Here is a 115,343-nt window from a genome sequence, read left to right on the forward strand (position 1 = left end):
GTGGAAGAACATGCCGCTGTTTTTGAAAGAGCAGGAGATATAGAAAAAGCAAATTCATTGACGGGAGCTTTAGCTAGAATGTTGGAAGCAGAAGATCTTGATGGAGTAAGAGATTTGATTATCAATGAAGGGATCAAGTGTCCAATCAGTGGAACTTCTAATTGGACGGATGTTCGTCAATTCAACTTGATGTTTTCGACTCAGGTAGGATCTGTATCTGAAGATTCTTCCACCATTTATTTAAGACCAGAGACAGCTCAAGGCATTTTCGTCAACTTCCTGAATGTGCAGAAAACAGCTAGAATGAAAGTTCCGTTTGGAATTGCCCAAATAGGGAAAGCTTTCAGGAATGAGATTGTTGCTCGTCAGTTCATTTTCCGTATGCGTGAGTTTGAACAGATGGAGATGCAATTCTTTGTACGTCCAGGCACCGAATTGGAATGGTATAAAGTATGGGCTGATACCCGTATGAAATGGCACTTGGCTTTAGGGACACCTGCCGAAAAACTGAGAAGACATGACCATGAAAAACTCGCTCACTATGCCAATGCAGCTATGGATATTGAGTATGATTTTCCATTTGGTTTCAAAGAAGTCGAAGGAATTCACTCCAGAACGGATTTTGACCTCAAATCCCACCAAGATTTCTCTAAAAAGAAACAGCAATACTTTGATCCTGAAGTGAATCAGAACTATATCCCATATGTGATCGAGACGTCTATTGGAGCTGACAGATTATTTTTATTGACACTTTGCAACGCATACACGGAGGAGAAAACAGAAGAGAAAAGCAGAACCTATTTGAAATTCCACCCTTCCATAGCTCCAGTGAAAGCAGCTGTGCTTCCTATTACCAAAAAAGATGGTTTACCAGAAAAAGGGAAAGAGATCGTAGAGTTACTTAAATACGATTTCAATATCATTTACGAAGATGCGGCTTCTATCGGTAAGCGATATGCGCGTCAGGATTTGATCGGAACGCCATTCTGTATCGCAGTAGATCATCAGACTTTAGAGGATAATACAGTAACTATCCGTCATCGTGATACTACCGAGCAGGAGCGAGTTCCCATTTCGGAACTTCACGGAAGGATTACAGAAGCTACCAGTTTTACAAGGGTTTTTGAGAAATTGTAAGCTTTGCAAATTCAATTCGTTTAGCGGATTAGAACCTCGTTTTAGTTTAAAGAGCAAGCTTGGTAATATGCCAAGCTTTTTTTTGTGGGTTTCATTTTGTAACAAAATTTTCTGCTTCTGTCATCTTGTCACTTTTTCTCAAATGGAACAACAGTTGCAATCCTGCAAGCGACAAACATTGTGTTTAACTAAATAAATATATAGCTATGCAGGAAAAAGGCACGATCTCGATTCATACCGAGAACATTTTCCCGATTATCAAGAAGTTCCTCTATTCTGACAATGAGATTTTTCTTAGAGAACTTGTTTCAAATGCTGTCGATGCGACACAAAAAATCAAACGACTTGCGACATTAGGTCAGTATTCCGGTGAACTAGGAGACACGACCGTGGAAGTAAGTTTTGATGAGAAAAAGAAAACCATTACGGTTTCGGACCAAGGCCTGGGAATGACCGCCGAGGAAATAAAAAAATATATCAATCAGGTAGCTTTCTCTGGAGCAGAAGAATTTGTAGAAAAATTTAAAGATGCGAAAGATGCCAATGAAATTATCGGCAAATTCGGTCTAGGTTTCTACTCTGCATTTATGGTTGCAGATAAAGTCGAAATTCAGACACTATCTTACCAAGAAGGAGCTGAAGCAGCGAAATGGACTTGTGACGGTTCTACTTCTTTTGCAATCTCCAAAGGAAAGCGTAAAAAGCGTGGAACAGACATTATCCTTCACATAAACAAAGATTCCGAAGAATTCTTAGACAAGTGGAAGCTTCAGGGAATTTTGGATAAATACGCTAAATTCCTTCCAATACCTATCAAATTCGGTACAAAAACCGAATCAGTAGAAGATGGGGTTGACGATAAAGGGGAAAAGAAATGGAAATCAGTAGAGGTTGATAATATCATCAATACCACGACTCCGATTTGGACCAAGTCACCAAACGATCTGACTGATGAAGATTACTTAAAGTTCTATAAAGAACTTTACCCGATGTCCGAGGATCCATTGTTTTGGATCCATTTAAACGTGGATTACCCATTCAACTTGACAGGAGTTTTATACTTCCCAAAGGTGAAAAACGAATTCGAGCTTCAGAAAAACAAGATCAAGTTATACTCCCGTCAGGTGTTTATCACAGATGAGGTAAAAGATATCGTTCCTGAGTTCTTAATGTTACTTCATGGAGTAATCGATTCTCCTGATATTCCTTTGAACGTTTCCAGAAGCTTCTTGCAGGCGGACAGCAATGTGAAGAAAATCAATTCTTATATCACAAAAAAAGTAGCGGATAAGCTTGCAGAACTTTTCAAGAAAGACAGAAAAGCGTATGAGGAAAAATGGGATGACATTGGACTTTTCGTGAAGTATGGAATGATTTCAGAAGATAAGTTCTACGAGAAAGGAAAAGATTTTGCTTTACTAAAAAACACAAAAGGTGAATTCTTTACGATTGAAGAGTATCAATCCAAAGTGAAGCCGGTGCAAACTGATAAAAATGAACAAACCATTTTCTTATACGCTACAGATGTAGAAAAGCAAGATAGCTTTATCCAATCTGCCAACAAAAAGGATTACGATGTTTTGGTAATGGATTCACCGATTGATAGCCATTTTATCCAAAACTTAGAATCAAAGCTGGAGAAGACTTCTCTGAAGAGAGTTGATTCGGACGTAGTTGAGAAATTGATCCAGAAAGAGGACACTTATGCAAATCTTCTCACAGAAGACCAGAGCAAAGAAGTAAAGGAAATCTTTGAAAAGGCAATTAATAATAAAAGCTATTCAGTAGAAGTTGAAGGTTTGAGTCCTGAGGAACTTCCGGTTACAATTACCATGGAGGAGTTCATGCGAAGAATGAAAGACATGGCTGCTACCGGTGGTGGAGGAATGGGCTTCTATGGTCAGCTTCCAGATGCTTATAAAGTTGCGATCAACGGAAATCACCCCGTAGTGGATAAAGTATTGAAAGCAGAAACCGAAGAAGAGAAGACCAAGCTAGCCAAGCAGGCATTTGATTTGGCTAAGCTTTCTCAAGGTTTATTGACTGGCAAAGACTTGACTGCCTTTGTGAAAAGAAGCGTGGAATTGCTTTAAATAAGAATAGTCCATTTTGAAATTTGAAACGGGTATGGAAACATACTCGTTTTTTTTGCCATATTTATAAAAGCCTAGTTCCATACTAGGGTATTGCCCAAAATAATTTATTTTTGTTCATGCTTTCTAAAAAGACAAAATATGCACTGCATGCCCTTTCTTACTTAGGTAGGCATAAGGATGAGAAAACAGTATTGATCCATGATATAGCCGAAGAACATGGGATCTCACATAAATTTTTAGAGAATATACTTTTAGAACTTAAAAAAGCAGGGATGCTCGGAAGCAAAAAGGGAAAAGGTGGAGGCTATTACCTGATCAAAGACCCCAAAGAAATTCCTCTTTCCAAAGTTATTCGTCTATTGGATGGGCCAATTGCACTACTTCCCTGCGTGAGTTTAAATTATTACGAACCTTGCGCTGAGTGTAAAAATGAAGCACAATGTGGAATAAATAAGGTAATGATTCAGGTAAGAGATGAGACACTTAAAATATTGGAAAACAAGACCTTAGAGGATATTTTAAAAATAGGATAAAATTTTTTTACCATAAACCCTATATAATTTATAGGGTTTATATACTTTTGTGCTTTACGTTCGTAAAAATGTCTTATGATTATAGACCAACCGCTCAAGAAGCTATTCAGTAATAAATATGGGAAAGACAGTAATGTCAAGAGTCTTCTCAAGTCAATTTCTTGGAGGATTGTTGGTACAATTGATACGGTCATTATCTCTTTCTTCATAACAGGAGAGTTTATGATGGCACTATCAATAGGCTCCGTAGAAGTTTTCTCTAAAATTATTCTTTACTATTTCCACGAACGTGTTTGGGAATCTGCACCTAAAATAAAATCCGATGACACTCAAAAAGAATATGCATGAATTGGAAGCTCAGTTGTGTGAACTGAATGCTCAAGAAGGATTGGCATTGATTGCTGATCTTTTTCCAGGGAAAGTAACTTTTTCCACTTCGTTAGGTCAGGAGGATCAAGTGATTACGCAGTTAATTGCAGATAGCCACTTACCAATTTCTATCTTTTCATTAGATCCAGGAAGATTGTTTCCTGAGACTTTGGATTTGCTTTCAAGGACTGAAGCGAAGTATAGACAAAATATCAAGGTTTATTACCCAAACACTGAATCAGTAGAAAAACTAGTTTCTGAAATTGGTATAAATGGGTTTTATGAATCCGTGGAAAACAGGAAATCCTGTTGCTTTGTACGAAAAGTTGAGCCACTAAGAAGAGCCTTGGCTGGAAATGAAATTTGGGTCACAGGTCTTCGAGCAGAACAATCCGCAAATAGATCAGGCATGAAAAGTATCGAATGGGATGAGGGGAATCAGATTCTGAAATACAATCCATTGTTGGATTGGACCTATGATGACATGATCGCATACATTTCCGAAAAAAATATTCCCTACAATCCCCTTCACGACAAAGGTTTTATCAGTATTGGTTGTGCTCCTTGTACCCGGGCGATTATGGAAGGAGAAGATGCTAGAGCCGGAAGATGGTGGTGGGAAGACTCTAAGAAAGAGTGTGGGCTGCATGCCAAGTGAGATATAAGATTTAAGACGTAAGATTTCAGAAATAATTACTTCGAAAAAGGTCCATTTGGAAATGATGAAGTCAATTCGAAGACATAAAAAGTAAGGAAATGAATAACCTATTAATACCTAATCCAAAAGAAGCAGAATCGATCCACATCATCCGTGAAGTGGCGGCGCAATTTGAGCGCCCGGTTTTGCTTTTTTCTGGAGGAAAGGATTCGATTACGCTAGTGAGATTGGCACAAAAGGCTTTTTATCCGTCAAAGATTCCTTTTCCTTTATTGCATGTTGATACTGGGCATAATTTCCCCGAAACCATCGAGTTTCGGGATAAACTTGTCAAGGAACTTGGTTTGGAATTGATTGTGCGAAATGTTCAGGACTCTATCGACCAGGGAAAAGTTCGTGAAGAAAGAGGAAGATATTCCAGCCGAAATTCACTTCAGACTACTACGCTTCTAGATGCCATCGAAGAATTCAAATTTGATGCATGTATAGGCGGCGCAAGAAGAGATGAGGAAAAAGCCAGAGCAAAAGAGAGAGTGTTCTCTGTGAGAGATGATTTCGGTCAGTGGGATGAGAAAAATCAACGCCCAGAGCTTTTTGATATGCTGAATGGTAAAATTCATGTAGGTCAGAATGTGCGTTGTTTCCCTATCTCCAACTGGACTGAATTGGATGTTTGGGAATATATCAAAACTGAAAATATTGAGATCCCATCTATCTATTTTGCACATGAGCGGGAAGTTTTCTTCCGTGATGGCATGATTTGGACAGCAAATGAGCATGTTTTCAGAGAGGCACATGAAGAGGTCCAATTGAAAATGGTCAGATTTAGAACTGTTGGTGACATGACATGTACTGCAGCAGTACTTTCCGAAGCAGTTTCTTTAGATGATGTGGTTGGAGAAATCCGAGAATCTACAATTTCTGAACGTGGAGCCAGAATCGATGATAAACGATCCGAAGCTGCCATGGAAACGAGAAAGAAGGTCGGGTACTTTTAAAAAAAGTAAAAAGTCTCAAGTACAAAGTACCAAGCAGATTCAGATGGCTATTTTGGTCTGTTGACCATGACCTGATTTACTAATTACTAATAACTGAATAACATGTCTGAAAATAGAAAACTAATCAAAATCGCTACTGCCGGCTCTGTCGACGATGGCAAAAGTACTTTGATCGGACGATTACTATACGATACCAAATCTTTGACGACAGATAAGATCGAAGCAATTGAGCGTAGCTCTAAGCAAAGAGGATACGATTACCTTGATTTCTCTTTGGCAACCGATGGATTGGTGGCGGAAAGAGAGCAAGGCATAACTATTGACGTTGCTCATATCTATTTCAATACTGCCAAGACTAATTTTATCGTAGCGGATACTCCAGGGCATGTGGAGTATACACGAAATATGGTTACTGGAGCTTCTACTTCACAGGTTGCCATCATTTTGATTGATGCAAGGAAAGGTGTAATTGAGCAAACTTATAGGCATTTCTTTATTGCCAATTTACTTCGTATCAGCCATGTGGTTGTTGCGATAAACAAAATGGATTTGGTGAATTACGATGAGGAAGTGTTCTTGAAAATAAAATCAGATTTTGATGCTTTGGTAGCAAAATCTGATTTCGTTGAAGACCAAATTACCTTTATACCTGTTTCAGCTTTGAATGGAGAAAATATTGCTTTCAAATCGGATAAAATGCCTTGGTATGTAGGTAATACGCTTTTAGATCATTTGGAAGTATTAGAGCCAGAAGATTTGCTTGAAAGTTCTGTAGCCAGATTTCCTGTTCAGTATGTAATCCGTCCCAAAACTGAAGCTTTCCATGATTTCAGAGGATTTTCAGGAAAGCTGTATGGCGGAAGTTTGAAAGTTGGAGATGGCGTGATCTTACTACCCTCATTGACTACTTCCAAAATCAAAAGCATTCATTTCTTTGAGCAAGATATCGAAGAAGCTGCGCTTGGAAGTTCGATTGTCTTGACTTTAGAAGATGAGGTTGATTTGAGTAGAGGGGATATGCTGGTCAAGAGTTCTCATGTTCCTCATAGCGAAAAACAGATCTCGGCCACCATTTGTCAGGTAAACAGCAAAGCATTACGTGTCGGAGCTAAATATATCTTGCAGCATGGGGTGAACCGTGTTTTGGCAAAAGTGGATCAAATCGAGTCAAAAATCCATACAGATTTTTCCGGGACAGAAGAAGCTGATCAATTAAAGCTCAATGATATTGGTAAAGTTCGATTTAAATTAAGTAAACCGATCCATTTTGATTCTTATAAGAAGAATAAATCAAATGGAAGCTTCATTCTGATAGAAGAAGGAGAATTTGACACTGTTTCAGTCGGGTTTATTGACTGAAAGAATTGAAAGGTAATCGGTTGAAATACATCGATTCATTATAACAAAAACGTCCAGTTAACCAGTTGGGCGTTTTAAATAAATCATTAATACCACAATCCCTATAGGGAAAAAAAGTAAAGCCATGCAAAGCTTTAGAACTGAATTAGAAAATCCTATTGTAGAAAAAGATATCATTGATCTGGAGCGAAAGATTGCTCTTTTCAAAGAAGGAAAGATTGATGAGGAGAAATTTAGAAGTCTCCGCTTGGCAAGAGGTGTCTATGGACAGCGACAGCAAGGAGTACAGATGATTCGAATCAAATTGCCTTATGGTAGAGTTAGTTCAGATCAGCTCAGGAGAATTTCTAAGGTTTCCGAAGAATATTCCACTGGAAGATTACACATCACAACCCGTCAGGATATTCAGATTCATTATGTAAGTCTGGATCGTACTCCTGAACTTTGGGCAGAACTTGAGCGGGATGATGTCACCCTTCGGGAAGCTTGTGGAAATACTGTCAGAAATGTGACCGCTTCAGAAACTGCTGGAATTGATCCAAATGAGCCATTTGATGTCACGCCATATGCTGACGCCACATTCAAATACTTTTTAAGAAATCCGATATGTCAGGAGATGGGGAGAAAATTTAAAATAGCCTTTTCATCTTCTGATGAGGACACTGGATTAAGTTACTTACATGATCTTGGTTTTATTCCAAAAATAAAAGTTGACAATGGAGAAGAAACTCGAGGTTTTAAAGTATTACTTGGTGGAGGTCTTGGGTCTCAACCAAGACATGCGGATGTGGTTTATGAATTTTTAGAAACCGATCAAATCATTCCATTTATAGAGTCAGTATTAAGAATTTTTGACCGACATGGTGAGCGGGCAAGGCGGAATAAAGCCAGAATGAAATTCCTGGTAAAAGACCTTGGCTTAGAGACGTTTTTGGAGCTAGTGGAGAACGAAAAGAAAGCTTTACCATTTTCAAGTTTCCCAATTGATGCGAGTTTTTATGAGTCTTCACAAAGTCTTCCAAATGCTTCAAATGGTGAATTGGAGGAGCAGCCGGGTCTAGATTACGAATTATGGAAATTAACAAATGTCCTTCCACAGAAACAAGATGGATTTGTTTCCATTGGTGTGAGAGTTCCATTAGGTGATTTTTACATTGATCAGGCCAGAAAACTTGCTGATTTAGTTGAGAAATTTGCGAATGCTGAGATTCGCTTTACACTCCGTCAAAACTTTTTGATCCGTGATGTAAGAGCTGATTTAGCACCTTTTTTCTTTCAGGAACTGAAGAAAATAGGGCTTGCAGAAAGAGGTTATAATACCATGTCAGATATCACTGCTTGTCCTGGTACAGATACCTGTAACCTAGGAATTGCAAGTTCCACGGGGATCGCAGCAGAATTAGAAAAAGTGATTTTGGCTGAATATCCTCAGTATTTGAAGAACAAGGATTTAGTCATTAAAATCTCAGGTTGCATGAATGCCTGTGGCCAGCACAACATGGCTCATATTGGTTTTCAAGGGATGTCTATGAAAGCCGGGAAAGTGGTAATACCCGCCTTACAGGTACTTCTTGGAGGAGGAAATTTAGGTGATGGGAATGGGAGATTCGCTGATAAGGTGACAAAAATACCAAGCAAAAGAGGACCTGAAGCCTTGAGAATTCTACTGAATGATTTTGAGTCTAATGCGCGGGGGAAAGATTTCTTGAGCTATTACGATGAGAAAGGACAGATCTATTTCTACGAATTACTCAAGGAATTGGGGGATGCTTCTACGGTGACACCAGCAGATTACATCGATTGGGGTAATTCTGAAGAGTATAAAATCGCTGTAGGAGTAGGAGAATGTGCTGGGGTAGTCTTGGATTTGGTTTCTACACTTCTTCTGGAAGCCTATGAAAAAATGGACTTGGGTAAGGAGTCTTTGGAAGACGGAAGATGGTCTGATAGTATTTATCACCATTATGCAGGCTTGATCAACGCAGCCAAGGCTTTATTACTTGGGGAAGATATTTCGACTAATAGCTATGCAAATATCATTTCAAAATTTGATGAGCAATTCATCAATACAGGCAAGATTGACTTAGGCGGTACTTTCTCAGAGAAAGTTTATAAAATCAATAAAAATGAACCTACAGAAGCATTTGCAAGAGCTTATGCGAAGCAGGCGCTTGAGATTTATGGAAAATTAAAAAGCTTCAGAGAAGCCGAGGTAGAAGCATGAAAGTAGAAATTAACCCTAAAGTGACATTGGTTGGGGCTGGCCCTGGAGATCCAGAATTGATCACGTTAAAAGCAGTTTTGGCATTGAACAAAGCCGATGTGGTATTGTATGATGCTTTAATTGACCCAGTTTTATTAAAGCATGCGCCAAATACAGCAATTAAGTTATTCGTTGGCAAAAGAGTAGGCAGGCATTCCTTACCTCAGCAGGATACGAATGAGCTTTGTGTAGCAATGGCCAAAAAACATGGTCATGTGGTCAGATTAAAAGGTGGAGATCCCTTTGTTTTTGGGAGAGGAGCCGAGGAGCTAGATTATATCGAAACTTTCGGTATTCCAAGAGAAGTTGTGCCTGGAATCACCTCTGCAATTGCTGTCCCTGCGTCAGCAGGTGTGCCAGTTACAAAAAGAGGGGTTTCAGAAAGCTTTTGGGTAGTAACTGGAACGACTTCGGAAAGAGAATTATCTAAAGACCTGGCACTCGCAGCCCAATCCACTGCAACTGTAGTGGTGCTGATGGGGACAAAAAAATTGCAAGAGATAGTTGCTGTTTACAAAAGATTCGGAAAAGCTGACTTACCTATTGCTATCATCCAAAGTGGGACCACAAGAGATGAAAAAATTACTGCTGGCTATATGGGTGATATTGAACGAAAAGCTATTGATAATCAGGTAGAGGCACCAGCAATTATCATCATTGGTGAAGTGGTTAAAGAAAGCATCAAGTTAGCTGAAGTGTACCGAGAAGCGGTAAAGTATAACTTTTGAGGTTTTGTTTTATATAAAATTGTATATCGTTTAAAAGGTTGTTAAATACTAAACGTTCGAGGAGATTTCTCACTCGTTCCTCGTTCGAAATGACACCTCAAAGGTTATCCGAAATCACATGAACCATCTATATCCCATTTTTCTTAAAGTACACGAACTCAATGTTCTCCTGATCGGAGGAGGAAATGTTGGCACTGAGAAGTTAGAGTTTTTACTAAAATCAAGTCCTAAAGCCCAAGTAACGGCAGTTTCTCGAGAGTTTTCGCAAAGCTTTGTGGATCTCGCTACCAAAGCTGATACCGTTACTATGATTGAGGATATATATCATGAAAAATACCTAGGAGCTAAACATTTCGTGATTGCTGCAACTGATGATAAGGCAGTTAACAAACAAATTCATGATGATGGTAAAGAACGGTTTTTACTCGTGAATGTAGCTGACACACCAGAATTATGCGATTTTTATTTGGGAGGAATTGTAACAAAAGGCAATTTAAAAGTTGCGATCAGCACGAATGGCAAATCTCCGACTGCAGCAAAGCGCTTAAGACAATTATTAGAAGAAGTGTTACCCGACGAGTTGGATGATTTACTTGAAAATCTTCATGCCTATCGGGCAACATTAAAAGGGGATTTTGAATATAAAGTGAAGGCTATGAATGAAGTGACTGCAAATCTCGTAAAACATAAAAATTAATCTTTTCGTCAGCCTTGATTTAAGAAAGCAAATTCCGTTCTTTGAAATGCTTTGATCTGGCGGTTTTATGTTCTCAAAAAAATTTACATTGGTTTTAGCGATATGCCTCTTGGTTCCTTTTGGCCTTCGATTGATATCATCAAAACTTGAACCCTACCCGGCATTACTTTTTCCCTCGGGAGATAAGCAAGTACAAGTTCCTTTAGATAGTCCTGTTCCAAACTATAGATATTCTGATCTATATGGTTTCACGCCCGAAAAAGGATGGGTAAATATTGATGAAGAGAGTTTCATTTCTCCCATTCCTAGAAACTATCTGAGTTTTATTTTAGAAAATAAAAAGGGACTTTTTTCGGAGAATTCCGACATTGAAGTAAAGAATCAACCCTCATCAAAGCCAATCAAAAATTTTCTGATGAGGAATCAAGAAAAGAAACTTTCAAAGGATGAAAGAAAAGAAATAGCAGAGTTCTTTAAACAGAAATTGATTTCTCAGGGCTTTGATTCCACTAGACTTAAGATTGTAGAATACCAAGTCGTTTCGTATCCTCAAACATCGAAAGTTGACTTATCTATTTTATCTGAAGAAATAATAAATTTTGATGAATAGGCTAAATCAACTTTTTTGGAGGCGCGTGAAAGAGTCTACCCAGATGCCACTTCAATCTTTGGTGGTTTTAAGGATTCTAACAGGACTTTTCTTTTTGATTATTTATTCTCCATTTTTCTTCTGGATCGGAGAAGTGCCACAAGTATTTTTCTATCCACCTATTTTAAGTTTGGCAAATCTGTTTTCAGGATTTCCACCTGCTTACTTTTTTTATGTTTTGGATATTTTGATCACGCTGGCATTACTTGGTGTGACTTTGGGATATAAGGCTAAATTTTCAGGCATAGCAGCTTCACTATTGCTTTTCATTGGTTTTAATTGGCAATATTCTATGGGTAAAATAGACCATAATATTTTGCTATTAACCTTTTTAGGTCTCATGTCTTTTTCAGGATGGGGGACTAAAGCAGCTTTGGTACCAGATACGCCCGAGCCGGAAGGCCGCAAAGAAAAGGTGACATCTCTTTTAGCCGTTTTACTTTGTTTTGGAATGTTCTCAGCTGGCTTTTTAAAAGCTTATGTTTGGATAGATTTTGACCCGACGATGAATGGGTTTTTAAGATGGTACTACAGTGGCCTTTATGGGAAGGAAACTGACTATTTTTTGATTAAATACCTTCAAGAACTTCCCTTTTGGTGGTTGGATATTATGGATTATGGCGGAGTAGTATTCGAATTATCTCCTTTTCTTTTTTTGCTTTTGGGAAGAAAATCATGGAGACTCTGGCTTTTGGGAGCAACTCTTTTTCATTTAATGAATCTCCTGATTTTGAATATTCCTTTTACACCAAGTTTCATCATTTACTTGACTTTTCTAAATCTTAAAGGGCTTTATCCGAAAGTTGAGCAACTTTTTGCTAAGAAAACAAACCGCCAGATTTTTGTTGGTCTGATAGTTTTATTGGGCATCAATCGCTTTTTGTATAGCTTTTCAATACCCTTTAGTTATTTTGAATTTTTGAAGCAAAGGGATGTAATCATGTATTTGGCCCTAATTCTATGGGTTTCTGCTGCATGTTTATTTGCAAGGGATATTTGGAAATTATCATTTTCACAAAGTGATCCTACTTAAATCAGAACCCATCTTATTGCTTTATGCCTGTCATTTCCCAATGACCCAAAGAGATTGGAATACTTCCAATGCTGTTCAGTTGATCGAAGAAATCCTTCAATTTAAATTCCTCACCATTTTCCTCTTTTAATCGAGCGAAATCGGCCATCGCATTTTCCAGTAAATATTTTCCAGTAATGTAACTGCTACCATAACCTGGCTGCCTCATGTACAAATGCTGTTCGAATAATAGAAGTTCTTTTTCAGTTTTCATCCAACCTCTCGGAGTATAGTTAGAATGAATACCTCCTGCTTCTACCATCGTCATCTGATTTGCCTGGGCATACAAAGATCCAAGTCCTCGAGCAGCCCGTTGTGCAATCATGATATACACGATTTCTCTGGCTCTAGGTGAATCCTCGTAAAGTCCTGCATCCATAAATATTTCTTCAACAGCTGTTGCTGTGCCCTCATTTCTCGAATCCCAGATATTATACAAAAGCGGCTCTCTTCGGATCTCACTTTTGTTGGGCTCAATATCCATGCGTGCTAATTCAAACCAATGGTAAAAATGAGAATACAAAGGGCGTGGATCATAATGCATTCCTATGGTAAAGAAATTCCGTTTTTCTTTGGGAATGAATGATCCTTTGTGCTCCCGAAGTGCTGGTTCAAAATAATCTTTGACAGTTACAATTTCTTCTTCGTCCAAGAATTTTAAAAGACTTTCCATACCCTCTTCAGCCATTTTATCAAAAGCTTCAGGTGAATTGGCGTCTTTGAGTTCAGGTAAATTTTTGTTTTTATGTTCTTCCAATTTTAAAGAAGCCCATGCTCTGGCCAACTCTCTTTTTAAAATCATCACTTCATCCTCCCAGGTCAAAGGAACTAAATGAACGTTTTGCAGATACCATGTGTAATTTTCCTTACCAATTCCAGATTCACCTGTTTTTAAAGGAGCCTTATCTTCAAGCCAAGAGGCAAAATCGTTTGTGGAAATAATTGCCTCTTCTATGGATTTTACCAATTCTGGATCATTTGAGATTCCTTCCAGTTTCAGGATATTTTGTAGATCGATTGCTTGTTGATCAATGCTTGGAATTCCAGCTTCCCAAAGTTCTTTGGCATTTCCTAGCAGATTGCCTTGGGCTTGTTTATTGAGACTTGGTATAGATTTTATTTCTATTAAAAACTTTTCTCTGTTTGCTGCATTGAAAGGGAAACTATACTGCCAAAGCTCGAGGATCCCATGGTGAGTTGGACCTTCATGAGCAGGCACGTCACTTCTCTCTGTCCATACTGTTTTATAAAATGCAGGATCACGTTCCCAAGGTTTTAAAATTCTATAATTGAAATCATAGCCATTCATTTCTGCCCAAACGATTCTCCAATCTACTTGCTGATTTATTGGCCAGCCTGTCGTGTCGATAGCTAACAACTTTGATTGAAGATTTTTAAAATCAGAAAGACGCATGTCAAATGTCTCTTTTCTATAATCCGGTGCTCCATTAAGGAGGGGTGGGTTTTCAAATTTTCGCCATTCTTTAAAAAGAGATACTAATTCGCTGTAATCATTATTCCTGTCGGGATTTTGAAAAGCAAAGGATAAAAATGAAAGAAGTAGTAAAAGGAAAGAAGTAATGGATTTCATATTTGGAATAGATCTAATTCGAAAAGTAAGATAATAGATGACATTGGAAAATTTCAATTTTTATTTTAAAGCCTTTGGGCTGTATTTTTTTCGGAAACAAACCAACCTTCCTAAGCAAGTTTTTTATTTCGCGTAGTTACCTTATTTTTGGGCTTCCAAAAAAGAGCTTCCCAAAAAAAAGTAATACAAATTCATATTTATGGCATATCTATTTACCTCAGAGTCTGTTTCTGAGGGGCACCCAGATAAGATTGCGGATCAGATTTCTGATGCCCTGATTGATAATTTTTTAGCTTTCGATCCTAATTCCAAAGTAGCTTGTGAAACTTTAGTGACTACTGGTCAGGTAGTTTTAGCCGGTGAAGTAAAATCTGATATTTATTTGGATGTGCAGAAAATTGCACGTGATGTAATCAATAGAATAGGTTATACCAAATCAGATTACATGTTCGAAGGTAATTCCTGTGGCGTATTATCTGCCATTCATGAGCAATCTCAAGATATCAATCAAGGTGTAGACCGGAAAAGCCCAGAGGACCAAGGAGCAGGTGATCAGGGGATGATGTTTGGTTATGCGACCAATGAGACTGAAAATTATATGCCTTTAGCATTGGATCTTTCTCATATGATTCTTCGGGAACTTGCTGCATTAAGAAGAGAAAACAAGGATATCACATATTTAAGACCAGATTCAAAAGCTCAAGTAACTATAGAATATTCTGATGACAATGTGCCTCAGCGAATTGAAGCAATTGTAGTTTCTACGCAGCACGATGATTTTGATGAAGAGGAGACGATGCTAGCGAAAATTAAATCTGATATTGTTTCTATTTTGATTCCAAGAGTTATTGCTCAGTTGAAACCAGAAATTCAGAAATTGTTTACTTCTGATATCAAATATCATATTAACCCAACTGGGAAGTTTGTGATTGGAGGTCCTCATGGAGATACCGGTTTGACAGGTAGAAAAATCATCGTGGATACTTACGGGGGAAAAGGTGCACATGGAGGTGGAGCTTTTTCTGGAAAGGACCCATCCAAAGTGGATAGATCAGCAGCTTATGCCACACGTCATATTGCAAAAAATATGGTTGCAGCTGGAATTGCTGACGAAATGTTAGTACAGGTTTCCTATGCAATCGGGGTTGCCGCTCCTATGGGGATTTATGTTAACACCTACGGAACAGCCAAAGTTGATATGCATGATGGAGAAATCGCTAAAAAAGTAGAAGAGCTTTTCGATATGCGCCCTTATGCTATCGAACAACGATTAAAGCTCAGAAACCCAATCTATGAAGAGACAGCTGCATATGGCCACATGGGTAGGACCAATGAAGTGATAACAAAAACATTCCTTTCTCCTTATAGGGACGAGATAACTTTGGAAGTGGAACTTTTCACCTGGGAAAAATTAGATTTTGTAGATAAAATCAAATCTGTTTTCGGTATATAAAAATTAAAGCCTTCCAAATTTTTGGAAGGCTTTTTAATTTTAAGTGATCGAAATCACTCCCTATGGTTTTGAATGACTGTATGAGAATTTATTGCTCTCTTACGAACTCGAAGTATTCATATCGATTTCACATTTTGACTGAAGTTCTTCCAGTTCCAAATTCCATTTTTCAACAGACACATCACTTTTCTTTACCTCAAGATCAAGCGCTTTCAGATTTTTATCATCTTCAGCAGACCAATTTCCCATTGACATATTATTTGTAAGCTCATCAACTTTTAGGGAATTTTCTCTCCAAACTTCTATATAATCATCGATTTGCTCTTTCATTGCTGCATATGCTGCTTCACAGTTACTTTCTTTTCCATCAATGTTAATAGAAATCATTTCAGAGTTATTGCCTTCTTCTTTGTTGGCTTCGAATACATACATTTGATCTCCAACTTTTTCTGATAAGCTAACTATTTCTTCAGATGCAGTTTTCCATTCTGCTACAAGGTTCACTAGCTTTTGTTCTTGCTTATCAGAAGGGCCACAACTGACAAAAAGACCAATAAGTGCTACTAATATCATGTAATTTTTCATCTCAAATATGGTTTATAGAATGAAGTTCACTACCCAAAAATTTACTTAATTCGGGGATTTTATTTCCCAAGGGCTCAATCGTTTCTTCCTAAAAAACCTGTTTTAAGGCTAAATAGGTGAAAGTGCGAACTATTATTAATTTCTTACTACTAATAGTCCAAATAGCACTCCAAAGCCGATTTTGTTTTGGTTTCAAGGCAAATTCAAGAATTGGAATCGTGTTTAGCCTTAAGAGTAATCCTGATATTTTAGATGATTTTTAACAAAAGAAAAAGTGTGAGAGCTGATTTGATACAACCTGTAAAAGCTTTGGATTTAGGAGAACCTAAATTTTCATCTTTTTTATTTTTATAATCAAGAAAACATTTCCTCAATAAGTTGGGTGTAAAATTCCTGTACTTCCATTCCAATGGCCCTTACCTGCTGCGAGATCAAGCTGGTTTCAGTTTGTCCAGGTACAGTATTGATTTCGATAAAATAGAATTTACCAGTTTCTTTTTGCAAGAAATAGTCTATTCGCACCGCCCCTTTGCAATTTAGTTTTTCATAGATTTTTGGGATAATTCGGTTAACTCTAGCGACTTCTTCTTCATTCATTCTTCCTGGAGTGATTTCTTCTGTAACGCCTGGAACATATTTGGATTCGTAATCAAAAAATTCTTTACTGCTAACAATCTCCGTGGCTGGAAGAACTTTAATTTCTCCTTTGCCTTTGAAGCAGCCAATAGAGAACTCTCTACCCGAAACAAACTCCTCTACCAAAACTTGTTTGTCCTCTGCGAAAGCTTTGTCCAAAGCCTCAGGAAGTTCTTCCCAAGTTTTCACCTTGCTCATTCCAATGGAACTGCCGCCATTATTGGGTTTAATGAAAAGAGGTAATGATAATTCCCCTTTTATTCTTTCCAGATTTTCCTGAGAGTTTTCAAAAAGCTGAAGCGACTTGGCAATATGCAATTCCTCAATGTCATCAACAATTGCTTTGGTATAGCCCTTGTTCATCGTAATGGCAGAGGTCAATTGATCACAAGTGGTGTAAGGAATACCGATCATATCAAAATAACCTGCTAGTTTTCCATCTTCACCCGGCGAACCGTGGAGGATATTGAATACTCCATCGAACATGATTTTCATTCCATCTACCTCTATGCTGAAATCATTTAGGTTTACAGGAACTTTGGTCCCAGATTCTGTCATGTAATACCAGTCTTTCGGATAAATAAGGATTTTGAAAACATCATATTTGCTCCTATCGATTGTTTTTTCCACGACAGCAGCACTTTTTAATGAAATCACTGATTCACCGGTATAACCTCCGGTTACAAGGGCTATTTTTTTCTTCATCTGAGGTAAAAATTGATGTTACGAATTACTTGAATTTTCTTTTATTTCCCTCAGATTGTCACTGATAACTATCGAAGATTTTCGAAGAAATAGGAATTGCTACTAGGGGAGAAGTAAAAAGATCAGCATGAGTCGGTTCTATTTTCTTGAGGAAATTGTTAGGCCAATTTGATCTGATCCAGATAAAATTTCATGCGAGAATGATCTCTTGGCAAAAAATCAATCTTGTCTATTTTGTCCAGTTTGTGATTGTAAAAAACTTCCACATATTCATTATCGAGAAGGTAAAGATTCACTTTGTGTTTGTAATATCTTATGCCCACTACAAATGTGCCCTCAGTATAAAGGGTGTTAATTTTTTTATGAAAAGGGAGGTTGTTAAATTCTTCTCTACTCATATTCCTTCTCTTCCTAGCACGAATATAACGAAATGAAAGTCCGTTTTTCATATGAAACTATTGATTCCTGTCTTCAAGAATCTTATACTTGAAAGACCAAAAACGAGAATGCGTAATCAAAGATTCACAAAAGCTGTTTTATTTGGAATTGTTTTAGCTTGCTTTGCTTTTTCCTGTGCTTCCAAAAAGAAGGCTGCAAGCGATCCCTTTGAGGTTGTGATTTCTACTGCGAGGAGCTATACTGGAACTCCTTATAAATATGGAGGAACTACTCGTGCTGGAATGGACTGCAGCGCTTTGGTATTTCATTCTTACTATGCAATAGGTGTAAATATGCCTCGGATTTCTGCTGACCAAAGTAAGGTTGGTAAAAAAGTAAATGCCAGAGATCTTAAAAGAGGGGATCTTCTATTTTTTGCCACAGGAAGAAGAAAAAATCAAGTCACTCATGCCGGAATTGTAACAGAAGTAGCTAAAAATGATGTCAGATTTATTCATTCTTCAACTTCTTTGGGGGTATCAGAGGATTATTTGAGTAATCGTTACTGGTCAAAAGCTTTTTTATTTGGGAGAAGAGTGATGGAGTAATATTTTTTGGTGAAAAGGGGGTTTTGAGGGGATTGATCATCAATTCGTTAAGAAGGTTCGTATTATTTTCCAAATATCCTTTGGGATTAGGCTTTATTGGTTAATTTTGCGGACGAATTCAAAAAGCATATCCTTTTTACATTTCATTCTATCAAATGGCAAATATTGGAAAGATAACTCAGGTAATTGGACCCGTAGTGGACGTTTCCTTCGAAGGCGGTAAACTGCCAAACATCCTTGACGCGGTTGAAGTAACCAAAGAAAACGGCCAAGTGGTCGTCATGGAAGTTCAACAACACTTGGGTGAAGACAGAGTAAGAACCATCGCGATGGACTCATCTGAAGGGATGGTTCGTGGTATGGAAGTTACAGATTTGGGACAACCAATCTCCGTTCCTACTGGAGAGGCTATTAAAGGTCGTCTTTTCAACGTAGTTGGAGAAGCGATTGATGGTTTGCCTCAAGTTCCAGCTGGTAAAAGATTGCCAATCCACAGGGCAGCTCCAAGATTTGAGGATTTATCTACGTCTACAGAAGTTCTTTATACAGGTATCAAAGTAATTGACTTGATCGAGCCTTATGCAAAAGGTGGTAAGATTGGTTTGTTTGGTGGTGCCGGTGTTGGTAAAACTGTATTGATTCAGGAATTGATCAACAACATCGCAAAAGCTTATGCAGGTCTATCTGTATTTGCTGGTGTGGGTGAAAGAACCAGAGAAGGAAATGACTTGCTTCGTGAAATGATCGAATCAGGTATCGTAACTTATGGTGAAGAATTCGTTCATAGCCTTGAAGAAGAAGGTGGATGGGATCTTTCCAAAGTTGATTTGAAAAAATTAGAAGATTCTAAAGCAACCTTTGTTTTCGGTCAGATGAACGAGCCTCCAGGGGCACGTGCACGAGTTGCCTTGACAGGTTTGACTTTAGCAGAATATTATAGAGATGGTGATGGAGAAGGAGCTGGTAAAGATATCCTTTTCTTTATCGATAACATTTTCCGATTCACTCAGGCAGGTTCTGAGGTGTCTGCATTGCTAGGCCGTATGCCTTCTGCGGTAGGTTACCAGCCAACTTTGGCAACAGAAATGGGTGCCATGCAGGAAAGAATTACTTCTACAAAGAACGGTTCCATTACTTCTGTACAGGCGGTTTACGTTCCTGCGGATGACTTGACTGACCCTGCTCCAGCGACGACTTTCGCTCACTTGGATGCTACAACGGTATTGTCAAGAAAAATTGCCGAATTGGGTATTTATCCAGCGGTGGATCCATTGGATTCTTCTTCTAGAATTCTTTCTGCAGAAATCCTTGGTGATGAGCATTATGATTGTGCTCAGAGAGTAAAAGAAACACTTCAGCGTTACAAAGAATTGCAGGATATCATTGCGATCTTGGGTATGGAAGAACTTTCTGAAGAGGATAAGCAAGTGGTACACAGAGCAAGACGTGTACAGCGTTTCCTTTCTCAGCCATTCCACGTAGCTGAGCAGTTTACGGGCTTGAAAGGTGTATTGGTAGATATTAAAGATACCATCAAAGGCTTTAACATGATCATGGACGGTGAGTTGGATCACCTTCCAGAGTCAGCTTTCAACTTAGTAGGTAGCATCGAAGATGCGATTGCTAAGGGAGAGAAAATGTTGGCTGAAGTTAAATAAATAGAAAATAGAGTTGTGGCTAAGTTTTCTTGGCCACTTGCTTTTATATAAATCCGAATCAGATGCATTTAGAAATCGTCACACCGGACAAAAAAGTATTTCAGGGTGAAGTGACCGAGGCCAGTTTCCCAGGTGCCGGAGGTGCATTTCAGGTGCTGAATAATCACGCTCCAATTGTATCGGCTTTGGCTAAAGGAACAGTTTCTTTTACCACAGCGGAAGGAAAGCAATCCATGATCGTGGATGGTGGAGTAGTGGAAGTAAAAGATAATGTCATTGTTTTGCTGGCTGAGAAAGTAGTCGCTTAAGCAATTCATCCTAATATAAAAAAAAGGTCTCCTGTGTTAATGGGAGACCTTTTTTTGTTGATTAATTCTTTTTAGGTAATAAGTATGATTCGATTTTAAATCCCATCAAATTTACTCTGATCAAATAATAGCCGTTTTATATTATCTTATAATATGAAGTTTCTGTTTTTTCTTCTTTTTATGGCGACAGCTTTTTTTGTAAAAAGCGATTCCAAAAAGTACCATAAATCTTTTCATGAGGATTTTTCGAAATCAAAATCGAAGTTTTTTCACTACGGTTCGACTGGTACAAAAGCTGATTTTAAGTTTAATATGGGGCAGGAATCTCCAACTGATACAGAAAAGAAAATCCTTTCCTTTAAGCTAGATCCTCTAGACGAAGCCGGGCCTGGTAAAGGGCCAGAAATTATTTCAAAGAAGTTTACTCATTTCGGAACCTATTCAACTCGCTTAAAAGTGCCTGATGTAAAAGATAAACAACCAGATGTAGGTGCTGTCGTGGGTTACTTTACCTATCATGAGGATGATAATGAAGGGCTGAGCGAAATCGACTTTGAGTGGTTAATCGCGGATCCCAGAATAATCTATGTAGGAACCTGGACTGGTGAGCATGGGAAGCTCCAGCGCATCGGGAGGATAATTAATTTGGCCAAAGGAGAAATCATTGAAACGATTTCAAAGATCAATTATGATGGGACTCCTACTTCCTTGGAAGGAAGGCAAAATATGCCTGAAACAATTCCAGAAATCGAAAATTACGATGCTTCCTCTCAGTTTTATACCTATGGTTTTGATTGGGAAAGTGACCGATTGCGATGGTGGATAATCCATCCAGAAACTGCAGATACAGTTACACTTTGGGATTATCAAGGTTCAAAACTTGGAATCCCCCAACATGCTTCAAAATATCGAATGAACTTCTGGCATACCAAAGATTGGGCTGTTGAGGGAAATCCGAATTCTTTAGAAAAGCCCAAGTATCCATTTGAATTGGAAGTGGACTGGATGGAATATAAGGCTAAGTAAATAGTTTTTCCTAATTACTCTCAATTACCTGTCCTTTTTCTCGATAGAGATCTACAGGACCGTCTAATAATACCGCAATTACAGTGATATCCTTGTCATAGACATTGTCAGGAATATCGATGTATTTCATTCCCGGCACAGCGCTCCAGTACATTTTGCCTACTTCTCTGGATTGAAGTTTGGTGCCATTTCCTACTACCCAGACACGCTGGATTTTATTTTTTAGGCCTTTGATCGCTAGAGATTCATTGACTTTATAGTCCAAATAAATATAAAGAATGGTTTTATCCTTGGATAGTGTGGTTGGTGCATACACATGGCCATCAGGAATACCCGCTTGTGTTTCGTAGATCGCCGATTCATGCTTGGAGGTCCAGCGCCCAAATTCATTTAGAATGTTTACAGCTTCTTCAGGAATCGTTCCGTCTGGCTTTGGTCCGAAATCCATGAGGAGATTACCTCCCATATGCAGGCAATCCACAAAAATTCTAAGCAGTTCACTCGGGCTTTTATAGGCATGATCATTTCCTTGATAGCCCCAGCTATTGTTCATAGTCATGCAAAGTTCCCAGAATTCACTGGTTGGACGAGTGACAGGTACACCTTGTTCAGGAGTGTCATAATCTCCAAATCCAGGGCCTAGCCTAGAGTTGATGATTAAATTAGGGTTATATCCTAAAAGTTTTTCTTTCAATTCGGCACTTCTCCATTCTTCAGGTTTATGTTCCCAATCTCCATCAAACCAATACAAATCTGGATTATATTGCTCCGAAAGTTCATTTAGTTGCGTAAAATTAAAATCTGTAAACTTTCTGAATCTCTCAGGATCATTTTTATACCGAAAAGTATCTCTTGTTTTTCTATCATAATCCGGATGTGACCAGTCCAAAACTGAGAAATAGATTCCTTTTTTGATACCTTCTTTTTCCAAGGCATTCATCAATGGACCCACTAAATCTTTTCCCGCTGGAGTTTTATTAACTACCGAAAGAGCCGAAGCTTTGGTGTCCCAAAGTGCTACTCCATCATGGTGTTTGGCAGTGAGCACTGCATATTTGGCACCACTTTTCTTGATTAATTTTGCCCACTTTTCAGGATCATAGTTAGAAGCAGTGAATCCATCGAGTTGCTTCATGTAATCATCATAGCTGATGTAATCATTGAAAAAGGACCATGATTCATCAATTCCGTTGACAGAGTAAATCCCCCAATGGATAAAAATCCCCAGTTTGGCGTCTTTGAACCATTCCATTTTTTGATCATTTTCTTGAGAATGGCTGTTAATAGGGTAAAGTAGAATGAGGCTTGCAATGAAGAAAATTAAAGCTTTTGCCGAAAAAGGGTAATGTAATTTCACTTGATTTGCTTGGGTTGAATCGTAAAATTAAAGATTGCCATTGGTTCTTCAAGGAAGATTTACAGCTTTTGGATTTATTTACTGGCAGAGATATTTTTTATAAATAAATATCCATACCTTTGCAGTCGCGAAAGGAGGTGTATAAATATGATCGTAGTAAACGTAAAAGAGAACGAATCTATCGAGAAAGCGCTTAAGCGTTTTAAAAAGAAGTTTGACAAGACAGGTGCTGTCAGAGAACTTAGAGCTAGACAAGCGTTCACAAAACCTTCTGTTAAAAGAAGAGCACAGGTCATCAAAGCGGCTTATAAGCAGAAACTTCAAGAGGAAGCTAATAAGTAATCTTTATTGACTAAAAAATATTAGCGCAATTACTTCGGTAATTGCGCTTTTTTTGTGCCTTTTGTTACTGGAATCCATTGTTTTTTCGTGTACCTTTTAGAAAGTAAATCTTGTACATGTTAGAATCTTTTATCAATTACCTAGAATTCGAAAAAAAATCAAGCAACCACACGGTGTTGGCTTATCAAAAAGATTTGGAGCAATTCCAGGAATTTATTTCCATTTCATTTGGTAAAGAAGAGATTTCAGAAGCAGACCACTCAGAAATCCGGGCATGGGTGATTGATTTGGTAGAGAATGGGTTGAGTACCACCACAGTAAATAGGAAAATTGCCACTCTTAGATCTTTTTATAAGTTTTTGCTCAGATCCAAGGAAATATCTAAGGATCCTACCTATAAGTTAAATTCCCTTAAAAACCCTAAAAAACTACCCGAATTCTTACAGGAAAACACCATTAGTTCCGTTTTAGAAGAACGTGTTTATGAGGATAATTTTGAAGGGCAGCGAGATAGGATGGTAATGGAGTTTTTGTACCTTACCGGAGTCCGTCTTTCAGAATTGACAGGATTGAAATGGAGAAATATAAATCTTCAGGAAGAGGTGATCAAAGTTTTAGGAAAGCGGAAAAAAGAAAGAATAATACCTATTACAAAAGGGCTTGCTCGAAATATCATTTTGTATAAAAAAGTATTTGAAGAAAGGTTTTCAAAAGTTACTCAAAGTGACTATTTTATTGTTACTAATCATGGAAAGCCAAGTTACCCTATGATGATATACCGTATCGTCAGACATTATCTGGATCTTTTTGCGCAGACTTCTAAGCGTAGCCCACATGTTATGCGACATACTTTTGCAACTCACTTATTAAATAAAGGAGCAGATCTCAATGCTGTCAAAGATTTGCTGGGACATACAAACTTGGCTGCAACCCAGGTCTATACCCATAATTCACTAGAAAAACTCAAGGCTGTGTTTGAACAGGCACATCCAAAAGCGTAAATAAATTATTGTTCAACCATTAAATGCAAATGAATATGAAACTGCAGATGCACTCAATCCACTTCGATGCCGATCGTAAATTGATCGATTTTATCCAAAAAAAAGCAGACAAGCTGGAAACCTACTATGATCGTATTATAGATGGTGAGGTTTTTATGAGGCTAGATAAAAATGACAACAATGCTAATAAAATTGTTGAAATCAAGCTTAATGTGCCAGGGAAGCAGTTTTTTGCAAAGAATCAATCAGATTCTTTCGAAGGGGCCGCTGATGAAGCAATTGAAGGATTGAGAAGACAAATTAAAAAGTATAAGGAAAAAGTAGTTTTAGTCAGGCAGTAATAAACCCTAAATTATTATTCAAACCCTCGGAACTCCGAGGGTTTTTCTTTTTCTTGCGAACTTTTCCCATGAAGTCAAAACTATCATATCGCGTCTCTTTCTGGATTGTCAGTTTGACTATCGTTTTTGCTAAGGTATTATTTCTATTTCGTCCCGAAATTGATCTATTTACAGAGGAAGCACAATATTGGCTTTGGTCTAGAAATTTAGCATGGCATTATTATTCAAAACCACCCTTAATTTCCTATCTAAACTACTTAAGTACTGGATTATTTGGGATCAATGAATTTGGAGTGCGATTTAACCCAATAATTTTTGGACTTGGGACTTCCTGGATTACCTATCGATTTGGAACTTACTTATATGGAGAAAAAGTAGGGTTTTGGGCCTCACTTATTTTACAGGCGATGCCATTTTGGTGGTTGATTTCAACTTTCCATACAACAGACACCTCCCTAACATTTTTTTGGTCTTTGACAGTTTATTTTCTTTATAGAGCTCATTCGGAGAAGAAAAAACGATGGTGGATTTTTGCCGGCTTTGCTGCTGCTCTTGGTTTGATGGCAAAAGCCGCTATGGTTTTGGCATTCCCATTTATTTTTTTGTTTCTCATACAGCAAAATACTTTGGCAAAGAATTGGAAAAATTTGGTTCTTTTTAGTTCTGTAATGTTTCTAGGCTTTTTACCTATGTTCATATGGAACTTCCAAAATGATTTTCTGACGTTCAAACATCTCGCAAATTTAGCTGGTGCAGGAAAAGAATCTGGGAATGATTCTGGATTTTTATTTGGAAAAGCACTGATCCAGTTTGCAGAATATATGGGAGGACAATTAGTCATGGTCTCGGTTTTTTTACTTCCGTTGATCGTGGGTTCTATTAAAAATGTATTTAAGTTCAAAAGTCAGAAAAAATTTTACTTGATCCTTCCCGTATTATTGACCTTTATTTCTTTTGGATTCCTTAGTTTCTTTACCCAGATACTGGTAAACTGGCCTGTTTTTACCTACTCAGGTTTAGCCATCATAGTAAGTGCTTGGATAGTAAATCAATCTCAGACATTTTTGAAGCTGAGGAACTGGGGTGTAGCTATTAGTATTTGTTTACCTCTAATTCTGATTTTACCGGATTTTACATTTTTTAAATCCATCCCACCAATAAAAAAAGGAGAAAGGCAATTATTTAAAAGGATGTCTGGATATGATCCTTTAGCTGGAAGAGTGGACTATCTTAAAGATAGCTTGAGGTTAAAAGATGTTTTTGTTTTCTCAGAGACCTATCATATGGCTTCAGAAATGTCATTTTATCTTAACGATAACCCACAAACATACATGCTGAATATGGGTGCTAGAAAGAACCAGTTTGATCTCTGGCCTGGGATGGAACAATTTTTAAACAAAGATAATGTTGGTATTTTTGTAAGCTGGAATTATGATTCAACTGGGGATTTTGCCCAATTTGATTCTTTATTATATGAGGAAGAATTTCAGGTTTTTTTTAGAGGCGAACACCTGCGGTCTGCAAAAATTCAGTTTTGGCAAGGCTTGATAGAATTCCATCCTTATCAGCCAGAGACCTATTGATTCATTTTTTTTGTAGCCAATAATAGATTTTCCCGTTTTCTTCCAAAAGGGAATTGAAATTGGGGCTTCCAATATTTTGGAGTAAGAAGGGAATACGCTTGGAATCCCAATTTACAGATGCTGTTTTGATCTCGTATTGGTCAAAATTCAGTTTTTCAAGGTATTTATCTTCCACGATAAGATGTTTGAATTCTTTAGCCTTCTTCATCAATTCCTCATCAGTCAATACTTTTTCTCCAGTGATATCTGTCATATAAAAATCAGGTCCCAAATAAACGCGAATTTTACTACTTGTATGGATATTACCGACGAATCCTATCTTCTCTGTGGGGCTGATTCTATTTGTATGAACAAATTTTGAAACTTGCTCTCCTTGCTCAGGAAGTGAGATTTTTGCTGTGCCTGTAGAAAGGATAAAAAACAGGAGTAAAACTGAATAGGAAAGTGCTTTTGGTAGCTTTTGATGTGTTAAGGTCAGTCTAAAAAGATAAATCCAGATTATTAGACCCAAAGCTAATTGAAGGTAAATGAGAAGACTACTTCCTAAATTGATATTCAACCAAACTGAGAAGAGACCTATGACCGCTCCTAGTAACAAAAATATCCAGGTGCTTACCTGAAGGCCTTTTCTCCTAAATTCAAATTCTCCCCTTACCAAGATCCAAGCTAATAAAACTGCTATTACCGGTGAGACAGGCAATAAATAACGTTCATAGAATTTAGTTGTTAAAGCCCCCATTCCAAGAATCGCTAATCCCCAAAGTAAGGCGAATCCAAAGAAAACTTTGTTTTCGTCCCAAGTCAATTTGATACTTTTTTTAAGATTTGGAGAAGCCAAAAGAATCCATGGTAAATAAATTGCAAAAAGATTAATGGTAGCTAAGAACCCATTTTTTAGAATTAATAAATATCTGGAAGTTACCCTACCACCGACTTGGTCTTCTAAGAAGCTATCTAAATAGGTGGGGCCATGAATTTTCCACATGGCTACAAACCAAAAAAGACCAATAATAATAGCTAATACAATGGAGGGTAGGTGTAGTAATGTTTTGAATGAAACTCTTTGCCACGGATTAGATAATAAATATATAATACCAATACCTCCCAGAGCGGCGGCAGGAAGCCCTTTGACCTCAAATGCTAGTGCTAAACTGATATAAAGAAGCCATAGATATTTTTTAGGAGTCTGATTCCCAAATCGAATTAATCCCCCAAATCCTATAGCACTTGAAGTCATAGTCAAACCTAATAGTATGTCTGGAATAGAGCGGGTAGCGGCAAAAATTAAAACTGGGTTGGCAGCAATGATCAAAGCTGAAATTCCAGCTATTTTTTTATCCTCAAAAAGAATTTTTGCGAGCCAATAAGTAAACCCAACAGTTAAAGATCCAGCGATCAAAAAGAATATTCTTGAAGAAAAGGCACTGACTCCAAATATTTTAAATCCAGCAAGTACTACCCAATAAGTTCCAATTGGTTTTCTAAACCTAAGCTCGCCATTTCCCAAATATGTGGTCAAATAGTCCCCGTTTTGAAGCATTTTTACTGCTGCATCAGTATAATACATTTCGTCTGGGAAATGCATATGGAAGCTCAATGCAAATGGGCCAACCAAGATGGCAAAAGCAGCCATCACGATCCATGGATTAATTTGGAATTCTTTTATTGACATGTTGCAAAGATAGAATGAATGTACTTTGTCACACCAAATTTTCTTCGGCTTCCTAGAGTGAAGGACCGCTTTATTGTCAAAGGAAGTATTTTACCGTATTTTTGAGCAAATTAAAAAGCATGAGCAAGCCCCAACTGTCGGTAGTCATAACCGTCTACAACGAAGAAGAAAATATCAAACCTCTTTTGGAAGCCACATATTCAGCTCTTTCAGAGATAAATTATGAAGTGATTTTAATTGAAGACGGTTCTACTGATCGGACTGTTTCTGAAGTTAAAAAATATGCAAATGAGCGAACTAAACTGATTATTTTTAATCGGAATTATGGTCAGACAACAGCTTTGGCGGCAGGCATCGATATGGCCAAAGGGGAATATATAGCCACAATGGATGGGGATCTGCAAAATGATCCGACAGACATACCAGTCATGCTTAATATGGCAATTAATGAAGACTGGGATGTAGTAGCTGGCCGAAGGGCAAACAGGAAAGATGGCTTTGTTCTACGTAAAATCCCCAGTAAAATTGCTAATTGGGTAATTCGAAATACCACGAAAGTCTATTTAAAAGATTATGGTTGTACGCTTCGGGTATATAAGGCAGAAATCGCTCAAGGGATGGGTTTATATGGAGAACTTCATCGATTTATCCCGGTATTGGCAAAGCAACAAGGAGCCCGAATGACAGAAATGGATGTAAAGCATCATCCAAGAATTCATGGTGAGTCAAAATATGGATTAAGCAGAACTTTTAAAGTAATGGCTGATTTGATTTTGATGCTCTTTTTTCAAAAGTATTTCCAAAGGCCGATTCATTTGTTCGGAGGAATTGGAATAGTCGCATTTTTGATTGGAGTTTTGATCAACTTCTATCTGCTGATTTTAAAAATTATGGGTGAGGATATTTGGGGCAGGCCAATCATGATTTTAGGATTCATTCTGTTACTTGGAGGCATTCAGTTTATTACCACAGGAATTATTGCGGAGATTATCGTTAGAACCTACTTCGAGTCCCAGGATAAAACTACCTATACCATTAAATCGGTTTTTCAAGGAGGTGTTCAAGCTGACTCAATTACAGCCTAACATCTAATAAACCACTTAATTTTTTTTAGAATAGAATACAAGCCCTTTGAAAAAAGAATCGAAAAGATTAGGAGATAAGCTTAAAACTATACTAAAGCTCCTTTTAACCGCTTTGGCTATTTTTCTTGTTTTTCGGAAAATAGACTCAGATCAGTTATGGGAAATAGTAAAGACTCTTAACTGGATATGGCTGGTGCCGGTATTGATTTTATTTGCATTAAGTAAAGTTTTTACGGCATTCCGTTTAAACAGGTATTTTAGGACTATTAATTTATATATATCAGAACGGTTGAACCTCAAGCTATATCTCATAGGGATGTTTTATAATCTTTTCCTGCCAGGGGGAATTGGTGGAGATGGGTACAAAGTTTACCTACTGAATAAACAATTTAAGACCCCGGTCAAAAAACTGATTCAAGCTTCTTTACTTGACCGATTAGGAGGTTTGGTAGCGATTATCTTTTTACTTTTTTGGTTATTTCTTCTTGTCGAAGTTCAAGTTGAATTCTTGGAAACAACCCTATGGAATGGCTTGATGCTTATAGGTATAATCGTAACCATTCCACTTTTTTGGTTCCTTCAAAAGATGTTTTTTACTGACTTTCTACCTTCTTTTTGGTCTGCCAATGCGTGGTCTTTGGCAGGTCAAATGACCCAGATAATTTGTGCTTTATTTATCCTATGGAGTTTGGGTATTTCAGAAAATATCCTTGCATACCAATTGGTGTTTTTGCTTTCATCGATTGTTGCTGCATTGCCTTTGACTATTGGTGGAGTTGGCGCCCGTGAGTTGGTCTTTATTTATGCTCATACCTATGTCGGCATCGATGAAGCTACGGCGGTTGCTTTTAGTTTGATCTTCTTTTTAATTTCTGCTCTCGTTTCTTTATGTGGTGCATTTATAAAATATAAGCTCCCTAAGGCTGAAAATTAAACCCCTTCCAAAAATCATTTTCTTACCTTTGCTAAAATCTTAAAAAGCAATGACCAAAGCCGAACTTTTCTCAGAAATTCAGAAAAAATCTTCCTTTTTATGTGTCGGCTTAGACGCAGATATCGAAAAAATACCAAATCATCTGAAGACAGAAAAGGATCCTATTTATACTTTCTGTAAGGAGATTATAGAACAAACCTCGGACTTTGCCGTGGCATATAAACCTAATATCGCTTTTTTTGAAGCTTTAGGTCCTCATGGTTGGGAGACGCTTCAAAAAATCAATGAACTCATTCCGGAAAATATTTTCACCATTGCAGATGCAAAAAGAGGTGATATTGGAAATACCTCAAAGTTATATGCAAGAGCATTCTTTGAGAAAATGGATTTCGACTCAGTGACAGTAGCACCATACATGGGTGTGGATAGTGTAAAACCATTTTTGGAGTTTGAAAACAAATGGGTTATTCTGCTTGCCTTAACCTCAAACTCTGGTTCTGTGGATTTTCAATTGATAAAAGATGGGGAGGGGAAACCTTTGTATAAGTCCGTATTGGAGAAAAGCCAGAATTGGGGAAATCCTGAAAACATGATGTATGTGGTTGGTGCAACTCGTGGAGAACTAATTGGAGAAGTAAGAAAAGTGGTGCCAGATCATTTTTTATTAGTTCCGGGAGTTGGAGCTCAAGGAGGAAGCTTAACGGATGTTGCGAGGTTTGGAATGAATTCTACCTGTGGACTTTTAGTGAATTCCAGTAGAGGAATTATTTATGCATCAGATGGGAAAGACTTTGGTCAGGCAGCTAGAAAAGAAGCCTTTAAACTTCAACAGGAAATGGAAGAATTGTTAGATAGATATTTGAAATGATTATTGATTTTGCAGATAAATGAAGCCAGTTTAAACTGGCTTTTTTGTTTTTAAACTTTTTCTTACATTGAAGAAACTTTTAGGTAATACTTTTATGATTTTCAGAGAAGACTTTTTACAACTGGTCTGGAAGTTTCAATACTTTGACAAGAGAAATTTTCAAACATCCAATGGAGAAAATGTACAGGTAATCCAGGTTGGATTTCATAATCAAGGTGAAGGACCTGATTTTCTAGACTCAAAAATTATTGTTGATGGAGTGGATCTCTATGGCCATGTTGAGGTTCATAAGTTTGCGTCAGATTGGAAATTACATGCCCATGGAGGCGATCCAGCTTATAATTCTGTCATCCTTCATGTCGTATGGGAAAATAATAAACCTGTCTATAGAAATGATGGTACGTTGATGCCGACGGTTGAATTGAAAGGCAAAATTTATTTAAATATCTGGAGAAATTATGAAAGACTTTTGGATTACAAATCAGATTTACCCTGTTTTCATGCAGTAAGCCAAGTCCCAGATATAATCCGATTTTCGACTTTGGAAAAAGCTTTAGTGGAGCGGCTTCAAGAAAAATCCGAATTGATTTTAGGATTATTGGAAACAAATAAAGGAGATTGGGAAGAGACCTGTTATCAATGGCTTTTTATCAGTTTTGGTTTTAAGACCAATGCGAATTCTATGGGTGAGTTAGCTATCAAAATTCCCTATAAAACGCTTTTAAAACATCGGGATAAATTACCGCTTTTGGAGGCGATTTTATTTGGTCAAGCTGGTTTATTGCCCTCAGAGTCAAAAGAACCATATACTTCATATCTGATTAAAGAATATGAGTTTTACAAAAAGAAATATAGGTGGGATAACCCGATGATCCGTCAACAATGGTTTTTTATGGGAGTAAGACCAAGTAATTTTCCAACCCTAAGGATTGCCCAATTAGCATCTATTTTGTCGAATGCGCCTAATTTGCTCAGTGCAATTATGGAGGATTCCAGGGATTTTAATTCTTTCAAAAAACTTTTACAAATCAAGCCCAGTGATTATTGGCAGTATCATTATTCTTTTGGGAAATCTTCAGATAGAAATGTCTCAAAAGGAATTTCAGATACAGTTTTGCAACTCTTGATCATCAATTTTGTGATTCCTGTTTGGTTTGCTTATGGAAGATATTTTCAGCAATTGGAGTGGCAGGAAAGGTGCTTTGATTTACTTCAGGAAGTTGCTTCAGAAAAGAATCATATCATTAAAAAATTTCAATCTGCAAATTGGGACCCAACTAATGCATTTGATTCTCAAGGTATGATTGGTCTTTACAAAAATTACTGCCAACCCAAAAAATGTCTACAATGCAAGGTTGCGCAAAGTTTGATTAAGAGAGAAATTGAATGAACTTTGCGTAAGCATATGATTTCCCGTACTTTTGCACTCCGAAAAGGAAAAAAACATGGAAAAACCAGTAATTATTTTAGGAGCAAAAGGTATTGCTCATCCAGCTCTTGAAATATTTAATAGTAATCAAGTCATTGTCTATGGTTTCTTGGACGAAGATGAAAGCCTTCATGGTACAGAAATAAATACCGTTTCGGTGTTAGGGAATCCAGAAGACGATGGCTTTCTTAAGTTGATCGGGAAGAAGGTTGAATCCTTTGTAGCTGTGGATGATGTTAAATACCGAAAGTTTTTGGTAGAGCTACTGAACGAACGTAGAAAAGTGCAGCCGATTAATGCCATTCACCAGACAGCCTATATTTCTACCGATGCTGTGATAGGTCACGGTAATTTCATCAACGCTAAAGTGACCATAGGTGCAGGGGCAGAAATTGGCCAACATTGTATCCTTCATTCAGGAGCAATTATTGATCACAAAGCAAAACTTGGAGATTTCGTTCAAGTTGGAGCAGGCTCAATAATAAATTCTGAAGTTACTATTGAAGAAGGAGCATTTATTGGCTCAGGAGTTACAATTGTTTCTGGTGTGAGTATTGGCAAAAATGCCAGAGTTGGAGCAGGTTCAGTCGTAATTTCATCTGTTGGAGCAAATGAAACAGTATTTGGTAATCCTGCTGCAAAAATTAAATCCTAAATTATCATACTTGATTTTATTAATTTCAAATCTTAGTTTTTCCTGAATTTTTCAGGATCATATTTCGTAAAACCCAAACACCCTGCCGAAACAGGGCTAAAGTTATGGACAACAACAATTATCAAATTCTCCTGTATTACTGTTACGCAAGGATTGAGAATCCTGAGGAGTATCGAGAACAACATCATCTATTTTGTGTAGAGAATAACATTAGAGGTAGGATTATTATCTCTGATGAGGGCTTGAACGGAACCGTTTCTGGCTTAAAAGAAGACTGCGAAAAGTATATGAATTATATACATGCGGATTCAAGATTTTCAAAAACAGAATTTAAAATTGATGAACATGATAAACATGCATTCACGAAAATTCATGTAAGATATAAACCTGAGATTGTTCACTCAGCTCTGAGGCATTTGGATCCAAATGTAAAAACAGGAAAACATCTTGATCCCGTAGAATTCAAGAAATTAAAAGATCAAGAAGATGTGGTCATTCTTGATGTTCGGTCAAATTACGAACATGAGTTGGGAAGGTTTAAGAATGCTTTGACTCTAGATATTGATAACTTCCGTGATTTTCCTGAAAAGGTAAAAGAATTGGAACACCTAAAAAACAAGAAAGTATTGACTTATTGTACAGGGGGAATAAAATGCGAGAAGGCTTCAGCTTTTTTGTTAGAGCAAGGTTTTGAGGACGTATATCAGCTTCATGGTGGTATTATAAAATACGGAATGGAAGCAGGTGGAGAGGATTTTGAGGGTAAATGCTATGTTTTTGACAACAGAATTGCTGTGGATGTAAATAAAGTAAATCCTAAGGTAATTTCTAAATGTCATGTCTGTGGTACTAATTCTGACAGAATGGTCAATTGCGCTAATCAAACTTGTAATGCGCACATTCCAATGTGCGAGGAATGCGGATGGAAAATGGAAGGAGCTTGTTCAGTTGAGTGCAAGGAAAATCCAGAAAAAAGACCTTATGACGGAACAGGTTATTATCAAAAAAATACTAATGGATATAATCCTTATAAAGGTCTAAAACGCAATAAATCCAAAGATCAAGTTACCCTCTAAGAGTGTGAGAAAAGAGATTGCACCATCCGAACTTATTTTAAATGCTGACGGGAGCGTATATCATTTACATTTGAAGCCAGAAAATCTGGCTTCTCTTATTTTTACTGTCGGAGATCCAGACCGAGTTCAGTTAGTTTCTCAATATTTTGATGAAATAGAATTCAAAACACAAAAAAGAGAATTTATAACACATACAGGGAGAATTGGAAAAACAAGGGTGACTGTGATGAGTACCGGGATGGGAACTGATAATATTGAGATTCTAATGACTGAGCTCGATGCCTTGGTTAATATAAATTTAGAAACCAGGGAAGTTAAGCCTATCAATAAATCACTTCAGATAATCAGGCTGGGGACATCAGGGGCTATGCAATACGATATTCCTGTTGGCAGCCTCCTTGCTTCATCAAAAGCAATAGGGCTGGATACGTTGATGCAATTCTATCCCAATCTTTCGAATTCTCAAGTATGGGGAAACTTGATAAAGAAGGAGCTCAATCTAGACTTTTATCCCTATCAAGCAGAAGCAAGTCAACTATTATTAGAAAAGCTTGATTCTAGATTTAGAATGGGAATTACCTTGACCTGCCCAGGTTTCTATGCCCCTCAAGGAAGGACTGTCAGGTTGAAGCCAAAACTCGATAACATGTTAGAAAAGCTTTCATCTTTGGAAATTTCTCGAGAAAAACTCACCAACTTCGAAATGGAAACAGCAGGTTATTATGCCTTGGGGGCATTGCTGGGCCACGAAGTGTTAAGTTTAAACGCGATCATTGCCAATAGGAATAAAGGGGAGTTTGATAAAGAGCCTGAAAAAACTGTGGATTTATTAATCCGCACAGCGCTCAAGTTGTTCATTAAAAAATAATCACCCTTACGCTATATATCTATTGAAGGAAGAAACCTCTTCCAGTCTAAAGTCTTCCCATTCATTATAATCTATTGCCATCATTAGCTGATTTATGAATTCATTGCATTCTTGCTTGCTCAAATAAATGCCAAATAATCCTTCGGCTTTATTTACTAGAAAAGTTCTGTCACTTTCAAATTGACCTACGATATCAGTCCAAGATCCTAGAATAAGTAATTCATCGCGATTTTTTATCGTTTGAATAATCTTGAAATTGCCTTTAGGAGATGTGATTTTCATGATACAAAAAGTTGGTTTATATAGTTTTACGATATCAAAGCTATATTAAAAAGTAGGGTAATTCAATACGTATTAATACTTATTTTATCATTTTAAATACAATAAAATGGATTTTTAATTAATTATTTCCCGGTTCTTTTGAGCCCACAAAAGTAAAGAATTGTGTTTTTTTTCCAGTTTTAATTTGGAAATCATATTACTTCTGTGTTTATCTACGGTTCTTTCCGCAATAAATAACTTCTCTGCAATTTTTTTTGTAGAAAGACCTTCTGCTATTAACCGAAGGATTTTTTTCTCAGAGGGAGTAAGTTGGGTTTGATCTGAGTTTAAATTATTGGATTCTTTGTTTTCAAAGATTTTTTCACTGAAAAAATTCTCTCCCTTTAACACTGTTTCAATTGCGCTTGATAGTTCACCCAAAGCGAACTCTTTGAGGATATATCCAGATAAATTTAATTCTTTCGCTTGGTGATATAGATAAAGCTCCTTGTGTAAGGTTAGTAAAATTATCTTAGTCTGTATCTTTTGATTTTTACATTCAGAGGCTATTTCTAAACCTGTTAGATAGGGCATTTCCAAATCCAAAATGGCTAATTGAGGACGAAATTCTGTAATTTTGTTCAAAGCCTCTTTTCCATCTTGGGCAGTTGCCACTACATCAATTTCATTTTCTGTCAGAAAATCTTTCAATCCTTTTAATAAGAGGGGATGATCATCTGCAATGATTACTGTAGGTTTAGACATAGGTGATGAAAATTAAGCTTGTTCCGTTCCCTTTTTGACTGATTACCTTCATGCTTCCGTCTATAGAAGAAATCCTTTCTTTTAATGTTTTGAGTCCTAGACTTTGAAAGTCATTTAACTTTTCTGAAAAATCAAATCCTTTTCCATTGTCTTCAATTTTTAACTCAATCCTTTCTTCAATTTTTTGGAAGGTAACCCTCAACGCACTTGCCTCTGAATGTTTCAGTACATTATTAATCGATTCTTGAAGAATTCTGTACAGTTGTAATTCTGATTTCTTATCTAGAGTACCTTTTAAATCTTCTATCTCAGAAGAAACAAATATGTCAGTTTCATTATCAATTTGTCCCAATAAATGTTCGACTGCTTTACTTAAGCCTAATTTCTCTAATTGCATAGGGTGGAGAGACCTTGCAATGGCACGAAGTTCACTGATAGCGGTATCAAGCATTTCTCCAGCATCATTATCTTTGGTTAAAGCAACTTTATTTTTGATCAGAAGTAGACTTTGACCTAATCCATCATGTAAATCCTTGGAAATTCTGATTCGTTCGTCTTCTTGATTTTTAAGCAATTCTTGAGAAAATTTGGATTGAAGCTCTTTTTGTTTCTTCTGATGTTGTAAATTTTTCCATAGAAATAATGATATACTCACAGCAATAAGAAAGAAAACTCCTATTCCTACAGAACGAAGGCGAGCCTTATTTGTGGTCTTTATATTCTCAATTTCACCCGTCTTAACTAACAATTCCCGTTCCTTTTTTTCTGTTTCATATAATGTCTGATAGTATGAAAAGGTCGAAGTTCTATTAACTGTGAAAAGAGAATCTTTATAAAAGTTTAAACTATTGATTGCTTCAAGGGCTTTTTTTGGGTTGTTCAGCTTTGAATACGTCTCAGATAAAATAGTATAAGCCTTAATTAAATGATCCATGTTTTTTGACGCGATTGCTGCCCCTAGTGACTCATTTGCTAATTGAATGACAAGATTCAAATCCCCCGAATTTTTTGCCATCAAGGCGTTTGCGTGTAAGTAGGTAGGACTTGTAGTTTCTATTTCCGGGTTATTTTTGGCTAGATTCTCTGCTTCTAGAAAGTATTTTCTTTGCGATTCTACCAATCCCTGTTCACCATAATAGTTACTTAGCGCAAGCTTGATCATGGCTTCCGCATAATAATTTCTTTCTTTAAAAGGTGTCAATGAGTTCGCCCTTTGAAGATACCTGAGCTGATCTTCAAAACGACTTTGTTTGCTATAATCTTCTGCTTGATTGTAAAGTTGTATAGCGAGGTCACTATCGTTTCCTTCGGCTTCGTCTTTGGCAATAAGGATGTTTCTTATTTTCTCAGCCTCATTAAATATTTCATATTTACTGAATAATATGGCCATTCCTCCATACACATATCCCACATATTCTTCGTCGCCAAGAGATTCATAAATATTTATTGCAGTTTGATAATCTTTCATGCTACCAATCATATCTCCGATATAATCTTTACCCTGTCCTCTAAAAAAGTAAGTGTCTGCAATCAATATGGAATCTTTTGGCTCAAATATTTCAATCGCACGTGTGTATTCCATGATAGCCGAATCAAACTGCTCTAGGTTAAAATAAGCCCCGGCCATCTTTAAATGTAATTCCCCACGAATTGAAGATTCTATCAATTTATCCTCATATTTAAGTGCGTTTTTAAGTAAATTTTTCTTTTCTGAGTAGGAAAATATTTCAGAATTATTTTTTCTGAAAGCCTCGATGGACCTTGCAGTCATTTCTTCAAAATCTTCTTCTCTTTCTGCTTGGAAAATAATTTCTCTTAATAGTGAATCTTGAAAGGAACCTGTAGTGTCTACAGCTTCATACTGTTCGATTAATTCTAAAAGTTTGGAGTCTTCTGAGAAATTATTTTGGGGAAGTGCACTGTAAATGGGGATTAGAAAGCATATCAATATGCCTATGAAAAATTGAATTCGATTCATTTTTAAAGATACTTATTTCGGTCAATTACTTTTTGGAATCATCTCTTGAAAGCCTGGATTTATTTTTTTAGCAAGTTTTTGTTCCACTCAAAAGAGAATTGATTGTTTCACCTAGAATAATTTCCAGTCAACAAGAAATAATTGATATCAAAATAAACGACTATCCAACCAAGTTTATAAAGTTGTGATTTTAACATAAAGACCTGATTATTAAAATTATTCTTTTAAAGATTTATTCAGTACAGGGAATTCCGGCGAGAATCTAGAATTGGTACACTTTTCTTTACATATAGATTCGGAGGGTTTAAGAGAAAGGTGCAGAAAGAAGCAGAAGGGAAGGCGGAGATGATGTGGGTGATGATTTTTAGAAATTACTCCTAATTTTAGGAATGACATTACTTGTTGAACAAATCAAAGCTGCTTTGAAGGATAAGTCAATTCCAGAAAAAGCTGCTTTTTTTCCTAGATTCTTTAAAGCCGGACGAGGTGAATATGGTGAGGGAGATAAATTTCTTGGAGTGAAAGTTCCTGAGCAAAGGAAAATAGCCAAGTCGGTATTCAAGGAAATCAGCTTAAAAGAAATAGGAATCCTGATGCAGGATGAATACCACGAAGTGAGGTTGACTGGGGTGATGATTTTGGTCTATCTCTATGAAAAACTGAAATTAGATGAAGACCGGAAGAAATTGGTTGACTTTTACTTGGACCATCTTCCGTGTGTGAATAATTGGGATCTGGTGGATAGCTCTTGTCATCATATTTTGGGTCATTATTATTTAAGTCGAGACAAATCACTTTTTTATGAATTGGCAGCGAAAGATCATCTTTGGAGTCAGCGTGTAGCCATGGTGAGCACATACTACTGGATTAAGAGGGATGAGTTTAAGGATGCTTTGGCCTTAGCTGAAAGATTTTTGGATCATCCTCACGACTTGATACACAAAGCCGTTGGATGGATGCTTCGTGAAATAGGGAATAGAAATTATGAAGTTGAATACGAGTTTTTGAAAAAGCACTATCATCAAATGCCTCGAACCGCCTTACGTTATGCGATCGAAAAATTTGATGAGGAGGTAAGACAAGATTTTTTGAAAGGAAGGATTTGAAATTTAGAATCAGAAGTATGAATTCAGAAAGCTGAAATAGTAGTCAGGCAGAGCGTACAGACAGCAGAACGGGATCGAAGCCTATCTCGCCGAAGGCATATCTTTATTATTTTATATTTTAAAAAGATAGCTCTTCGATCAGATATTGAATAAGATAGCTACGCAGATTAAAGAATAGGGAATCTATCTCGAGAATCCTATCTCGCCAAAGGCATATCTTGCCGTAGGCTTACTCTATTCCATCCAACTCACTTAGTTCTAACCAAACCATTTCTAGTTCTTCCAGGTTTGCATCGATCTCTGCAATACGATTGGATTGTTTGATCAATTCTTCATGATCTTCGATTCCTGCAGAGATTTTATCCGTGATGCTTGCTTTCTCTTTTTCAAGTTTAGCGATCGAAGCATTTACCTCCTTGAATTCCTGCTTTTGCTTATAACTTGCCTTTATAGCTGTGGTAGAAGGGTTTTCGACTTTCGTTTCTTCTTGATCCCTTTTTGTCTCGGAAGTCTTGGTACTTGGTACTTGATACTTTGTACTTTGTTCCTTTTCCCATTCCCTGAATTCACTGTAATTTCCTGGGAAGTCCTTAATCTCACCCTCACCCTCGAAAACAAACAAATGCTCTACAAGTCTATCCATGAAATATCGATCGTGAGAAACAATGATCAAGCAGCCCGGGAATGAATCTAAAAATTCCTCTAAGGTATTTAAGGTCATCAAATCCAGATCATTTGTAGGTTCATCTAGAATCAGGAAATTAGGATTCTTGATCAAAACCATCAGCAATTGAAGTCTTCTTCTTTCCCCACCGCTGAGTTTGGCGATTGGAGTATGTTGCTGCTTAGGAGGAAAACCAAACTGAGTCAAAAACTGGGAAACCGTGATGGTTGCTCCTCCTGCTATGTTCACAACTTCTGCTACGTCTTTGACGATGTCTATCAGTCTCTTTTCCTCATCAAAACTGCTTTCTTCCTGTTTGTAGTAGCCAAAAGCAGTAGTCTGGCCAATAGATATTTTTCCAGCATCTGGAGCCAGCTGTCCAGTAATCATATTCAAGAAAGTAGTCTTTCCAGCTCCATTTGGGCCTACAATTCCGATTCTGTCTTTCTTTCTAAAAGTGTATGAGAAGTCATTGACGATAGCTTTATCGCCGAAAGATTTGTGGATCTTTTCAATCTCGATGATCTTTTTCCCAAGACGCTGCGTGGTTACTGTCAATTGGATATCACGCTCCTCACGTTTTTGAGAGGCCTTTTCTTTGGTTTCTTCGAAAGCATCTACACGGTATTTTGCTTTGGTGCTTCTTGCTTTTGGTTGGCGACGGATCCAATCGAGTTCTTTCTTGTAAAGACTTTTTGCTTTCTCTAATTCAATATCCTCAATCTCCATTCGCTCAGCTTTCTTATCCAAGAAATAGCCATAGTTACCCATGTAGCGATGTACTTTACCCTGATCCAGTTCCAAAATCTCATTGGTCACTTTCTCTAAGAAATACCGGTCGTGAGTTACCATAAAAAGGGCCAGGTTGGCCTTTGCCAGATAGTCTTCTAGCCATTCGATGGTTTCCAAATCCAAATGATTGGTGGGTTCATCGAGAAGTAATAAATCGGGTTTTTCCAAAATGGCTTTTGCTAATGCCACCCGCTTACGCTGGCCACCGGAAAGCGTGCCTACCGGGATCTCAGTATTATGAAGCCCTAGTTTTCCCAAGACCTCCTTTACCTGATATTCAAAGTCCCAAGCCTGAAAGGCATCCATTTTTTCAAAAAGTACTGTCATCTTTTCGGAATTATCAATACCCCGCTCTGCTTCTAACATGGCTTTGTGATATTCCTCGATAACATTCAGAACTTCAGAATTACTTTGGTCAAAGATAGTTTGGTAAATGGTCATGTCACCTTCAAAAACCGGGTTTTGATGCACATAGGCTACTTTCACCTGTTGGTTGATTCCAACTTTTCCAGTATCAGGTATTTCCAATCCCATGATTATTTTCATCAAGGTAGATTTGCCGGCTCCATTGATACCGACTAAAGCGATTTTCTGGCCTTGGGAAATGCCAAAAGAGATATTGGAAAAAAGCTTGCGTTCTCCGAAAGCTTTACTGAGGTTTTCGACCGAAAGGTAATTCATGCCGCAAAAGTAAGGAAAAGCAAATGGAGTATAGTTATGACTTCCTAAGTTTCAGTAGAAAGGCTATTTTCAAATTATGAAAACCATCCACGACATCCTCAAACTAGGTGACCCCAGACTTTACGAAGTTTGTGAGCCTGTTTTAGAAACAGATTTGGACCAAGTACCGATTTGGACTCAGCAGCTACACGAGGCCATGGAAGATATTAGAAAAGTCTATGGTTTTGGAAGAGGAATCGCTGCTCCTCAGTTGGGAATTTTGAAACGGATGTTTTACCTGAATCTGGATAAACCCTATGTAATCCTTAATCCAGAACTAAAAAATCAGAGTGAGGAGATGTTTGAGTTGTGGGATGATTGTATGAGTTTCCCTAATCTTTTGGTAAAAGTAAAAAGGCATCAATCATTGACTTTGATCTACAAAGATGAAAATTGGAAGCATCAGGAATGGGAAGTTTCGGGAGCAATTTCAGAATTGATTCAGCATGAATATGATCATCTTAATGGTGTTCTTTGCACTATGAGGGCGATTGATCAGAAAAGTTTCAGCTGGAAGGAATAGCTTATATTCGTTTTTCTCTTAGTGTCCTAGTTCAGGAATTGTCAATACTTTACCAGATTAATTAAAATTTACCCTTCCCCTTCGGGATTTTTTTCTAATTTTGCCCCAATTTGGACGTAAGTAATTTCATCTTTCTATTCCCCTCTTGTAATGCCAAAAGATAGTAGCATAAAGCACATACTCATCATCGGTTCTGGACCAATCGTCATCGGCCAAGCTTGTGAATTTGATTATGCAGGTTCTCAAGCAGCAAGATCCCTTCGTGAAGAAGGTATCACTGTAACGCTGATCAACTCAAACCCTGCCACCATCATGACTGATCCGGTGACAGCAGATAATGTGTATTTGCTTCCACTGGAGAAAAAGTCAATAATCAAGATTCTCAAAGAACATCCGGATATCGACGCAGTACTTCCTACCATGGGGGGGCAGACAGCATTAAACCTAGCGATAGATTGCGAGAATGCTGGTATTTGGAAGAAATTCAATACCAAAATGATCGGTGTAGATATTGATGCGATCGATACTGCCGAGAACAGGGAAAAATTTAAAGCACTGATGGAAAAAATCGGTGTCGGAGTTTGTAAAGGAAAAACAGCTACTTCTTTTCTTCAAGGAAAAGAAATAGCGCAGGAGATAGGTTTTCCCTTAATCATTAGAGCTTCTTATACTCTAGGTGGGGCTGGGGGTTCTTTTGTGGAAACAGCTGAAGAATTTGAAAAGCACCTCAGTGCCGGTCTTCAAGCATCACCAGTTCACGAAGTGTTAATTGAGCAAAGTATTCTAGGGTGGAAGGAATACGAATTGGAAGTCATGCGAGATAATATCGGGAACATGATTGTAATCTGTTCTATCGAAAACTTTGATCCCATGGGAGTTCATACAGGAGACTCTATCACTGTAGCTCCTGCAATGACTCTTCCAGATACGGTGTATCAACGAATGAGAAACTATGCGATATTGATGATGAACAGTATCGGTAATTTTGCCGGAGGTTGTAATGTTCAGTTTTCTGTAAGTCCAGATAACGAAACGATCATTGGTATTGAAATTAATCCTAGAGTATCTCGTTCCTCAGCTTTGGCTTCAAAAGCTACAGGCTACCCTATTGCTAAAGTAGCAGCCAAATTGGCAATCGGATACAATCTGGATGAACTTCCTAACTCTATAACCGGTACAACCTCTGCGTTTTTTGAACCGGCTATCGATTACGTGATCGTGAAAGTACCACGTTGGAACTTTGATAAGTTCAAAGGTTCTGATAGAAGATTGGGTCTTTCTATGAAAGCAGTTGGTGAGGTCATGGGAATTGGAAGAAACTTCCAGGAAGCGCTTCAGAAGGCATGCCAATCGCTTGAAATAAAAAGAAATGGTCTAGGAGCTGATGGTAAAGAATTAAAGGATCAAGAGAAGATCCTGTATTCTTTGGCAAACCCAAGCTGGAATAGATTATTCCATATCTATGATGCATTTAAACTTGGAATATCTTTCAGGACTATTTATGACTTGACGAAAATAGACAAGTGGTTCTTAAGACAAATTGAAGAGCTGATTCATCTCGAAAATGAGATCGACAAATACACGTTAGAAACCATTCCATTTGAAATTATGGAAATGGCTAAAAAACGAGGATATGCTGATCGACAATTGGCTCATTTGTTTGGCTGTCTTGAAAGTGAAGTTTTCAACAAGAGATATGATGAAATGGGTATCAAACGTGTTTATAAGCAAGTTGATACCTGTGCTGCTGAATTTGAAGCTCAAACTCCCTATTACTACTCTACTTTTGGAGAGGAGAATGAATCGATCAAAACTGATCGCAAAAAAGTAGTGGTTCTAGGTTCAGGTCCAAACCGAGTTGGTCAAGGAATCGAATTTGATTATTCCTGTGTTCATGGGGTTTTGGCAGCAAAAGAATGCGGTTATGAAACCATAATGATCAACTGTAACCCGGAGACTGTTTCCACAGACTTTGATATTGCAGATAAGCTATACTTCGAACCGGTATTCTGGGAGCATATATATGAAATCATCCTTCATGAAAAACCAGAGGGAGTTATCGTTCAGTTGGGTGGACAAACTGCGTTGAAACTTGCCGAGAAGCTAGAAAAATACGGTGTCAAAATTATAGGTACTAGTTTTGAAGCATTGGATTTAGCAGAAGACAGAGGTCGTTTCTCAACTTTGTTAAAAGAAAATGATGTTCCTTATCCTGAATTTGGAACTGTTCATAATACGGATGAAGCACTTGAGCTTTGCAAAACCATTGGCTTCCCATTATTAGTAAGACCTTCTTACGTATTGGGTGGACAAGGAATGAAGATTGTGATCAACGAGAAAGAACTAGAAGAACATGTAGTAAATGTCTTGAGGGATATTCCTAATAATGAGATTCTTCTAGATCATTTCCTGGAAGGGGCAATTGAAGCAGAGGCCGATGCGATCTGTGACGGAGAGAATGTATATATCATCGGAATAATGCAGCATATTGAGCCAGCAGGCATTCACTCTGGAGACTCTTATGCCGTACTTCCTCCATACAACTTGGGGGATTTGGTGATCCGTCAGATAGAAACCTATACTGAAAAAATTGCTTTAGCACTGAAAACTGTGGGTCTGATTAATATTCAGTTTGCAATTAAAAATGATAAAGTTTACATTATTGAAGCTAACCCAAGAGCGTCCAGAACCGTTCCATTTATATGTAAGGCTTATCGTGAACCTTATGTAAATTATGCCGTACAGGTGATGCTGGGAGAGAAAAAAGTGACTGACTTTGAATTCAAACCGTATAAAAAGGGTTATGCTATCAAGGAGCCAGTTTTCTCCTTCCATAAATTCCCGAATGTCAACAAAGAATTGGGACCGGAAATGAAGTCTACCGGGGAAGCGATTTATTTCATCGAAGACCTAATGGATGACTATTTCTTGAAAATCTACTCTGAGCGTAACTTGTATTTGAGCAGATAATCCTGATTAAAAAAATTTATAAGTTTTGATAAAATTTCTTGTCATAGTTCTTGGGGTCGGATGGCTATTAGGCCAGCTGATCCGATATTTTCTTCGAACGAAATTGGCAAAATTTGCCCAAAAGGTAAATGAAGCAGCCAAAGAGGAGCAGAGAGCACAAGCTCATGCCTCTAGACCAAAAGGGGATGTGGTGGTGGATTATGTTCCAAAACAGTTTAAAGAGAAAAGACAGAAAGATATAAAAGGCGGCGATTACGTCGACTACGAAGAAGTGAAGGAGTAATCCTTCACTTTTTTGTTTTAAACACAAATTGTACAAAGGTTTCGCAAAGTTCGTAATCCAAAGAGTTATTGAGGATTTGAAATCCCTATGCCAATCACAAGCTTCTTATTCTATCTTAGCAAGCTTACACCAAAAAACTTTAAAACCACTTTGGGTTTTAGTTCCTATTAAAAAGTCCTCTCCACCGTCTTTTAGACCAAGCTTTTTCTTTAGTACTTCAGATCCGCTGGCATAATTTCGTGTGATTACGTTCACTTTTCCCGAAGGAAATAATTTTTTGATTTCAGTCTTCTTTGGCTGAACTTCCCTCATTACCTGAAATACTCTTCCAGGCAATTCCTGAGGAATTTCTGAGGATGTATAAATATGACTATTTGGATCCAACTTGCTGAGGCCAAAACGCTCTCCAAAGGTCTTAAACGCCCCTGCTTTTAAAATCGCTGAAAATGGTTCGATCAAATAATTAGAAACCTCTTCAAACTTAGATTGAATACTTTCTTCCTCCTTTGGATCGAATGAAAAATGGTTTTCTTTCAGGCCAATGTCAATAGCCTCGATAATGAAAGGAGAGTTTGTCTTTTCCTTTTTCCAATGTAAGAGCAATTCTTTTACTTCATTCTTGACAGAAATCACCTGCACTTGTTGGATGTCAGGTATCTCAGAAATTGCTTGAGAAATATCGAGCATGGGCGATACCTTCAGCAAAATCGAGTCAGCTTTGCTCTTCATCATTTCCCAAGAACTGACCACATCAGGCTCGCAATCCTGAAGTTTGTATAGTTTTTGATCCCCCTTTCCTCTTCTGGCTGGATCGGCATAGATCAATTCAAAGTGGAGGTCTGACTGAGATAAATAGGCTAACCCATCACCTGGTACGATTTCGAATTTCCTTGGGGCTAATATCTCTAGGTTATGCTTTGCTATCTCTGCGAGTTCTTGGTGTTGTTCACAATAGATGGCTTTTTCAAAACCTTTGCTGAGGTAGTAACTATCGACACCAAAACCACCAGTAAGGTCAATCATTAGATTTCCTTTTCTGTTTCTTGCTTTGAATTCGGCGGTTTGCTCGGATGAGCTTTGCTCTAAAGAAATAGATGCTGGAAATACCAGTTGAGAATTTGAGGTCCAGGAAGGAAGTTTTTTAGCTGCCTTTTGTCTGGCTGAAATTTGCTGGACTGCCTCCTTTAGATCAAATGAAACTTTTCCTCCATACTTTAAAAGTAAAAGTGCAGGATCTTCCTTTAGATGATCCTGCACAAATATTTGAAAATTGGAACTATGGAAGTGCTCCCAGTTCATTAAACGAGCTTATGTTCCATTAAATACTCAGCAATTTGAACAGCATTGGTTGCAGCACCTTTTCTTAGGTTATCAGCTACGATCCACATGTTCAAGGTGTTTTCCTGAGATTCATCACGTCTTAATCTACCCACAAACACCTCATCCTTTTTATGGGCATTAATTGGCATTGGGTAGATAAAATTTGCAGGATCATCCTGAATGATCACACCGGGAGTCTCGGAAAGAAGTTTTCTTACTTCATCTAAATCAAAATCCTCTTTGAACTCCACATTTACAGCTTCAGAGTGGCCTCCCATGGTTGGGATTCTCACAGTGGTTGCGGTTAACTTGATGGTATCATCTGAGAAAATTTTCTTCGTCTCATTGATCATCTTCATTTCCTCCTTGGTGTAGCCATTAGGTTGAAAGACATCGATATGAGGAAGTACATTCATATCAATTTTATGGGGATAAACCATTTCTGGAGTTTCTCCGGCACGTTCGGCCATCATTTGATCTACTGCAGCTTTTCCTGTACCCGTCACGGATTGGTAGGTTGAAACCACAATTCGCTTGATACCATAGCGCTGACGCAAAGGCTCTAATGCTAAAACCATTTGTATGGTTGAGCAATTAGGGTTCGCGATGATTTTATCTTTTGGAGTTATTTCTTTCGCATTGATTTCAGGAACTACTAATTTCTTGCTTGGGTCCATTCTCCACGCAGAGGAATTATCTACTACAACAGTTCCTACTTCAGCGAATTTAGGAGCCCATTCTAGGGAAGTACCACCTCCTGCGGAGAAAATTGCAATTTCAGGTTTTAAAGAAACAGCCTCAGCAAGCCCAATCACAGTGTACTGTTTACCCTTATACTCGATCTTTTTTCCCACAGATCGCTCAGACGCTACTAATAGAAGTTCATCAAAAGGAAAGTTGTGCTCATCAAGCACTTCTAGGATTTCGGAGCCGACCAAACCGGTAGCTCCTACCACTGCTAATTTCATCAGATTGGTTTTTAATAGGTTGTTTTTGTTTTGGAAGCACAAAAGTAAGGGCTAAGGATTCATTTACAGGATAATATCCTAAAATTTTTATCATTTCAAGATTAAAATTAAATTCAATCACTACTAAAAATTTGGTTTTCATCCTTATATTTAACAATGACTTTTTAATCCATTGATGTGAGATCTTTACTTTTTATAAGGTTTATCTTTTTGTTGACGCTGCCAAACTTCTTTTTGGTTTCCAATACCCTCGTTCATGCGCAGAAACAAAGTTTTGAAGAAGTGTTTGTTACAACAAATTTCCCTAATCAGTTTTTACCTAATTGGTATGGAAATGAGGTAAGAAGTACAAATTCTAGAATATTTCAAGCTAAGGGTTTGGGCTTGAGTCAAACAAATGCCTTGGGTGTACAGCCTATTTCGAGCTTTGATGGAGAAATTATAATAAGGCTAAATCCAGCAAAATTTCTGTCACCCTCAATCCAATTTTGGGCGAAATCTATAAAAAATGGAAGTGGTGATCGAGCTGCATCAGTATATACATCCTGGTCTGATAAACTTGATTCTGAATATTCATCATTAGAAATAGTGGGTTCAGAAGTAGAATTCAAAAATGAGGATCAACAATTCCGTTTGTTTCAGTTATTGATTCCAGAGTCTTTAGAAGGTTCCGATGAGCTCTATTTGAAGTTCGAAATTAAATATGGCTTAGGTTCTGGAACATGTGCCCGCTGGATACTAGATGATTTTGAATTTGGGGATTTTGAAGAAGATTCAGTGCTCCCGAGAATAGTCGATGTAAGAGGATTTGAAGAGAATGAAATTCAAATTCAGTTTTCGGAAAAAGTAGATCCAGTTTTCTCTATCATTCAATTGAATTATAAGCTAAACGGGGTAGAACCGGAATCAGTAGTATTGAATTTGGATTCTATTGCGACCTTGAGTTTTTCAGAGCCATTGAATCATGGAGGAATTCTAAGTCTGGCGGTTTCACAAATCCCAGATTTAGCAGGAAATTTTCTTAAGGATACGCTTGTCTCTTTTGATTTTTTTGATCCAACATTTATTCCTTTGAAAACACTGGTAATTAATGAGATCATGCCAGCTCCAAAAGCAGACCTTGACTTGCCAAATGTAGAATATGTGGAGTTGTTAAATTTGGCAGATTACCCCATTCGAACTAATGGGTTGACTTGGTCTAATTCCAGATCCAAGGTTTTACTTTCAGATATGTGGATTGATCCACAGGAATATCTGCTACTGGTACCGCGAAGTCAAACTGATCAAATGGAAGGTTTTGGAAAAATTATCCCATTGGATTCATGGCCAACACTATTAAACGGAGGAGATCAATTACGATTACAAGATCAAAATGGGATTGATATAGATTTTCTTACTTATTCTTCGGCAAGCTGGAACAATAGCGAATTTGTGAATTCCGGATATAGTCTGGAAGTTACAAACCCTTTTTTAGCCTGTGATCAATCTGGGTTTTTGAAAGTTTCTGTTGATCCATTAAGGGGTACTCCAGGAAGAGAAAATTCGGTCTTTAATTTAAGTCCGGATGAAACCCGACCATTTGTAACTGAACTCTCATTCCTAGATTCAACAACAGTTTTTATCCAGTTTTCAGAACCTATTCAATTTAATTTTGAAAAAAGGAATATCGTTTTTGAGCCCAGTTTGGAAATTGACACATTGTTTCGAGGTACTTCTTCTTCACTAATTATTAGGCTCGAAAAGTTCGCTGAAGAGTCCATTGAGCACCGTGTTTTAATCAAGGAGATCTTCGATTGTTATGGCAATGAACTTGAATTCAAAGAGCATAAACTCATTCTTCCGTCGCTATCAAAAAAAGGAGACGTAATTATCAATGAGCTCCTTTTCAATCCCAAAACCGGAAGGCCAAAATTTGTTGAGCTTTTTAATCACAGTACCAACTATATTGATGTGGGTAAAATGAGTTTAGCCAACTTTGACGATAACGGCAACCCAGATCAAGAAAGGGAAATTAAAAAAGAGGGATATATCTTGCCACCCATTAGCTTTTTGGCAATTACAACGGATACTTTAAAGCTGAAACAAGATTTCCCTAAATCTGATTCACGTAATTTTCTTCAAATGCAATCGCTTCCAAGCTATCCAATATCGGGAGGATCTGTGGTTCTTCTAAATCAAGATAAAGGAGTTTTGGAAGGGGTTTCATATGATGAAGAAATGCATCATCCTTTGTTGAGAGACCCAAAAGGAGTTTCGCTAGAAAGAATATCAACAGAATCTCCTGCAGATTTGAAAATTAATTGGCATTCTTCCTCAGGTTTAGAAGACTATGGAACTCCGGGTAGGAAAAACTCCCAGGTTTTTAACGGGGAATTCGATACCGAAATAATCCATATAAATCCAGAGGTTTTTGATCCTGAGGGAAGTAATGGAAATACCTTCACTACAGTTTCTTATAAACTTAACCAGAGTGGATGGATAGGGACTTTCGAGATTTATGATATTGACGGGCGATTAGTTGAGGTTCTTGATAGGAATTCAGTTTTAGGAAGCTCTGGAATTTACACTTGGTCAGGTACTGATGATTTGGGAGGAAAAGTACGGCCTGGTTATTATATATTGTTAGTAGAACTGTTTGATTTACAAGGGAAAGTAAAAATTCTAAAAAAGACTCTTGTAATTGCGAGCAGATTTTAACTTAATTAAAAATTTTCTGTTAGATAACAGGAAAAATCTATAAATTAAGGGAATAAAGCCCGAAATCATGGAAAATGACTTAATCACACTCGCTCTTCAAGATATTTATATTCGAGACAATAAATCACTCAAGGAGGTCCATCAATATTTATTAATGAAATATAGGATGGATGTTGATCTGCTCGTATTGCAAAGACGACTTGAAAAGATATTAAGTGAAGAAAAAGCTGTTGCATAGCAGCTTTTTTTTTGTTTAAGAACATGATTTTTTGAGCAATTATTTATTCGATAACCGGGCTGATTTTTTAAATACACATGTAAATAACTGAAAATGAGGAATGTCTATGATGGCTGCTAATTTTTTAGAAAAAAGTTTGTTTGATTTCAAGTTCTTCCTTTTTAAATCCCCTTTGTAATTAAGCGAGCTAAATGTATTTTAGGGAACAATTAATAAAAATATACGTCCCAATTATATCATCTAACCAGAGCGCATTATGAGTCAGGAAGGCAAGACAGCTTACTCCCCTGGAGAGCTAAAGGAGTTTGAAGAAATTATACTTCAAAAATTAGCAATAGCAAAAGAGGAATTACATTCATTAAAGGAGAGTTTAAGCAAAAAAAATGATAGTGGGACAGATTTTACGGCCTCCACATCAAAACTTCTCGAAGATGGCGCAGATACCTTAGAGAGGGAAAGCTTGAATCAATTAGCTGCAAGACAGCAGAAATTTATTATTAATCTTGAAAACGCATTGATCCGAATCAAAAACGGAACATATGGTGTTTGTGTGGATACAGGTAAACTGATTTCTAAGGAAAGATTAAAAGCAGTACCCCATACAATGCATTCTATCGAGGCAAAGCTTGCAAAAAAATAATCCTTGGAATTTCTTCACAGGCATATTGAAGCATTGATTTTTTGTGCTCCATCCCCCTTAGGGACGGAAGAGATAGGTAAATGCCTTACAGAAATGTTTGAAGCAGAAGTTCCGAAAGAACATATTCAAAAAGCAATAGAGGAATTAAAGGAGAAATACGACTCTGATGATTTCTCTTTTGCTTTGGAAAATCTTGGAGGGGGATTTCAATTTCTTACAAAACCTGCCTACCAAACCAGTATCAGCATACTGCTTAAACAACAATCCCAAAAAAGGCTTTCAACGGCACAATTGGAAACACTTTCTATTATTGCCTATAAACAGCCAGTAACCAAAGGGGATATAGAACAAATAAGAGGGGTTAACTCAGACTATTCTGTTCAAAAGCTTTTGGATAAAGAACTGGTTGAAGTAAAAGGAAAGTCAGATGGGATAGGTAGGCCTTTACTTTTTGGTACCTCTAGTAAATTTATGGAGTATTTCGGTATTAATTCAATTCAGGATTTACCCCAACCGAAAGATTTCTCACAACCTGATGATAACCAGATTGGGGAAGAACGGGAATAATCAGGCAGGAATAACCTTCGCCATCAAAGCGATTAGAAATTTTTTTCCTGATTTAACCTCCACACAAATAACCCGAGTTCTTCTAGTTTCTGCCTTTTCAAATTTCCTTCCGGAAATAATGAAATGGTTACCAGGCTTCAGATCAGAAAGAAAGACCTGATTTTCCGCCTTATTATTTAAATCGTATTTACTCATTTCTTTCATCAAAAAAAGATCCGCAGCCGAGCTCGCCTTTGGGCTTCGCATATGATTCTTGAGAGGGATTAAGATATCCGTTGGGAAAAAGTCCTCTTTTAAAAAAGGGTACATCAGCTTTTGAAAGGTAGATTTCCATTCCTTTCCATGCGGGTTAATAGAGTATCCAAATTTTTGAAAAGCATGTAAATGGGCTACTTCATGAATGAGTGTTAAAAGAAACTGGTACGGGTTGAGATCTGAGTTTAATGTAATAGTCTGAAACTTTTGATCTTTTCGATATCTGAAATCTCCTAATTTGGTTTTTCTACTGGATGTAACTTTAAAATGAAAAGGTTGATCTTTCCAGATAGAAATGCAATAAGGAATTGCTGCAGAAGGAAGGTGTTTGGAGAATAATACTTCCAAATGAGAGACAACAAGCATGCTGAAAAGTACAAAAAAAAGAGTCCCGAAAATTCCGGGACTCGATCTTTTTGAGAAGTGGGTTAATTATTTAACCTCTTCAACTGTTTCTTCGATAATGATAACATCAGTAGAGTCAGAAGTAGAGTCTTCGATGATAACTTCTTCCTCAACAGTTTCAACTGTTTCAGTTACCTCTACCGTCTCTTCTTTAACTTCTTTGTTACCGCAAGAAGTAGCGAACATTACGCTAGAGATTGCGAAAATTGCAAATACCTTTTTCATTTGTTGTGATTTTCTTAATTATACCGCAAATGTATTATTACTTTTTGAATTTAAGCAAGTAACCGTTTAAATATTTTTTATTTGTTTTTATAAATAATTTTTACTGGCACTCCGTCGAAATCAAAGTTCTCTCTAAGTCTGTTTTCAAGGTATCTAGTATAGGGAGATTTGATGTATTGTGGTAGGTTACAGAAGAATGCAAAAACAGGGTTTTTCGTTGGTAACTGAGTCACATATTTGATTTTAATATACTTTCCTTTCCATGCAGGAGGGGGATATTTTTCAATTTCAGGAAGTAGAACATCATTAAGTTTAGAAGTCTGAACTTTTCGGGTTTTATTCTCATAAACTTTTACTGCTAATTCAATCGCTTGGAAAATTCGTTGTTTCTCTGTGACGGATGTAAAAATAATTGGGATCCACTTATTTTCACCCAATCTCTCGAGCATATCTTCCTTTACCTTGTTCATAGTCTTGTGGTCTTTCTCTATCAAATCCCACTTATTGACCATAATCATAATCCCTTTGTTGTTTTTAATTCCAAGGCTAATCAAATTCATATCTTGAGCCTCTAAGCCCCTAGTAGCATCTACCATGACGATGATCACGTCAGATTCTTCAAGAGTTCTTAAGGATCGCATCACTGAATAAAACTCAACATCTTCAGTGACCTTGGCTTTCTTTCTAATACCTGCGGTATCTGTAATGATGAAATCCTGACCGAATAGCTTGTATCTCGTATGGATTGCATCACGGGTTGTTCCAGCCTCATTAGTTACGATTGATCTTTCTTTTCCTAAAAGTGCATTTAAAAAGGATGATTTTCCCACGTTTGGTCTTCCAAGAATAGAAATCTTAGGAATTCCTGCATCTGGATCATCGTCACCATCTTCTTCAAAATGACTCACAACACTATCCAAGAGATCTCCTGTACCGCTTCCGCTAGCTGCTGCTATTGGGAATACTTCAAAATCACTAATTCCAAGCGAGTAGAATTCAGCAGACATAAAACTTTGCTCTTGATTATCAGCTTTATTTGCAACAATATAAATCGGTTTCTCAGATCCTCTAAGTTCATTAGCAAACTCCATATCTAGATCTATTAACCCGTCATGGCAATCCACTACAAATAAAATTACATCAGCTTCTTCTACCGCTAATTTTACCTGCTTCCGGATTTCTGCTTCATAAATATCTTCTGAGCCGGTCACATAACCACCTGTATCAATGACTGAGAAAAACTTGCCTATCCACTGAGCATGGCCATAATGACGATCTCGGGTCACTCCACTCATGTTGTCCTCGATCGCTTTTCTCTCCTCTACCAGCCTATTAAATAATGTAGATTTGCCAACATTTGGTCTTCCTACAATTGCTACAATATTTGCCATAATCAAGTTGGGTCGTACCCAAATTTTTTCAGTTTCGATTTATTTTTTCTCCAGTCAGACTCCACTTTGACGAAGGTTTCCAGAAATACCTGCTTACCAAAGAATTTTTCCAATTCTTCTCTTGCCTCTATTCCTACTTTTTTAATTGCTTTACCCTTATCACCAATGATAATTCCTTTTTGGCTATCTCGTTCTACGTAAATAGTAGCTCGGATTCGGATTATTTTATTTTTAACATAAAACTCCTCAATGTTAACTTCAGAGCTATAAGGGATTTCTTTCTTGTAATTGTTAAAGATTTTCTCTCTGATAATCTCGGAGGCAAAGAACCGTTCGGAGCGATCGGTTAGTTCCTCTTTATCATAAAATGCTGGATGTTCTGGAAGCCTATCCAAGATTTCCTGCAAGATTTTATCAGTGTTAAATTTCTCGCCGGCAGAAATTGGGATGACTACGGAAGCTTTTACTCTTGAAGTCCAATATTCTGTAACCGTTTCTAATTGTCCTTCTTTTGCAAGGTCAATTTTATTGATTACTAAGATTACTGGGATTCCAGAATTATTAATTTTTGTGATGATTTCCTCAATTTCCTCATCCGTTTCATAAAGGTCAGTAACAAATAAAATCACATCAGCATCTTCTAATGAGATATTGACAAAACTCATCATGTTTTTATGAAGCTCATACTGAGGCTTCAGCATTCCGGGAGTATCAGAAAATACGATCTGATAATTTTCAGAATTTGTCAGGCCTAGAATTCGGTGTCTCGTGGTCTGTGCTTTTGAGGTGATAATCGAAAGGCGCTCACCAACAAGGATATTCATCAAAGTGGATTTTCCTACATTTGGTTTACCGATGATGTTTACAAATCCCGCTTGGTGTTTGGCTTGAGTCATATTGAGAAATTTTTCACAAAGGTACTTGATTTTTAGACAAATCAGGAGCTTCAGGAAGTTCTACAAAATAAAATTTGGTGTTTTTAAATTGATTGAGCAGAGTTTCCTGAATTTGTTGAACTGATTGTCCATGAGTGAGTTGTTGGATGAAAAGAATTTTTAGCAAAAAAATGTGATGCCTCATCTAAAATATTTTTGTGTATCATGTTTTGTATTTGAAATTTAAACCACTACTTTTGTATCACAATTCGCCACAAGAGCAGATTTAACAAAGAAATAAAAAGCTAAAAGCTTTAAAAATATATCGCGGGATGGAGCAGTTGGTAGCTCGTCGGGCTCATAACCCGAAGGTCACAGGTTCGAGTCCTGTTCCCGCTACTACAAGGACACTAGAAATAGTGTCTTTTTTTTGTTTTTAGGATTTCTGATGCAAGTTGTACGTTTAAATCAAATTCTATTGAATCAAATTGTTCCTTTTTTAAAGTTGTTTTCTACTGCTTTCCCAATTGATTCAAAATTTCACTTTTGAAAATTGAGATTAAGTTGATTTTAATTTGCCTAAAGAATTTTGCTGGCTAAAGAAATGAGAAAGTGTCGTCTTAAATATCTAAGATGTAGGATTTTTTAGGTTAAATCTTAAATTTGATTTTGGCTAATTTTACCATGGTTCTATAAACTCGAGATAAACAAATCAATTTATGAAACAATACATAATCTCATTTTTCAAAGGCTTGGTATTTAGCTGCCTTTTGTTTTCTTCAGGGATTGCCCAAGTTGATTTTAAGCCATTATTTGACCGAAATTCGGATCTCTTGCTTGTGCAAATGGATTGTAAAACAGATGTAGACGACGTCCATACTGCAGCAGCTCTCTATTTGTTAATGGATCATCCCGATTTTAAAGGCATCCAATTTCTTCCTGTCGTAGGGACCTATGGGATTCAGGAGGGCCTTTATGTTCCGCCAAACGAACTAATGACTCTCGCTTTTGGGAAAAAATGGGTAGATGCTGACACTGACAGGGCAAAAGCATTGGTACAAGTTTCAAAAAGAGCGAAGAACACTTTAAAATCTGGAGGGGATGTTTGGATTGCAGAGGCAGGACAATCCGATTTTTCAGCTTTGTTGATTCGAAATCTTCAAGACAACCTACCTGGGGTAAAACTTTCTGATCGTGTCCACATTGTTCAGCATAGTGATTGGAACGAGGAAGTAACTTCTGAAGAAAGTCTGGCATTTGTCAAATCTACCATAGACTACCACAAAATTCCCGATGGCAATGCGGTAGGCAATGGTACCCCAGGATTCAGAACTCCTGGTTATGACCAATGGAAAGAAGAAATTAGTAATCCAAAACAAAAGGAAGTCTGGCAACTCGCTGTTCAAATAGGTTTACGATATAATGGGGTGCACGGCCGGTATAACAATGCTGCTGTCGCTGAAAATGGCCTGGACTTCTCGGATCTGAGTGAGGTATGTTACATTTTGGGCTTGGGAGAAATCAAGGATACGTCAGAATTTTTTCAGCGATTTGCACAGTAACATGCGTTATTGCTTGGGGATTTTGTTGGTCTAGATCAAAAATTTCAAAATCAGTTTGAGTAAGTACTTGAGCCAATTTTTTAAGGGGTTTTGTAAAGAAATCTAGATATTCCCAACGAATGCGATGTTTTTAGTGGGCTTTTATTCATCGGTTGGAAACTCCGTGAGAGCTTTTAAAAATCCGAATTCAATTAGCTCAAAACCAAAATCCAACTATTCGCTCAATGGTCCAAAAAGCAGCGATTGATCCTAATGTATAGGCTGGAATTTGTTTTACCGCAAGCGACCAGTCTTTTTTTATTGCTAATAAACTCATCGCTCCACTGGCAACAATAACAAAAATAATCTGTCCCAGCTCGACTCCGATATTAAAGAATGCTAAAGCTAGAGGAATTTCAGTTTGCGGTAAACCGATATCAGAAAGAGCTCCAGCAAATCCAAAACCATGAAGAAGGCCAAATGAGAATGCTACCAGCCATGGTTTTTTACTGGTAAGAGTTGGTGTTCCCCTTTCAAGCTTGATAATTTCCATGGCCAAGAACACAATGCTCAAAGCAATAACAGCTTCTACTGGAGGTCCGGGTAAGTTAGCTATTCCCAATACTGAAAAACTGAGAGTAATACTATGTGCTATAGTGAAAGCAGTAACTGTTTTTAAAAGTTTTTTGAAGCCGACAGAAATAATCAATAAGGCCAATACAAACAACAAATGGTCAAAGCCAAATAAAATATGCTCAATCCCTAAAATTGAATAGGTTTTCACCACACCCCATTTACTTGTCTTTCCCGGCAAAAGTATTTGTGGTTGATCTGGCTTAAGCATTAAGGTGATTTTTTCACCGTTTAGGTATTCTATATTCACCAATACATCGACCATCGTCTTTTCTAGATTGTTGATGGTCAATTGGGAACCCGGTAATCGACTTGAACCTTCCAGATTGAAATGAAAGACAAGGGCATCTGTAGACATCGTTCTTTCAGAAGCTTCCGTCAAAGTGAAATTTTCAGAAAAAATAGGCTGGAGGCTAATGACCATATCTCCTTTGCGAGGAACTTTCCAGAGTACCTGGTACGAATTTTCAGAGATTTGTTTGATCTGAAGATAGGCTGGACGAATTTCATGAGCCCAAGAATCAGTTGAAAAGCCAAGGATGAAAAACAAGAGACCTATGAATAAGTATCTTTTCATTCCGTGACTTTTAGTAGTGAGGAAAGTTTTCCTATTTGATCTTCATCCAATGATTCAGAATTAATGACGATCTCATAATTCTTTTTTATTTCCTGGTATATAACCTCTTTACTTTTTTGTTCCATATCATACTCAAAATCTCGCTGCACTTCATCTCTGATCTCAGCTAATTCAGGTAGATAGCCTTCTGTTTTATCAGTGATAAATAGAAGATGTTCTCCATACCCAGAAAGAATGGGTCCTACCCATTGGTTGATAGGAAGCTCATTCATGGAAGAGTGAAACTCAATGCCTAGTTCTCGATCTACTTTTTGTTTCGAAGCCTCATCAAACTTGGTTGGTATTTGTGTAATATCACCCTTTTTCAAAAGTGCCTCTAAATTAGATGGGTCGGCATCCCGAAGCAGGCTTTGGGAAAAATCTTTGGGATTGTCATGGTTTGAAGAAGTAAAGGTGAGTAGGTGGAAAGAATACTTTGGGGGAGAAAAGAATTTCTCAGGATGTTCTTCCAAGTATTTTTGTAAAGCCTCGTCTGTTGCTGGTGCAATTAATTTGGTGAGATCGCTGGCCATAAACTCCATCTTTTGTGATAGCCTGCGCTTTACTATTTCATCATTATGATCAAGATTCATGCGGAGTGCCTCCCGGTATAGAATCTCTTGTTCCACATAATCAGATATCAGACCTTCCAGTTCCTCATAAGTTGGCTTTCGTTTCCACTGCAACTCCCAAAGAGCGCTGATATGTGTAAGAGTTTCATCGTTCAAGACGATTTGATCATCACCGGATCTCTCTCCAGCGTCTGTGATATCATAAACAAAAAAAATCACCGCCCCCAGAATAATAAAATGCAGGAGCGGTTCTTTTAACCAATTACTCATATGTTTACTGTTGACTTGAATTGTACCAGATAGGGGAGCTATAGACTCTTTCTTGAATAGTAGCGGGATGCCCTGTCTCTTTTACATCTATGCCAAGGTAAATTGCATCAAGCAAGGAATATCTAGGAGTTGGGATTTCTAATACCCTGACATAATAAAAAGCATTTTGATCTGAGTTGAAATCTGGATCAGTCCAAAATACTTTTAATTCCGGATCTCCAATGCTATTGGTGTATTTGCCTGTTTCAAGGTCAACGGTATTTCCCACTTTAACTTTTCCATCTGTTCGGTCATCAGATAAAGCTACATCATATACTTTCTCTTCCGAGGTTCCATCCGCTTTAACCCATCCTTTGATTACCTGAACTCGGTCCAAATTGGCCCCATCTGGGTCTTTGATTGCTGAAATCAAAAAACCAGGAGCTTTTTGGGAGCTAGCCAGATCACCTCCCATTGGGACACCTTTTTCATATCCATTTTTCACCATTTCACCAGTCAGATCAGCTTCGTTAAAATTATATCCTCCAAATACTCGTAATGTAATTCTTGGGCCGGTTGTGGCATATACTTCTTTACGCTGGAATGCATCAACTAGGCTTTGACGGGAATTGCTTTCAGCCCAGACACCTACCCAGCCTGCAGCACCCATATCCCAACCTTTGGAAGAACCAATTCCTGTAGGGTGAGGTCGTTTCTCAGGGGTAGCATCGTGCTGACCTTTTCCGGCAAAATTGGTTTCCTCTATTGCTGATAATCCTGTATGTGAATCAGTACTTCCGACAAACCCAACTTTATAAGGATTGGTGCCTATTTTTTTCTCTAGTTCCAACCCGCGTTTTAATCCTGATCGAACATAATCTGCTCTAGTAGGGGCGGGCCTATCTCCATCAGGAGTTAGAGCAAAGTCATATGTTTCAAAGTTTGCAAATTCATCATTGGGAGATAATACCGGATGAGTCTCTGAATCTCCTTTGATTTGAGTAATCTCCACTGATCTTTCCCATTTCATTCGTTTTTCTGCATAGTCTTTGTCAATCGGCTCACCATTCAATCTGGTTTCCGCAAACATCAACCCCAAACTAATATTCGGGTTGTGTGGAATGGCAACAAATTCAGCTCCTGTCTGTTGACTTGTAGCTTCAAGCCAAGTCCAAAGGTCTTCTGGATCATCACTTTCAAGTGAACTGTAAGGGATAAATTGTTTAGCTACGTCACCTCCTTGGGGCATAAAAACAACTCTGTGCAAATTGGCGCCCCGGTTATTGGAAGTCCATTCCCAGCCGATCAGTGTAGTGAATTTTCCAGGGTCGTTATATTTCTCAGCTGTTTCGATATATCTTGTCCAAGCTTCTTTGACCTTTGCTCCTCCAAAATCCTGAACCAGATCTTTCGCACCCAGGTTGGCCTCATTGGGTTGATCGAATGCAGCATAATTGAGGATATCGTATATTTTTTGCAATCCAGCTTCATCATTTTTGTCAGGTGCTATTTCCAAAAATGTTTGGCCCGTTTTTGTGTCCGTTATCCCAGGTGTATTCGAGTACATCAATGGAATAGAACCCAATAGTTCGGCATGGTCTGCAACTACCAAAAAATCCAATGGTTTGGTCAGTTTCCAAGGTTGGCCAGTTGTCGGACTTTCCACTTCTTCTCCCCGTGCAAAACGATAGGCAATCTCCGGTGTTGAGTTAGGGGTACCAAAAAGAAAAACATCAAAGGAGTTTCCGGTATGGTTATGAGTGTCACCCCAATAAACATCTTTTAGTGGGTTCTCTGATATCGCATCTTCTTTTGATGAAGGAGAACCTTCAGTTTCAGCACCTGTACTTTTGGGGTTATTGGTACAACTAAAAAATGATAAAAATGAAATAGCATAGAGTGTAAATATGATCTTTTTCATTAGCCTATAAGATTAATGTTTAAACTAAAGTTATGAATTTTTTTTCCTTTCAACTTCATAGTCATTACCAAATGATTTGCTTTTTATATTCTTAAGCTGAAATCTGGATGCTCTCTATTTCCAAAATTCCATCTAGATGAAAATTTCTGGAAAGGCCCAAACCTTAGAAAGTAGACTTATCTATCTTTTGTTGAGATTGGATTAAATTTTCCACTTTTGAATTGACCTTATAGATCCTTCAACGCATACCTTACATAAGCGAATTTTGTCCCCTCAGGATTCCAGGAGGGGACATTGATAGTTCCTTGTCCACCATAAAATTCTTCAGTCAAATCCTTTACATCTTTAGTCTCCAGATCAAGTAAGCGTAGCTTTACCTGTCTCCCAAAAGGATGTCCTTCTTTCTGGTCTTCGATATACGTGATGATAGTAGCTACTTTATTATTTGGAGAGATATGGGCAAACCAGTTAGAATGATTATCAAAAGTCATCTGTTCCGGATTAGAGCCGTCAGGTTTCATCCTCCAAATCTGCATCATTCCTGATCGATAAGAATTGAAATAAATATAGTTGCCGTCAGGAGAATATTCAGGTCCATCGTCTAAGCCTTCTTCTGCAGTCAATCTAATTTCTTCCCCTCCATTCACATCCATTTTATATATATCGAAGTTTTCATTTCTTGGCGCGCAATAAACGATGTCTTTTCCGTCTGGCGAAACTCCATGCCAGTAAGAGGGGGAAAGTGGTGTGATCAGGGTAGGGTTTCCGCCCTCGGATCCAACTTTATAAATATAGGATCCTCCTCTCTGTAGGTCTGGTTTACCGCTGGAGATAAATAACGTTTTTCCATCAAAAGAATACCCGTGATCATTGTTCGCTTTTTGGATGTTGCCGGTATTTAAAGTTCCTAGATTTTTTCCATCCAAGCCTATTTTTTCCAGTTTTCCCTTGCTGTTTATTAGTAGGAAGGTTCCGTCAGGAGACCAGTTGGGTGCTTCAAAATGACGATCTTCCTTTAAAATTAATTTAGATTTTGCGGATTTTATATCATATATGTAAAGTGAGCTGATGACTTGTTTGCCTTCTGGGACTTGGGCAAGTATGACATTACTTATACAGAAAAAAACTAAGAATAATCTTTTCATGGAATTGCAGAATTTCGGGTTTTTGGAAGACTTTTTCCAATACCCTTTCAAGATATTAAATGATTTTTTGTTCCAAAAAAGAATAATTTGAAAATAAACCGAATATTAAAATACTTCGTAAGTACATCTTAAGGAAATCTTAATAATCGTTGAAGGATTATATAAATGAAATTTCTTGAACTTGTAATCGTTTAACCATTCAAACCACTATTATGGAAGATAAAATTTCAAGAAATGAATTCTTAAAATCATTGGGATTCAAAGGTGCTTCTTTGCTAGCTATTTATTGTGGGGCTTCTACTTTAACCTCTTGTATCAATGAAGCAGGTGATCCTTCTGGAGGTGTCGGAATAGATTTTACACTAGATTTAACGGAACCTGCGAATGCTCCCTTAAATACGGTTGGGAATTATCTGATCGTAAATAAAGTGGTGATAGCAAGAGTTTCACAAGATGTATTTGCAGCTGTAACTCAGGTTTGTTCCCATGAAAATAAATCTAAAGTAATCTACCAAGGTTCAGGTTTCTATTGCACGGAGCATGGCGCAAAATATACCTTAGAGGGAGTTGGCCTTAATTCCGAAGGAAGAAAAGGAATAAAAGCCTATAATACTGAGTTTACAGGTACATCTCTGAGGATTTATGCCTAATTTTTAGTTCAATTTACTTTTATTAAGCCATGCTAAGACACAGCCTTTTGAGTTTTGCGTTAGTGATGATTATAACATCCGTTTCGGCCCAAGATGATCTGTTGAATATGCTCAACGAGGATCTTTCCAAAGAAACGGTTTATACACAAGCTACCTTCAAAGCCACCCGATTAATCAATGGACAAACCATAGAAACAATTTCCAAGAAGCATCTGAATTTTTGGATTTCTCACCGTTTTGGGTCAGTGAATAGTGGTTTTCTTTCCAACTTTTTTGGATTGGATGAGGCTAGGATTCGATTGGGTCTGGAGTATGGACTGACAGATCAATGGCTAATAGGAGTGGGTAGAAGTTCGGAGGAAAAAACATACGATTTCTACTCCAAATACAAGTTATTAAGGCAATCCAATGTTTTCCCATTTACTTTAACAGCTTATGGAAGCTTAGCTGTAAATACCATGCCAACGGGCTATGTGATGAATTCCGGAAGTGAAATGAAATTTTATAATAACAAGGAGCGGCTCACCTATACCACTCAGGCATTAATCGCCAGGAAGTTTAATGAGAAATTTTCGTTTCAATTAATGCCCACTTTTATACATATCAATAAAGTTGAAAACACCCTTTTCGACAATAATCTTTTTTCTCTGGGAATGGGAGGAAGGTATAAGATAAGTTCAAGAGTTACCTTTTCGGTAGAATACTATTACAATTTTGTAGATAGGGATCCCTATCAAGCTGAAACTGGCGTTCCCTACCCCTATCATAATTCGCTATCTCTTGGTTTTGATATCGATACTGGAGGGCATGTGTTTCAGCTGCACTTTACCAATGCACGAGGAATGATCGAAAGACATTTTATTGCGTTAAATACAGGAACCTGGGAAAATGCAGACATTTTCTATGGGTTTAATATCGCTCGGACCTTCAGCTTTGATAGAGGTCGATGATCATAAAATTATGAAAATGAAAAAAATTAATCTGGTTCTGATATTCTGTTTTGCCTGTTTTCTAACGAATGCGCAAACGCTATATTCTACAAATAATGGACAGGTTTCATTTTATTCCGATGCTCCTTTGGAAGATATTCAAGCAGTCAATAAGACTGTCGCCTCAATCATCAATGCCGATAATAATGAGATTGCTGTACAAATGAGAATCACTGATTTTGATTTTCCCAATAAATTGATGCAGGAACATTTCAACGAGAATTATCTGGAAAGTGAGAAATATCCGACTGGCGTATTCAAAGGGAAGTTCAAAGAGGCATTAGACCTTAAAACGGTGGGGACTTATAAGGCTACTGCCGAAGGAACAATGACCATTCATGGCGTTACAAAATCAGTAAGTATTCCAGGTACGATTGTGTCCAATGGAAATCAGCTGAAACTTGATTTTAAATTCCCTATTAAATTAGAGGATTACAAAATTGACATCCCAACAATTGTTTTTAATAAGATCGCAGAAGTGGTGGACGTGACCGGGTCTATGACTTTGATAAAGAAATAGAAATTAAACTCATTCAGTTTTGAGTTAATCTTCTGAAAAACAATCTTCCCTGATATTTTGATGATTTGTTAGATCAAAATAAACTTCTTTTCTTTTTCATTCCATCAATTGAAAATTTACCCGGACCCATTACCACTATAGCCACAAAGAGTATAAAGAATAATAGTGGCTTTTCTTTGGTGCCGAAAGGATCGTCAGCATGAGCATAAAAGGCTGCAGTGAGCATTGTGATCATCAATGGAATTGTAGCAAGCCTCGTTTTGAATCCGATCATGACCAAAGCCGCACAGATAACCTCAGCAAATGTTGCTAAGGTTAAAGAAATTTCTGGGCCAAGACCGAAAGGATCGGAAAACCTTACCGGACCTTCCCCAAAAAGCCTACCTATTTTGGGTATTCCATGGGTTAGTATCATGGCTCCTGCAGCAAGACGTATGAACAGTTTTCCTATATTTTTTATAATTGGGTTACTCATAATGTTAAACTTTTTTCTAATGAAGATTTAAAATAAAAATATTCAAGGATTATAGAATTGGATTTACAATAACTGCAATATTTCTTAACAATCGGTAGTGAAATTGAAGATGGGGAGATTCAAGGATTCTTCATGAATTCCCATTTTTAAATATCAAGCGGCTATTTTCCTCAAGTTGGGGTAAAATAATGCTTCTTATGAATAGTTGACCTCTCTTGGTGAAAGGTTTTCCCCTGACAGCATGTCACCTCATTAAACGATTTGATATTAAAATTGTACTTTAAAAAGAAATAATTTTTAATTATTCTAATAGACGAGTTCTTATTGTAAAAATGCCCTTTTCGGTACGAAGGTTGTTCTATTTCTAGGGTTAAAAATAATATCTAACATACTTTATCCAGTTATAAACCTTTATCTATTCAAATCCAAGTATGATTGGATCCGGAAATGAGCTTTCAAACGGAAAATTCATTTCAGGAAAAAATCAATTTAATGTAAAAAAAGTAAAAATGTCCAAGCAAAGAATTCTCATTAAGTATGGTGGGAATGCGATGGTAAATCCTGAATTACAGCATGAGATTGCGAAGCAAATTTTTAAACTACAACAAGCGGGATTTGAAGTCATCATGGTTCATGGTGGCGGCCCCTTCATCAATAAAGCGCTAGAGAAAGCATCCATAAAATCCCAGTTTGTGGATGGGCTGAGAGTTACCGAGGTACCAGCTTTCATAGAAATTCAAAAAGCTCTTATCGGAGAGGTGAATGCTAATTTTATTTCGACCTTAAACTTTAACAAAGTCAAAGCGATAGGATTGTCCGGGAAGGACGCAGGAATGGTAAAAGCTAAAAAATACAATCATTTTAATGCAAATGGCGATCTGGTAAATTTAGGTTTGGTAGGTGAGATTATCGAAATAGAAGAGACCTTGATCAATACACTTTGCAAATCTGGTTTTGTCCCAGTTGTGGCGTGTATAGCTGATGGACCTGATGGAGAGAGTTACAATATCAATGCAGATACGTTCGCAGGCAAGCTCGCTGCCGCTATTCATGCAGATCAATTCATCGTGCTGACAGATGTAGATGGATTATTTTTAAAATACCCTGATCCCAATTCTATCATTCATGAATTAAACGAAGAGGAAGTACAAAAGCATATGGGAAGTACGATCCAAGGCGGCATGATCCCAAAAATTCAATCTTGTGTAGCGGCTTTAAAAGAAGGAGTCGGTAAATCCATTATTCTGAATGGAACAAAGCCGGATCAAATCACAAGTTATGCTATAGATGAACAACGTATCGGAACTACTTTGACACTTAAATAGACTATGAATAATCTAGATTTATATAACCAAGACAAGGAAAATTATTTACCAACTTTCAATCGCTTTCCCTTAGCATTTATTAAAGGAAAAGGAAGTCGTCTTTGGGACGCAAATGGAAAAGAATACATCGATCTACTGGCAGGTATTGCGGTCAATAACGTAGGTCATTGTCATCCAAAAGTGGTAGAGGCCATCCAAAAGCAGGCGGCTGAATTGATGCATATCTCTAACTTTTTTGTCAGCCCTCAGCAAGTGGCTCTCAGTGAATTACTTGTGAAGATTTCAGGTCTTGATCGGGTATTTTTGACCAATAGTGGTGCTGAATCAGTTGAAGGAGCAATAAAGATTGCGAGAAGATATGCTCACAAGCATGGAAGAGGTGGAAAAATCATTTCCATGCAAAACTCATTTCATGGAAGAACGCTAGCAACCATTGCCACAGGTCAAGAAAAATATCAGCAAGGATTCGGACCTATCCCCACAGGATTTACTCAAGTACCTTTCAATGACTTAAAGGCAGTAAAAGCTGCAATTGATGAGACGACCGCAGCGGTGATTTTAGAGCCAATCCAAGGAGAAGGAGGAGTGATTCCTGCGGAAAAAGGATATTTGGAGGATCTCAGAAAAGTCTGTGACGAAAAAGGGGTTTTATTGATTTTTGATGAGATTCAATGCGGAATAGGAAGGACAGGTAATTGGTTTGCTAAAGACCATTTTGGCGTTCAACCTGATATTATGACCTTGGCAAAAGGCCTTGGTGGAGGGGCACCCATCGGTGCAATTCTGTGCAATGAGAAAGTTGCCGGAGCGATTGAGTTTGGAGATCATGGAACTACCTTTGGAGGGAATCCACTGGTTGCAGCTTCTGCAATCGCTACTATCGAGGTGATCAATGAAGAGAAACTTTGTAAAAAAGCAACAGAAACAGGTGAATGGCTCAGAGGGAAATTAGAAGAGCTTATTGAAAGACACGATGAATTGGAGTCAGTGAGAGGATTGGGCTTAATGCTTGGTGTAAAAATGAAATCTCCCGGAGCACCCCTGGTTAAACGATTACTTGAGGAAGGAATTATTGCCAATGCTACTGCGGTAAATATTTTAAGATTGGTTCCTGCATTGAATATTCACAAGGAAGAACTTCAGGTCTTCCTGGATAAGCTTGATGAAATTTTAGAAGAAACTTCAATCACAGCCTAATATGAGTAATCATCAAATAAAAGTAGCTATTGTAGGTGCTTCAGGGTTTACGGGCTCTGAATTGGCAAGATTATTACTAAATCATCCTCAGGTGATGATTTCTATGATTACGTCGGAGTCTCATGTTGGAAAACCCTTCTCAGATTTGCATCCGCAGTTTCTGAATAGACTTGATATTCCTTTAGTTTCAGCAGATCAAGTGGATAAAGAATACTTGGATGTCATCTTCTTAGCGCTTCCTCACGGGGTTTCAATGGATTTTGTGGCTAAATGGAAAGAATCTGGAGCAAAAATTATTGACTTGTCAGGTGATTTTAGGCTTTCATCAAAAGAAGTATATGAGGAATGGTACCAAAAAAAACATAGTTATCCAGAAGGATTTGAATCGAGTGTATATGGTTTACCGGAATTATTTGCGAAAAAAATAAGTGACGCAAATCTTGTTGCTAACCCTGGCTGTTATCCAACTGCTTCAATTCTTAGTTTAGCACCATTGTTCGCGCACAAGTTGATTGAAGAAAATTCGGTCATAATTGATGCAAAATCCGGGTTGACTGGCGCTGGAATAAAGGCCAATGCAACGACTCATTTTTCTAATGTCAATGAGAATTTTAAGGCTTACGGAATTGCAGGTCACCGCCATACGATAGAAATCGAGGAGCAATTAGGCCGTTTGTCTGGAAATATGATTATGGTACAATTTACTCCTCATCTTTTACCTGTAGATCGCGGGATTTTGGTGACTGCTTATGCAAAGGTCAAGGGCAAAATGAATCAAGAAAAACTCACGGAATTATACCGAGATTTTTATAAAGACAAACCCTTTGTAAGACTTCGAAACCTTGCGCCCGGAATTAAGGACGTAAGGGGAAGCCACTTTTGTGATGTTTTTCCGGTTTGGGACGAGAGGACTGAAAGAGTTATCGCAATTTCTGCAATAGATAATTTACTCAAAGGAGCAGCTAGTCAGGCAGTTCACAATATGAATTTGATGTTTGATTTCCCTGAGGATACAGGGTTGAATCAACTACCACTAAAACCTTAACGGGAATAAAAATGATTCAAAATATAACAAATGTAAGAGGGATTAAATGTTGGGGAGCACACACAGGAGTTAAGTCCATGAAGCGTGACTTGGCTATTATTTACTCCGAAGTACCAGCTGCGGCTGCGGGAACATTGACTCAGAATAAAGTAAGAGCAGAGCCGATCAAGATCACGGAAAAAAATCTTAAGAATAATAAGGCTCAAGTGATTATCTGTAATGCCGGAAATGCCAATGCCTGTACAGGTGACCAAGGAAGAGAAGGAGCAGAGGCGATGGTCAAAACCACAGCAGAAATATTGGGAATTGATGAAGACGATGTAATTGTAGCCTCTACTGGAATAATCGGGGTGGAATTTCCAACTGAAGATGTGGTGGAAGGTCTTAAGGTAAATCTTCCAAAGCTAAGTAATGAATTGAAGGCAGGTTCTTTTGTAGCCAATGCCATCTTGACTACCGACACCTTTGCAAAAGAAGGTTTTATAGAATTTAAACATGAAGGTGAAACCATCAATCTTGCTGGGGTTGCCAAAGGATCTGGGATGATACATCCAAATATGGCAACTATGTTGGCTTTTGTTGTCACAGATTTTAATATCGATGAAAAACTTCTTCAAGAAGCTGTTAGCTTCTGTGTGGATCGTACCTTCAACATGATTACAGTTGATGGGGACACCTCTACCAATGATATGGTCGCAGTCATGGCAAATGGATTAGCCGGAAATAGAAAAGTAGAAAGTAAGGAAGATCCTGGATACGAAGTTTTTCAATCTAAATTATTGGAAATTCTGACCCATTTAGCAAAGCTTATCGTTTCTGATGGGGAAGGGGCTTCAAAATTTATTGAATATAAAGTAACCAAAGCTAAATCAGAACAAATTGCCAGAACCCTAATAAGGGCTATTTCTGATTCTACCTTAGTGAAAACAGCGATGTTTGGTAGAGATCCCAACTGGGGAAGAATTCTCGCTGCTTGTGGTAACGCGGGTGTACCGTTCAACTATAAAAAAGTCAATTTATTTATAGGAGATCAAAATCACCTCGTTCAGGTTTTGGAAAAAGGAAATCCTTTGGTTTTTGATAAAGCATATATGAAAAAATTACTTCGTGAATCTCAAATCCAGATCTTACTTGAACTCAACTCAGGCGAAGAAGAGGGAATTGGGTGGGGGAGTGATTTGACCACGGATTATGTAATGTTTAATTCAGTATATACGACTTAAAGTTCATCCTAAAAATAAAAAATGGCTTCTATATATCTTATAGAGGCCATTTTTTTTAGAATTAGAAAATAAAACTATACAGTTATTTAGCTAAATCTACCCACTTCAAAACCTTTTAATTCCAAAACAGGGTCTTTCTGCTGATGAAGTTCACTGATGATTTTGCCGGAACCTGGAGCTAAACTTACTCCCATCATTGAATGGCCGGAGTTTACTAAAACATTGGAAAATCCTGGTGCGAAACCAATGTAGGGGAGCCCATCTGGAGAGCATGGTCTAAGGCCTTTCCAGATTTTATTTTCCTCAGGAAATTTTGCTTCAAAATCAGGATAGTATCTATTAATGGATTCAAAGATTCCTTTAACTCTGTTGATATTAATTTTTTGATTTGTTCCTGCAATTTCCATGGTACCTCCAAATCGAATGTGCTCTCCATACGGACTTACAGCGACTTTCATTTCCGTTAGAATTGCTGCCTGTTTAATTTCAGGCTTGTTTTTCTGCAAAAAAGAATATCCTTTACCTCCCATCATAGGTAAGTAGAAACCAAGCATTTTTGAAAGTTCACCAGACCATGACCCTCCACAAAGAATCACTTTTTCAGCCTCAATCTTCCCATCATTTGTAATGATCGCATTGACTTTATTACCACTTTTCTCGAAGCTCTTTACTTCTGTATTGGTAAAGAAAGTAACTCCTTTTTTCACCAGATAGTCCTTTAGAAAACCATATAGTTTTCCAGGATCCAAATGTGCATCTCCTGGGAACAAGACAGCTCCTCTTGCTTTAACTTCAAGGTTGGGCTCAATATTTCCTATGTCTTTTGGACTTAGGATATCTGCTTCTAAACCGTTTTTTCTTGCCAAATGAGCAAATTCAACCTCTTCTTTCTCTATTGCCTCTGTTTGATAAATCATCATCAAGCCCTTTTCCTGTAAAGCAATGGCAGATTCTGGATGTTCCTCCCTGAATTCCTGATACAAAGCCTTACTCAGAAGGCTAAGATTTTTTAAAAAGGGGATACTTCTTTCAACATGGGACGCATTAGCTGATTTGAAAAATTGAAGACACCATTTAAGCAACTTGGCATCAAATCGAGGATGAATATAAAAAGGGCTTTTTGACGAAAACATCCAGGAAATTCCTTTGCTGATCATTCCCGGTGCAGCTAATGGGATGATATGACTTGGCACAATCATTCCTGCATTGCCAGTGGAGCAATTGTCCTTCAGATCTTCTTTGTCTATAATTAGGACTTCAACTCCTTCTTTTTGAAGAAAATAGGCCGTGAAAAGTCCGATTATTCCGCCCCCTATAATGATGGTTGGTTTCATATTTTAGTATCAAGTACTAGGTACCAAGTACCAAGACAAGCCAATATGACTTGTTACCTGGTACTTTGTACTTCGTACAATTTATATTACTTGGAACCCATGCACGTATGGGTCATCGTCATCAAGTATGATCGTATTATACCCGTAAACTTTCGCCCAACCCTCGATGCTTGGTACGATTGCGGGTTTTCCTGCTATTTCGGTTACTTCTTCAATTCTTCCGATAAACTTGGATCCAATAAAACTCTCGTGAATAAAATCTTCTCCTGGCTTCAATAAACCCTTTGCATACCATTGAGCTAATCTTGCAGATGTTCCTGTTCCACAGGGGGATCTGTCAATAGCCTTATCTCCATAAAAGACGGCATTTCTTGCTGTGCTGGTCGGGTCTAAAGTTTTTCCTGTCCAAAGAATATGGGAAAGACCTCGAATTTTGTCATGTTCTGGATGAACAAACTGGTATTTCGCATTCATTTTTTTCCTAAGTGAACGAGCCATTGAAATCAACTGCTCCGCTTTGAAATGTTCTAAGCCTGGAAAATTTTCTTGGGGATCAACAATACAATAGAAATTTCCCCCATAGGCTACATCAACCACAAGTTTACCAAGCTCGTCGGATTCTATTTCCAAACCTTCCTCAGCCAAAAAGCTTTTCACATTGGTTAATTTAACTGATTTGACCTTCTTCCCTTCCTGCTTATACGCTACTAAAACCAGTCCGGCAGGAGTTTCTAAACGAAGCTGCCCCGGAGTTTTGGGATAAATCAAACCCTCTTCAATGGCTACAGTAACTGTACCTATTGTTCCATGCCCACACATTGCCAAGCATCCGCTGGTTTCAATAAAAAGGACAGCTACGTCATTCTCAGGATTATGTGGAGGGAAAAGCATAGATCCAGACATCATATCGTGCCCACGAGGTTCAAACATCAATCCCGTACGGATCCAGTCATAGTTTTTTAGGAAAAAATGTCGTCTTTCCAACATGCTATTTCCTTCTAAGAAGGGAACCCCGCCTGAGACTACTCGGACAGGGTTTCCACAAGTGTGTGCATCGATGCAAGAAAAGGTATGTCTTGAAGATGCCGAGTCTTTTATATTAGACATTCAGAATTTTTCAATAGTGAAATTGCTATCTCTTTCTCAAATCTTTTCAGTTGTAAACTTCCCATTCACCTGTCTCATTATTCCCAGTGGGTTATCATTTTTTAAAGCGTCGGGGAGTAATTCGGACGGCATATCTTGGAAAGCAATTGGTCTTGCAAATCTTTTTATAGCATGAGCTCCAACAGAAGTACTTCTTGCATCTGTTGTGGAAGGAAATGGTCCTCCATGCTGCATGGCATATCCAACTTCTACCCCGGTAGGTACTCCCGCGAAAAGTAACCTGCCACATTTTTCTTCTAGAAGATTGATTAATTCTTCTTGAGACTTGAGCTCAGAAGTATCAGCCCATAAGGTGATAGTTAATTGGCCATGAACTCTTTTGGCTACTTCGATTAATTCACTTTCATTTTCATATACGACCATCAAAGCAAAAGATCCAAAAACTTCCTCTTGAAACAATTCATCTGCAATCCAATCAGAAGCTTTAATTTCTGCCAATGCAGGACTCACATTGATTAAATGCTTTGCATCTGGGACTTTCACCCATTTTAACTCAGGTCGGCTTTTCAAGTTTTCTATAGCTGTGTAATAAGATGAGGCAATCCCTTCATGAAGCATGGGACTTTCAGCTGCTGATTTTAAAGCCTCAGAAACAGCATTTTCAAATCTTGAAGCCAAATCTTTAGGAACAAATATTAAACCTGGGTTGGTACAAAATTGACCTGAACCAAGAGTCAAAGAGCTTACAAAGCTTTGGGCCATTGGAACCAATTCATTAGCCAATCGCTGAGGGAAGGTGAAAATAGGATTAACAGAGCCCATTTCTGCATAGACTGGAATAGGTACTTTTCTATCATTGGCAATGTTAAATAACGATTTACCTGCTCCAAAAGAACCCGTAAATGCTACAGCCTTTGCTAATGGGTTCTTGACTAAGTCCTGACCCATTTTTACTCCACCCTCTACATGAGTGAAAACTCCCTCAGGTAAGCCTGACTTTTTCACAGCCTGACTGATGCACTCTCCTACAAATTTTGAAGTATCTGGATGAGCCGGGTGTCCTTTATAGATTACTGGGCAACCAGCTGCCAGGGCAGAAATAGTATCCCCTCCAGCAGTTGAGAATGCTAATGGGAAATTACTTGCCCCAAAAACTACTACAGGTCCAATTGGAGTAAGCATGCGACGAATGTCTGCTTTTGGAAGTGGAGTTCTATTAGGATCAGCTGGGTCGATGGTAGCCTCTAGCCAGCTTCCGTCTCTAACTTGTGAAGCAAAAAGTTTTATTTGACCTGTTGTTCTTCCTAACTCACCATTGATTCGGCCTTCTGGTAAGTTCGACTCTCTAACAGCCATCAGTACAATTGCACTTCTGTTTTCTTCAAGAATTTCTGCTATTTTTTCTAAAAAGTCTGCTTTTTTAAAGTTTGAAAGATTCTTGTAAGAAAGGAATGCCTCTTGAGCTGCCGAAAATATAGTATCGAGGTTCATAGTTATTTAAAATTTGAAAGTTTGTTGGATAAGAAAATTCATAAGGCGAAAGCCAGAGCTTAAGTTACAATTTTTTGAACCTTAGCCCTGACTTTAGAATAGGTGATTACAACTTAACTCTTAAATAGAAGGTCTATTTGAGATGCCTTCCTTAATAATTTTCTCAATTCTTTCTCTTTCTTCTCCGATCAAGGTAAGTCTTGGCGCGCGTACATACTCAGACCCAATTCCACAATGGTATTCTGCCAGTTTGATATACTGAACAAGTTTTGGATGAATATCCAATTCCAATAAAGGAAGGAACCATCGATAAATTTTTCTTGCTTCCTCAATCTTGCCTTCATTAACCAGGTTGAAAATAGTCACCGTTTCCTTCGGGAAAGCACAAACTAAACCTGCAACCCATCCTACTGCTCCCATCAACAATTCTTCCATCGCCAGTGTATCTACGCCACAAAGCAATTGATATCTGTCTCCAAAGCGATTGATCATTCTTGTTACGTTAGAAATATCTCTTGTAGATTCTTTTATGGCTTGAATATTAGAGCATTCAGATAATTCTGCAAACATGTCTATTGTAACCAATGTCTTGTAATCTATTGGGTTATTGTAAATCATGATCGGCAAATCAGTGCTGTTTGCTACTGCTTTGAAATAAGCAACTACTTCCCTTGCATCTGCGGCATACCTCATTGGAGGTAAAATCATTAAGCCTGATGCACCAAGTTCTTTGGCTTTAGCTGCCCAAAATAATGCATCTTGAGTGGCACCTTCTGCAATATTTAAGATTACTGGAACTTTACCTGCTACATAATCAACCGTTTCTTTTGTCAGAGTGATTTTTTCTTCTTGACTCAAGACAGAGCTTTCACCCAGAGTTCCTCCGAGAATAATTCCGTGAACACCCGCTTCCAATTGGAAATCGATGTTTTTAAAAAACAAGTCCATATCCAGACTTCCGTCTTTATGGAATTTAGTTGTTACAGCTGGGAATACGCCTTTCCAATTCATATCGTTTTTTCTTTCAAAATTAGTTGCTTTGATTTTGACATGTATTGGCTCAATTAGTAAAAAGTGGTTCTATTTTGACTAAAAAATCACAATATTTGATCAATTTTTAATAATTGAATGTCACAAAGGTCAATGAGTAAAGTTATTTCATTTCAAATCCCTAAGTCAGGAAATACATTTGTACAGTATCAAGAAGACAGAGGGAAGTACTTTTATAATAATCTACATCAACACCCACAATGTCAATTGACAGTTATTTTGGAGGGAAGAGGTCAGTTACTGGTGGGGGATTATGTCGGTAGGTTTGAAAGTGGCGATGTATTTTTATTAGGCGAAAATATCCCCCATGTTTTCAGAAGTGATGCAGAATATTTTGACGAAAACAATGATCTAAGAATTGCTGGGAATACTATTTTTTTTGATTTTCAAACATTTGGGTCTTCCTTAAAAGAAGTAGAAGATTTTCGGGATTTATTCGTGTTGAATGAACAGATAAATGGTTGTTTTAAGATTCAAAGTGATCTAAAAACAGTGATTATAGATTTGTTTGATGGATTCAAAGAACTCAAAGGTTTGGAAAAACTTCAGCGGTCTATCCAGATTTTATCTCATTTGGATTTTAACTCTGCAGATCTTGAAGCATTAAATATGATTCCTGTCATTAGGTCACTTTCAGAAAGGGACGGGAAAAGAATGGATCAGGTAATGCGATACATTTTGGAGAATAGTCATAGATCAATATCTCTTGATGAAATTGCAGAGGTGGCATTTATGAGCAAAGAAGCTTTTTGTAGATTTTTTAAATTGAGAACCCGAAAAACTTTCACACAATATTTACAACAACTTAGAATTACAGAAGCTAAAAAACTACTATTAGAGACAGATTTGAGCATTTCTCAGATTTCTTTCCAAGTAGGATTTCAGACTTTGTCACACTTTAACAAAACTTTTAAAACGATGACAGAGCAAACGCCAAAATCCTGGAGAAAATTAAATTAAATAATGATTTTTTTGGGAATAATATTTCCCGTTTTAGGGTTTGAAAAATAGGATTTTAAATCATAGCTAACTTAATAGGGTTCTATATTCCCTGGGAATGAATATTTTAAACCATTGATAATCAAATAATTGAATCGAAATTTGAAAAATATCGACCAGGTTTTCCATTAAAAAGGCATTTTATTTGGGTATATGAAGGTAAAATAACTCAACTATGAAAAATCAACTTATTAAATACGCTCAATACTTATTCATGCTTACTCTTTCGATGTCGGTAAGCTTAATGACTTTTGCACAGGACGGAGGTCTTGATATTGATGTCAGCATCGGAGAACCAGAATGGTATCAACAAACTTGGGTATGGGTAGTAGGAGCTGCTGTATTCGTTCTGATTCTAGTAGGATTGTTGCGGAAAAAGAAATAAACTAAACCAAAGAAAAAATCCATGTTCAAACTTTGAACATGGATTTTTTTATTATTCAATTTCAACTGAAACCGTATTATCATCCGGCAATCGATCAATCAGCTTATTTAGCGGATCAATGCCTGCTTTAGCTGGTTCTCCTTTCACTCGAATTGTTAGGCTATTTTCACCTGCTTTGATCTTATATTTCTGTATATAAAGTGGATTAACCCGATCTTTTCCATCTTCATCAACATCATCCGCGGCAAAGACACCAATGTCTATATAGTCTCCTTCGTATTCAGCAGGAGTTTCCATCCCCGAACCATCAGCATAAAGTTTTTGAGAGCTGAATTTAATCGTCACATCATATTCACCATCAGCAACTTTTGTAGCACTTACCTCTTGTGCTTTGTTATCGTAAAGGGTGATTTTATTCCACGTATCATCCAAATAATACATCAGGCTATCTGGAGTCTTAGCTGCCAAGTGTCTATAGAGATCTGAACTACCTGGAAATGGTGGGGCCTCTCTCAGCCCAAATTCTGAATTGAAATTATACAATGCCGAATCCATTGCTTCTGCACCGATCAGGTCCCGAAGCCCATAAAGGATCAAACTTCCCTTGTTGTACCACTGATAGGCTCGGTTACAGTTGATAAAGACATTTTCTTTTTTGCCTTCATTGGATCTGCCACTCAAGTAATCATCCAATTCATCTTTCAGGAATCGCTTCATATTCTCTTTGCCATACTTTCTCTCAGAGAGAATCAAGGCGGAAAATTCAGCTAAAGCCTCTGATGTTAAATTTGCCCCTCTTGTGTAGTTTGGAGTAATTTGATGTCCCCACCACTGATGTGCAAGTTCATGGGCGGTCACGTAGTAGACGTAATCAAAACTATTTGGATCTGAGAAATCTGCGACCCAACCGAAGCTTTCCGCAAATGGAACTGTATTTGGAAAAGACTGCGCAAAACCAGCATAGCGTGGGAATTCTAAGATTCTCATCTGCCGGAACTGGAAGTCTCCATAGGTGTCAGAAAAATACTTTAACCCGTCCTTATATGAGTTTACAAACCTGTCTAAATTGTACTCATGCCCCTTTTGATAATAAATCTCGATATTAACTTCTTTGCCAGAACTTAAAGTAGCCTTATCTCTTAATACTTCATAATCTGCAGAAAGTACAGAGAAGAAAGCTTGAATAGGAGTGTCCTGAACGTAATGGAAGTAGCGACGTCCGTTTTCCTCCCATTCTTTCTGCAAATATCCTGGGGCAATAGCAATCTGACTCGGGATAGTACTTACCGTAGCCTCAAACTGAATTAAATCAGCTTCATCTGCGAATAAAAGAGTATTTCTGCCATAAGGGTCATCATGTGGAGGAAGATCCTCCGGCTTTTCAGGAAGTTCGTATTCTCGGCGCTTCTCATCGCTGCTCAGTTCCCCGTCTGCCGAATAGCCGATATCCGGCATGCCTCCAGCGATAAAGCTTCCATTATAAACCAATTCTCGTCCAAAACCAGAATTAGGGAATCCGGAGTTGATGACATTGCTTTTGATGACCAACTCGAGCGTATCACCTGGCATCATTGTCTGCGGTAAGGCAGTAATTTTATACCATTCTCGATCTGGTTTTTTACCAAAGATCTGGAATTTGGCAGGTTCATAGACCAATGGAAAGCGGTAAGGTAACGGTTCACCCTGATAAAGAATTTCAAAGTTTGTTAATCCCGTACTATTGAAATGCACTGAGTCAATTGGCTCATTCGTTTTATTTACCATTTGAATTGCTGCTTCGAAATAAGCATCTCGTTCCATTGGATACAGATCGGCTTTCAAATTTACCTTAGTGATTTTTGGTTGTGGCATAAATTCGTATTGCTTCAGCTGCTTTTCATAAGCCACTTGTCGCAATTCACCCTCATCGCCTGTTCGATAACCATTTTCATAAACCACGCTATTGTAAATAAAAGCTCCAGCAGCAATTCCAATAATAAGGAATCCATAGGCTGCGATAGAAGTCTTTTGGGTTAATCTATTTTTTGCAGTATTCCAGGTATTCTTCAAGGAGTTCTCCGTGCCTCGGCTATAGAAAATGCTAAAGAACAGGATTAGGAATAAGCCAATAGCAGTCCAATATAGATTAAACCAAAACAAGGGTTCACCAAAATGTCCCAGGCCATTCATATCACTCCAACGGTAGGCAGGCTTGTAAGAGAAAAAGAACATATTGAAATTATACCCTGCGAAATCCCGGAAGACAATCATCACTAACCAAATCCCGATAGCAGCTGCATGGCCTGCAAATTTGTTGTTTACCACTAAGTGGACAGCAAAAACAAGCATTACCATTTGCAAATAATCAGGCAGGGAAATCAAATAGCTATCCACGAGATACACGCCTAAGTCATAATTGAAATAGCCCTTTAGTGTCTGCACTAGCAAGCCTACAATAATTGGAATAGTGGCCAACATCAAACAAATAAATGCCATACCCGCAAACTTGGATGCGATAACGGTCCCATCTTTTACTGGGAAGGTGTCATTGATTACGGAGTAACCGGATGACTTGTCACGATGCAGGCTTTCACCAGTAAAAAATACGATTATGATGAAAACAAAGAGATTGTAATCGAAAGTTTTATACTCCATCAAAAAAGAGGTAGATGGAAAATTAGGAACACTGTAAAGTGTGTTTCCGATCCAAAAATCCAAAATCAAAAATACGAGACCACCCAGTAAAATGGATTTAAAGTAGATATCCTTAAAGATATTTTGAAACTCAATTTTTGAAAGTGTTTTAAAACTATTCCATTGGTAATTTCCTGCAAAATTTGGTTTAACTGTGACTTTTTGAAGTGTTGGAATATGTGAATCTTCTTTTTTTGCCTTCACTTTTTTCTGTTCAGATTGGAAGAAATAAGTAAAGCTAAATCGCATGTAGGCTGCTATAAAAAAGACGATTCCCACACTTACCCAAAGCAAGCGATTGATCAGGAGATTTCCGACAAGAGGTAAAATAAAGTTGTTCTGCTCGTAAGGGGTTAAATATCTGGTTTGAAAATTAAAGGTGTTGATTCCAAAAGGATCCATGATCTCCACTAAATCTTTATTTTCAATATCCTGAGCTAGGAAATTTGCAAGGAGATAAATAATGAAGACGACTATTCCTCCTGAATAAATTGATTTGATATTTCTTGTGAAAACGATCAAGGCAAAGAATAAGGAACCAGCCAACCAAAGGTTTGGAAGAGAAAGCGTTAGCCAGGGGTGTAAATAATTAATCAAGAGATTTGGACCATAGCGAAGTGGATCTGTCCCGAAAAGTGGACCGAGAAGAGTGCCCAGATAAAAGCCCACGATACTCCCGAAAGAGATGAACATCAGCGTTACGAAAGATCCCCAAAATCTTCCCATGAAATAGGCAAATTTTGAAATAGGATAGCTGAAAATGAAAGTTCCTGTTTTATGTTCGAGATCCCTGTAAATGGGGACTCCCATCACAGCTGAAGCGATTAGAATTCCAAAAATTGAAACTAATAACTGAAGGTTCGCGATTACAATTGGGGCATTGTGGTAAACCTTCTCCGATGCAGGTGTATTACCAAATCCTACCAAAAGTAATGGGACAATCAGTAGCATCAGGAAATAAATATAAGTCGCTGGACGACTGAATCTATATTTCAGTTCAAAAATGAAAATATCTAAAAACATAGCTTATATCGTGATAGGGTCTACTTTCTTAGAAATATAACTGAAGTATACATCTTCTAAATCAGCAGGAACTGCTTCGAATCTATCACCTGGATTTTCATTACTTTCTATTCGTAAGCTCAATTTACCTTCTAGAAGTTTCGTGGAAATCACCGAATATTTTTCCCGGTATTCTTCCAGCTCAGCCTTTTCTACTGATTTCTTAAAGATCTTTCCATCTACAGAGGCTATGCCTTCGGCTGGCTTTCCTTGCATTAAAACTTCTCCTTGGCATATGATTGCCATATTAGAGCAAAGGGTATTGACATCTTCTACAATATGCGTGGAAAGGATTACAACAGTGTTTTCACCGATTTCCGAAAGAAGATTATAGAATCTATTTCGTTCTGATGGATCCAAACCGGCAGTTGGCTCATCCACAATGATTAAAGACGGACTTCCTACCAAGGCTTGTGCAATCCCAAAACGCTGACGCATTCCACCAGAATACGTTCCTAGGCCCTTTTTTCGGTGACTGTAAAGATTTACTTTCTGCAGAAGACTTTCAACTAAGTCTTTTCTCTCGCTTTTATTTCCAATACCTTTCATTTGAGCAATATGGTCAAGCATTACCTGAGCACTGATCCTAGGATATAAGCCAAAATCCTGAGGTAAATAGCCTAATCGCTCCCGGACAGCTTGTTTATCCTCCAATACATTGATGTCGTCTAACATGATGCTTCCTGAATCCGGATCCTGAAGTGTAGCAATGGTTCTCATAAGAGTGGATTTTCCGGCTCCATTTGGTCCTAACAAACCAAACATTCCTTGTGGGATGGTCAAAGAAATGTTGTTCAAAGCTTTTACTCCATTTGAATAAGTCTTCGAAAGATTTTTGATAATTAATTCCATTTAAAATTATTGAAGTTAGAAGTGGTATGATAAAAGAGAAAAAAATTATTTTCTATGATAGTATGTAATTTGCGTTTTTAATATAAGGAATTGTTTTTAAAGTACTTAGTTAAAAAATAATGAAGGAGTTTAATAACTAGATGCAAGATTTACTTATTTGGTTGCGATCAGTTGAAATGGAATTCTTAAACTCATATATTAAAAAACTCAAAATTGAATGATGAATAGCAGGACATGTAGGATTATATATTTGCTTCCACTTCTTTTTTCCGGGATGCTTTTTTCTTGTCAAAAAGTTGATTTTAAAAAAGAATCTGGATCCTTTGAAGCTTTTTCAGAGATGGTTCAAGCAGGTGTAAAACCAATTGCCTTGAGCCCACCAATGAGTTCAGCTGAGCTGGAATTATTTCTACCAGAGGCAAAACGTCTCACTGAAAAATATGAGATTGAGGTTTTTAGGGAGCCATCACTAATCGGAACTGATCTTTTTGATTCTTCAGCTGTGGAAGGTAAGGAAGTTCTAATTTTGTATAAAGAAGAAAATTTGGAAGCATATGAGCTTCTTAAGAATGAGGCAAAGGAACTAGATTCAAAAGGGGCTTATTCAGGTGCAAAAAAAGAAGTGATTTCCAGAGCTTTTGGAAGGCTACTAGGATATCCGGAATCACGAATCAATAATTTATTGGCCAAAAACTCAGATTTCAGAGATTTAGAAGATTTTGGAATAAAGGGACAGGAATTGATATGGTTTTATAGAGATCTTCCGGCTGCAAAAGTTTTTTATGAGAAAACATTGGGCTTAAAAATGATTTCTGAAGATGAGCAGTCAGCAACTTTTCAAATTGCAGGAGACTCGAAACTGGTTTTGAAAAATGTAATAGAAAGTGACTTTTCTGGAAGAGAGGCCAAGTCGGTAGCGTTGGCTCTTTTGACAGATAATCTGGAGGCATGGTATTCCCACCTTCAAAATGAAAAAGTGGAAATCAAATACACCCTGAAAGTTAATCCAGATGGTGCACATGATGGATTTGTTGCAGTAGATCCTGAAGGTTATTTATTGGAATTTGAAATGTTCCGGATGCATCCTGAAAACGAAAAATTTATCCCTGAATTGAAAAGTTTAGATCCTCTTACTACTTCTATTGGAGGGGAATTTAATTTTTATGCGAGCATCACTTGGTTGTATTATGAAGATATGCTGCCAATGGAAAATTTCATGACTCAAGAACTTGGGTTGGAGTTGTCAGCTGATCAGGGCTGGGCAAAAATCTACCGAGTGTCAGAAAACAGTTATTTGGGTTTAGTGGATGAAAAGCGCGGGATGAATAATTTCACTGAAGAGAAACTGGTCGAGGTAAAATTCGATCTGGATGACTCACAAGGCTGGGAAGCATATATAAATAAAAACTCAAAAGACTCGACCCGCATGATGGGAACTTTCAGGGATTTAGGTAGCTATTTATTTCGGTTTTAAGGATAATTTACCTATCGATCTCTAATTTTAACAGACGGAGTTTTTGTTTTTAATCAAGCAGTTTAGCCTGTATAATCTTTTCAGTTGAGTTTTTCCTGAAATCGAAAATCTCTCGCTCATAAAAAATCCGCATAGATTCATCTCAAAAGCTTTAAATTAATCCTCTTACATAGCCACCATCAACCATGAAAAAAACACTACTACTTATTTTATTTAGCATGAGTTTGCAATTGGTCTCAGCTACAGAACTGGTTCAGACCATACAGACTTACCAGGCGGACTGGGGTGCACTCAGAAGGCTTTACACAAATAGACTTTCACTGGAATATTTTGATCGAATTGAGGAGTTTAATCAAAATTACCTGGATGACCTTCAGAAAATGGATTACAATGTCTTATCTGAAGATGGGAAAATAGACTATGTGTTATTTAGGAATTTTTTGGAGAAAGAGCTAGCAGAGCTAGACCTTGAGCGTAGAGCTTTCGAAGAAGTATCTTCAGTGGTTGCTTTTGGTGTTCCTTTGGAGGAATTTGTCGTAGGAAGACGAAGAGCTAAAGCCCCGGATTCGCAGGCGCTCGCAGCAACTTGGAATGAAGTAGCAAAAAAAGTTGATGCTCAGTTGAAAAATCTTCCGAGTTCTCCAAAATATACCAGTTGGCAGAAAGCAGATTTGGCAGCAGAGGCAGTTGAAAACTTGAATAGGGTAGTTGGAGAAGCATATCGCTATTATTATGATTATGACCCAATGTTTACCTGGTGGATGCCAGAACCTTGGGAAAAACTAGATGCGAGTATGAAAGCTTATGCTAAAAGCTTGCGTGAACATTATACAAATTCTGTCAAAGATGATGGAAGTGGAATTATCGGAAAACCGATCGGAAGGGAAGCCTTGTTAAATCAATTGGCTTTCGAAATGATTGCCTATAGTCCTGAGGAATTGATAGCTGAGGCAGAAAAGCAATTTGCTTGGTGTGAAAAAGAAATGCTTATAGCGTCTAATGAATTGGGTTTTGGTGATGATTGGAAAGCAGCTTTGGAAATGGTTAAAGAGACCTATTTACCAGCTGGAGAATGGCCTGCAGAGGTGATTCGTTTGGCAGAAGAAGCTACCGATTATGTGGAAAGCAATGATTTAATCACAGTACCTCCTTTGGCAAAAGAAACTTGGAGAACTACGATGATTTCTGCAGAACGTCAACGGGTCAGTCCTTTTTTCCTCGGAGGAGAAACTATTCAGATTTCATACCCAACATCCGAGATGAGTCATGAAGACAAAATGATGAGCATGCGTGGAAATAACCCTCATTTTTCAAGGGCAACCGTTCAACATGAACTGATTCCAGGTCACCATTTGCAGCAATTTATGAATCAACGGAATATGCCACATCGCCGTATGTTTGGAACTCCTTTCTGGACAGAGGGCTGGGCATTGTACTGGGAATTTATTCTTTGGGATAAAGGGTTTCCAAGAGATGCCAAAGATAAAATTGGAATGCTTTTCTGGAGAATGCATAGATGCGCTAGAATTATTTTCTCATTGAATTATCATCTGGAAAAAATGACGCCTCAGGAATGTATTGATTTGTTGGTGGACAAAGTAGGACATGAAAGAGCAAATGCTGAAGCTGAGGTTAGAAGATCATTCGAAGGTCGCTATGGTCCATTATACCAGATTGCTTATATGATCGGAGCTTTAGAGATTTACTCGATGAGGGATGAAGTGGTGAATTCCGGCAAGATGGGGGAGAAGGAATTTCATGATCTGATCATGAGTCAAAATGCAATGCCGATTGAAATCCTACGAGCGAAAGTGACGGGAAATCCGCTAAAAAGAAATCACAAAGCAAGCTGGAAGTTTCTGGATTGAAAGAGATCCTAAACAAAAAAAAGGAACCCAATTTTGGGTTCCTTTTTTTTATCTAATTATTAGTCAAGTTTTTATTTTGATCCTGATTTAAGTTTGAGGATGATCACACCATTTTTGGCTTTTTCTCCAAACTTTTCAATAGCTTTCTTGTCTTTCAGAACTTGAATACTTTCAATGGATTCTGGCTTAATCCCATCAAAATCGTTTATTTGTATCATTCCTTCCTTCATGTCCAAATAGTACAAAGGCTTGTCTCCATTATTCTGGCTACCAGCTACATACACAGATACACCTGGGCCAGTGGCTACTTGCCCAGAACTAACCTTGTCGCCATCCCAAGTCATAGCATAATTTGGCTGACCGACTCTTATTTTGCTACTCTTTAAGCTGGTAGCAGCATCGCTAGTAGTTGAATAGCCACGAACTCCATTGACAGATCCTATCCCCTTGATTATAAAGACATTATTTTTTTGCAAAATCTTTTGTTGCTCCTCCGTCAGCTCATTCTTGATGGCGACTAAATTATCTAGCTGCATTTTCTTCAGTTGGTTTTCAAGCTTCAAGACCGCGTCCATTTGCTTTTGAACCGCTACTTGATCAATTTTTGGTGAGTCGAGTAGATTTTTAAGTTTTGCTGTGGCTTCATCTAAGTCCCACTTTATGTTGCTGAATTCACCGGCATTTTTGCTGTAGGCTTTTTTAATGTTTGCTACCTGAGCATCCGTCAGATCAAGTTCCTCACGCATTCCCATTACCTTGTCAGCAGAATATAGATTTCTTTGAAATAAATCCTGTCCTGGGCCAACGGAAGTAGCTATTTGTCCATGAGCTATTCCTACGCTAAATAGGAAAAAAAGAATTAGTAAATGTTTCATAAAATAAGTTGGTTTAGTAATCAGTAAGTAATGAGGATGTTGGGGACTCCCATACATCCAAATATGCTTTTTCCTCTATGGTAAATTCTTGTTCATTGTTTTCTCCTTGCTGAAGGGTAATAATCAATACTTCATTTGGAGCCTCTGGTAGGGGCTGGGGCTCATGCATAATTAGGCCTGCCAAAATCAAAGAGGCTGCGATCCCTGCTGGAATCCAGAAGTTGAATTTTCTTGTTTTGTAGCTTGGAAAAGGAGGAATGTTCAATTCTTGATCCTTCTCTTTCATATTTTCAAAAAACCGTTTCAGTTCTGCGTTATCTTCCATGATACTCCTGGGTTTGGGTCTTTGTAATTAATTCTTTCAGTTTCTTTTTCCCGCGATCGTAATGGGTTCGAGCGGTACCAAGGCCAATTTGTAGCACTTCTGCACTTTGTTCTATCGTCATCTGATGGTAAAAAACCATCAAGATTACCTCTTGCTGCATTTTTGGAAGGAGTTGAATGATCGCTTGATAATCTGTTTGATCAATTTCTTCCTTGAGGTCTTCTACTTCGTAAGATTCATCTAGTGAAATCAGCTTACCTTGTTTTCTCAATTGATCTATGGCACTATATCGGATAATCGAGAAAAGCCATGTTTTAGCTTTTTCAACTTCTTTTAACTTTGCCTTTCCTTCCAGAATCTTTAAATAAACCTGTTGTAACACATCTTTAGCCAGTTCATCATCAAACGCACAACATTGTCTTGCCCAGATATAGGCCTCACGATGGTAGGTTTTTAGTATAAGATCTAGCTGCGTGCGATTCATTTACATAGGTTAGTCGGAAAAGACCTAGGATATATGACAAGAGAATTAAAAAAGTTAATTATTATCGATTTTAAAGATGCTAGAAACGCTGACTATTGATTTCTTACTAATCTGCTTTGGGTTTTTTTGATTCTCTGACTCTAAATAGATAGGCAATTGAAAATTCCAACGTGGTAAAGTTCAGATCAAAAATCCTCTCTTGGGATTCTGGGTTTGTAAATTCATATCCAAATCGAACTTCTCCTGAAATCGTACTTTTTCCGAAAAGCTTGCCAATTCCTGCCCCTGCAGAAAGTCCATACATGAGTTTTTTGGGGTCATCATCTACGCCTCCATAAGTTGGGATTTCCGGTGGTGAACTATCAGAAAATTCACGGATGATATCATCTGCTTTCAGCAAATATCCAAGATGAGGCCCAAATTTGATTTGAAATCTTCCGGATCTACCCACATAGAAGCTGGCTAGTACGGGTACTTTTAAGTAATTCAACTGAGTTTCATTTGTAGAAATAACTCCTTCCGTATCTTCAATAGTTTGATTAAAACCTGTGGATAAATACTGGAAATTAATTTCAACTCCTGCATTTTTTGCATTGAAGTGCTCCACAACAAAAGCAAAAGTAGGAGCAGACAAACCATCTACAGAAATACTCCTGATATTTAAAGCTGGAATATAGGAGAAAGAAGAGGTAGAATATCCTCCTCTAATCCCTATGCTTGTTTGGGCCTTTAAAGAAAAGGAGCTGATCGATAGTACCAGCAGCAAAATGATTCGCTTCATGCCCAAAATTAAGTAAATCCGATTAGCTCTAGCAATTATTTGTCATTGATGGTAAAAGAACCCGATAATCCTTGTCCATTCACACCAAGCCCGCGGACATAGACACTTAAAGGACCAGCATTATCATTTGTGTAAAATGTAATTGTAACTGTACCATTTTCATCAGTTACCAGATAAGGATTCCAATAAAGTGTTTGTCTTTGGTCTACAGATTCTGAATCATTTTCTTGGGAATAATCAACTTCATATATTGGATTATATGTCGCATAGCCTTCAATAGTGTAGGTAGTTAGCCCTTTTCCATCCAAAAGTTGATCGACCTCATTTGGGTCATATTCTTTTAAATAGACAGCGATTACACCGTTTCTTCCCTGATCACCAAGCATAGAAACTGTTCTAGTTACCACTTCCACTCGATCGATATCATTTACATTGATGCTTCTCAAATTATCGGCGGCAGTTGTAGATCCTGTTTGAACCATAATTCCACCATTGAGCATGACGATAGGTTCTAAACTACCACCCACGGAGGCACCTCCTCCACGGAGCCTGATTTGCTGCTGACCACTCGCGCCAACTAAAGTGACTCGCATACCAGGTACGTTTCCAGCTAAGCTATTTACCAAATCAACAGAATTACCAGTCGCCATTAATCTATCCCCGGGAACGATATAATTTGGCTTACCATAAATCGCTCTCTTTTCATCCTTGGCTTTCTCCTCTTCCTCTTCAATTATACTTTCTTCTTCCATCATTTCTTCCACTTCTGGATAAATGGAGGTGGCTACTGTCTCCGTTTCCGGGAAATAGGAATCTGATGGAAGTGTAATAGGAGCCTTGAGTTCCTCAATTAGTTTGACAGTTCCAGCAGGATTTCCTTTTTTGTCAGTTGCTTGAAAAGCTAACTTCATTGAACCATAAAAATCCATTTCTTCCATCGTAAATTCCCCGTCACGATTAGATTCTAAGTCAACCATGCCTTGGAAGTCATTGACAAAAGCTGTAATAAGCGCAGAAGTAGGTTTTCCTTTTTCGTCGACCACAAATCCTTCTTGAGAAAGAGACTTTTCAACTGGATAGGAAAATCTATCCAAGCCAATAGATTCAGGGATTGATTCTAGTTTCAAAAAACTCTGGATGTCTGAACCCATTTCAAGTGGAACTATCTGAGTTTGGTCTAAAACTGAAACTGATAAATTGGAGGATAATGCTGATTGTTTATCAGATAGGGTTTTAATGGTGAGAGTCACTTTTTCCCGCTTGCCATAGGTGTCCTTATCAGTTGTTATGGAAATTCCTTTTGGTTCTGGAAATGATCTGGCTTCAAACTCTACTATCCGTTGAAACGGATTCAATATGCTTAATGGCTCCAAGAAATAGTGATTCGGGCCGTAGTTTTTCTGCCAATTAGTATAAGCTCTCAGATAGTAATTTTCCTGGGAGAGCGTATCTGGTAGATAAAAATTTCCGACAGCTACGCCATCCCTAACCGGGAGCTTTTTCTCCAGTACGATATCTCTATTTCGGTTGATTACTTCCACATGAAGCACTTTACTTAATTCATCCCGCAAATAGGGGTTTCCATAATTAAAGTAAGCTTTCAAATAGATTTGGTTCCCAGCGTAATAGTAGGGCTTATCTTTGTGTAGATAGACTTTTTCTTGAAAGTTAGCGGCAGTTCTATCTAAGTCTTGAAGTTGAATTGCTTTTTCTGCGTCATAATCCAATGGCAAGAGCGTTGAAATTCTTTTGCGATCCATATCCCCTGAAAAAACCAAATCCTGGGGATTTAGAACCATGCCATTTTCCTTCACACGTACAACTCCTTTATTTACTTCTAGCCATGAGACTGGGTAAGGAGCATCTTTATAAGTATTCACCTGGGAGTACCCTTTTTGATAATGAATCTCGATTCGGCCTTTCATATTGATCAGGTACTCGTCCGGTTTGTTGGGGACTGGAGTTACTAGGTTATCCGGTTTATAAGGAACTATGGATTTGCCTAATTCATTAGCAAAAATATCCGAGCGCATGTTCATTGAGGGAGAACCACCCGCTTTGTCTCCATAAAGGAAGAAACCTTCTTTTTCCTGATCTCCGGTGATCATTGCCCGGAACATATTCATTGGGGACTTACGATAGACTTCTGCTCGATTGTTTTCCCATATACTTCTTTGTTCTTCAGTCTCAGGAATCATTTCTTCGAATCTTGCTGCACCCACAATTCGGTAATTGGTAGGTGAATCGAAAAAATCTTGTAGGTTAAATGTGATTTTATAGCCCAAATAATTGTTGGTAATTTCAATAGGTATAGCTGCAGAAGCTAGAAAGGTGTTTTTTTCCTCACCTTCTGGGAAATCAATCACCCACGGATTCTCAATACTCGATTTGCTTGCTATTTCATCATTCCCCAAGAACAGGTTTTCGAACTTCCTCAAATCTCTTTCCCAGGGTTTGTCTCTTGAAGCTTTGATTTCCACGTCACTAAGTTCCTGAGCGAAAGGCTCCATATTTAGATTCACCGTTGAAATCCCACCTGGATTCAAAGTCACTTTTTTGGTTTCGGCGATATATCCTATAAATGAAAACCCGATTTCCAAAGCTCCAGGTTCTAGGTCTGAAAGGGTATACTTCCCATCCATATCTGTTACCGTCGAAATTGTGGTATTGTTAATAAATACATTACAAAATGGGAGAGTTTCTCCTGTTTCAGCATCTTTCACTACTCCGGTGATGGTGCCAGTTTGGGATAGAACCGAAAAATAGATCCCAAACACAAGAAATAGTATTGGTATAATTGATTTCATATGAGTGCTAAACTAGTAAGTTTCAAGGTTTGAAAAACCTGCTATTCCTGATTAATGACGAATCTTCCTTCAAGTGGTTGTCCGTCAGCAGAAATACCTTTTATTTCCACCCACATTGGGCCACCTGAAATTGAACTTTTGAATTGGATTTTTTGAGAAAGTTCTTCTGTATTGGTAATCACTTCTGGGTTCCAATAAAGAGTGGGTTTTAAGCCCCTTAAAAGAGGATTAAGTTTCTGCTCCCCAATGACATCAGTGAATTTTCTGGAAGCAGGAAATCCAGATAGTTTGAATGGGGTGAAATTATTCATCATTGCCTGATTGGCTTTTTCTAGATCTGCTCCGGATTTCATAAATATAGAAATAATGCCATTCCTACCTCCTTCACCTAGCATCGACACTGTCCTTTTGATAATTTCAACTCTTTCTATTGCAAAGACATTAATTCCTGCTATTACCTCAGTGGCAGTCCTGCTGGAAGTGCTTCCTCCTCCAAGCATGGAGCCAGAAGGTGGATTGATAGGAACTCCATCGATCATAACTAAAGGTTCACCCCCATTTCGAAATCTAATAGAAGGAGGGTTGCCAGTAACACTCATTCCAGCGACTTGACCTGATAATAAATATATGAATTGTGAGGTACTGCCATTTAATGGCAAATCCTCCGGTTTGACCGAAACGTCAGGACTTCCATAAATCATTGGTCCTACTGGATCGCTTTTTTCTTCATCTACTACGAATTCATCCAACAAAATTTCCCCTTGCTCCATATTTTCCTGAATTTCCATAGCAGTTAATGGGGCTACTTTTGTGTCAGATAATTTTGGGAATTCAAATGAAGGTATTGTCTCACTAGATTGATAATCCTGAATTTTTAAAGAAATATTACGTACTGGGAGCCCATCTTTACTTTTAGCTTGAATAGCAATTTCAAAATCACCTTCGAAACTGAGATTTGGAATACCAAAAATACCATCTTTTTCCACTTTGTATTTCTCGATATTTTCTAATCCGTTGATAAGGGCAGTTACATCTCCATCTATGGGCTTGTTTTCCTGATTCTTTATTTCCCCTTCTAAGGAAAATCTATTTTCCAGAGGATATTTGAAGTTCTTATAATCAGTAGTATCGGGGACAGGATTCAACACAAACTCTTCATTGATGGAATCAATTGATTCAATGGGCATTGCTTCATTCATATCTAAAACGCGAATAGCCAAATCTGATGCTATAGGTCTTCCATTCGCATCTTTAACCATGATATTCAAATTCACCACTTCATCAGAGCCATAATTCTGCTTATCTGAAAATATCGATACTCCTTTTGATTTTTGTTCTGGTAAAGCATGTACTGGCTTTAAACTCGGATCATGAATTTGGATAGGAAGAAAGGTTGGGTTTCCATAATTGAGACTCCATGTGGTGTAAGCTTTTATAAAATAGTTTTCCTGATTAAGATCGACTGGTAAATAAATAGATCCCATCGCCTTTCCAGCCTTGATTTGGAAAACCTGGTGGTATTCCTGATATCCAGTGGTATTCAAAATTTCAATATGAAGGACTTTGCTAAGTTCAGGGGATAACAAAGGGTTAGCATAAATCATATTGGCTTTGAAAAATAAAGTTTCTCCCTTTAGGTAGTGCCTTCGGTCGGTTTGGAAAAAAACCTTTTCCTGTAACACTTGAGCGCTTTTCTCAATATTTGCGAGCCTAAGTACTTTTTCTGCATTTAAATTGGAAGGGAGCTGGTCTAAAGGATGTGTTTCAGAATAGCCACCATCTAAGATTAATTGATCTTCAAAAACTACCGAACCTTCTGATCTTAAAACCAATTCATCTCCAGTATAACTTATTTTTCCTTTGCCTTCTACTGAATAGGGCCTAGGAAAGGATAAAACGAATTCCCCGGGAAATGTACTGAAGGCCACATTTATAGGTTTAGATAGATTTGTCGAGGTTATTTCACCTGACAGCATTTGCCTTAATATGAACTCAGGAGAGTTTATGAAAATTCTTTCTCTTTCAGCAGTTCTATCAGCAAACAATTCAGGGTTATCATTGATTAAATCTAAAAAAGCTAAATGGATTTTATCTTTAGAAACAGGAGTTTCTATCAGGTAAGGCTCCAATAAATAAAGAGTGAAAAGAAATCCAGTTTGATCATTTACAAAAATCAAATACTCTTGAGCATCAACTTGAATTTGTTTTGAATTGTCTTTTTCCGAAAAGATTAATGCCTGTGGATTTAAGAGGCGGATATTGTTGGCAGATCTACTTTCTGCCAGAAAAGATTCAGAGAATTCAAGTACAAGTTTTTCACGTTTTTTTTCTGAAAGATTTAAACCTAATGGAAAGATGCTTTGCTTGAGGCTTAGAATAAAATCTTGGTTGTTGGATTTATTCTTTACAAGTTCAATTGTTTCTTGTATGGTCTCAAAACCATTTCCAATGATCACTAATTCCCATCTTCCGGGAGGAATGCTAGGAAAAGAAAATCGGCCAAGAGAGTCTGTAAATGTTTGAAATGTAGTATTAGGTACAAAAAGGTGGATGTCCTTTAATCCAGCACCTGATAACTCATCTTTAACTGACCCAGTGAAATTAAGACTTTGGGTTCTTGCTGAATTGGAAAGAGAGAAAATAAAAGTGATTATTAAAAGGAAGGCAAAGAAAAAAAAGTAAGGATTACGACTCATTTATATATTTTGATTTTCAAATAAAACAAAAAAGCTCCAAAAAGGAGCTTTTAGTTTTGTTAAATTTTATTTATTGAGAATCACTTTTCTTCATCTTTATCGAGATCCAAATCATCTCTATCCTTCAGCTTTTTGTCCTCTACATTTTTGTTAAGGAATTCATTAATCTTATCAATAGAAAAACTGGATGAAATTTCTCCAAATGAATTAATCTCCATTTTAAACCCCTTCAGATCATCATGAACTTTTGGGTCAGTGTCTTTCTTTTTCTTTTTAGCCATGTCGTTTTGGTTTAGGCAATTACTGGAAGTGTATCTAACGCAAATTGAATGCGTTTGGCTGCTTCCTGAGTTCCTAAAATAGCAAAAACTTCCATTAAATCCGGCCCTGTTCCAGATCCCGTCACAGAAAGGCGGACGGCTTGCATTACTTTTCCAAGCTTAATTCCTTCAGATTCAGCAGCGACCCCTAACAGGCTCTTTGCTGTTTCTGCATTAAATTCTCCGTCAAAATTACTTATTACTTTTACATATTGGCTCAACACTTTTACAGCATCACCATTCCATTTTTTTGCTGCTATATCTTCATCAAATGAGTTTAATGGGACAAACAGAAACTTACTTTCCCTCCACAAATCACCTGGGAAAGTCGCTCTTCCTTTGGTTAATTCTGCTGCTTTTTCTGCTTCTATTTGACTTACCTCGATCCCTTCTTTTTCAGCATCATTTATAATATAGGATGCAAGCTCCTGGTTACTTTTACTTCGTAAATATTGCTCGTTGTACCATTTGGCTTTTTCAATATCAAATTTGGTCCCGGATTTTCCGATCCGCTCAATAGAAAAAGCATCAATTAGCTCTTCTAGAGTAAAAATCTCTCGCTCTATTCCTGGGTTCCAACCTAAAAATGCCAGGAAATTCAAAAAAGCATCTTGTAAATAACCTTGCTCTCTGAATCCTGCCGCTGTTTCGCCGGTTGCTTTGTTTTTCCAATTTATTGGAAATACTGGGAATCCAAGCTTATCGCCATCACGCTTAGAAAGTTTTCCATTACCATTTGGCTTTAGCAAAAGTGGTAAGTGTGCAAATTGAGGCATGGTGTCTTCCCAACCAAAAAACTTATATAATAATACGTGTAGTGGGGCAGAAGGTAACCATTCTTCACCACGAATCACATGGGTAATACCCATCAAATGATCATCAACAATATTTGCAAGGTGGTAAGTAGGCATTCCATCAGACTTCATCAAGACTTTATCATCTAGTGCACTAGAGTGAACCATCACCCATCCACGGATCATATCATTTAATCTTACTTCTTCCTTTCGGGGGATTTTTACGCGGATTACGTAAGGGTCTCCGGATGCTAATCGTTCTTTCACTTCCTCCTCAGGTAGAGTCAGTGAGTTTTTCATCTGAGTTCTGGTGATGCTGTTGTATTGAGGCTGAACAACCCTTGCTGCAGTCAATCGCTCACGCATTGCTTCTAGTTCCTCGCTAGTATCAAATGCATAGTAAGCATGTCCTTTTTCCACCAAATCCAATGCATATTGCATGTAGCTTGACTTGCGCTCTGATTGTCTGTAAGGCCCATTTTCTGCGGGTTTCCAAGGACTTTCATCAGCAGATATTCCCAGCCAAGCTAAAGACTCTTTAATATAATCTTCTGCCCCGGCTACAAAACGGGCCTGATCGGTGTCTTCTATTCGTAAAAGGAATTTTCCGCCCATTTTTTTGGCAAAAAGGTAATTGTATAGTGCTGTACGAACACCTCCGATATGCAATGGGCCGGTAGGTGATGGGGCAAATCTTACGCGAACTTCTTGACTCATGCTTTGCTTTTTATGCTTTCTGAAGAAATACTTCAGTTTTTTTGAAATAGGCTGCAAAGATAGGGAATAGAATGCTTTAAGAAATTATGAGAAGGATAAACTTCGATTTGAAAATCATAAAGTAATGGCTTAGCCCGGAAGTTAGGGGTAACAAGATTCTTATTCTGACTTGATGACCTTTCCTAGATAGCTTAAAACAAAAAAACCTATAAGGGATAGTATCCCGGGAATTGCAAAAAAGATCATTTGCCAAGTTCGGGAGTTTTCCTCAGGGTAATAATCGAAGAAAGAGTTTTGAATTGACATATTCCACTCAGTCAAGATATCTAGGTAAGCTAAATAGACCATATATGCAGATATGCAAATTAGGATAACTGAGCATACTTGAAAGATTCGAATAAAAACATCTGCCAAATTTTTTGCTGGGTCGATTGTGCTAAATGAGTTCATTTCAGAAAAAGTTTAAATAAAGCTAGTAGATATTCTCCAGTAAATCAATGGCTTAAATCTTAAAATGCGTTAAGGAGATTTTTTTATTTCAAAAGCAGGAATTTTGTTAATAACGAGCTGAACCTAGATATTATTTTCAAAAGTGTTGGAGTTTATTTTTTATTATAAACTTAGTTTATCCATTACCATTTTTATGGAATCAATTCTATTCATCTTTTTAAATCATGATTTAACTCGTTAAAAGTACATTTCTTTTTCTAAGAGGATTCTTTGGGAATTCATAACACAAAGAAGAGTACTTTATAGCCATGGGTATGGCGGCCATAATTACTTTCCTTTTCCAAAGAACCTATTTTATAGAAAAAAGAGTATGAGTTAAGTAGGTTAGGTTCTAGCGATAAAAATTAAAAAGCCTTCGAGGTAAATAAACCTCAAAGGTTGAGTACAAAAAAAGGAACTCAGTAATGAGTTCCTTTTTTATTAAAAGAGAAATTGCTCTTAGTGCTTTACTCTGATTTTCTCCTTGATACGTGCAGCTTTACCCTGACGTCCTCTCAAGTAGAATAGACGAGCTCTTCTCACTCTACCTTGTCTCAATAGATCGATTTGCTCGATCGCAGGAGAGATGATAGGGAAAATACGCTCTACACCAATACCGTTAGAGATTTTTCTAACTGTGAAAGTCTCACCATTGGTATTAGGGTTTTTACGTTGGATCACAGTTCCTTGGAACTGCTGGATACGCTCTTTGTTACCTTCTTTGATACGTACGTGTACGTTGATGGTATCACCAGCTTTGAAAGTAGGGAACTTAGCTCTAGCCTCGCTGTATTCTGCCTCTACTATTTTAATTAGTTCGCTCATAGCTTTATCTTTTTATGCTTTCGCTTTTTGCCATCAAGTGGCTTATTTAATTACTTCTCGTTCGATATTGTATCGAAGAAACCCTATTCCTGTCCGTCAAGCAGATCAGGCCTTCTTTGTTGGGTCCTACGAACCGCCGCTTCAAATCTCCATTCATTTATCTTGGCTTCATGCCCTGAAAGCAAAACATCTGGAACTTTCATTCCATCGTATTCTGCAGGCCGTGTATAAACTGGTGGTGCCAGTAAGCCATCTTGGAAAGAATCTGTCAAAGCCGAAGTTTCGTCATTCAAGACTCCCGGTATCAGGCGAATCACTGCATCAGCCACTACTGCTGCTGCCAATTCTCCTCCGGAAAGTACGAAATCTCCAATGCTAATTTCTTTGGTGATGAATCGCTCCCTCACCCGCTCATCCACACCTTTATAATGACCACAAAGGATCAAAAGGTTTTTATTGAGCGAAAGCGCATTGGCCATGGGTTGGTCAAAAGTCTCTCCATCAGGCGTCATATAGATGATTTCATCATACGTACGCTCTTGCTGAAGTGATTCAATACATCGAGCGATAGGCTCGATCATCATGACCATTCCGGCTCCCCCACCAAAAGCGTAATCATCTACTTGCTTTTGTTTGCCTGTCGAATAATCTCTTAAGTTGATTACCCGGATGCTAGCGAGTCCTTTATCCTCCGCTCTTTTCAGAATGGAATGTGAAAAAGGACTATCCAACAATCCCGGAACCACCGTGATTATATCAATATGCATGGGTCAGTCTTCCAGATAAATTTCAAGTAAACCTTCGGGTAATTGGCAGTAAACTTTTTTAGCTGCCTTGTCCACCTTTTTGATAATTCCGTCTTGAATTGGTATCAAAACTTCTTTACCCTGATGTGTCACCCCGAGGAGATCCTGTGTTTCCAAATCGTAAACAATCTGGACAGTTCCGATCAAACCTTTGGTCTCGTCAAAGACCTCAAATCCGATCAACTCGTGGAAATAATATTGGTCATCTTCCAATTCTGGTAGCTCCGTTAAGGGAAGATATATTTCCGTCCCTACTAACTCTTCTACCTGATCGAGCGAATCATAATCCTCAAATTTTACTAATGCTTTATTTCCAGGTTGAAGTACAAAGTGCTCCAGGAAAAACGGCACCAGCCGGGATTTTTGCTCTAGGAAGAGGTGCTCTAGACCATCATAATCTTCTGGATCATCAACATCCAGCACCACAACCAATTCTCCACGAAGTCCATGAACTTTAGCTACATACCCTAATTGAAAGCATTGCTCCTTGTTCATGGGGAGATTATTTTGTTTATGCTTTAGGCTTTTCGCCCTCAGCAGGAGTATCGTCTGCTTTTTCTTCAGCAGCAGGAGCCTCTTCAGCAGGAGCTTCTGCTACAGGTGCTTCTTCAACAGGAGTTTCCGCAACTGGAGCTTCTTCCGCATTAGCTTCAGCAACTGGAGCCTCTTCAGCAGGAACTTCAGCTTCAGGAGCAGGATTGTTCGCAGCTTCAGCAGCAGCTAGAAGAGCTTTTTGCTCATCTTCTCTTGCTTTGATAGCATCCAATCTAGCTTGGTTTTTAGCAGTTTCAGCATCTAAAGCTTTCTGACGAGCGTCAGCTTTAGCCTTCGTGATAGAATCAGCTTTTCCAGCGATTTTTTGATCTTTTTCGTTCAACCATGCTTCGAACTTCGCATCTGCTTGTTCTTGCGTGATTGCACCTTTCAACACACCAATTTGAAGGTGTTTCTTCAGCATGATACCTCTGTAAGAAAGCATTGCTTTCACTGTATCTGTTGGCTGAGCTCCATTCAACAACCATTTAAGAGCGCGCTCATTGTTGATGTTAATAGAAGCAGGATTCGTGTTAGGGTTATAAACCCCAATTTTTTCGATGAAGCGTCCATCTCGTGGAGCTCTTGCATCAGCTACAACCACGTCGTAGATAGCCATTTTCTTTCTACCTCTTCGTGCTAATCTGATTTTTACTGACATAAATTTGTTGTATTTAGTGAGTGGATGGAACCCGTCCATCCTAATTTTGGAGTGCAAAGATAGTGTAAATCCTTGTAAAGCCATAAGTTGATTAAAGAATATTTGCCTAAAAGCTGGCTTTTCTTTTATCTTGCGTGAAATTCTATTGGCCCCTAATCTGCCTGTTGGTAGGGTTCAACGGATATCTACCTGTCGGCAGACAGGAATTCCTGGCTGGACTACTAAAGATCTAATAAGTTTAAGAAGACATGGAAATTTTCTATGTGTATGCCTTGAAAAGGATGGTAGGATATTTGTTGGTTTTACACAAAATATGGGCAGGAGATTGAAGGAACATAATTCAGGTAAAACCAGGTCGACATAAGGATGGGCACCTTGGTTTATTATCTTTACTGAAGAAGTAGAAACAAGAAAAGAAGCCAGAGCTAGAGAAAAGTATTTGAAATCTGGTGTCGGAAAGGAATATTTGAAGTCTTTAAAATAAAATGGCCCCGTAGTTCAACGGATAGAACAAGCGTTTCCTAAACGCTAGATCTAGGTTCGATTCCTAGCGGGGCTACAAAAATGTAACTTCCTTAATAGGATGTTTTTAAACTTAAAATATTATTTTTATTACATATTTAACAAACCAACAAATCTTTAACCCATGAAAAAACTTTTACTACTTGCATTAAGTTGTACTTTTTCTTTTGGTTTAATGGCACAACAAACCCCATCCGTAAAAAAAGCATATACTGCCTCTACGGGTGAAACCATTCTTTCTTTTGGAATTCTGGAAGCAGAACCATTGGAGACAGGAACCATTCCGAGGTTTACTCCTTTTTTTAATTTTGGTCAACAGCTTCATTATGACTTCAGTGATAATTTTGGTTTCTATGCCGGATTAAACGTTCGAAATGTGGGTATGATCAATGACCTTAATGATTCGATTCGAATTAAGCAGCGCACTTATAATGTGGGAATCCCAATTGCTTTAAAAGTGGGGAATATGGAAGGATTCCAATTTGCAGCAGGATTTGAAGCTGAATTTGCAGTTGCATACAAACAGAAAGTATATGTAAATGGAGAAAAAAGAAAATCCAGCGCCTGGTTTGATGACCGAACCAATACTTTTCTTCCATCTGTTTTTGCAGAGTTTAAAAATGAACAAGGAAATTATATTCGATTTAAATATTACCTAACTGATTATCTGCAGACAGAAAATCAAAAAATTAATGTACCGGGAGTAGAGTACAGACCTACTAGTTCCCAAATGTTTTATGTCTCCATCGGTCATGTGATAAAAAATCGGGAATTTAGATAACTGAATTCTACCCTGGAAAGGACATTTCGATTCCTTTTCGTTTTAAAAATAAGGAGGTTCTTTCATTCAGATTCTTTGCTTTTCATGAATTAAAGGCTTCTAATTTTATTTGGTTTACTAGTCACAGGATGATTTTTAAAAGAAAATTCTTTAATAACCTGGGGCTTTTAGACGGGCAAAAACTTTAAATATGTAATGTAATTGCTTCCTAATTGTCTAAATTAATTACAATTAGAAAACCCAAAATACATGTCAGAAAAACGAAGACTTACCTTAAAGGATATTGCAAGGGAATTGGGTATTTCTGTCTCCACTGCTTCAAGAGCTTTAAATTCTTACCCAGGGATATCAGATGAAACCATCAAATTGGTAAAAGATTTTGCAGAAAAGCATAACTATGTGCCGAATACGATGGCTGTCAACTTTAGGAAAAATAAAACCATGACTTTGGGGCTTGTTGTGCCTGAAATTATCCACTATTTTTTTTCCTCTGTAGTCAGTGGGGCCATTCAGACAGCTAAAAAGCATGGGTATAATGTTTTTGTTAGCCAAACAGATGAACTGCTTCAAAATGAAATCATTACTTGTAGAGCTATGCTATCAAGTAGTGTGGATGGGTTATTAATTTCTCTTTCTAATGAAACGAATGATTGTGAGCATATTCAAGAAATTTTGGATGAGGGAAAACCTGTTGTTCAGATTGACAAAGTCTCAGATAATCTTCCTACTCCAAAAGTGATTGTGGATGACTATCAAGGTTCATTTAATGGAGTTCAGCACCTTATAGACCAAGGATATAAAAAAATAGCGCATCTCGCAGGTTGGAAAGAGGTGAAAAATTCATTTGAAAGAAAGAGGGGTTATCTTGAAGCATTAAAAAAAAACAAGTTGGAATTGGATCCAAGTTGGGTGTTTCATTGCAAAGATATAAGTGAAGAAGAGGGGTTTACTTTTGCTCAAAGACTCATGGAATCGTCAAACCCTCCTGATGCTATTTTTTGTATTACAGATTTGGTTGCTATGGGAGTTTTAAAATATCTAAAATCAAAAAAATATAAAGTTCCAGATCAAATAGGAGTTTTGGGGTTTAGTAATTGGCAAATGGCAGGCTTGGTCACACCAAGTTTAAGCTCAGTGGATCAGCACGGCTTTCAAATGGGAATTAAAGCCACAGAAATTTTAATCAACTTACTAAAAAGTAATACGCTAGGAGGAGATGAAACCGTAGAATTGAAAACGGGACTTGTAATCAGAGAATCAAGTATGTTGTAACCAAAACCAAGATAAAGAGATTCTATTTTAATTTAGCGGCTCAAAGAGGTGAAATCCATAGGGTTCAATAATAAGGTATTCATTGTCTTGACCAACTGTAAACTCTTTTTCAGTCCAATGATCGAATAGGGTATCTGGAATTGGGTGGTGTTCCTTAAATGCATACCAAGTTAAATAAGAAGTTTCGGAGCTGAAATTGAATATCCCGTAAAATTTTTTATCTCCAAAATATCTGAAATAACCTGCCACATGAATATTGTGTGGAGAAAGCCAAATCAAATTTTTATGATCTTTAATGACTTCTAATTTTTTACGAATTGAGATAAGTTTTTTTGTGGAGTCAAAGACCTTTTGCTCAATGCTTCCAGGAGTTGATCTTTTTTTCATTTTGCTCCAATCTATTACTGGACGATGCATCCAACGATTATCATAACTTTTTCCAGGGTCATTCAGATAAGTATAATCATTAGTATAACCAATTTCATCACCATAAAAAATCATAGGAAGTCCACCCAAAAAGAAGGAATGTCCCTGCATTAGCAATATTTTTTGAATAGATAAGTTTATATCCTCTTCAGAGTTATCCTCAACTGCTTTTTCCAATCCGCATAATGAAGCCAATGACCCACTAATTCTTGCATCTCCTGTCTTTGGGTTTGATGAAAAAAGAGCTCCTTTAGATGGACTTCCAGGATAAGCACCAGAGAAGTATTCTTTCAGATATTTACGATGCTCAAATGGGTTTTTCCCTGCTATTTCAATCATATGATCATCATAACCCAAACCGATATCATCATGGCATCTTGTATAATTAATCCAGCTGGTTCCGAAAGGCTTTTTTAAAATTTCATGCTGTGCCGCTAGCATCACCTTTGTTTCTCCAGAGGCCAACATATCCCATTGCAAAGCCATATGTGTGGCATTATAGGCGAAATCACATTCTTTGGCCTGAAACTCACCAGTTCCAAAATATTTCAGAATCTCTTTTGGAGAGACAATAGCTTCCCCTAACAAAGCCATTCCGGGAGTTGCTACTTCCACACATTGTTTGATTAATTGAAGTAAAGTATGAGCTTGGGGTAGGTTTTGAGAACTGGTGCCTGTTTGCTTCCAAATAAATGCAGGAGCATCAATTCGAAGTAGGTCTACCCCGAGGTTGGCATAGAACAAAATATTGTCCAGCATTTCATTGAAGACAGCGGGATTCATGAAATTCAAATCCCACTGGTAGTTATGAAAAACCGTCATGACCCATTTATGGCATTCAGGTACCCATGTGAAGTTACTGGGAGAACTCTCCGGAAAAATATCCGGCATAGTAGCATCAAATTGATTTGGGATCCATCGATTATCATACATATAATAATATTTCTGATATTCAGGATCACCTTGCTTGGCTTTTTCAGCCCATTCATGTTTATGGGATGTATGGTTTAAAACGATGTCTAGCATGAGATACATTTCTTTTGAGTACATCTCATTTCTAAGCTCTTTGAGTTCAGTTAAGCTCCCGAATCGTTTATCAACTTTTCTGAAATTGGAAACTGCATAACCTCCATCACTTTCATCTTCAGGACTTTCAAATAATGGCATCAAATGCAAAAAGTTTACCCCGAGTTCTTCTAGGTAATCCAATTTAGAATTCATGTTTTTCAGGTTACCACAAAACCTATCCACATACAAACTCATGCCTGTCAATTCATTGGAAAGAAACCAGATTCCTTTCTTTCTTTTTTTAGAATCTCTTTCTTTTAGTTCACTGCTTCGCTCCCGACTCGCTTTTGCAAGCTGTAAAATCAATCGTTCAAAAAAGAAGTTTGCTTGCTCACTTTGCTTGTATATTTTCCCAAATAGTTCTGCGATTGAATCAATAGAGTTACTCAATCTAAAAAAAAAGTCTTTGTCGATTCCTTTTCTTGAATACCCATTTTTTGTTAGAAAATCTATAGCAAAATCATTTGCTGATTTGTCCAGTAAAAACATATGCTTTGTTTCTATTAAATATTAATGTCCTCCAGAACCTAAGGATGGAGACTCAATTACGTTTGTGTTTTCTTTAATCCTTAAAACAGCCAGCGCTCCGATTAGTAGTAAAATTCCTGCGAACGAAATTGCTAAGCCAGGATCATTATTGAGAAAGGTCTTTGAAATAAATCCAAAACTCAAGGTTTGGAAGATCATTGGAATAACGATCATCATATTTATTATTCCCATATAAACTCCGTATCGTTCCTTTGGTATTTCATTTACTACCAGCAAATAAGGAACTCCCATCATACTTGCCCAAGCGATGCCAAAGCCTGTCATAGGGGCAAAAAGCAAATACTTATTTTCAATTACTGGAAAAAGTAGTAAGCCAATTCCCGCCATTATCAAGCACACAAAATGGACTTTCTTTGGGCCAAATTTGGTCGCCATTCTAGCAAGAAAAAAGGCTGAAAGAAAGGTGACTATATTATACCAACCATTGACCAAACCTGTCCATCCTACCGCCTCCTCATATAATTGTTTATTTCCTAAAGGGGTAGTATTCCATACAGACTGAGCAATACTTTTTGCAGCATTTTGCCAGTAACAAAATAAGGCATACCATTGAAAGAGGTAAACCAATGCCAATTTCCACATCACGGAAGGCATTTGAGTAAGGGATTCGATGATCTCCAGATTTTGGGCAAAGACAATTTTAATTGTTGGGTGATTTTCAGCCCAATGAATGGTTTTCCTAATAATTCTCCGATCAAATATTGCCGGGATGATTAAAATGAAAAGAGCTAAATAAGCGATCAAAGTAGTCAAGATGGAAAGGAAAAACTGGATTGCTGGATGAGGCATTCCCTTATTCCTTTCATTTAAAACTTTTAATTCTTCCTCTGATGGAGGGTATTCCGGTGTTTTCGAAATACTCCAAATGACTGATCCAATGGAACAAACAGTTCCTAAGAAGAAAGAGGCATAAACCCAAATTGGCAAGGAACCAGCAATTCCAGGGATGTATTTCTGAAAAACAAATAAAGAAACATTAGCCAATGTAATCCCTAATCCGGTAAAAAAGCTTTGGGTCAAAAAACCTTTACTATACTGCTCTTCTGGTAATACATCTGCAATTAATGCTCTGTAAGGTTCCATGGCTGTATTATTGGCTGCATCCAAAACCCAAAGAAGACCAGCTGCCATCCAAAGGGAGCTGCTAAAAGGATAAAAGAAAAGACAGATGCTGCACATCAAAGCCCCTATAAAAAAGAAGGGTTTTCTTCTACCGAATCTAGGACTCCAAGTGCTATCACTCAATGCCCCGATTATGGGTTGAATAAGTAGACCTGTCATAGGCCCAGCCAAATTCAAAATAGGGATTTCATCTGGGGCCGCCCCAAGCATATCGTAAATTGGATTTACTGCACTCTGTTGTAATCCGAAGCTATATTGAATCCCAAAAAATCCAACATTCATATTGATGATCTGGGAAAAGGAGAGCTGAGGCTTTCTCATGGTTTTATTTTGGGTTCGGTTTTTTGGGCTTTGATTTTAGAATTCTAAGTAAGAAGTCCTTAAATCAGGGATTAAAATACGCATTAAACCTTTCATTCAAAGTTTTGGGTGTTTTGCCAAGGTGACTTAGAATGGTGGAATTTAATTTGGAATCCATCAATATCACCTATTTCAAACGGTTGAAATAAGAAAAAGCAGAATTGAAAAAAAATTAAAAAAAATGATAAAGAATTTAGCTTTTAATGTTTTTCAAAACTTAGCGCGCATAAAAAAACAATTCAATCCTATTAACTTAAATTCTTAATAGAATAAGTGACTTTCATTTGTAACTATTTCAAAATCTTGATTATGCGACTATATATCATTTCGTGAACGTTCCAAGCCAACCCTCCACTTGTATTTACAAATTGAACAACTACAGCATCGATATCTGAGTGATATCTGGCGATACTTTGATAGCCAGGAAGCAAGCCCGTGTGTCCATATTCATAAATGGAAGTGTAAATTTCCTCCTCTTCCTCGGTAAATAAGGTACCGTCGTTTAATGCTCTAAGGAAAATGCCTACATCCTCAGCAGACGCAATCATTGAACCTCCAGGGGTAGTGAAATTATTTATCATGAGGTCTGGCTCATACCCAATGGCATACCCACTTATCATTTTAGATTTGTCCACATCGTCCAATAAACTGAAGGTATTTTCCAACCTAAGTGGCTCTAAAATCACCTCTTTGATATATTGATGGTGGCTATATCCAAGAGTTTTATCAAGGATTTCTCCGATCAATAAGTAGTTGGTATTTGAATAGCTGTATTTTTCATCTGGATCAAATTCTGCTGGTAAATCCAACGCAAATTCCAGCGTGCTTTGATTGTCTTTTGGTAGGTTGTCCCATGGGAAATCTTTCTGATCTGTAAAATTCGGGATTCCTGACCTGTGTCGAATCATCATCCTGAGTGAGATTTTTTCGGAATTTTCAATTCTTTCTGATATTCCTGGTAGGTATTCTGATAGTTTTTGATCTAAAAACAAGCGTTTTTCAGCTACCAATTTTGTGGCTGCTGCTGCTATATAAAGTTTGCTGATACTTGCGATTTTAAACAAGTCATTTGGGTCGATGGGGATTTCATTTTCTTTATTTTTCCATCCAGAAGCATATAATTTTGGTGACTTTCCTCCTTGATCCACATACACAATGACTCCATCTAAATCATAATTTATTGCTTGATTAACTTGTTCCTGAATGGTGCTAGGCAAAGGGGTTAACCAGATTCTTATAAGTATCCAAGGAATAAAAAGAGATGAAATGAAGATAGAGAGGGCAGGGATCAGTATTTTTAATAATCGCTTTCTTTTGTTCATTTTTTAAGTAGAAAAACTGATTTTCCCTATTTGTATTTAAACTGATTCGCCTTATAACCCTGAGAATTCGTGTTCACCAGAAATACATCTCCACTCTTTGGGAATTCCTTGAGTTGCGCTTCACTAAGATTCTCCTGGGCGGTGGTGATCAAAAGGGTGTCTAGATTCTCGCCACCAAAACAACAGGATGTAACATGGGGAACAGGAAGTTCGATTTTGTCTAATAATTCTCCTGATTTAGGGTGCCAACGGTAAACGCCAGATCCTCCATAGTGAGCTACCCAAAGCATTCCTTCCCGGTCAATGCACATCCCATCAGGGAATCCTAATTCTTCCGGGATCTCAACGGCGATCCCTTTTAATTCAATTTCTCCGGTTTCTAAATCAAAATTAAAGGCTTTGATTTTTCTTGTTGGCGTATCAATAAAGTAAAATGTCTTTTTGTCTTCCGTCCAAGCCATGCCATTGGATATAGTCAAATTGGAGAGCTTTTTTTCGGCCTTTCCATTTTCTGAAATGCAGTATAGAGAGCCTGCGCCCTCCGTAAATTTTGTACTTAATGTCCCGATCCAGATTCTTCCTTTTGGATCCACTTTTCCATCATTAAATCGATGAAGAGGGAATTCCTGCTCCACCTCAGCGAACCAAGTCAGCTCTTTTGACTCTAAATGATACTTAGCCAGCTTGCAATCCAAACCTAATATCAATTCATTTTCTTTTCCTTCCAAAACCACTGTCAGCCGGTGGGGGAAAGTTATTGAATTAGTGATCCCAGATGTAGGAGCATGTTCAAAGAGTTTTCCGTTTTCTATATCCACCCAAAAGAAACTTTGTCGAGCTGAATGCCAATAAGGACCTTCACCTAAGAAGCATTTGGAGGGGATGGAAGTGTATTGGTAGGTATTCAAGGCTTTAGATTTTTAAAAATAAGAGTGATTTATTATTAAACTTTCGAAGAGATTTCTCAGTTGTTCCTCCTTCGAAATGACACATTAAAGGTTGATTTCTAGTCCGTATTTACTAAATCATGGATGCCAATACTGAGCTATTTTCTTTTTTAGGAACCCAACACTTCTAGCCAATTGGTCCATGCCGTCTACGCCATCTTCAATGCTGATCCAAGAATCAAATCCAACTCTTTTCAATTCTGTGAAAATAGCATCGTAATCGTTCATCCCTTGTCCGATTTCTCCATGGCTCAATCGCTTGGCATATCCCTGGGTTCCTCCTTCTTCTTTTCTCAAATCGTCGATCGTGCCATATTTCAAAAAGCGATCGCTCGCATGCATGGTAACGACTCTTTCTGATACGTCATAAAGCAAATCCAAAGGATCTTCTCCAGCCAAAAATGCATTGCTTGGATCATAATTCACCCCAAAATTTGGATGATGAATGCTATTTACCAACTTGGTGAAAATCGCCCGTTTCTGTGCAAATTCAGGGTATTCCCAAAAATCGTCCTTATAGTGATTTTCAATGATGAGTGTAATTCCCAAAGATTTGGCATAAGGGAGGCAGGCCTCGATACAGTCTTTTGCTAATTTGATTCCTTCATCAATAGATAGTTCAGGACGGTATTGACCGGAAAGCACGCGACAATATTTGCCTCCTAATTCATCTGTCATCTCAATCCAACGTTTTTGCTTCTGGATTTCTTTTTCTCTAAAAGCTTTGTCTAGATTTGTGAAATCAGGAGAGCAACACATCATCGGGATCACCATTCCCTGGTCTTCAACCATTCTTCTGAATAAAGGCCAATTTTTTTGGTTTTCCATTTCCAAAAAACCAGCGTACCATTCCAGACCATCTATTTCTAAGGGTGCTGCAAGCTTGATCCAATCGGCAATTTTCATGGTTCCATCTTTGCAAAGTGCTTGCATAAAGGCTTTTGGGAAAGCTGCTAATTTGGGCATTTCGGTTCTTTTATTTGTGAGGAATTGTGCTGGAGTCTTTCGGTATATTTCTTCCGATCATTGGGAATTGCTCCAAATCAACAACCTGTCCGCTGATCGGCCCGCTTTCATCTGAAAGCCAATAAATAGTTGCCGCTGCAATTTCTTCTGGCAAAATGATTCTACCTGCCGGAGCATACATCTTAGATAGCTCCTTATACCAAGTATCGGAAAGCCCATGCTCTTTTTTTCGTTCAATTTCTTTCTCGGTGAGCACCCATCCTGGATTTATCTGATTCACACGTACTCCATTTTCGCGGAAAAGTGAATCGCCTAAATTTCTTGTCATGGTCATTAATGCACCTTTGGAGATACTGTAGGCAAGTAAGTTATGCTCGCCGCTCCATGCATTAATTGAGCCGATATTAAGGACTGCTCCATGCCTTTCAATTAAGTGAGGGAGCGCAGATTTTATCAGGAATAAAGGGGCATAGGTATTTACTTCCAATAATTTGTTTAAAAATGCTTTATCAGTCGTGTGAATGGTTGAAGCTGCCACTATTGCGGCATTATTGACAATACTGTCGAGTCTTCCCCAAGTGCTTATTGCTAAATCAACCAATCTTTGTGTAGCCCCTTCATTGGAGAGGTCTTCAATATGCAACTTGGCATGTTCAGTACCCAGCTCTTCCACAACCTGATTTCCCAGCTCTTCTTCCAGGCCATGAATAATCACTTTCGCACCCTCTGAAACGACCTTTTTGGCAATGGCTTTCCCTATGCCCATTGTGCTACCTGTAACGATTATAATTTTGTTTTTTAGCCTCATTTTAAACTGGTTTTAACACACTTTTCACCACTTTTCCACTATGCATTTTCTCAAAAGCCTCATGCCATTCTGTGATCGGCCAAATACCACCGATTATAGGTTTTACATCCAAAGCTCCACTTGCAAGTAAAGAAATAACTCTTTCCCAAATAGGCCAATTATGGCTGAAACTTCCTTGAAGTCGTACATTTTTTTGGACTAATGGGTCAAGTGAAAAATTACAGGGAGTTGGTCCCCAACCTACCTTGGTAATTTGCCCATTGGGGCGAACAAGACTTAAAGCAACTTTTAACGTTTCGCTAACTCCTGCTGCATCGATGACCAAATCAGCGCCCAATCCATCTCTTTTTCTGGCCCAATTTTCCGCATTTCCTATGATGGGTTCGCATCCATATTTTTTGGCGATTTCCAATCTGCCTTTGTCCGCTTCTAAACCAATTATGGCAACTTCTGCTCCACAAAGTCTTGCAACAGCTGCGCAAAGAATCCCAATGGTTCCGGGACCTATGACTATCACACGATCACCTGGTTTGATGGATGAGTTTCCTACCACCGCATTATATGCCACACAACTAGGCTCTGTGAGGCATGCTTCTTCAAATGAAAGGTTTTCCGGTACGGAGTGGAGGCATCTTGCTGGGACCTTAACAAAACGTGTCATGGCTCCATTGACTCCATAGCCAAAGCCTTTTCTGGTGGGATCCAGATTGTACAACCCTACTTTACTCATCGGATTTTGGCTGTCAATGATTGCGGCGGTTTCACTGACCACCCGGTCACCCACTTTCCAAGATTTGACATTTTTACCCAATGCTGCGATTTTTCCACCAAATTCATGTCCTAAGACAACAGGGTAATTTACAGGCCAGCTGTGGTCCGAAGTCCATTGATGAAGATCACTTCCACAAACTCCCACATTTTCAACCTCCAATAAAATATCATTTACATCGATTTCAGGAACGGGTATTTCCCTTATTTCAACCGAATGTTTCTTCTCAGCATAGTTTACTACAGCTGCATTTTTAGAACTAGACATGGTTTAGGGTTTTTTGGGTATAGCTGTTGTTTGATTATGGATTGCTTCGCAAATCATTCTTAAGGAACCTTCCAGATCGCCACTTGCCGTTTTGAATGAGTCTGCGTCAATGGTTAAAGGAGCTCCAAGAACTACTAAAGGGGCACCATATTGAGGACATTGGATCGCTTGTTCAAGAGAAAGTCCTCCTACAGCCTGAACAGGAATATTCACTGCTGCCACGACTTCCCGAAGTTGATCTAAAGGACTGGGCATTCTTTTGCCGGAGGCCGCAATTCCTCTTCTCTCATCATATCCGATATGATGGATCACATAGTCGCATCCCAAATCCTCTAAAAATTTCGCTCCATCTACCATGTTTTCGAAGACCATGTTATCACCCATGACCTTAGCTCCAAAATCTTTTCCGGCTTGAACCACACATTTGATAGTTTCTTCGTGTGCTCTCGCCATGACGACCACATGGGTGGCACCTGCTTTGGCCATCATTTCTGCTTCCAGATAGCCACCATCCATAGTCTTCAAATCAGCAACTAAGGGGACATCAGGAAATGCCTCTCTTAATTTTCTTACGCCATGTAAACCTTCCGCCAAAATCAAGGGAGTTCCAGCTTCTAACCAATCCACTCCGGCTCTTATTGCCAAAGCTGCGGTTTCCAAAGCTTCATCGATATTTGTAAGATCGAGGGAGATCTGTACTATAGGTTTCATAATTTTGGGTTTTATTAAATTGTATCAAAAAGTAGAATCTTAATATAAGCTTTTTTTAAAAGTCAGCTTCCTGTATCTGACCTGAAATGGTTTTATTTTTTTAAAATCCCACCTATTAGAAATAAAAAAACCTCGGCTATTTCTGGCCGAGGTTTTTTGAAGAACTGAGTTTTTATTTTTGAAGCCTTGCTTGAACTTCTTCGATAAGTCCTTCGTACTTTTTCAAGATACGAGCCCAATCCTCAAATTTTTCATCGTCTTTGACAGTTACTTGATTTTGACCATCCAGATAGGCTTCCTGACTAATCAATTTAATCGCGTAAGCTAATTGATCGGAATTCCCTCCACTACTCACTATTACTCTCGTTCGGATGATACTTGACTGGAAGTTTTGAACTTGCCAAGAAGTTGTTAAATATCCAGTATTATAATCTACCGTTTCTAAGATATCAAAATATCGAGTGATGATTGAGCTCAAGATTCTCCAAGCTTCTTCTGAAGAATAATCTGAATTTACAGGAACTGTAATTCTAACATTAGCTAAATCGGAGGATACAGAAGAAGTATATGCCTCATCTACTGTCATTTCCACAAAGTCAGAAACAGGCGGCTCCTGCATATTCGCTTGATTGTAATAATTTTTAATATATCGTACATACCCATCTTTGGAGATACGTACTTCTACGCTTCCGTTCTTTGGTACTTTTAAATCATAGCTTCCTGTACCCACTCTTCTGCCTCCAATTTCAATAATGGCATCATTTGGATTGGTGGTAATTCTTACCAATCGATCATCCAATTGAGCTTTTTCTCTTACTGGAGGTTCTGGATCTGTGTCTGGCTTGTTACAAAAAACTTTTGTGTATTCAACATAGCCATCTTTATTGACAGTGACGGTAACACAATCACCTAAAGGGATTTGAACATCTTGATTTCCTCTACCCAAGCTTACACCATTTGCAGTAACCACTCCATCAGCGGGGACTACTTCCAATCGTACCTGACGATCTTTTAGCTCGAAATAATCCTTTGCAGGTGGAGTTTCCCTGTCCGGTGAATTATAATAGCTTTTCGTAATTGGAGCATATCCTGGTTTTCTTATCTCAACTGTATGAAAACGATCTTTCTGAATGATCAGATAAATCGCTTTGGAACCAACAACTCTTCCATCAACAAGTATTTCTGCATCATAGGGTTCAGCAGTAATTTCAACTCTTCTTGCATCCAATGAAACATATTGTTCTTTATCCCATTTCAAGTCTCTGTTGAATTCTTTGATTAGGGGTTCGTATCCGGGTTTAGTGATCTTGATTCGGTTACGACTGTCTTTTTCCAGTTTATATTCAATCGTTCCCGTTCCCAGTTCCTGTTTATCAGAATCATCATAATCATTTAACAAAATAAATTTTGCATCGGAATGATTTGCTGTAATTTGAAGTTTTTGAGAGAAAGAAAGACTTGAAGTAAAGAGAAAAATTAGGGTAAGCGTGAGTAAATTTTTAAATGTCATAAATTGGTGGTTTGCGTTTAGCTTGCGCTAAATAATTCAATTAGAATTATTTATGCAAAATAAAACCGAAGGAATTGTCCAATTTTTCCCCAATTAAGACCATGTTTTTTTTAGAAAATTGAGCCAGTTTCCATGCATTACTTTCTCAACGTCTTGTTCTGAATAACCTCTTTCTCTCAGTAAATCAGGGACTTTGTTAAGATTATCAATGCTTTCTAGGTCATAAGGAGCCTGCTCTTTTCCAAATGCTCCATCCAAATCCGAGCCAATTCCGATATGATTTGCATTACCTGCAACTTGACAGATATGATCCATGTGATCCAATACCGTATTTAATGTTACGTTTCGTTCTTTTGGAGTGGATTTTCCTCTTTCCCATCCCGGGCTGAGCATCCAAGCATCCATTGCTCCTCCGATCACAGCTCCTCTTTCTATCAATGCTTTGATCATCTCATCAGAAAACTGTCTGTTGTGATCAACCAGAGCCCTGCAATTATTATGGCTTGCCCAGACTGGACCTTGAAAAATTTCCAATGCATCCCAAAATGCTAAATCACACAAATGTGTTGCATCCAGAATAATTCCCAATTCATCCATTTTCTTAAGCAACTCTTTTCCTTCCTGATTCAATGGAGCCGAAGCATCCGTGCCATGGGCATACCTGCCAGGTCCGTAATGAGCGGGACCCAATGCTCTTAATCCAGATTCATAGGCTTTCTCCAAATAATCTAGATTAATAATGGAGTCAGCTCCTTCCAGAGACAGGATAAATCCAACCGGTTTTTTGAGATTTTCTTCCTCATTATTCCAAAGGGTCAAATGCGTTTCCAATTCCGATAAATTTCTTATCTGGACCATTTCTTTCTGCTCCACCATGGCTTGATACCATGCCAACTGGCCTTGAGTTTGAGCCCATGACTGAGCTGGTGAATGCCAGCCTGGTAATGGGTTTTCGGGAGCGACATACCTGGCTATTTGAGTTGCCACCACCAATCCCACATTTCCTTTTCTGAGTTCGGGTAGCGAGACAACTGCATTACCTCGATCTGGCTTGTCAGTCATTCCTTGTTCTCGAGCATTTATTTCTGAAACAGGTCTTGTTAAATCACGATTCCACTCCAGCGCATTCATACTCAGATCCAAATGGGCATCAATTGTAAACATGTGTTAGAAACTTTGGATGATAAAAACAGTTGGGATTTTATGAAGATCAAGCGGTAGGTTTTTCCATTCTGAAATCGTTTTAGTTAAGATCAGCGCATCTTTTGCAGTAAGGTTTTTTGCGATGCAGAGCTTGGTGTTCGCAGAAAGAACGCGAAGGCAATCTTCAAAAATTTGATTATTTCGGAATGGTGTTTCCATAAAAATTTGAGCTCTTTTTTCTCTTAAGGACTCAGATTCTAATGCTTTTAATGCAGCAACCCGCTCTTTTCTATCAATCGGAAGGTAACCATGAAATGCGAAAGATTGTCCGGAAAACCCTGAACCCATCAAAGCCATAAACATAGAGCTTGGTCCAGAAAGAGGAACGACCTGTATACCTTTTTTATGTGCATGCTCCACTGCCAATGCACCTGGATCTGCAATCCCTGGGCAGCCAGCCTCTGAAATGATACCTATATCTGCTCCATTTAGTAAAGGCTGCATCAGTCGATTAATAGTTTCTGGCTTAGTGCTTTTATCCAGAATCTCCATATGGATTTCTTCGATATTAACTCCAAGTTTCAGGCTACTGATATATCTTCTTGCCGTTCTCAGATTCTCAACAAGATAGACTTTTGTATGCTTGACAACATCTTTTACCTGAGGACTGATTACCTCAAGCGAAGTGTTTTCAGCAAGTACATTTGGGATAAGAAAAAGTTTTCCTTTAGGCATAGGTATTTAAATCGTTGTAAGGAGAATCGAATTTACTATTTAAAAGTCAAATTCATTATCTTATCAAATTATCCATCATATAAGAATTATGAGACACCTGAGAATTGTTTTGACCCTTCTGGCTTCAATTATTGGTTTTTGCAGTTACTCCCAAGGGATAAAAGCCTTGGTTGGAGGAACACTGATTGACGGTTTTGGCGGAGAACCTATTCGGAATTCAGTAATCTTAATTCAAAACGAAAAAATTGTGGCAGTTGGCCAGTTAGGAAGTTTGAAAATTCCTGATGGAGCCGAAGTAATTTCTACAGAAGGGATGAGTGTTTTACCTGGCCTTTGGGACATGCATGTGCATTTGATGATTAATGGTCATAGTGATTATGCTCATTGGGATAGCACTTACATTGATATTTTGGACCCTGTGATTATGCCTGCATCAGCACATCAATTATTGCTTGCAGGAGTGACAAGCGCAAGAGATTTAGGGGCGCCATTGGAAGCTAGTATCAACGTTCGCGATCGAATAAATAGAGGGGAGATTCCAGGCCCTACCATCTACGTATCCGGTCCTTTTATTCAAAAAGCTGCTTATCCTAATACAGAGGCATTTCGTTGGGGAGTAGATGGGGTAGCAGATGCCAAAGCAAAAGTTAAAAAATTGGCTGATGCTGGAGTTGATGTTATTAAATTAATTGATCAGGATCAAATGACTTTAGAAGAAGCTCAAGCTGTGGTGGATGAAGCACATAAATATGGTTTGCCGGTTGTAGGGCATTCGCATCGTCCTGAAGAAATCAGGGTGGGATTGAAAATTGGTGTGGATTGTTTTGAACATACTGGATTATCCTCAGCTCCAGAATATCCTGAAGACATCATGCAACTGATTCAGGAAAGAGCTGCTCAAATGAATAAGGGTCCTCTTTTTTGGACTCCAACTGTAGAAGGGCTGTATAACTATGAATCAGTCCGAGATAATCCTGAAAAATTGGATGACCCTTCTTGGCATTTAGACTTGCCGGATTCCATCATTTCTGATATTCAAGCTTCTTTAAAATATCCTGGAAGGATGTCTTATTTCCAATTAACTCCAGTGAGGAAACCTACTTTAGAGCGAAAGTTCAATCAATTAAAGCAAAGTGGAGTTGTAATGCTGATTGGAACTGATAGTGGGATTCCAATGAAATTCCATAGTCAAAGTACCTGGAATGAATTGGATGTTTGGGTGAATGAATTTGGATATGATCCGATCCTTGCAATTAAAGCAGCTACTTATTGGCCTTCTGTTGCCATGGGAGTATCTGATAAAGTTGGCACAATCTCAGAAGGGAAATATGCTGATATAATTGCTGTAAGAGGAGATGTTTTGAGACATATAAGCTTACTTCAGGACGTAGATATGGTCATTAAAAAAGGAAAACAAGTAAAGTGATATTCAGAAAAAGGGAGTTATTTTGATTTAAGAGCCGTTTTTAATAATAATTCTAAATTTTTTTAGTTTCCCTTTCCCTTGGACATTATAGCAGAAATTTGGCCAGCGTGATGAAAATAATGGAATAGGATATGAGAAAAAAGTCGGAATCTGTTTATATCTCCAAAGAATGGGGTAGAAACAATTCCTTTCCAATACTCATCATCTTTGTTTTCCGCCAAAATCTTCAAGTTTGAGAAACCGAGTTGGATCAGATCCTTGCTAGCTTGAATATTTTCCCCTTGTCCTTGATCTTTAAATCCCATAGTCGTGTTGGATACATCTGACTCAATTCCAAAAAAAGTTCCAAATAGATTCAAAGTCTCTCCAATGTGAAGTAAGATAAAGCCTATTGAATTCGAATCCTTATTAAGTTTCCAATTCCAATGATCTTTTCGCACATTTTTGAGCTGTGAACTTGTTAAATCTGCTTGTTTAAGCATCTCTAGTATTGCCTCTTTCATCTTTTTGAGTTTGGTTATTTTAAGAATTTCAAAACCTCTTCAACCATAGCTTTGGGTTGCTCGGCATGGAGCCAATGACCTGCATCGGAAATGAATTCCACTTCGTAATTAGGGAAGAATTTTTGCATATCATCCAAGTCTGATTGCTGAATGTAATCGGAATTTTCTCCAGCTAAAAATAAAGCAGGACCATCATAAAAGCCGCCTTCTTCTAAGGCTTTGCCAACTTCTTCAATGTTTTTAGTGATTACGGGTAAGTTAATTTTCCAAACAAAACCATTCGAATCTCTACTTAAACTTTTTAGTAAGAATTGTCTGATTCCAAGTTCTGGGATATACTGAGCGAGTATATCATCAGCCTCTTTTCTGGATTTGATAGCTTTTAGATCAAGCGCGTTTAAGCCTTCCAAAATCTTCTGATGATGTACAGAATAATAGCGAGGAGCAATATCTGCTACAATTAATTTCTCGACTCGCTCTGGGTATTTGATGGCGAAATTCATCGCTGTCTTTCCACCCATAGAATGTCCCATCAGATAAACCTGATCTAATCCCTCATCATCTAAAAACTCTTTTAAATCTTCTACCATTACTTCATAACTCCATTCATCAGAATGGGGAGAATCACCGTGATTTCGTTGATCCACCAAGTAAAGGGTAAAAGATTTTTCGAGCTCTCTGGCTATGCTAAACCAATTATCAGCAGAACCAAAAAGCCCATGAAGTATGACGAGTGGCTTATCTGAGCCTAGTTTTTTGAAGTTTAATTTCATTTGATTTTTGTTGTCAACAGTCGACAGTCAAAGGTCGACTGCCAAATATTGGAAAAGTTGAAAATGAGGGTTAAAATGAGTTTTTAAGAGCTTGTATTTTAATAGTTAACTCTTCATAAGAATTATATCGCCTTAAAAAATCATCTTCTGAAATTATTTTTCTTTTTTTTCCTAAATATAGACAGCTCACCACTTCAATTCCTGATCTAATAGCATGACCTAGAAACTTTTTAAACTCTGGGTTTGATTGTCCAGTGGATCCTTCTGCGATATTTAATGCAACAGAATCTGCCGCTCTTTGTATTTGAGTAGAAAGGATAAATCTCTCTTCACTAGGGAATGATTTAATCAGGATGCTTATTTCTGTGCTAAGTTCTATTGCCAGATTCCAAACTCTTAAATCTTCGAATTTAAATGCCATAATAATTTTGTGCTCTGAATTTTTAATTTTTTTCTAATCAAATTTGGCAGTAGTCTGTGGCCTGTTGTCAGTGGACTTAAAAATCTTCCAACTGTCTTCGATACATCTGAATAGTGTTTTCAAGACCGTAATAGAGCGCATCACAAATCAAGGCATGGCCTATGGAAACTTCATCCAAATAGGGAATGGATTTTTTCAGATACGCAAGATTATTCAGATCTAAGTCATGTCCTGCATTAAGTCCTAGGCCAAGTTCTTTTGCAATTTCAGAAACTTCTACATAAGGATTGACAGCCTTTTCTCTGTCTTGATGATACCCGACAGCGTAGGGCTCAGTGTACAATTCCACTCGATCTGTGCCGGTAAGTTTTGCGGGTTCGAAATATCTAATCTCAGGATTAATGAAAATAGAAACCCGGATTCCTGATTCATGTAGCTCAGCTACAATATCTTTTAGCATGACTTGATTGGAAATCGTATCCCATCCAGAGTTTGAAGTAATGGCATTTGGTGGATCTGGAACCAATGTAGCTTGAGCCGGTTTGACTGCTTTTACTAGCTCTATAAATCTGCGATCGGGATAGCCTTCTATGTTGAATTCTGTCGTTACCACTTTTGCCAAATCAAAAACATCCTGTCGTCGAATATGTCTTTCGTCTGGTCTTGGATGAACAGTAATTCCTTCTGCACCAAATCGTTCTGCGTCCAAAGCGACTTTGACAACATCGGGGTTATTTGCACCTCTTGCATTCCTTAAGGTGGCAATCTTGTTAATATTTACGCTGAGTTTAGTCATTTCCGGGTCGAAAAGGGTATTTTTGTTTGATTTTAACCAATAACACAAACTTAGGGCTTATGAGTTTAAAGCAGAAAGTAGATGGCGAAATAAAATCTGCAATGATTGCCAAAGATAAGGATAGATTGAGAGCATTAAGAGCAGTTAAATCTTTGATCCTTTTAGAAGAAACTAAGGGTGGCGCTTCTGGCGGTCTTTCAGAAGATGAAGAAATGAAGATTTTAACCAAAGCAGCAAAACAAAGAAAAGATTCTGCTGATATCTACAAGCAACAA

Annotated in this window: 106 protein-coding genes and 2 tRNA genes (2 of these 108 cut by a window edge); 53 read left to right on the forward strand and 55 right to left on the reverse strand. The window is 37.9% G+C overall.

Going from position 1 to position 115,343, the window contains the following annotated elements:
• The 12 genes from AAGF08_RS06195 to AAGF08_RS06250 form a co-directional block, all read left to right on the forward strand.
• On the forward strand, nt 1-1,137 hold the 3' portion of the coding sequence (locus tag AAGF08_RS06195) for a glycine--tRNA ligase (RefSeq protein ID WP_343510277.1). The gene continues 330 nt to the left of window position 1, outside the view; only the last 1,137 of its 1,467 coding nucleotides appear in the window; the start codon falls outside the window, past its left edge; it ends in the stop codon at nt 1,135-1,137.
• A 206-nt stretch (nt 1,138-1,343) separates the two neighbouring features.
• Nucleotides 1,344-3,230 (forward strand): molecular chaperone HtpG, encoded by a 1,887-nt coding sequence (gene htpG / locus AAGF08_RS06200; protein ID WP_343510278.1) that lies wholly within the window; start codon nt 1,344-1,346, stop codon nt 3,228-3,230.
• A 119-nt stretch (nt 3,231-3,349) separates the two neighbouring features.
• Entirely contained in the window at nt 3,350-3,766 is a 417-nt protein-coding gene (locus tag AAGF08_RS06205; RefSeq protein ID WP_343510279.1) for an Rrf2 family transcriptional regulator, read from the forward strand.
• Nucleotides 3,767-3,841: 75 nt separating this feature from the next.
• Nucleotides 3,842-4,114 carry a DUF2061 domain-containing protein gene (locus tag AAGF08_RS06210; protein WP_343510280.1) on the forward strand — a complete coding sequence of 91 codons (273 nt, stop codon included), beginning with the start codon at nt 3,842-3,844 and terminating at the stop codon, nt 4,112-4,114.
• Nucleotides 4,089-4,793 carry a phosphoadenylyl-sulfate reductase gene (locus tag AAGF08_RS06215; RefSeq protein ID WP_343510281.1) on the forward strand — a complete coding sequence of 235 codons (705 nt, stop codon included), beginning with the start codon at nt 4,089-4,091 and terminating at the stop codon, nt 4,791-4,793. The genes AAGF08_RS06210 and AAGF08_RS06215 overlap by 26 nt, the downstream gene beginning before the upstream one ends.
• Nucleotides 4,794-4,891: 98 nt before the next feature.
• A complete protein-coding gene (gene cysD, locus AAGF08_RS06220; RefSeq protein WP_343510282.1) occupies nt 4,892-5,791 on the forward strand; it encodes a sulfate adenylyltransferase subunit CysD in 900 nt (299 codons plus the stop codon).
• 102 nt (nt 5,792-5,893) lie between these two features.
• Nucleotides 5,894-7,150 (forward strand): GTP-binding protein, encoded by a 1,257-nt coding sequence (locus AAGF08_RS06225; RefSeq protein ID WP_343510284.1) that lies wholly within the window; start codon nt 5,894-5,896, stop codon nt 7,148-7,150.
• Nucleotides 7,151-7,274: 124 nt separating this feature from the next.
• Nucleotides 7,275-9,374 (forward strand): nitrite reductase, encoded by a 2,100-nt coding sequence (locus AAGF08_RS06230; RefSeq protein ID WP_343510285.1) that lies wholly within the window; start codon nt 7,275-7,277, stop codon nt 9,372-9,374.
• Nucleotides 9,371-10,141 (forward strand): uroporphyrinogen-III C-methyltransferase, encoded by a 771-nt coding sequence (cobA, locus tag AAGF08_RS06235; protein WP_343510286.1) that lies wholly within the window; start codon nt 9,371-9,373, stop codon nt 10,139-10,141. Before AAGF08_RS06230 ends, cobA begins: the two co-directional genes overlap by 4 nt.
• Nucleotides 10,142-10,259: 118 nt before the next feature.
• Complete coding sequence (locus AAGF08_RS06240) at nt 10,260-10,838, forward strand: bifunctional precorrin-2 dehydrogenase/sirohydrochlorin ferrochelatase (protein ID WP_343510287.1); 579 nt, start codon at nt 10,260-10,262, stop codon at nt 10,836-10,838.
• A gap of 67 nt (nt 10,839-10,905) precedes the next feature.
• Nucleotides 10,906-11,448 carry a hypothetical protein gene (locus AAGF08_RS06245; protein ID WP_343510288.1) on the forward strand — a complete coding sequence of 181 codons (543 nt, stop codon included), beginning with the start codon at nt 10,906-10,908 and terminating at the stop codon, nt 11,446-11,448.
• Between the two features lie 25 nt (nt 11,449-11,473).
• Nucleotides 11,474-12,520, forward strand: a complete 1,047-nt coding sequence (locus AAGF08_RS06250; RefSeq protein ID WP_343510289.1) for a hypothetical protein — start codon at nt 11,474-11,476, stop codon at nt 12,518-12,520.
• A gap of 13 nt (nt 12,521-12,533) precedes the next feature.
• Here the strand turns inward: AAGF08_RS06250 and AAGF08_RS06255 are convergent, their stop codons facing one another.
• On the reverse strand, nt 12,534-14,150 hold the full coding sequence (locus tag AAGF08_RS06255) for a hypothetical protein (RefSeq protein WP_343510290.1): 1,617 nt from the start codon (nt 14,148-14,150) through the stop codon (nt 12,534-12,536).
• A gap of 199 nt (nt 14,151-14,349) precedes the next feature.
• Here AAGF08_RS06255 and metK point away from each other — a divergent pair, with 199 nt between their 5' ends.
• Nucleotides 14,350-15,603: a methionine adenosyltransferase gene (gene metK, locus AAGF08_RS06260; protein WP_343510291.1), complete on the forward strand. Its 1,254-nt coding sequence runs from the start codon at nt 14,350-14,352 to the stop codon at nt 15,601-15,603.
• A gap of 99 nt (nt 15,604-15,702) precedes the next feature.
• On the opposite strand, the gene AAGF08_RS06265 is transcribed toward metK, so the two are convergent.
• The 3 genes from AAGF08_RS06265 to AAGF08_RS06275 all read right to left on the reverse strand — a co-directional run bounded on the left by AAGF08_RS06265 (nt 15,703) and on the right by AAGF08_RS06275 (nt 17,927).
• Complete coding sequence (locus AAGF08_RS06265; RefSeq protein ID WP_343510292.1) at nt 15,703-16,188, reverse strand: hypothetical protein; 486 nt, start codon at nt 16,186-16,188, stop codon at nt 15,703-15,705.
• 354 nt (nt 16,189-16,542) lie between these two features.
• Entirely contained in the window at nt 16,543-17,529 is a 987-nt protein-coding gene (locus AAGF08_RS06270; RefSeq protein ID WP_343510293.1) for a D-alanine--D-alanine ligase, read from the reverse strand.
• Between the two features lie 158 nt (nt 17,530-17,687).
• Entirely contained in the window at nt 17,688-17,927 is a 240-nt protein-coding gene (locus AAGF08_RS06275; protein ID WP_206585466.1) for a hypothetical protein, read from the reverse strand.
• A 108-nt stretch (nt 17,928-18,035) separates the two neighbouring features.
• Here AAGF08_RS06275 and AAGF08_RS06280 point away from each other — a divergent pair, with 108 nt between their 5' ends.
• The 4 genes from AAGF08_RS06280 (at nt 18,036) to AAGF08_RS06295 (ending at nt 21,507) form a co-directional block, all read left to right on the forward strand.
• The gene (locus tag AAGF08_RS06280; protein ID WP_343510294.1) at nt 18,036-18,515 is read left to right on the forward strand and encodes a C40 family peptidase; all 480 of its coding nucleotides are present in this window, start codon (nt 18,036-18,038) and stop codon (nt 18,513-18,515) included.
• 155 nt (nt 18,516-18,670) lie between these two features.
• A complete protein-coding gene (atpD, locus tag AAGF08_RS06285; RefSeq protein ID WP_343510295.1) occupies nt 18,671-20,173 on the forward strand; it encodes a F0F1 ATP synthase subunit beta in 1,503 nt (500 codons plus the stop codon).
• 62 nt (nt 20,174-20,235) lie between these two features.
• Nucleotides 20,236-20,481, forward strand: a complete 246-nt coding sequence (gene atpC / locus AAGF08_RS06290) for an ATP synthase F1 subunit epsilon (protein WP_184495463.1) — start codon at nt 20,236-20,238, stop codon at nt 20,479-20,481.
• A gap of 153 nt (nt 20,482-20,634) precedes the next feature.
• Nucleotides 20,635-21,507, forward strand: coding sequence for a glycoside hydrolase family 16 protein (locus tag AAGF08_RS06295; protein ID WP_343510296.1), 873 nt, complete (start codon nt 20,635-20,637; stop codon nt 21,505-21,507).
• Nucleotides 21,508-21,517: 10 nt separating this feature from the next.
• On the opposite strand, the gene AAGF08_RS06300 is transcribed toward AAGF08_RS06295, so the two are convergent.
• Nucleotides 21,518-22,864 (reverse strand): alpha-L-fucosidase, encoded by a 1,347-nt coding sequence (locus tag AAGF08_RS06300; RefSeq protein ID WP_343510297.1) that lies wholly within the window; start codon nt 22,862-22,864, stop codon nt 21,518-21,520.
• A 147-nt stretch (nt 22,865-23,011) separates the two neighbouring features.
• On the opposite strand from AAGF08_RS06300, the gene rpsU reads away from it, so the two are divergent.
• The 4 genes from rpsU to AAGF08_RS06320 all read left to right on the forward strand — a co-directional run bounded on the left by rpsU (nt 23,012) and on the right by AAGF08_RS06320 (nt 26,131).
• The gene (gene rpsU, locus AAGF08_RS06305) at nt 23,012-23,206 is read left to right on the forward strand and encodes a 30S ribosomal protein S21 (protein ID WP_206585473.1); all 195 of its coding nucleotides are present in this window, start codon (nt 23,012-23,014) and stop codon (nt 23,204-23,206) included.
• A 116-nt stretch (nt 23,207-23,322) separates the two neighbouring features.
• The gene (locus AAGF08_RS06310; protein WP_343510298.1) at nt 23,323-24,207 is read left to right on the forward strand and encodes a tyrosine-type recombinase/integrase; all 885 of its coding nucleotides are present in this window, start codon (nt 23,323-23,325) and stop codon (nt 24,205-24,207) included.
• Between the two features lie 35 nt (nt 24,208-24,242).
• Nucleotides 24,243-24,548, forward strand: coding sequence for a ribosome-associated translation inhibitor RaiA (gene raiA, locus AAGF08_RS06315; RefSeq protein WP_343510551.1), 306 nt, complete (start codon nt 24,243-24,245; stop codon nt 24,546-24,548).
• A gap of 68 nt (nt 24,549-24,616) precedes the next feature.
• A complete protein-coding gene (locus tag AAGF08_RS06320) occupies nt 24,617-26,131 on the forward strand; it encodes a glycosyltransferase family 39 protein (RefSeq protein WP_343510299.1) in 1,515 nt (504 codons plus the stop codon).
• Between the two features lies 1 nt (nt 26,132).
• On the opposite strand, the gene AAGF08_RS06325 is transcribed toward AAGF08_RS06320, so the two are convergent.
• Nucleotides 26,133-27,803 carry a glycosyltransferase family 39 protein gene (locus AAGF08_RS06325; protein WP_343510300.1) on the reverse strand — a complete coding sequence of 557 codons (1,671 nt, stop codon included), beginning with the start codon at nt 27,801-27,803 and terminating at the stop codon, nt 26,133-26,135.
• A 119-nt stretch (nt 27,804-27,922) separates the two neighbouring features.
• Between AAGF08_RS06325 and AAGF08_RS06330 the strand changes: the two genes are divergently transcribed.
• From AAGF08_RS06330 to AAGF08_RS06360, 7 genes are all read left to right on the forward strand, one after another.
• Nucleotides 27,923-28,888 (forward strand): glycosyltransferase family 2 protein, encoded by a 966-nt coding sequence (locus tag AAGF08_RS06330; RefSeq protein WP_343510301.1) that lies wholly within the window; start codon nt 27,923-27,925, stop codon nt 28,886-28,888.
• A 46-nt stretch (nt 28,889-28,934) separates the two neighbouring features.
• Complete coding sequence (locus AAGF08_RS06335) at nt 28,935-29,822, forward strand: lysylphosphatidylglycerol synthase transmembrane domain-containing protein (RefSeq protein ID WP_343510302.1); 888 nt, start codon at nt 28,935-28,937, stop codon at nt 29,820-29,822.
• Nucleotides 29,823-29,871: 49 nt separating this feature from the next.
• Nucleotides 29,872-30,690, forward strand: a complete 819-nt coding sequence (gene pyrF / locus AAGF08_RS06340; RefSeq protein WP_343510303.1) for an orotidine-5'-phosphate decarboxylase — start codon at nt 29,872-29,874, stop codon at nt 30,688-30,690.
• A 67-nt stretch (nt 30,691-30,757) separates the two neighbouring features.
• Nucleotides 30,758-32,080 (forward strand): DUF2851 family protein, encoded by a 1,323-nt coding sequence (locus AAGF08_RS06345; RefSeq protein WP_343510305.1) that lies wholly within the window; start codon nt 30,758-30,760, stop codon nt 32,078-32,080.
• Between the two features lie 55 nt (nt 32,081-32,135).
• Nucleotides 32,136-32,774 carry an acetyltransferase gene (locus tag AAGF08_RS06350; protein ID WP_343510307.1) on the forward strand — a complete coding sequence of 213 codons (639 nt, stop codon included), beginning with the start codon at nt 32,136-32,138 and terminating at the stop codon, nt 32,772-32,774.
• 104 nt (nt 32,775-32,878) lie between these two features.
• The gene (locus AAGF08_RS06355) at nt 32,879-33,850 is read left to right on the forward strand and encodes a rhodanese-related sulfurtransferase (protein WP_343510308.1); all 972 of its coding nucleotides are present in this window, start codon (nt 32,879-32,881) and stop codon (nt 33,848-33,850) included.
• Between the two features lie 4 nt (nt 33,851-33,854).
• Nucleotides 33,855-34,718, forward strand: a complete 864-nt coding sequence (locus AAGF08_RS06360; protein WP_343510309.1) for a nucleoside phosphorylase — start codon at nt 33,855-33,857, stop codon at nt 34,716-34,718.
• A gap of 6 nt (nt 34,719-34,724) precedes the next feature.
• Here AAGF08_RS06360 and AAGF08_RS06365 read toward each other — a convergent pair whose 3' ends face one another.
• The 3 genes from AAGF08_RS06365 to AAGF08_RS06375 all read right to left on the reverse strand — a co-directional run bounded on the left by AAGF08_RS06365 (nt 34,725) and on the right by AAGF08_RS06375 (nt 37,722).
• Nucleotides 34,725-35,000 carry a hypothetical protein gene (locus AAGF08_RS06365; RefSeq protein WP_343510310.1) on the reverse strand — a complete coding sequence of 92 codons (276 nt, stop codon included), beginning with the start codon at nt 34,998-35,000 and terminating at the stop codon, nt 34,725-34,727.
• 114 nt (nt 35,001-35,114) lie between these two features.
• The gene (locus AAGF08_RS06370; RefSeq protein WP_343510311.1) at nt 35,115-35,744 is read right to left on the reverse strand and encodes a response regulator transcription factor; all 630 of its coding nucleotides are present in this window, start codon (nt 35,742-35,744) and stop codon (nt 35,115-35,117) included.
• A complete protein-coding gene (locus AAGF08_RS06375) occupies nt 35,737-37,722 on the reverse strand; it encodes a sensor histidine kinase (RefSeq protein WP_343510312.1) in 1,986 nt (661 codons plus the stop codon). Before AAGF08_RS06375 ends, AAGF08_RS06370 begins: the two co-directional genes overlap by 8 nt.
• A 389-nt stretch (nt 37,723-38,111) precedes the next feature.
• On the opposite strand from AAGF08_RS06375, the gene AAGF08_RS06380 reads away from it, so the two are divergent.
• The gene (locus tag AAGF08_RS06380) at nt 38,112-38,828 is read left to right on the forward strand and encodes a DNA alkylation repair protein (protein WP_343510313.1); all 717 of its coding nucleotides are present in this window, start codon (nt 38,112-38,114) and stop codon (nt 38,826-38,828) included.
• Nucleotides 38,829-39,057: 229 nt separating this feature from the next.
• Here the strand turns inward: AAGF08_RS06380 and AAGF08_RS06385 are convergent, their stop codons facing one another.
• Nucleotides 39,058-40,965 carry an ABC-F family ATP-binding cassette domain-containing protein gene (locus AAGF08_RS06385; RefSeq protein ID WP_343510314.1) on the reverse strand — a complete coding sequence of 636 codons (1,908 nt, stop codon included), beginning with the start codon at nt 40,963-40,965 and terminating at the stop codon, nt 39,058-39,060.
• A 76-nt stretch (nt 40,966-41,041) separates the two neighbouring features.
• On the opposite strand from AAGF08_RS06385, the gene AAGF08_RS06390 reads away from it, so the two are divergent.
• The 3 genes from AAGF08_RS06390 to AAGF08_RS06400 all read left to right on the forward strand — a co-directional run bounded on the left by AAGF08_RS06390 (nt 41,042) and on the right by AAGF08_RS06400 (nt 44,780).
• The gene (locus AAGF08_RS06390) at nt 41,042-41,527 is read left to right on the forward strand and encodes a peptide deformylase (RefSeq protein ID WP_343510315.1); all 486 of its coding nucleotides are present in this window, start codon (nt 41,042-41,044) and stop codon (nt 41,525-41,527) included.
• 150 nt (nt 41,528-41,677) lie between these two features.
• Nucleotides 41,678-44,497, forward strand: a complete 2,820-nt coding sequence (carB, locus tag AAGF08_RS06395; RefSeq protein ID WP_343510316.1) for a carbamoyl-phosphate synthase large subunit — start codon at nt 41,678-41,680, stop codon at nt 44,495-44,497.
• 25 nt (nt 44,498-44,522) lie between these two features.
• Nucleotides 44,523-44,780 (forward strand): DUF4834 family protein, encoded by a 258-nt coding sequence (locus AAGF08_RS06400; RefSeq protein ID WP_343510317.1) that lies wholly within the window; start codon nt 44,523-44,525, stop codon nt 44,778-44,780.
• 105 nt (nt 44,781-44,885) lie between these two features.
• Here the strand turns inward: AAGF08_RS06400 and AAGF08_RS06405 are convergent, their stop codons facing one another.
• Entirely contained in the window at nt 44,886-46,037 is a 1,152-nt protein-coding gene (locus AAGF08_RS06405; protein WP_343510318.1) for a class I SAM-dependent methyltransferase, read from the reverse strand.
• A gap of 41 nt (nt 46,038-46,078) precedes the next feature.
• A complete protein-coding gene (locus tag AAGF08_RS06410) occupies nt 46,079-47,068 on the reverse strand; it encodes an aspartate-semialdehyde dehydrogenase (RefSeq protein WP_343510319.1) in 990 nt (329 codons plus the stop codon).
• Nucleotides 47,069-47,245: 177 nt separating this feature from the next.
• On the opposite strand from AAGF08_RS06410, the gene AAGF08_RS06415 reads away from it, so the two are divergent.
• The 3 genes from AAGF08_RS06415 to scpB all read left to right on the forward strand — a co-directional run bounded on the left by AAGF08_RS06415 (nt 47,246) and on the right by scpB (nt 51,210).
• Nucleotides 47,246-49,765 carry a hypothetical protein gene (locus AAGF08_RS06415; protein WP_343510320.1) on the forward strand — a complete coding sequence of 840 codons (2,520 nt, stop codon included), beginning with the start codon at nt 47,246-47,248 and terminating at the stop codon, nt 49,763-49,765.
• Between the two features lie 494 nt (nt 49,766-50,259).
• Nucleotides 50,260-50,643, forward strand: a complete 384-nt coding sequence (locus tag AAGF08_RS06420) for a TraR/DksA C4-type zinc finger protein (protein WP_343510321.1) — start codon at nt 50,260-50,262, stop codon at nt 50,641-50,643.
• 3 nt (nt 50,644-50,646) lie between these two features.
• Nucleotides 50,647-51,210 carry an SMC-Scp complex subunit ScpB gene (scpB, locus tag AAGF08_RS06425; protein WP_343510322.1) on the forward strand — a complete coding sequence of 188 codons (564 nt, stop codon included), beginning with the start codon at nt 50,647-50,649 and terminating at the stop codon, nt 51,208-51,210.
• Here scpB and AAGF08_RS06430 read toward each other — a convergent pair whose 3' ends face one another.
• The 4 genes from AAGF08_RS06430 to era all read right to left on the reverse strand — a co-directional run bounded on the left by AAGF08_RS06430 (nt 51,211) and on the right by era (nt 54,382).
• Nucleotides 51,211-51,831, reverse strand: a complete 621-nt coding sequence (locus AAGF08_RS06430; protein WP_343510323.1) for a SprT-like domain-containing protein — start codon at nt 51,829-51,831, stop codon at nt 51,211-51,213.
• A 66-nt stretch (nt 51,832-51,897) separates the two neighbouring features.
• Nucleotides 51,898-52,056 (reverse strand): hypothetical protein, encoded by a 159-nt coding sequence (locus tag AAGF08_RS06435; RefSeq protein WP_343510324.1) that lies wholly within the window; start codon nt 52,054-52,056, stop codon nt 51,898-51,900.
• Between the two features lie 116 nt (nt 52,057-52,172).
• Nucleotides 52,173-53,486: a ribosome biogenesis GTPase Der gene (gene der / locus AAGF08_RS06440; protein WP_343510325.1), complete on the reverse strand. Its 1,314-nt coding sequence runs from the start codon at nt 53,484-53,486 to the stop codon at nt 52,173-52,175.
• A gap of 2 nt (nt 53,487-53,488) precedes the next feature.
• The gene (era, locus tag AAGF08_RS06445) at nt 53,489-54,382 is read right to left on the reverse strand and encodes a GTPase Era (protein ID WP_343510326.1); all 894 of its coding nucleotides are present in this window, start codon (nt 54,380-54,382) and stop codon (nt 53,489-53,491) included.
• Between the two features lie 305 nt (nt 54,383-54,687).
• Between era and AAGF08_RS06450 the strand changes: the two genes are divergently transcribed.
• A tRNA-Met gene (locus AAGF08_RS06450) sits at nt 54,688-54,760 on the forward strand.
• 320 nt (nt 54,761-55,080) lie between these two features.
• Nucleotides 55,081-55,923: a hypothetical protein gene (locus AAGF08_RS06455; protein ID WP_343510327.1), complete on the forward strand. Its 843-nt coding sequence runs from the start codon at nt 55,081-55,083 to the stop codon at nt 55,921-55,923.
• 196 nt (nt 55,924-56,119) lie between these two features.
• Here AAGF08_RS06455 and AAGF08_RS06460 read toward each other — a convergent pair whose 3' ends face one another.
• The 4 genes from AAGF08_RS06460 to AAGF08_RS06475 form a co-directional block, all read right to left on the reverse strand.
• The gene (locus tag AAGF08_RS06460) at nt 56,120-57,112 is read right to left on the reverse strand and encodes a HupE/UreJ family protein (RefSeq protein WP_343510328.1); all 993 of its coding nucleotides are present in this window, start codon (nt 57,110-57,112) and stop codon (nt 56,120-56,122) included.
• Nucleotides 57,109-57,993, reverse strand: a complete 885-nt coding sequence (locus tag AAGF08_RS06465; RefSeq protein WP_343510329.1) for a peptidylprolyl isomerase — start codon at nt 57,991-57,993, stop codon at nt 57,109-57,111. The genes AAGF08_RS06460 and AAGF08_RS06465 overlap by 4 nt, the downstream gene beginning before the upstream one ends.
• Before the next feature lie 4 nt (nt 57,994-57,997).
• The gene (locus tag AAGF08_RS06470) at nt 57,998-59,893 is read right to left on the reverse strand and encodes a DUF3604 domain-containing protein (protein WP_343510330.1); all 1,896 of its coding nucleotides are present in this window, start codon (nt 59,891-59,893) and stop codon (nt 57,998-58,000) included.
• Between the two features lie 227 nt (nt 59,894-60,120).
• Nucleotides 60,121-61,038, reverse strand: coding sequence for a DUF5050 domain-containing protein (locus AAGF08_RS06475; protein WP_343510331.1), 918 nt, complete (start codon nt 61,036-61,038; stop codon nt 60,121-60,123).
• A 212-nt stretch (nt 61,039-61,250) separates the two neighbouring features.
• On the opposite strand from AAGF08_RS06475, the gene AAGF08_RS06480 reads away from it, so the two are divergent.
• From AAGF08_RS06480 to AAGF08_RS06490, 3 genes are read left to right on the forward strand one after another with little or no spacing between them, the layout of a single operon-like run.
• The gene (locus AAGF08_RS06480; protein ID WP_343510332.1) at nt 61,251-61,688 is read left to right on the forward strand and encodes a Rieske 2Fe-2S domain-containing protein; all 438 of its coding nucleotides are present in this window, start codon (nt 61,251-61,253) and stop codon (nt 61,686-61,688) included.
• A 29-nt stretch (nt 61,689-61,717) separates the two neighbouring features.
• Complete coding sequence (locus AAGF08_RS06485; RefSeq protein ID WP_343510333.1) at nt 61,718-62,638, forward strand: DUF5777 family beta-barrel protein; 921 nt, start codon at nt 61,718-61,720, stop codon at nt 62,636-62,638.
• Nucleotides 62,639-62,654: 16 nt separating this feature from the next.
• Entirely contained in the window at nt 62,655-63,197 is a 543-nt protein-coding gene (locus AAGF08_RS06490; RefSeq protein WP_343510334.1) for a YceI family protein, read from the forward strand.
• 73 nt (nt 63,198-63,270) lie between these two features.
• On the opposite strand, the gene AAGF08_RS06495 is transcribed toward AAGF08_RS06490, so the two are convergent.
• A complete protein-coding gene (locus AAGF08_RS06495) occupies nt 63,271-63,672 on the reverse strand; it encodes a DoxX family protein (RefSeq protein ID WP_343510335.1) in 402 nt (133 codons plus the stop codon).
• 431 nt (nt 63,673-64,103) lie between these two features.
• On the opposite strand from AAGF08_RS06495, the gene argB reads away from it, so the two are divergent.
• Genes argB through argJ form a run of 4 tightly spaced genes read left to right on the forward strand, consistent with a single transcriptional unit; the run spans nt 64,104 to nt 68,462 of the window.
• Nucleotides 64,104-64,997 carry an acetylglutamate kinase gene (gene argB, locus AAGF08_RS06500; protein ID WP_343510336.1) on the forward strand — a complete coding sequence of 298 codons (894 nt, stop codon included), beginning with the start codon at nt 64,104-64,106 and terminating at the stop codon, nt 64,995-64,997.
• A gap of 3 nt (nt 64,998-65,000) precedes the next feature.
• A complete protein-coding gene (locus AAGF08_RS06505; protein WP_343510337.1) occupies nt 65,001-66,194 on the forward strand; it encodes an aspartate aminotransferase family protein in 1,194 nt (397 codons plus the stop codon).
• Between the two features lies 1 nt (nt 66,195).
• Nucleotides 66,196-67,239: an N-acetyl-gamma-glutamyl-phosphate reductase gene (gene argC, locus AAGF08_RS06510; protein WP_343510338.1), complete on the forward strand. Its 1,044-nt coding sequence runs from the start codon at nt 66,196-66,198 to the stop codon at nt 67,237-67,239.
• An 11-nt stretch (nt 67,240-67,250) separates the two neighbouring features.
• A complete protein-coding gene (gene argJ / locus AAGF08_RS06515) occupies nt 67,251-68,462 on the forward strand; it encodes a bifunctional glutamate N-acetyltransferase/amino-acid acetyltransferase ArgJ (RefSeq protein WP_343510339.1) in 1,212 nt (403 codons plus the stop codon).
• A gap of 86 nt (nt 68,463-68,548) precedes the next feature.
• On the opposite strand, the gene AAGF08_RS06520 is transcribed toward argJ, so the two are convergent.
• From AAGF08_RS06520 to AAGF08_RS06535, 4 genes are all read right to left on the reverse strand, one after another.
• Nucleotides 68,549-69,796 carry an FAD-dependent oxidoreductase gene (locus tag AAGF08_RS06520; RefSeq protein WP_343510340.1) on the reverse strand — a complete coding sequence of 416 codons (1,248 nt, stop codon included), beginning with the start codon at nt 69,794-69,796 and terminating at the stop codon, nt 68,549-68,551.
• Nucleotides 69,797-69,877: 81 nt separating this feature from the next.
• Entirely contained in the window at nt 69,878-70,903 is a 1,026-nt protein-coding gene (locus AAGF08_RS06525; RefSeq protein WP_343510341.1) for a 4-hydroxyproline epimerase, read from the reverse strand.
• A 36-nt stretch (nt 70,904-70,939) separates the two neighbouring features.
• Nucleotides 70,940-72,394, reverse strand: coding sequence for an aldehyde dehydrogenase (NADP(+)) (locus AAGF08_RS06530; RefSeq protein WP_343510342.1), 1,455 nt, complete (start codon nt 72,392-72,394; stop codon nt 70,940-70,942).
• A 120-nt stretch (nt 72,395-72,514) separates the two neighbouring features.
• Nucleotides 72,515-73,405, reverse strand: a complete 891-nt coding sequence (locus AAGF08_RS06535) for a dihydrodipicolinate synthase family protein (protein WP_343510343.1) — start codon at nt 73,403-73,405, stop codon at nt 72,515-72,517.
• A gap of 132 nt (nt 73,406-73,537) precedes the next feature.
• On the opposite strand from AAGF08_RS06535, the gene AAGF08_RS06540 reads away from it, so the two are divergent.
• Both AAGF08_RS06540 and AAGF08_RS06545 read left to right on the forward strand, forming a co-directional pair.
• Complete coding sequence (locus AAGF08_RS06540; RefSeq protein WP_343510344.1) at nt 73,538-74,404, forward strand: AraC family transcriptional regulator; 867 nt, start codon at nt 73,538-73,540, stop codon at nt 74,402-74,404.
• 214 nt (nt 74,405-74,618) lie between these two features.
• Nucleotides 74,619-74,828 carry a hypothetical protein gene (locus AAGF08_RS06545; protein WP_343510345.1) on the forward strand — a complete coding sequence of 70 codons (210 nt, stop codon included), beginning with the start codon at nt 74,619-74,621 and terminating at the stop codon, nt 74,826-74,828.
• 51 nt (nt 74,829-74,879) lie between these two features.
• Here the strand turns inward: AAGF08_RS06545 and AAGF08_RS06550 are convergent, their stop codons facing one another.
• A complete protein-coding gene (locus AAGF08_RS06550; protein ID WP_343510346.1) occupies nt 74,880-78,524 on the reverse strand; it encodes a M1 family aminopeptidase in 3,645 nt (1,214 codons plus the stop codon).
• A 3-nt stretch (nt 78,525-78,527) separates the two neighbouring features.
• A complete protein-coding gene (locus AAGF08_RS06555; protein ID WP_343510347.1) occupies nt 78,528-79,415 on the reverse strand; it encodes an ABC transporter ATP-binding protein in 888 nt (295 codons plus the stop codon).
• Between the two features lie 217 nt (nt 79,416-79,632).
• Between AAGF08_RS06555 and AAGF08_RS06560 the strand changes: the two genes are divergently transcribed.
• Together AAGF08_RS06560 and AAGF08_RS06565 are read left to right on the forward strand one after the other, a co-directional pair.
• Nucleotides 79,633-80,889 carry a VOC family protein gene (locus AAGF08_RS06560; protein WP_343510348.1) on the forward strand — a complete coding sequence of 419 codons (1,257 nt, stop codon included), beginning with the start codon at nt 79,633-79,635 and terminating at the stop codon, nt 80,887-80,889.
• Between the two features lie 185 nt (nt 80,890-81,074).
• Complete coding sequence (locus tag AAGF08_RS06565) at nt 81,075-82,757, forward strand: DUF885 family protein (RefSeq protein WP_343510349.1); 1,683 nt, start codon at nt 81,075-81,077, stop codon at nt 82,755-82,757.
• Nucleotides 82,758-82,828: 71 nt separating this feature from the next.
• On the opposite strand, the gene AAGF08_RS06570 is transcribed toward AAGF08_RS06565, so the two are convergent.
• From AAGF08_RS06570 to AAGF08_RS06630, 13 genes are all read right to left on the reverse strand, one after another.
• Nucleotides 82,829-83,632, reverse strand: coding sequence for a periplasmic heavy metal sensor (locus AAGF08_RS06570; protein ID WP_343510350.1), 804 nt, complete (start codon nt 83,630-83,632; stop codon nt 82,829-82,831).
• 13 nt (nt 83,633-83,645) lie between these two features.
• Nucleotides 83,646-83,957 carry a hypothetical protein gene (locus AAGF08_RS06575; protein ID WP_343510351.1) on the reverse strand — a complete coding sequence of 104 codons (312 nt, stop codon included), beginning with the start codon at nt 83,955-83,957 and terminating at the stop codon, nt 83,646-83,648.
• Complete coding sequence (locus AAGF08_RS06580; protein WP_343510352.1) at nt 83,947-84,441, reverse strand: RNA polymerase sigma factor; 495 nt, start codon at nt 84,439-84,441, stop codon at nt 83,947-83,949. Before AAGF08_RS06580 ends, AAGF08_RS06575 begins: the two co-directional genes overlap by 11 nt.
• Before the next feature lie 106 nt (nt 84,442-84,547).
• On the reverse strand, nt 84,548-85,222 hold the full coding sequence (locus AAGF08_RS06585; protein ID WP_343510353.1) for a porin family protein: 675 nt from the start codon (nt 85,220-85,222) through the stop codon (nt 84,548-84,550).
• A gap of 35 nt (nt 85,223-85,257) precedes the next feature.
• The gene (locus tag AAGF08_RS06590) at nt 85,258-88,029 is read right to left on the reverse strand and encodes a TonB-dependent receptor (RefSeq protein ID WP_343510354.1); all 2,772 of its coding nucleotides are present in this window, start codon (nt 88,027-88,029) and stop codon (nt 85,258-85,260) included.
• 41 nt (nt 88,030-88,070) lie between these two features.
• Entirely contained in the window at nt 88,071-90,725 is a 2,655-nt protein-coding gene (locus AAGF08_RS06595; protein ID WP_343510355.1) for a carboxypeptidase regulatory-like domain-containing protein, read from the reverse strand.
• 80 nt (nt 90,726-90,805) lie between these two features.
• On the reverse strand, nt 90,806-91,006 hold the full coding sequence (locus AAGF08_RS06600; RefSeq protein WP_343510356.1) for a hypothetical protein: 201 nt from the start codon (nt 91,004-91,006) through the stop codon (nt 90,806-90,808).
• A gap of 11 nt (nt 91,007-91,017) precedes the next feature.
• The gene (gltX, locus tag AAGF08_RS06605; RefSeq protein WP_343510357.1) at nt 91,018-92,556 is read right to left on the reverse strand and encodes a glutamate--tRNA ligase; all 1,539 of its coding nucleotides are present in this window, start codon (nt 92,554-92,556) and stop codon (nt 91,018-91,020) included.
• Between the two features lie 159 nt (nt 92,557-92,715).
• Nucleotides 92,716-93,006, reverse strand: coding sequence for a hypothetical protein (locus AAGF08_RS06610; RefSeq protein ID WP_343510358.1), 291 nt, complete (start codon nt 93,004-93,006; stop codon nt 92,716-92,718).
• Nucleotides 93,007-93,504: 498 nt separating this feature from the next.
• Nucleotides 93,505-93,870, reverse strand: coding sequence for a 50S ribosomal protein L19 (gene rplS, locus AAGF08_RS06615; RefSeq protein ID WP_343510359.1), 366 nt, complete (start codon nt 93,868-93,870; stop codon nt 93,505-93,507).
• An 83-nt stretch (nt 93,871-93,953) separates the two neighbouring features.
• A complete protein-coding gene (trmD, locus tag AAGF08_RS06620; RefSeq protein ID WP_343510360.1) occupies nt 93,954-94,637 on the reverse strand; it encodes a tRNA (guanosine(37)-N1)-methyltransferase TrmD in 684 nt (227 codons plus the stop codon).
• A 3-nt stretch (nt 94,638-94,640) separates the two neighbouring features.
• Nucleotides 94,641-95,171 (reverse strand): ribosome maturation factor RimM, encoded by a 531-nt coding sequence (gene rimM, locus AAGF08_RS06625; RefSeq protein WP_343510361.1) that lies wholly within the window; start codon nt 95,169-95,171, stop codon nt 94,641-94,643.
• Between the two features lie 16 nt (nt 95,172-95,187).
• Complete coding sequence (locus AAGF08_RS06630; protein WP_343510362.1) at nt 95,188-95,871, reverse strand: 30S ribosomal protein S16; 684 nt, start codon at nt 95,869-95,871, stop codon at nt 95,188-95,190.
• Nucleotides 95,872-96,358: 487 nt separating this feature from the next.
• Between AAGF08_RS06630 and AAGF08_RS06635 the strand changes: the two genes are divergently transcribed.
• The 3 genes from AAGF08_RS06635 (at nt 96,359) to AAGF08_RS06645 (ending at nt 98,446) form a co-directional block, all read left to right on the forward strand.
• Nucleotides 96,359-96,430, forward strand: a tRNA-Arg gene (locus tag AAGF08_RS06635).
• An 87-nt stretch (nt 96,431-96,517) separates the two neighbouring features.
• A complete protein-coding gene (locus AAGF08_RS06640; RefSeq protein ID WP_343510363.1) occupies nt 96,518-97,174 on the forward strand; it encodes a hypothetical protein in 657 nt (218 codons plus the stop codon).
• Between the two features lie 249 nt (nt 97,175-97,423).
• Entirely contained in the window at nt 97,424-98,446 is a 1,023-nt protein-coding gene (locus AAGF08_RS06645) for a LacI family DNA-binding transcriptional regulator (RefSeq protein ID WP_343510364.1), read from the forward strand.
• A 27-nt stretch (nt 98,447-98,473) separates the two neighbouring features.
• Here AAGF08_RS06645 and AAGF08_RS06650 read toward each other — a convergent pair whose 3' ends face one another.
• From AAGF08_RS06650 to AAGF08_RS06700, 11 genes are all read right to left on the reverse strand, one after another.
• A complete protein-coding gene (locus AAGF08_RS06650; protein ID WP_343510365.1) occupies nt 98,474-100,429 on the reverse strand; it encodes an alpha-amylase family protein in 1,956 nt (651 codons plus the stop codon).
• 21 nt (nt 100,430-100,450) lie between these two features.
• Nucleotides 100,451-101,932: an MFS transporter gene (locus tag AAGF08_RS06655; RefSeq protein ID WP_343510366.1), complete on the reverse strand. Its 1,482-nt coding sequence runs from the start codon at nt 101,930-101,932 to the stop codon at nt 100,451-100,453.
• A gap of 329 nt (nt 101,933-102,261) precedes the next feature.
• Nucleotides 102,262-103,293: a serine hydrolase domain-containing protein gene (locus AAGF08_RS06660; RefSeq protein ID WP_343510367.1), complete on the reverse strand. Its 1,032-nt coding sequence runs from the start codon at nt 103,291-103,293 to the stop codon at nt 102,262-102,264.
• Between the two features lie 26 nt (nt 103,294-103,319).
• Entirely contained in the window at nt 103,320-104,201 is an 882-nt protein-coding gene (locus AAGF08_RS06665) for an SMP-30/gluconolactonase/LRE family protein (protein WP_343510368.1), read from the reverse strand.
• A gap of 117 nt (nt 104,202-104,318) precedes the next feature.
• Nucleotides 104,319-105,206, reverse strand: coding sequence for a sugar phosphate isomerase/epimerase family protein (locus AAGF08_RS06670; RefSeq protein WP_343510369.1), 888 nt, complete (start codon nt 105,204-105,206; stop codon nt 104,319-104,321).
• Between the two features lie 10 nt (nt 105,207-105,216).
• Entirely contained in the window at nt 105,217-106,014 is a 798-nt protein-coding gene (locus AAGF08_RS06675) for an SDR family oxidoreductase (protein ID WP_343510370.1), read from the reverse strand.
• A 1-nt stretch (nt 106,015) separates the two neighbouring features.
• Nucleotides 106,016-107,050, reverse strand: a complete 1,035-nt coding sequence (locus tag AAGF08_RS06680; protein WP_343510371.1) for a zinc-binding dehydrogenase — start codon at nt 107,048-107,050, stop codon at nt 106,016-106,018.
• Between the two features lie 3 nt (nt 107,051-107,053).
• Nucleotides 107,054-107,761 carry an orotidine 5'-phosphate decarboxylase / HUMPS family protein gene (locus tag AAGF08_RS06685; RefSeq protein ID WP_343510372.1) on the reverse strand — a complete coding sequence of 236 codons (708 nt, stop codon included), beginning with the start codon at nt 107,759-107,761 and terminating at the stop codon, nt 107,054-107,056.
• A 172-nt stretch (nt 107,762-107,933) separates the two neighbouring features.
• Nucleotides 107,934-109,271, reverse strand: coding sequence for a PEGA domain-containing protein (locus AAGF08_RS06690; protein WP_343510373.1), 1,338 nt, complete (start codon nt 109,269-109,271; stop codon nt 107,934-107,936).
• Between the two features lie 93 nt (nt 109,272-109,364).
• Nucleotides 109,365-110,435: a membrane dipeptidase gene (locus tag AAGF08_RS06695; RefSeq protein ID WP_343510374.1), complete on the reverse strand. Its 1,071-nt coding sequence runs from the start codon at nt 110,433-110,435 to the stop codon at nt 109,365-109,367.
• Between the two features lie 3 nt (nt 110,436-110,438).
• Complete coding sequence (locus tag AAGF08_RS06700; protein WP_343510375.1) at nt 110,439-111,149, reverse strand: SAM-dependent methyltransferase; 711 nt, start codon at nt 111,147-111,149, stop codon at nt 110,439-110,441.
• 88 nt (nt 111,150-111,237) lie between these two features.
• Between AAGF08_RS06700 and AAGF08_RS06705 the strand changes: the two genes are divergently transcribed.
• Entirely contained in the window at nt 111,238-112,575 is a 1,338-nt protein-coding gene (locus AAGF08_RS06705; protein WP_343510376.1) for an amidohydrolase family protein, read from the forward strand.
• A gap of 62 nt (nt 112,576-112,637) precedes the next feature.
• Here AAGF08_RS06705 and AAGF08_RS06710 read toward each other — a convergent pair whose 3' ends face one another.
• From AAGF08_RS06710 to AAGF08_RS06725, 4 genes are all read right to left on the reverse strand, one after another.
• Nucleotides 112,638-113,078: a DinB family protein gene (locus AAGF08_RS06710; RefSeq protein ID WP_343510377.1), complete on the reverse strand. Its 441-nt coding sequence runs from the start codon at nt 113,076-113,078 to the stop codon at nt 112,638-112,640.
• A 14-nt stretch (nt 113,079-113,092) separates the two neighbouring features.
• Entirely contained in the window at nt 113,093-113,851 is a 759-nt protein-coding gene (locus AAGF08_RS06715) for an alpha/beta fold hydrolase (RefSeq protein ID WP_343510378.1), read from the reverse strand.
• Nucleotides 113,852-113,921: 70 nt separating this feature from the next.
• Nucleotides 113,922-114,272, reverse strand: coding sequence for a four helix bundle protein (locus AAGF08_RS06720; protein WP_343510379.1), 351 nt, complete (start codon nt 114,270-114,272; stop codon nt 113,922-113,924).
• Between the two features lie 76 nt (nt 114,273-114,348).
• Nucleotides 114,349-115,068 (reverse strand): pyridoxine 5'-phosphate synthase, encoded by a 720-nt coding sequence (locus AAGF08_RS06725; RefSeq protein WP_343510380.1) that lies wholly within the window; start codon nt 115,066-115,068, stop codon nt 114,349-114,351.
• Nucleotides 115,069-115,127: 59 nt separating this feature from the next.
• Between AAGF08_RS06725 and AAGF08_RS06730 the strand changes: the two genes are divergently transcribed.
• A protein-coding gene (locus tag AAGF08_RS06730; RefSeq protein WP_343510381.1) for a GatB/YqeY domain-containing protein crosses the window boundary here: on the forward strand, nt 115,128-115,343 show its beginning. It continues 237 nt past the right edge of the window; 216 of the gene's 453 nt are visible here — the first part of the coding sequence; it begins with the start codon at nt 115,128-115,130; its stop codon lies off the right edge, out of view.

Source organism: Algoriphagus sp. SE2 (assembly GCF_039563885.1).
GTDB lineage: Bacteria > Bacteroidota > Bacteroidia > Cytophagales > Cyclobacteriaceae > Algoriphagus.

Excerpts from the sequence above, each read along its gene's own strand:
- htpG (WP_343510278.1), top strand. The coding sequence starts at position 1,344 with ATGCAGGAAAAAGGCACGATCTCGATTCATACCGAGAACATTTTCCCG.
- AAGF08_RS06205 (WP_343510279.1), top strand. The coding sequence starts at position 3,350 with ATGCTTTCTAAAAAGACAAAATATGCACTGCATGCCCTTTCTTACTTA.
- AAGF08_RS06210 (WP_343510280.1), top strand. The coding sequence starts at position 3,842 with ATGATTATAGACCAACCGCTCAAGAAGCTATTCAGTAATAAATATGGG.
- AAGF08_RS06215 (WP_343510281.1), top strand. The coding sequence starts at position 4,089 with ATGACACTCAAAAAGAATATGCATGAATTGGAAGCTCAGTTGTGTGAA.
- cysD (WP_343510282.1), top strand. The coding sequence starts at position 4,892 with ATGAATAACCTATTAATACCTAATCCAAAAGAAGCAGAATCGATCCAC.
- AAGF08_RS06225 (WP_343510284.1), top strand. The coding sequence starts at position 5,894 with ATGTCTGAAAATAGAAAACTAATCAAAATCGCTACTGCCGGCTCTGTC.
- AAGF08_RS06230 (WP_343510285.1), top strand. The coding sequence starts at position 7,275 with ATGCAAAGCTTTAGAACTGAATTAGAAAATCCTATTGTAGAAAAAGAT.
- cobA (WP_343510286.1), top strand. The coding sequence starts at position 9,371 with ATGAAAGTAGAAATTAACCCTAAAGTGACATTGGTTGGGGCTGGCCCT.
- AAGF08_RS06240 (WP_343510287.1), top strand. The coding sequence starts at position 10,260 with ATGAACCATCTATATCCCATTTTTCTTAAAGTACACGAACTCAATGTT.
- AAGF08_RS06245 (WP_343510288.1), top strand. The coding sequence starts at position 10,906 with ATGTTCTCAAAAAAATTTACATTGGTTTTAGCGATATGCCTCTTGGTT.
- AAGF08_RS06255 (WP_343510290.1), bottom strand. The coding sequence starts at position 14,150 with ATGAAATCCATTACTTCTTTCCTTTTACTACTTCTTTCATTTTTATCC.
- metK (WP_343510291.1), top strand. The coding sequence starts at position 14,350 with ATGGCATATCTATTTACCTCAGAGTCTGTTTCTGAGGGGCACCCAGAT.
- AAGF08_RS06265 (WP_343510292.1), bottom strand. The coding sequence starts at position 16,188 with ATGAAAAATTACATGATATTAGTAGCACTTATTGGTCTTTTTGTCAGT.
- AAGF08_RS06270 (WP_343510293.1), bottom strand. The coding sequence starts at position 17,529 with ATGAAGAAAAAAATAGCCCTTGTAACCGGAGGTTATACCGGTGAATCA.
- AAGF08_RS06275 (WP_206585466.1), bottom strand. The coding sequence starts at position 17,927 with ATGAGTAGAGAAGAATTTAACAACCTCCCTTTTCATAAAAAAATTAAC.
- AAGF08_RS06280 (WP_343510294.1), top strand. The coding sequence starts at position 18,036 with ATGCGTAATCAAAGATTCACAAAAGCTGTTTTATTTGGAATTGTTTTA.
- atpD (WP_343510295.1), top strand. The coding sequence starts at position 18,671 with ATGGCAAATATTGGAAAGATAACTCAGGTAATTGGACCCGTAGTGGAC.
- atpC (WP_184495463.1), top strand. The coding sequence starts at position 20,236 with ATGCATTTAGAAATCGTCACACCGGACAAAAAAGTATTTCAGGGTGAA.
- AAGF08_RS06295 (WP_343510296.1), top strand. The coding sequence starts at position 20,635 with ATGAAGTTTCTGTTTTTTCTTCTTTTTATGGCGACAGCTTTTTTTGTA.
- rpsU (WP_206585473.1), top strand. The coding sequence starts at position 23,012 with ATGATCGTAGTAAACGTAAAAGAGAACGAATCTATCGAGAAAGCGCTT.
- AAGF08_RS06310 (WP_343510298.1), top strand. The coding sequence starts at position 23,323 with ATGTTAGAATCTTTTATCAATTACCTAGAATTCGAAAAAAAATCAAGC.
- raiA (WP_343510551.1), top strand. The coding sequence starts at position 24,243 with ATGAAACTGCAGATGCACTCAATCCACTTCGATGCCGATCGTAAATTG.
- AAGF08_RS06320 (WP_343510299.1), top strand. The coding sequence starts at position 24,617 with ATGAAGTCAAAACTATCATATCGCGTCTCTTTCTGGATTGTCAGTTTG.
- AAGF08_RS06325 (WP_343510300.1), bottom strand. The coding sequence starts at position 27,803 with ATGTCAATAAAAGAATTCCAAATTAATCCATGGATCGTGATGGCTGCT.
- AAGF08_RS06330 (WP_343510301.1), top strand. The coding sequence starts at position 27,923 with ATGAGCAAGCCCCAACTGTCGGTAGTCATAACCGTCTACAACGAAGAA.
- pyrF (WP_343510303.1), top strand. The coding sequence starts at position 29,872 with ATGACCAAAGCCGAACTTTTCTCAGAAATTCAGAAAAAATCTTCCTTT.
- AAGF08_RS06350 (WP_343510307.1), top strand. The coding sequence starts at position 32,136 with ATGGAAAAACCAGTAATTATTTTAGGAGCAAAAGGTATTGCTCATCCA.
- AAGF08_RS06355 (WP_343510308.1), top strand. The coding sequence starts at position 32,879 with ATGGACAACAACAATTATCAAATTCTCCTGTATTACTGTTACGCAAGG.
- AAGF08_RS06365 (WP_343510310.1), bottom strand. The coding sequence starts at position 35,000 with ATGAAAATCACATCTCCTAAAGGCAATTTCAAGATTATTCAAACGATA.
- AAGF08_RS06370 (WP_343510311.1), bottom strand. The coding sequence starts at position 35,744 with ATGTCTAAACCTACAGTAATCATTGCAGATGATCATCCCCTCTTATTA.
- AAGF08_RS06375 (WP_343510312.1), bottom strand. The coding sequence starts at position 37,722 with ATGAATCGAATTCAATTTTTCATAGGCATATTGATATGCTTTCTAATC.
- AAGF08_RS06380 (WP_343510313.1), top strand. The coding sequence starts at position 38,112 with ATGACATTACTTGTTGAACAAATCAAAGCTGCTTTGAAGGATAAGTCA.
- AAGF08_RS06385 (WP_343510314.1), bottom strand. The coding sequence starts at position 40,965 with ATGAATTACCTTTCGGTCGAAAACCTCAGTAAAGCTTTCGGAGAACGC.
- AAGF08_RS06390 (WP_343510315.1), top strand. The coding sequence starts at position 41,042 with ATGAAAACCATCCACGACATCCTCAAACTAGGTGACCCCAGACTTTAC.
- carB (WP_343510316.1), top strand. The coding sequence starts at position 41,678 with ATGCCAAAAGATAGTAGCATAAAGCACATACTCATCATCGGTTCTGGA.
- AAGF08_RS06410 (WP_343510319.1), bottom strand. The coding sequence starts at position 47,068 with ATGAAATTAGCAGTGGTAGGAGCTACCGGTTTGGTCGGCTCCGAAATC.
- AAGF08_RS06420 (WP_343510321.1), top strand. The coding sequence starts at position 50,260 with ATGAGTCAGGAAGGCAAGACAGCTTACTCCCCTGGAGAGCTAAAGGAG.
- AAGF08_RS06430 (WP_343510323.1), bottom strand. The coding sequence starts at position 51,831 with ATGCTTGTTGTCTCTCATTTGGAAGTATTATTCTCCAAACACCTTCCT.
- AAGF08_RS06435 (WP_343510324.1), bottom strand. The coding sequence starts at position 52,056 with ATGTTCGCTACTTCTTGCGGTAACAAAGAAGTTAAAGAAGAGACGGTA.
- der (WP_343510325.1), bottom strand. The coding sequence starts at position 53,486 with ATGGCAAATATTGTAGCAATTGTAGGAAGACCAAATGTTGGCAAATCT.
- era (WP_343510326.1), bottom strand. The coding sequence starts at position 54,382 with ATGACTCAAGCCAAACACCAAGCGGGATTTGTAAACATCATCGGTAAA.
- AAGF08_RS06455 (WP_343510327.1), top strand. The coding sequence starts at position 55,081 with ATGAAACAATACATAATCTCATTTTTCAAAGGCTTGGTATTTAGCTGC.
- AAGF08_RS06460 (WP_343510328.1), bottom strand. The coding sequence starts at position 57,112 with ATGAAAAGATACTTATTCATAGGTCTCTTGTTTTTCATCCTTGGCTTT.
- AAGF08_RS06465 (WP_343510329.1), bottom strand. The coding sequence starts at position 57,993 with ATGAGTAATTGGTTAAAAGAACCGCTCCTGCATTTTATTATTCTGGGG.
- AAGF08_RS06470 (WP_343510330.1), bottom strand. The coding sequence starts at position 59,893 with ATGAAAAAGATCATATTTACACTCTATGCTATTTCATTTTTATCATTT.
- AAGF08_RS06475 (WP_343510331.1), bottom strand. The coding sequence starts at position 61,038 with ATGAAAAGATTATTCTTAGTTTTTTTCTGTATAAGTAATGTCATACTT.
- AAGF08_RS06480 (WP_343510332.1), top strand. The coding sequence starts at position 61,251 with ATGGAAGATAAAATTTCAAGAAATGAATTCTTAAAATCATTGGGATTC.
- AAGF08_RS06485 (WP_343510333.1), top strand. The coding sequence starts at position 61,718 with ATGCTAAGACACAGCCTTTTGAGTTTTGCGTTAGTGATGATTATAACA.
- AAGF08_RS06490 (WP_343510334.1), top strand. The coding sequence starts at position 62,655 with ATGAAAAAAATTAATCTGGTTCTGATATTCTGTTTTGCCTGTTTTCTA.
- AAGF08_RS06495 (WP_343510335.1), bottom strand. The coding sequence starts at position 63,672 with ATGAGTAACCCAATTATAAAAAATATAGGAAAACTGTTCATACGTCTT.
- argB (WP_343510336.1), top strand. The coding sequence starts at position 64,104 with ATGATTGGATCCGGAAATGAGCTTTCAAACGGAAAATTCATTTCAGGA.
- AAGF08_RS06505 (WP_343510337.1), top strand. The coding sequence starts at position 65,001 with ATGAATAATCTAGATTTATATAACCAAGACAAGGAAAATTATTTACCA.
- argC (WP_343510338.1), top strand. The coding sequence starts at position 66,196 with ATGAGTAATCATCAAATAAAAGTAGCTATTGTAGGTGCTTCAGGGTTT.
- argJ (WP_343510339.1), top strand. The coding sequence starts at position 67,251 with ATGATTCAAAATATAACAAATGTAAGAGGGATTAAATGTTGGGGAGCA.
- AAGF08_RS06520 (WP_343510340.1), bottom strand. The coding sequence starts at position 69,796 with ATGAAACCAACCATCATTATAGGGGGCGGAATAATCGGACTTTTCACG.
- AAGF08_RS06525 (WP_343510341.1), bottom strand. The coding sequence starts at position 70,903 with ATGTCTAATATAAAAGACTCGGCATCTTCAAGACATACCTTTTCTTGC.
- AAGF08_RS06530 (WP_343510342.1), bottom strand. The coding sequence starts at position 72,394 with ATGAACCTCGATACTATATTTTCGGCAGCTCAAGAGGCATTCCTTTCT.
- AAGF08_RS06535 (WP_343510343.1), bottom strand. The coding sequence starts at position 73,405 with ATGAATTGGAAAGGCGTATTCCCAGCTGTAACAACTAAATTCCATAAA.
- AAGF08_RS06540 (WP_343510344.1), top strand. The coding sequence starts at position 73,538 with ATGAGTAAAGTTATTTCATTTCAAATCCCTAAGTCAGGAAATACATTT.
- AAGF08_RS06545 (WP_343510345.1), top strand. The coding sequence starts at position 74,619 with ATGAAAAATCAACTTATTAAATACGCTCAATACTTATTCATGCTTACT.
- AAGF08_RS06550 (WP_343510346.1), bottom strand. The coding sequence starts at position 78,524 with ATGTTTTTAGATATTTTCATTTTTGAACTGAAATATAGATTCAGTCGT.
- AAGF08_RS06555 (WP_343510347.1), bottom strand. The coding sequence starts at position 79,415 with ATGGAATTAATTATCAAAAATCTTTCGAAGACTTATTCAAATGGAGTA.
- AAGF08_RS06560 (WP_343510348.1), top strand. The coding sequence starts at position 79,633 with ATGATGAATAGCAGGACATGTAGGATTATATATTTGCTTCCACTTCTT.
- AAGF08_RS06565 (WP_343510349.1), top strand. The coding sequence starts at position 81,075 with ATGAAAAAAACACTACTACTTATTTTATTTAGCATGAGTTTGCAATTG.
- AAGF08_RS06570 (WP_343510350.1), bottom strand. The coding sequence starts at position 83,632 with ATGAAACATTTACTAATTCTTTTTTTCCTATTTAGCGTAGGAATAGCT.
- AAGF08_RS06575 (WP_343510351.1), bottom strand. The coding sequence starts at position 83,957 with ATGGAAGATAACGCAGAACTGAAACGGTTTTTTGAAAATATGAAAGAG.
- AAGF08_RS06580 (WP_343510352.1), bottom strand. The coding sequence starts at position 84,441 with ATGAATCGCACGCAGCTAGATCTTATACTAAAAACCTACCATCGTGAG.
- AAGF08_RS06585 (WP_343510353.1), bottom strand. The coding sequence starts at position 85,222 with ATGAAGCGAATCATTTTGCTGCTGGTACTATCGATCAGCTCCTTTTCT.
- AAGF08_RS06590 (WP_343510354.1), bottom strand. The coding sequence starts at position 88,029 with ATGAAATCAATTATACCAATACTATTTCTTGTGTTTGGGATCTATTTT.
- AAGF08_RS06595 (WP_343510355.1), bottom strand. The coding sequence starts at position 90,725 with ATGAGTCGTAATCCTTACTTTTTTTTCTTTGCCTTCCTTTTAATAATC.
- AAGF08_RS06600 (WP_343510356.1), bottom strand. The coding sequence starts at position 91,006 with ATGGCTAAAAAGAAAAAGAAAGACACTGACCCAAAAGTTCATGATGAT.
- gltX (WP_343510357.1), bottom strand. The coding sequence starts at position 92,556 with ATGAGTCAAGAAGTTCGCGTAAGATTTGCCCCATCACCTACCGGCCCA.
- AAGF08_RS06610 (WP_343510358.1), bottom strand. The coding sequence starts at position 93,006 with ATGAACTCATTTAGCACAATCGACCCAGCAAAAAATTTGGCAGATGTT.
- rplS (WP_343510359.1), bottom strand. The coding sequence starts at position 93,870 with ATGAGCGAACTAATTAAAATAGTAGAGGCAGAATACAGCGAGGCTAGA.
- trmD (WP_343510360.1), bottom strand. The coding sequence starts at position 94,637 with ATGCATATTGATATAATCACGGTGGTTCCGGGATTGTTGGATAGTCCT.
- rimM (WP_343510361.1), bottom strand. The coding sequence starts at position 95,171 with ATGAACAAGGAGCAATGCTTTCAATTAGGGTATGTAGCTAAAGTTCAT.
- AAGF08_RS06630 (WP_343510362.1), bottom strand. The coding sequence starts at position 95,871 with ATGTCAGTAAAAATCAGATTAGCACGAAGAGGTAGAAAGAAAATGGCT.
- AAGF08_RS06640 (WP_343510363.1), top strand. The coding sequence starts at position 96,518 with ATGAAAAAACTTTTACTACTTGCATTAAGTTGTACTTTTTCTTTTGGT.
- AAGF08_RS06645 (WP_343510364.1), top strand. The coding sequence starts at position 97,424 with ATGTCAGAAAAACGAAGACTTACCTTAAAGGATATTGCAAGGGAATTG.
- AAGF08_RS06650 (WP_343510365.1), bottom strand. The coding sequence starts at position 100,429 with ATGTTTTTACTGGACAAATCAGCAAATGATTTTGCTATAGATTTTCTA.
- AAGF08_RS06655 (WP_343510366.1), bottom strand. The coding sequence starts at position 101,932 with ATGAGAAAGCCTCAGCTCTCCTTTTCCCAGATCATCAATATGAATGTT.
- AAGF08_RS06660 (WP_343510367.1), bottom strand. The coding sequence starts at position 103,293 with ATGAACAAAAGAAAGCGATTATTAAAAATACTGATCCCTGCCCTCTCT.
- AAGF08_RS06670 (WP_343510369.1), bottom strand. The coding sequence starts at position 105,206 with ATGCCCAAATTAGCAGCTTTCCCAAAAGCCTTTATGCAAGCACTTTGC.
- AAGF08_RS06675 (WP_343510370.1), bottom strand. The coding sequence starts at position 106,014 with ATGAGGCTAAAAAACAAAATTATAATCGTTACAGGTAGCACAATGGGC.
- AAGF08_RS06680 (WP_343510371.1), bottom strand. The coding sequence starts at position 107,050 with ATGTCTAGTTCTAAAAATGCAGCTGTAGTAAACTATGCTGAGAAGAAA.
- AAGF08_RS06685 (WP_343510372.1), bottom strand. The coding sequence starts at position 107,761 with ATGAAACCTATAGTACAGATCTCCCTCGATCTTACAAATATCGATGAA.
- AAGF08_RS06690 (WP_343510373.1), bottom strand. The coding sequence starts at position 109,271 with ATGACATTTAAAAATTTACTCACGCTTACCCTAATTTTTCTCTTTACT.
- AAGF08_RS06695 (WP_343510374.1), bottom strand. The coding sequence starts at position 110,435 with ATGTTTACAATTGATGCCCATTTGGATCTGAGTATGAATGCGCTGGAG.
- AAGF08_RS06700 (WP_343510375.1), bottom strand. The coding sequence starts at position 111,149 with ATGCCTAAAGGAAAACTTTTTCTTATCCCAAATGTACTTGCTGAAAAC.
- AAGF08_RS06705 (WP_343510376.1), top strand. The coding sequence starts at position 111,238 with ATGAGACACCTGAGAATTGTTTTGACCCTTCTGGCTTCAATTATTGGT.
- AAGF08_RS06710 (WP_343510377.1), bottom strand. The coding sequence starts at position 113,078 with ATGAAAGAGGCAATACTAGAGATGCTTAAACAAGCAGATTTAACAAGT.
- AAGF08_RS06715 (WP_343510378.1), bottom strand. The coding sequence starts at position 113,851 with ATGAAATTAAACTTCAAAAAACTAGGCTCAGATAAGCCACTCGTCATA.
- AAGF08_RS06720 (WP_343510379.1), bottom strand. The coding sequence starts at position 114,272 with ATGGCATTTAAATTCGAAGATTTAAGAGTTTGGAATCTGGCAATAGAA.
- AAGF08_RS06725 (WP_343510380.1), bottom strand. The coding sequence starts at position 115,068 with ATGACTAAACTCAGCGTAAATATTAACAAGATTGCCACCTTAAGGAAT.